The organism is Enterobacter sp. SA187 (genome assembly GCF_001888805.2).
GTDB lineage: Bacteria > Pseudomonadota > Gammaproteobacteria > Enterobacterales > Enterobacteriaceae > Enterobacter_D.
Genome location: NZ_CP019113.1, coordinates 2,010,329 through 2,125,671, shown reverse-complemented (window position 1 = coordinate 2,125,671; position 115,343 = coordinate 2,010,329). Strand labels below are relative to the sequence as shown.

At 54.5% G+C, this 115,343-nt stretch carries 97 protein-coding genes, 4 tRNA genes, 3 rRNA genes and 1 pseudogene (2 of these 105 running past the window's edge); 53 read left to right on the top strand and 52 right to left on the bottom strand.

The genetic code is table 11. From position 1 onward, the window contains the following. On the bottom strand, positions 1–344 hold the 5' portion of the coding sequence (locus BMF08_RS10090; protein ID WP_072567467.1) for a TetR/AcrR family transcriptional regulator. It extends 292 nt beyond the left edge of the window; only the first 344 of its 636 coding nucleotides appear in the window; the start codon lies at positions 342–344; its stop codon lies off the left edge, out of view. A gap of 246 nt (positions 345–590) precedes the next feature. On the opposite strand from BMF08_RS10090, the gene bhsA reads away from it, so the two are divergent. The 3 genes from bhsA to BMF08_RS10075 are packed head-to-tail and all read left to right on the top strand — an operon-like array spanning position 591 to position 1,346. After that, entirely contained in the window at positions 591–848 is a 258-nt protein-coding gene (bhsA, locus tag BMF08_RS10085; protein ID WP_072567466.1) for a multiple stress resistance protein BhsA, read from the top strand. 39 nt (positions 849–887) lie between these two features. Next, a complete protein-coding gene (locus BMF08_RS10080; protein ID WP_072567465.1) occupies positions 888–1,076 on the top strand; it encodes a hypothetical protein in 189 nt (62 codons plus the stop codon). 60 nt (positions 1,077–1,136) lie between these two features. Beyond that, positions 1,137–1,346 (top strand): YdgH/BhsA/McbA-like domain containing protein, encoded by a 210-nt coding sequence (locus tag BMF08_RS10075; protein WP_072567464.1) that lies wholly within the window; start codon positions 1,137–1,139, stop codon positions 1,344–1,346. A gap of 74 nt (positions 1,347–1,420) precedes the next feature. On the opposite strand, the gene BMF08_RS10070 is transcribed toward BMF08_RS10075, so the two are convergent. Beyond that, positions 1,421–2,026 (bottom strand): ATP-dependent Clp protease proteolytic subunit, encoded by a 606-nt coding sequence (locus BMF08_RS10070; protein ID WP_072567463.1) that lies wholly within the window; start codon positions 2,024–2,026, stop codon positions 1,421–1,423. A 141-nt stretch (positions 2,027–2,167) separates the two neighbouring features. Here BMF08_RS10070 and BMF08_RS10065 point away from each other — a divergent pair, with 141 nt between their 5' ends. Together BMF08_RS10065 and BMF08_RS10060 are read left to right on the top strand one after the other, a co-directional pair. Beyond that, positions 2,168–2,968: a GNAT family N-acetyltransferase gene (locus BMF08_RS10065; protein WP_072567462.1), complete on the top strand. Its 801-nt coding sequence runs from the start codon at positions 2,168–2,170 to the stop codon at positions 2,966–2,968. A gap of 58 nt (positions 2,969–3,026) precedes the next feature. After that, the gene (locus BMF08_RS10060) at positions 3,027–3,599 is read left to right on the top strand and encodes a DUF1349 domain-containing protein (protein WP_072567461.1); all 573 of its coding nucleotides are present in this window, start codon (positions 3,027–3,029) and stop codon (positions 3,597–3,599) included. 37 nt (positions 3,600–3,636) lie between these two features. Here the strand turns inward: BMF08_RS10060 and BMF08_RS10055 are convergent, their stop codons facing one another. Further along, a complete protein-coding gene (locus BMF08_RS10055; protein WP_072567460.1) occupies positions 3,637–7,686 on the bottom strand; it encodes an autotransporter outer membrane beta-barrel domain-containing protein in 4,050 nt (1,349 codons plus the stop codon). 376 nt (positions 7,687–8,062) lie between these two features. Here BMF08_RS10055 and BMF08_RS10050 point away from each other — a divergent pair, with 376 nt between their 5' ends. Then, positions 8,063–8,674: a response regulator transcription factor gene (locus BMF08_RS10050; RefSeq protein ID WP_072567459.1), complete on the top strand. Its 612-nt coding sequence runs from the start codon at positions 8,063–8,065 to the stop codon at positions 8,672–8,674. Between the two features lie 52 nt (positions 8,675–8,726). Here BMF08_RS10050 and BMF08_RS10045 read toward each other — a convergent pair whose 3' ends face one another. Together BMF08_RS10045 and BMF08_RS10040 are read right to left on the bottom strand one after the other, a co-directional pair. Then, a complete protein-coding gene (locus tag BMF08_RS10045) occupies positions 8,727–10,280 on the bottom strand; it encodes a peptide MFS transporter (RefSeq protein ID WP_072567458.1) in 1,554 nt (517 codons plus the stop codon). Positions 10,281–10,691: 411 nt separating this feature from the next. Then, on the bottom strand, positions 10,692–11,672 hold the full coding sequence (locus tag BMF08_RS10040) for a YadA C-terminal domain-containing protein (RefSeq protein ID WP_072567457.1): 981 nt from the start codon (positions 11,670–11,672) through the stop codon (positions 10,692–10,694). A gap of 555 nt (positions 11,673–12,227) precedes the next feature. Between BMF08_RS10040 and BMF08_RS10035 the strand changes: the two genes are divergently transcribed. From BMF08_RS10035 to BMF08_RS10020, 4 genes are all read left to right on the top strand, one after another. Continuing rightward, positions 12,228–13,418 carry an amino acid permease gene (locus BMF08_RS10035; protein ID WP_072567456.1) on the top strand — a complete coding sequence of 397 codons (1,191 nt, stop codon included), beginning with the start codon at positions 12,228–12,230 and terminating at the stop codon, positions 13,416–13,418. A gap of 493 nt (positions 13,419–13,911) precedes the next feature. Next, positions 13,912–14,700, top strand: coding sequence for a transporter (locus BMF08_RS10030; RefSeq protein ID WP_199775955.1), 789 nt, complete (start codon positions 13,912–13,914; stop codon positions 14,698–14,700). A 14-nt stretch (positions 14,701–14,714) separates the two neighbouring features. Beyond that, a complete protein-coding gene (locus BMF08_RS10025) occupies positions 14,715–15,506 on the top strand; it encodes a hypothetical protein (RefSeq protein WP_072567454.1) in 792 nt (263 codons plus the stop codon). Between the two features lie 51 nt (positions 15,507–15,557). Beyond that, complete coding sequence (locus BMF08_RS10020) at positions 15,558–17,198, top strand: sulfatase-like hydrolase/transferase (RefSeq protein ID WP_072567453.1); 1,641 nt, start codon at positions 15,558–15,560, stop codon at positions 17,196–17,198. Positions 17,199–17,240: 42 nt separating this feature from the next. Here BMF08_RS10020 and BMF08_RS10015 read toward each other — a convergent pair whose 3' ends face one another. Beyond that, a complete protein-coding gene (locus tag BMF08_RS10015; protein WP_072567452.1) occupies positions 17,241–18,482 on the bottom strand; it encodes an anaerobic sulfatase maturase in 1,242 nt (413 codons plus the stop codon). A 262-nt stretch (positions 18,483–18,744) separates the two neighbouring features. Here BMF08_RS10015 and paoA point away from each other — a divergent pair, with 262 nt between their 5' ends. The 9 genes from paoA to BMF08_RS09970 all read left to right on the top strand — a co-directional run bounded on the left by paoA (position 18,745) and on the right by BMF08_RS09970 (position 27,005). Beyond that, a complete protein-coding gene (paoA, locus tag BMF08_RS10010; RefSeq protein ID WP_072567451.1) occupies positions 18,745–19,434 on the top strand; it encodes an aldehyde dehydrogenase iron-sulfur subunit PaoA in 690 nt (229 codons plus the stop codon). Further along, positions 19,431–20,387 carry an FAD binding domain-containing protein gene (locus BMF08_RS10005; RefSeq protein ID WP_072567450.1) on the top strand — a complete coding sequence of 319 codons (957 nt, stop codon included), beginning with the start codon at positions 19,431–19,433 and terminating at the stop codon, positions 20,385–20,387. The genes paoA and BMF08_RS10005 overlap by 4 nt, the downstream gene beginning before the upstream one ends. Continuing rightward, positions 20,384–22,582 (top strand): aldehyde oxidoreductase molybdenum-binding subunit PaoC, encoded by a 2,199-nt coding sequence (gene paoC / locus BMF08_RS10000; protein ID WP_072567449.1) that lies wholly within the window; start codon positions 20,384–20,386, stop codon positions 22,580–22,582. The genes BMF08_RS10005 and paoC overlap by 4 nt, the downstream gene beginning before the upstream one ends. 9 nt (positions 22,583–22,591) lie before the next feature. Next, entirely contained in the window at positions 22,592–23,548 is a 957-nt protein-coding gene (locus BMF08_RS09995; RefSeq protein ID WP_072567448.1) for an XdhC family protein, read from the top strand. Further along, positions 23,527–24,081 (top strand): nucleotidyltransferase family protein, encoded by a 555-nt coding sequence (locus tag BMF08_RS09990; RefSeq protein WP_072567447.1) that lies wholly within the window; start codon positions 23,527–23,529, stop codon positions 24,079–24,081. Before BMF08_RS09995 ends, BMF08_RS09990 begins: the two co-directional genes overlap by 22 nt. A 38-nt stretch (positions 24,082–24,119) precedes the next feature. Further along, positions 24,120–24,278 carry a hypothetical protein gene (locus BMF08_RS09985; RefSeq protein WP_234007220.1) on the top strand — a complete coding sequence of 53 codons (159 nt, stop codon included), beginning with the start codon at positions 24,120–24,122 and terminating at the stop codon, positions 24,276–24,278. A 387-nt stretch (positions 24,279–24,665) separates the two neighbouring features. Further along, positions 24,666–25,598, top strand: a complete 933-nt coding sequence (locus BMF08_RS09980; RefSeq protein WP_072567446.1) for a hypothetical protein — start codon at positions 24,666–24,668, stop codon at positions 25,596–25,598. Beyond that, a complete protein-coding gene (locus tag BMF08_RS09975; protein ID WP_072567445.1) occupies positions 25,595–26,149 on the top strand; it encodes a hypothetical protein in 555 nt (184 codons plus the stop codon). The genes BMF08_RS09980 and BMF08_RS09975 overlap by 4 nt, the downstream gene beginning before the upstream one ends. Before the next feature lie 46 nt (positions 26,150–26,195). Further along, positions 26,196–27,005 (top strand): DUF2971 domain-containing protein, encoded by an 810-nt coding sequence (locus BMF08_RS09970; protein WP_072567444.1) that lies wholly within the window; start codon positions 26,196–26,198, stop codon positions 27,003–27,005. A gap of 314 nt (positions 27,006–27,319) precedes the next feature. Here BMF08_RS09970 and BMF08_RS21350 read toward each other — a convergent pair. The 4 genes and pseudogenes from BMF08_RS21350 to proB form a co-directional block, all read right to left on the bottom strand. Then, positions 27,320–28,202, bottom strand: a pseudogene (locus BMF08_RS21350) (tyrosine-type recombinase/integrase); the annotation flags it as partial. 167 nt (positions 28,203–28,369) lie between these two features. Then, positions 28,370–28,445, bottom strand: a tRNA-Thr gene (locus BMF08_RS09955). 111 nt (positions 28,446–28,556) lie between these two features. Beyond that, a complete protein-coding gene (proA, locus tag BMF08_RS09950; RefSeq protein ID WP_072567442.1) occupies positions 28,557–29,810 on the bottom strand; it encodes a glutamate-5-semialdehyde dehydrogenase in 1,254 nt (417 codons plus the stop codon). 11 nt (positions 29,811–29,821) lie between these two features. Further along, positions 29,822–30,925 carry a glutamate 5-kinase gene (proB, locus tag BMF08_RS09945; RefSeq protein WP_072567441.1) on the bottom strand — a complete coding sequence of 368 codons (1,104 nt, stop codon included), beginning with the start codon at positions 30,923–30,925 and terminating at the stop codon, positions 29,822–29,824. Between the two features lie 289 nt (positions 30,926–31,214). Between proB and phoE the strand changes: the two genes are divergently transcribed. Next, positions 31,215–32,276 carry a phosphoporin PhoE gene (gene phoE, locus BMF08_RS09935; RefSeq protein WP_072567439.1) on the top strand — a complete coding sequence of 354 codons (1,062 nt, stop codon included), beginning with the start codon at positions 31,215–31,217 and terminating at the stop codon, positions 32,274–32,276. Between the two features lie 66 nt (positions 32,277–32,342). On the opposite strand, the gene crl is transcribed toward phoE, so the two are convergent. The 3 genes from crl to gpt all read right to left on the bottom strand — a co-directional run bounded on the left by crl (position 32,343) and on the right by gpt (position 34,616). Next, on the bottom strand, positions 32,343–32,744 hold the full coding sequence (crl, locus tag BMF08_RS09930; RefSeq protein WP_072567438.1) for a sigma factor-binding protein Crl: 402 nt from the start codon (positions 32,742–32,744) through the stop codon (positions 32,343–32,345). Positions 32,745–32,801: 57 nt separating this feature from the next. Continuing rightward, positions 32,802–34,046, bottom strand: a complete 1,245-nt coding sequence (frsA, locus tag BMF08_RS09925; RefSeq protein ID WP_072567437.1) for an esterase FrsA — start codon at positions 34,044–34,046, stop codon at positions 32,802–32,804. A gap of 111 nt (positions 34,047–34,157) precedes the next feature. Next, positions 34,158–34,616: a xanthine phosphoribosyltransferase gene (gene gpt / locus BMF08_RS09920; protein ID WP_072567436.1), complete on the bottom strand. Its 459-nt coding sequence runs from the start codon at positions 34,614–34,616 to the stop codon at positions 34,158–34,160. Positions 34,617–34,874: 258 nt separating this feature from the next. On the opposite strand from gpt, the gene pepD reads away from it, so the two are divergent. Then, positions 34,875–36,335, top strand: a complete 1,461-nt coding sequence (pepD, locus tag BMF08_RS09915) for a cytosol nonspecific dipeptidase (protein WP_072567435.1) — start codon at positions 34,875–34,877, stop codon at positions 36,333–36,335. A 139-nt stretch (positions 36,336–36,474) separates the two neighbouring features. Here the strand turns inward: pepD and dinB are convergent, their stop codons facing one another. After that, a complete protein-coding gene (gene dinB, locus BMF08_RS09910; RefSeq protein ID WP_072567434.1) occupies positions 36,475–37,530 on the bottom strand; it encodes a DNA polymerase IV in 1,056 nt (351 codons plus the stop codon). A gap of 252 nt (positions 37,531–37,782) precedes the next feature. Between dinB and dpaA the strand changes: the two genes are divergently transcribed. After that, positions 37,783–38,523 carry a peptidoglycan meso-diaminopimelic acid protein amidase gene (gene dpaA / locus BMF08_RS09905; protein WP_072567433.1) on the top strand — a complete coding sequence of 247 codons (741 nt, stop codon included), beginning with the start codon at positions 37,783–37,785 and terminating at the stop codon, positions 38,521–38,523. Here dpaA and BMF08_RS09900 read toward each other — a convergent pair. Continuing rightward, positions 38,494–39,261, bottom strand: a complete 768-nt coding sequence (locus BMF08_RS09900) for a class II glutamine amidotransferase (RefSeq protein ID WP_072567432.1) — start codon at positions 39,259–39,261, stop codon at positions 38,494–38,496. The two genes, dpaA and BMF08_RS09900, sit on opposite strands and share 30 nt — an antisense overlap. Positions 39,262–39,306: 45 nt before the next feature. Next, positions 39,307–39,888 carry a D-sedoheptulose 7-phosphate isomerase gene (gene lpcA / locus BMF08_RS09895; protein ID WP_072567431.1) on the bottom strand — a complete coding sequence of 194 codons (582 nt, stop codon included), beginning with the start codon at positions 39,886–39,888 and terminating at the stop codon, positions 39,307–39,309. A gap of 239 nt (positions 39,889–40,127) precedes the next feature. On the opposite strand from lpcA, the gene fadE reads away from it, so the two are divergent. Together fadE and BMF08_RS09885 are read left to right on the top strand one after the other, a co-directional pair. Then, positions 40,128–42,581, top strand: coding sequence for an acyl-CoA dehydrogenase FadE (gene fadE / locus BMF08_RS09890; protein WP_072567430.1), 2,454 nt, complete (start codon positions 40,128–40,130; stop codon positions 42,579–42,581). A gap of 108 nt (positions 42,582–42,689) precedes the next feature. Continuing rightward, entirely contained in the window at positions 42,690–43,460 is a 771-nt protein-coding gene (locus BMF08_RS09885; RefSeq protein ID WP_072567429.1) for an amidohydrolase, read from the top strand. Positions 43,461–43,560: 100 nt separating this feature from the next. Here BMF08_RS09885 and BMF08_RS09880 read toward each other — a convergent pair. Further along, positions 43,561–43,637, bottom strand: a tRNA-Asp gene (locus tag BMF08_RS09880). A 128-nt stretch (positions 43,638–43,765) separates the two neighbouring features. Continuing rightward, on the bottom strand, positions 43,766–44,497 hold the full coding sequence (gene dnaQ / locus BMF08_RS09875; protein ID WP_099458778.1) for a DNA polymerase III subunit epsilon: 732 nt from the start codon (positions 44,495–44,497) through the stop codon (positions 43,766–43,768). A 65-nt stretch (positions 44,498–44,562) separates the two neighbouring features. On the opposite strand from dnaQ, the gene rnhA reads away from it, so the two are divergent. Continuing rightward, the gene (gene rnhA, locus BMF08_RS09870) at positions 44,563–45,030 is read left to right on the top strand and encodes a ribonuclease HI (protein ID WP_072567427.1); all 468 of its coding nucleotides are present in this window, start codon (positions 44,563–44,565) and stop codon (positions 45,028–45,030) included. Here rnhA and BMF08_RS09865 read toward each other — a convergent pair whose 3' ends face one another. Next, complete coding sequence (locus tag BMF08_RS09865; protein WP_072567426.1) at positions 45,031–45,747, bottom strand: class I SAM-dependent methyltransferase; 717 nt, start codon at positions 45,745–45,747, stop codon at positions 45,031–45,033. Between the two features lie 32 nt (positions 45,748–45,779). Here BMF08_RS09865 and gloB point away from each other — a divergent pair, with 32 nt between their 5' ends. Both gloB and mltD read left to right on the top strand, forming a co-directional pair. After that, the gene (gene gloB / locus BMF08_RS09860) at positions 45,780–46,535 is read left to right on the top strand and encodes a hydroxyacylglutathione hydrolase (protein ID WP_072567425.1); all 756 of its coding nucleotides are present in this window, start codon (positions 45,780–45,782) and stop codon (positions 46,533–46,535) included. A 70-nt stretch (positions 46,536–46,605) separates the two neighbouring features. Next, positions 46,606–47,970 carry a murein transglycosylase D gene (mltD, locus tag BMF08_RS09855; protein WP_072567424.1) on the top strand — a complete coding sequence of 455 codons (1,365 nt, stop codon included), beginning with the start codon at positions 46,606–46,608 and terminating at the stop codon, positions 47,968–47,970. Between the two features lie 50 nt (positions 47,971–48,020). Here the strand turns inward: mltD and BMF08_RS09850 are convergent, their stop codons facing one another. Continuing rightward, positions 48,021–48,791 carry a class I SAM-dependent methyltransferase gene (locus BMF08_RS09850; RefSeq protein WP_072567423.1) on the bottom strand — a complete coding sequence of 257 codons (771 nt, stop codon included), beginning with the start codon at positions 48,789–48,791 and terminating at the stop codon, positions 48,021–48,023. 77 nt (positions 48,792–48,868) lie between these two features. Then, on the bottom strand, positions 48,869–49,669 hold the full coding sequence (locus tag BMF08_RS09845; RefSeq protein WP_072569399.1) for an endonuclease/exonuclease/phosphatase family protein: 801 nt from the start codon (positions 49,667–49,669) through the stop codon (positions 48,869–48,871). A gap of 206 nt (positions 49,670–49,875) precedes the next feature. Between BMF08_RS09845 and yafC the strand changes: the two genes are divergently transcribed. From yafC to BMF08_RS09790, 11 genes are all read left to right on the top strand, one after another. Continuing rightward, positions 49,876–50,760 carry a DNA-binding transcriptional regulator YafC gene (yafC, locus tag BMF08_RS09840; RefSeq protein ID WP_072567422.1) on the top strand — a complete coding sequence of 295 codons (885 nt, stop codon included), beginning with the start codon at positions 49,876–49,878 and terminating at the stop codon, positions 50,758–50,760. A 299-nt stretch (positions 50,761–51,059) separates the two neighbouring features. Next, positions 51,060–53,765, top strand: coding sequence for an AMP-binding protein (locus BMF08_RS09835; RefSeq protein WP_083580890.1), 2,706 nt, complete (start codon positions 51,060–51,062; stop codon positions 53,763–53,765). Positions 53,766–53,791: 26 nt separating this feature from the next. Beyond that, positions 53,792–54,625 carry a metal-dependent hydrolase gene (locus BMF08_RS09830; RefSeq protein WP_072567421.1) on the top strand — a complete coding sequence of 278 codons (834 nt, stop codon included), beginning with the start codon at positions 53,792–53,794 and terminating at the stop codon, positions 54,623–54,625. A 47-nt stretch (positions 54,626–54,672) separates the two neighbouring features. Continuing rightward, positions 54,673–58,878 carry an AMP-binding protein gene (locus BMF08_RS09825; RefSeq protein ID WP_083580887.1) on the top strand — a complete coding sequence of 1,402 codons (4,206 nt, stop codon included), beginning with the start codon at positions 54,673–54,675 and terminating at the stop codon, positions 58,876–58,878. Positions 58,879–58,945: 67 nt separating this feature from the next. After that, entirely contained in the window at positions 58,946–59,860 is a 915-nt protein-coding gene (locus BMF08_RS09820; protein WP_072567419.1) for a thioesterase domain-containing protein, read from the top strand. Then, the gene (locus tag BMF08_RS09815) at positions 59,857–61,017 is read left to right on the top strand and encodes a hypothetical protein (RefSeq protein WP_072567418.1); all 1,161 of its coding nucleotides are present in this window, start codon (positions 59,857–59,859) and stop codon (positions 61,015–61,017) included. Before BMF08_RS09820 ends, BMF08_RS09815 begins: the two co-directional genes overlap by 4 nt. Then, a complete protein-coding gene (locus BMF08_RS09810; RefSeq protein ID WP_072567417.1) occupies positions 61,014–61,694 on the top strand; it encodes an ABC transporter ATP-binding protein in 681 nt (226 codons plus the stop codon). The genes BMF08_RS09815 and BMF08_RS09810 overlap by 4 nt, the downstream gene beginning before the upstream one ends. Next, on the top strand, positions 61,691–63,085 hold the full coding sequence (locus BMF08_RS09805) for an ABC transporter permease (RefSeq protein ID WP_072567416.1): 1,395 nt from the start codon (positions 61,691–61,693) through the stop codon (positions 63,083–63,085). Before BMF08_RS09810 ends, BMF08_RS09805 begins: the two co-directional genes overlap by 4 nt. 21 nt (positions 63,086–63,106) lie before the next feature. Further along, positions 63,107–63,898 carry an outer membrane lipoprotein-sorting protein gene (locus BMF08_RS09800; protein WP_083580885.1) on the top strand — a complete coding sequence of 264 codons (792 nt, stop codon included), beginning with the start codon at positions 63,107–63,109 and terminating at the stop codon, positions 63,896–63,898. After that, positions 63,895–65,145 (top strand): hypothetical protein, encoded by a 1,251-nt coding sequence (locus BMF08_RS09795; RefSeq protein WP_072567414.1) that lies wholly within the window; start codon positions 63,895–63,897, stop codon positions 65,143–65,145. The genes BMF08_RS09800 and BMF08_RS09795 overlap by 4 nt, the downstream gene beginning before the upstream one ends. A 78-nt stretch (positions 65,146–65,223) precedes the next feature. Then, complete coding sequence (locus BMF08_RS09790; RefSeq protein WP_072567413.1) at positions 65,224–66,531, top strand: MFS transporter; 1,308 nt, start codon at positions 65,224–65,226, stop codon at positions 66,529–66,531. 166 nt (positions 66,532–66,697) lie between these two features. Here the strand turns inward: BMF08_RS09790 and BMF08_RS09785 are convergent. From BMF08_RS09785 to gmhB, 6 genes are all read right to left on the bottom strand, one after another. Continuing rightward, positions 66,698–66,774 (bottom strand) — tRNA-Asp (locus BMF08_RS09785). Between the two features lie 54 nt (positions 66,775–66,828). Further along, positions 66,829–66,944: ribosomal RNA gene (gene rrf / locus BMF08_RS09780) — 5S ribosomal RNA — on the bottom strand. A gap of 93 nt (positions 66,945–67,037) precedes the next feature. Beyond that, a 23S ribosomal RNA gene (locus BMF08_RS09775) occupies positions 67,038–69,943 on the bottom strand. 209 nt (positions 69,944–70,152) lie between these two features. Beyond that, positions 70,153–70,227: transfer RNA gene (locus BMF08_RS09770), tRNA-Glu, on the bottom strand. A gap of 85 nt (positions 70,228–70,312) precedes the next feature. Further along, positions 70,313–71,852 (bottom strand): 16S ribosomal RNA (locus tag BMF08_RS09765). The 16S, 23S and 5S rRNA genes sit together here with 2 tRNA genes alongside, the layout of an rRNA operon. 376 nt (positions 71,853–72,228) lie before the next feature. Next, positions 72,229–72,789: a D-glycero-beta-D-manno-heptose 1,7-bisphosphate 7-phosphatase gene (gmhB, locus tag BMF08_RS09760; RefSeq protein WP_072570795.1), complete on the bottom strand. Its 561-nt coding sequence runs from the start codon at positions 72,787–72,789 to the stop codon at positions 72,229–72,231. A 190-nt stretch (positions 72,790–72,979) separates the two neighbouring features. Here gmhB and metN point away from each other — a divergent pair, with 190 nt between their 5' ends. The 6 genes from metN (at position 72,980) to proS (ending at position 78,559) form a co-directional block, all read left to right on the top strand. After that, complete coding sequence (metN, locus tag BMF08_RS09755) at positions 72,980–74,011, top strand: methionine ABC transporter ATP-binding protein MetN (RefSeq protein WP_072570793.1); 1,032 nt, start codon at positions 72,980–72,982, stop codon at positions 74,009–74,011. Then, complete coding sequence (locus BMF08_RS09750) at positions 74,004–74,657, top strand: methionine ABC transporter permease MetI (protein ID WP_072570759.1); 654 nt, start codon at positions 74,004–74,006, stop codon at positions 74,655–74,657. Before metN ends, BMF08_RS09750 begins: the two co-directional genes overlap by 8 nt. 43 nt (positions 74,658–74,700) lie before the next feature. Then, positions 74,701–75,516, top strand: a complete 816-nt coding sequence (locus tag BMF08_RS09745) for a MetQ/NlpA family lipoprotein (RefSeq protein ID WP_072570757.1) — start codon at positions 74,701–74,703, stop codon at positions 75,514–75,516. Positions 75,517–75,623: 107 nt separating this feature from the next. After that, positions 75,624–76,028, top strand: coding sequence for an Rcs stress response system protein RcsF (rcsF, locus tag BMF08_RS09740; RefSeq protein ID WP_072570755.1), 405 nt, complete (start codon positions 75,624–75,626; stop codon positions 76,026–76,028). Next, positions 76,025–76,729, top strand: coding sequence for a tRNA (N6-threonylcarbamoyladenosine(37)-N6)-methyltransferase TrmO (gene tsaA / locus BMF08_RS09735; protein ID WP_072570753.1), 705 nt, complete (start codon positions 76,025–76,027; stop codon positions 76,727–76,729). The genes rcsF and tsaA overlap by 4 nt, the downstream gene beginning before the upstream one ends. 111 nt (positions 76,730–76,840) lie before the next feature. Beyond that, positions 76,841–78,559 carry a proline--tRNA ligase gene (gene proS, locus BMF08_RS09730; RefSeq protein ID WP_072570751.1) on the top strand — a complete coding sequence of 573 codons (1,719 nt, stop codon included), beginning with the start codon at positions 76,841–76,843 and terminating at the stop codon, positions 78,557–78,559. 121 nt (positions 78,560–78,680) lie between these two features. Here the strand turns inward: proS and arfB are convergent, their stop codons facing one another. After that, a complete protein-coding gene (arfB, locus tag BMF08_RS09725; protein WP_072570750.1) occupies positions 78,681–79,094 on the bottom strand; it encodes an alternative ribosome rescue aminoacyl-tRNA hydrolase ArfB in 414 nt (137 codons plus the stop codon). Further along, positions 79,091–79,636 (bottom strand): YaeQ family protein, encoded by a 546-nt coding sequence (locus BMF08_RS09720; RefSeq protein ID WP_072570748.1) that lies wholly within the window; start codon positions 79,634–79,636, stop codon positions 79,091–79,093. Before BMF08_RS09720 ends, arfB begins: the two co-directional genes overlap by 4 nt. A gap of 197 nt (positions 79,637–79,833) precedes the next feature. Between BMF08_RS09720 and BMF08_RS09715 the strand changes: the two genes are divergently transcribed. Next, the gene (locus BMF08_RS09715) at positions 79,834–80,034 is read left to right on the top strand and encodes a YaeP family protein (RefSeq protein WP_072570746.1); all 201 of its coding nucleotides are present in this window, start codon (positions 79,834–79,836) and stop codon (positions 80,032–80,034) included. Beyond that, positions 80,021–80,281: a Rho-binding antiterminator gene (rof, locus tag BMF08_RS09710; RefSeq protein ID WP_072570744.1), complete on the top strand. Its 261-nt coding sequence runs from the start codon at positions 80,021–80,023 to the stop codon at positions 80,279–80,281. The genes BMF08_RS09715 and rof overlap by 14 nt, the downstream gene beginning before the upstream one ends. A 29-nt stretch (positions 80,282–80,310) precedes the next feature. Here rof and tilS read toward each other — a convergent pair whose 3' ends face one another. The 20 genes from tilS to rpsB form a co-directional block, all read right to left on the bottom strand. Next, on the bottom strand, positions 80,311–81,603 hold the full coding sequence (gene tilS, locus BMF08_RS09705; protein WP_072570743.1) for a tRNA lysidine(34) synthetase TilS: 1,293 nt from the start codon (positions 81,601–81,603) through the stop codon (positions 80,311–80,313). Positions 81,604–81,664: 61 nt separating this feature from the next. Further along, on the bottom strand, positions 81,665–82,054 hold the full coding sequence (locus tag BMF08_RS09700) for a VOC family protein (RefSeq protein ID WP_072570741.1): 390 nt from the start codon (positions 82,052–82,054) through the stop codon (positions 81,665–81,667). A 58-nt stretch (positions 82,055–82,112) separates the two neighbouring features. Continuing rightward, on the bottom strand, positions 82,113–84,251 hold the full coding sequence (locus BMF08_RS09695) for a lysine decarboxylase LdcC (RefSeq protein WP_072570739.1): 2,139 nt from the start codon (positions 84,249–84,251) through the stop codon (positions 82,113–82,115). 101 nt (positions 84,252–84,352) lie between these two features. After that, entirely contained in the window at positions 84,353–85,312 is a 960-nt protein-coding gene (accA, locus tag BMF08_RS09690; RefSeq protein ID WP_072570737.1) for an acetyl-CoA carboxylase carboxyl transferase subunit alpha, read from the bottom strand. Between the two features lie 12 nt (positions 85,313–85,324). After that, complete coding sequence (dnaE, locus tag BMF08_RS09685) at positions 85,325–88,807, bottom strand: DNA polymerase III subunit alpha (RefSeq protein ID WP_072570735.1); 3,483 nt, start codon at positions 88,805–88,807, stop codon at positions 85,325–85,327. Between the two features lie 34 nt (positions 88,808–88,841). Continuing rightward, the gene (gene rnhB / locus BMF08_RS09680; protein ID WP_072570734.1) at positions 88,842–89,438 is read right to left on the bottom strand and encodes a ribonuclease HII; all 597 of its coding nucleotides are present in this window, start codon (positions 89,436–89,438) and stop codon (positions 88,842–88,844) included. After that, complete coding sequence (gene lpxB, locus BMF08_RS09675) at positions 89,435–90,580, bottom strand: lipid-A-disaccharide synthase (RefSeq protein WP_072570732.1); 1,146 nt, start codon at positions 90,578–90,580, stop codon at positions 89,435–89,437. Before lpxB ends, rnhB begins: the two co-directional genes overlap by 4 nt. Next, the gene (gene lpxA / locus BMF08_RS09670) at positions 90,580–91,368 is read right to left on the bottom strand and encodes an acyl-ACP--UDP-N-acetylglucosamine O-acyltransferase (RefSeq protein WP_072570730.1); all 789 of its coding nucleotides are present in this window, start codon (positions 91,366–91,368) and stop codon (positions 90,580–90,582) included. Before lpxA ends, lpxB begins: the two co-directional genes overlap by 1 nt. 3 nt (positions 91,369–91,371) lie before the next feature. Beyond that, the gene (gene fabZ, locus BMF08_RS09665; protein WP_006173598.1) at positions 91,372–91,827 is read right to left on the bottom strand and encodes a 3-hydroxyacyl-ACP dehydratase FabZ; all 456 of its coding nucleotides are present in this window, start codon (positions 91,825–91,827) and stop codon (positions 91,372–91,374) included. A 102-nt stretch (positions 91,828–91,929) separates the two neighbouring features. Further along, positions 91,930–92,955 (bottom strand): UDP-3-O-(3-hydroxymyristoyl)glucosamine N-acyltransferase, encoded by a 1,026-nt coding sequence (lpxD, locus tag BMF08_RS09660; RefSeq protein WP_072570729.1) that lies wholly within the window; start codon positions 92,953–92,955, stop codon positions 91,930–91,932. 3 nt (positions 92,956–92,958) lie between these two features. Beyond that, positions 92,959–93,453: a molecular chaperone Skp gene (gene skp, locus BMF08_RS09655; RefSeq protein ID WP_072570727.1), complete on the bottom strand. Its 495-nt coding sequence runs from the start codon at positions 93,451–93,453 to the stop codon at positions 92,959–92,961. Between the two features lie 106 nt (positions 93,454–93,559). Continuing rightward, on the bottom strand, positions 93,560–95,977 hold the full coding sequence (gene bamA / locus BMF08_RS09650; protein WP_072570725.1) for an outer membrane protein assembly factor BamA: 2,418 nt from the start codon (positions 95,975–95,977) through the stop codon (positions 93,560–93,562). Positions 95,978–96,006: 29 nt separating this feature from the next. Continuing rightward, on the bottom strand, positions 96,007–97,359 hold the full coding sequence (rseP, locus tag BMF08_RS09645) for a sigma E protease regulator RseP (RefSeq protein WP_072570723.1): 1,353 nt from the start codon (positions 97,357–97,359) through the stop codon (positions 96,007–96,009). Positions 97,360–97,370: 11 nt separating this feature from the next. Further along, positions 97,371–98,228, bottom strand: coding sequence for a phosphatidate cytidylyltransferase (gene cdsA, locus BMF08_RS09640; protein ID WP_072570722.1), 858 nt, complete (start codon positions 98,226–98,228; stop codon positions 97,371–97,373). A gap of 12 nt (positions 98,229–98,240) precedes the next feature. Continuing rightward, positions 98,241–98,999: a (2E,6E)-farnesyl-diphosphate-specific ditrans,polycis-undecaprenyl-diphosphate synthase gene (gene ispU, locus BMF08_RS09635; RefSeq protein ID WP_072570720.1), complete on the bottom strand. Its 759-nt coding sequence runs from the start codon at positions 98,997–98,999 to the stop codon at positions 98,241–98,243. Between the two features lie 186 nt (positions 99,000–99,185). Beyond that, on the bottom strand, positions 99,186–100,385 hold the full coding sequence (gene ispC / locus BMF08_RS09630) for a 1-deoxy-D-xylulose-5-phosphate reductoisomerase (protein ID WP_072570837.1): 1,200 nt from the start codon (positions 100,383–100,385) through the stop codon (positions 99,186–99,188). Positions 100,386–100,478: 93 nt separating this feature from the next. Beyond that, positions 100,479–101,036, bottom strand: coding sequence for a ribosome recycling factor (gene frr, locus BMF08_RS09625; RefSeq protein ID WP_072570719.1), 558 nt, complete (start codon positions 101,034–101,036; stop codon positions 100,479–100,481). 160 nt (positions 101,037–101,196) lie between these two features. Next, positions 101,197–101,922 carry a UMP kinase gene (pyrH, locus tag BMF08_RS09620; protein ID WP_072570717.1) on the bottom strand — a complete coding sequence of 242 codons (726 nt, stop codon included), beginning with the start codon at positions 101,920–101,922 and terminating at the stop codon, positions 101,197–101,199. 148 nt (positions 101,923–102,070) lie between these two features. Beyond that, positions 102,071–102,922, bottom strand: coding sequence for a translation elongation factor Ts (gene tsf, locus BMF08_RS09615; RefSeq protein WP_072570716.1), 852 nt, complete (start codon positions 102,920–102,922; stop codon positions 102,071–102,073). Between the two features lie 136 nt (positions 102,923–103,058). After that, the gene (gene rpsB, locus BMF08_RS09610; RefSeq protein ID WP_072570714.1) at positions 103,059–103,784 is read right to left on the bottom strand and encodes a 30S ribosomal protein S2; all 726 of its coding nucleotides are present in this window, start codon (positions 103,782–103,784) and stop codon (positions 103,059–103,061) included. A gap of 310 nt (positions 103,785–104,094) precedes the next feature. Here rpsB and map point away from each other — a divergent pair, with 310 nt between their 5' ends. The 4 genes from map to BMF08_RS09590 all read left to right on the top strand — a co-directional run bounded on the left by map (position 104,095) and on the right by BMF08_RS09590 (position 108,994). Further along, positions 104,095–104,889 (top strand): type I methionyl aminopeptidase, encoded by a 795-nt coding sequence (map, locus tag BMF08_RS09605; RefSeq protein ID WP_072570712.1) that lies wholly within the window; start codon positions 104,095–104,097, stop codon positions 104,887–104,889. A gap of 64 nt (positions 104,890–104,953) precedes the next feature. Next, the gene (glnD, locus tag BMF08_RS09600; protein WP_072570710.1) at positions 104,954–107,626 is read left to right on the top strand and encodes a bifunctional uridylyltransferase/uridylyl-removing protein GlnD; all 2,673 of its coding nucleotides are present in this window, start codon (positions 104,954–104,956) and stop codon (positions 107,624–107,626) included. Between the two features lie 32 nt (positions 107,627–107,658). Continuing rightward, positions 107,659–108,483: a 2,3,4,5-tetrahydropyridine-2,6-dicarboxylate N-succinyltransferase gene (gene dapD, locus BMF08_RS09595; protein ID WP_072570709.1), complete on the top strand. Its 825-nt coding sequence runs from the start codon at positions 107,659–107,661 to the stop codon at positions 108,481–108,483. A 121-nt stretch (positions 108,484–108,604) separates the two neighbouring features. Continuing rightward, positions 108,605–108,994 (top strand): DUF3461 family protein, encoded by a 390-nt coding sequence (locus BMF08_RS09590; RefSeq protein WP_072570707.1) that lies wholly within the window; start codon positions 108,605–108,607, stop codon positions 108,992–108,994. Between the two features lie 94 nt (positions 108,995–109,088). On the opposite strand, the gene cdaR is transcribed toward BMF08_RS09590, so the two are convergent. The 3 genes from cdaR to dgt form a co-directional block, all read right to left on the bottom strand. After that, a complete protein-coding gene (gene cdaR, locus BMF08_RS09585; RefSeq protein WP_072570705.1) occupies positions 109,089–110,246 on the bottom strand; it encodes a DNA-binding transcriptional regulator CdaR in 1,158 nt (385 codons plus the stop codon). Positions 110,247–110,402: 156 nt separating this feature from the next. Further along, on the bottom strand, positions 110,403–111,833 hold the full coding sequence (degP, locus tag BMF08_RS09580; protein WP_072570703.1) for a serine endoprotease DegP: 1,431 nt from the start codon (positions 111,831–111,833) through the stop codon (positions 110,403–110,405). A gap of 136 nt (positions 111,834–111,969) precedes the next feature. Further along, positions 111,970–113,484 (bottom strand): dGTPase, encoded by a 1,515-nt coding sequence (gene dgt / locus BMF08_RS09575; RefSeq protein ID WP_072570702.1) that lies wholly within the window; start codon positions 113,482–113,484, stop codon positions 111,970–111,972. A gap of 107 nt (positions 113,485–113,591) precedes the next feature. Between dgt and mtnN the strand changes: the two genes are divergently transcribed. The 3 genes in view from mtnN to BMF08_RS09560 are tightly spaced (at most 1 nt apart) and all read left to right on the top strand, a layout consistent with a single transcriptional unit that may run on beyond the window. Then, on the top strand, positions 113,592–114,290 hold the full coding sequence (gene mtnN / locus BMF08_RS09570; protein WP_072570700.1) for a 5'-methylthioadenosine/S-adenosylhomocysteine nucleosidase: 699 nt from the start codon (positions 113,592–113,594) through the stop codon (positions 114,288–114,290). Then, positions 114,283–115,083 (top strand): vitamin B12 ABC transporter substrate-binding protein BtuF, encoded by an 801-nt coding sequence (gene btuF / locus BMF08_RS09565; RefSeq protein ID WP_072570698.1) that lies wholly within the window; start codon positions 114,283–114,285, stop codon positions 115,081–115,083. The genes mtnN and btuF overlap by 8 nt, the downstream gene beginning before the upstream one ends. Before the next feature lies 1 nt (position 115,084). Further along, positions 115,085–115,343 carry the 5' end (the start) of a TRIC cation channel family protein gene (locus BMF08_RS09560; protein ID WP_072570696.1) on the top strand. Its footprint extends 365 nt past the window's final position, so the window shows 259 of its 624 coding nt (coding positions 1–259); the start codon lies at positions 115,085–115,087; its stop codon lies off the right edge, out of view.

The window sequence follows — 115,343 nt, the reverse complement described above, 5'->3', positions numbered from 1 at the left end:
GCCGGGGTATCTGTGCTGGTAAAGCAACGGGCCAGCGCGGTGAGATAGTCACGCACGGCCTGCTCCACGGGTTTCTCATCGCAGAACAACTGCGCTTTGTGCCTGGCGGCAAAGGTACTGACATAGCGGTCCAGTACCGCCCGGAACAGTCCCTCTTTATTAGTAAATTCTGCATATAACGTCGGCGCCTTCGCGCCTGTCGCCTCTACCAGATCGGCAAGCGAGGTCGCTTCGTAGCCGTGCTGCCAGAATAATTCCATCGCCCGATCCAGCGTGGCCTCACGGTCAAACACTTTGGGTCGTCCCCTGCCTTTCTTCGTACAACTTGTCATCTGCATGGTCATTCGGCCCCCTGCTTTCAGTGATTTATATAGTAATCATTATAAAAACAAGTCGGCAGCGATGACCAGCAGGTTTTATACAAAAAATTTTTCCATGTATCTAAATGATTTATATGGGTTTAATAATTATATTAACGGTCATTAAAAAATAAGGTTGACGTGTGATGCAGATCACATCTATCATTTGTCTATCGATCGTTAAGTAATTACTTACGACACTCATTACACCGAATACTGAAGGTACTGATTATGAAAAACGTTAAAGCTCTGTTCGCCGTCGCCATCCTGAGTTCACTCTCTTTCGCAAGCGTCGCTGCGGTGCAGGTTGATGCGACTCCCGCCGGTCAGCAGAAAGTGGGGCATATCTCAGCTAACGCGGGCACTAACATCGCATCACTGGAAGCAGAACTGGCACAGAAAGCCGATGAAATGGGCGCGAAGTCTTACCGCATCACTTCTATTACCGGCCCGAATACGCTGCACGGTACTGCGGTAATTTATAAATAAGTCGCCGATAACGACCCTTGATGAAAGAAGGTACAAAAAATGAAAAACATCAGCGTAGTTACTGCTTTTATCCTGGCCGCCACCGTCTCCTTTGGCGCAATGGCAGCCAATAACTCTACACCGCGTCCTGAAGCCGGTTCGAATATCGATAACACCGCGCATCGGAACCACCTGGAATACAGTCACGCTTTCGATCCTGAAAACCTGACCGCAGGCGATCTCCAGTAACTGGCGATCCCTGAACAAAAAGTTAACGCTCTTACCGAATATACTGTTTAAGGAATTATCATGAAAAACGTTAAAACCCTGGCCGCTGTAGCCGCTCTGTCCCTGATGTCTTTCGGCGCTTTCGCACAATCCGTTACCGCTTCTGCCTCCACGCTGGACGCCGCTGAAGCGCAGATTGCCGCAAAAGCAGAGAAAGCTGGCGCATCCTATAAAATTACTGAAGCTAACGTCAGTAATAACGTGCACATGACCGCTGAACTGACAAAATAAGTCAGCGAGCCTGTCCTGGCGCCGCCAGACAAAAAAGCTCCCGAGGGAGCTTTTTTTATGCGCGCAATACAGGCTTAGTCGAGGTTTAAATCGTCATAGTGCTGAATTAATTTACCGACGACGCCGTAATCCAGCGCCTGCTCCGGTGACATCCAGTAGTTACGGTCTGAATCTTTTTTCACTTTTTCCAGCGGCTGCCCGGTCGCGTCGGCAATCAGCTTGTTAACCCTTTCCTGCATGCGAATAATTTCACGCGCTTCAATTTCAATATCCGTTGCCTGACCACGCACGCCGCCTAACGGCTGATGGATCATAAAACGGGTATTTGGCAGAGAATAGCGGTGCTCTTTTTTCGCTGCCAGGTAAATGGTGATCCCGGCGCTGGCGACCCAGCCGGTACCAATGACATGCACTTCCGGACGAATGAATTTGATAAAGTCGTGGATGGTATCGCCCGCTTCAACATGACCGCCCTGGCTGTTGATATAAAGCTTAATCGGATCATTGTTGATGCTTTGCAACAGGATCAGCTGCGTCACTACTTTTTCGGCCAGCGTCTGGTTGATCTCACCGGAAATAATGATCGAGCGGGAGGCGAGCATTTTTTGCTGCAACAGGCCGGAACCCTGGGTTTCTTCTTTTGACGTATCTTCAGGATCGTTTTTCATCGTGTGGTGCATTGTCATATCCTCTGGCAAAAGCGCGCAACATGCGCAATGTTATCTGCAAACTGAGTGTAGCTGCCTTTTGCCGTCAACCCAACAGTAACCGTCGGCGTTACCCTGTAGAATAAGTGACTCATTTGTTCATGGAGAGATGCGATGCCTTTTACCGCCGTACCCGCTTACGCGCTCAGCATCACTGAGCTGACGGATATTCTCGGGCGCTGTTTTCAGGATTATTTTGTTCCTTTTACGCTAACGCCAGAGCACTTTGCCGCCCGCTTTATTGCCGAGGGGCTGAGCTTTGCAGATTCCTGCGTCTGGTTTGCGGATAACGAGCCTGTGGCGATCGCGCTTATTACGCGGCGGGGCAACCGCGCGCGGCTGGCGGCCTTTGCGATCCAGCCTGGCTGGCGCGGTAAAGGGCTGACCAAACCGATGCTGAGCGTGTTATTTGCCGGGCTAACAGAGGTCACCTCTCTGTCGCTTGAGGTGATCCGCGAGAACAGGCCTGCCATTGCGCTGTATCAATCGCTGGGATTTTGCGTCGCGCGCGAACTGTGCGGCTATCAGGGCAAGCTTGTCGAACCCAGGACTGAACTGGCAGACGACTCGCTGGATGGCCTGCTGTGCGCGATTTATCGCGGCCCGGCTGAAAATACGCCCTGGCAGCTCGATCCGCTCTGCTTCCCGTCGCTGCCGTGTCGGGTGGTGAAAGATGGCGAGCACGCCTGGGGGGTGATCGCCACGCTGACAGCCACGCCGCAGCTGCGCTATCTTTTCGTGGATCCCGCGCACCGCCGTCAGGGCCTTGCCCGCCAGCTATTGCAAAAAATCAACGCGCAATATCCTGGGATTGGAACGCCCGTCGCCGTTCCGTCCGCTTTTTCTTCATTGTTTGAAGGGGCGGGCTTTAAGGAAATGGTGATTGCCCAGTATGAAATGGTGCGTACGCCATAGGCTGTTTTGTATGAAAGATTCTACACTGAGACTTCATCCTGACGACGCTGGAGGCTGCATGTCAGTAAATTTTAACTGGATCAATGAACCCGCACAGTGGCATTACGAAAACGGTAAATTACAGGTTATTACCGACGAAAAGACAGACTTCTGGCAAAAAACCTGGTATGGCTTTGAGCGCTTTTCCGGGCATATTTTCGCAACAGAGGTCGCCGATGACTTTACCTTCCAGGTAAAGGTATGCGCCGATTTCAACACGCTGTACGACCAGGCGGGGATCATGCTGATGATCGACGAGCACTACTGGTTAAAAGCCGGCATTGAGTATAACGATGGCGCGCCGGCTATCGGCAGCGTGCTGACGCGGGAGAATTCAGACTGGGCGACGGGGATTTTTCCGGGCGATCCGCGCATTTTCTGGCTGCGGCTAACGCGTAAAGGCGACAGTCTGCGGCTACAGTATTCCACCGATGGCCAGCACTGGCCGCTGCTGCGTTTAGGCTGGTTTCCGCGTGGCCCGGCGAAAGTGGGCGTGATGTGCTGTACGCCTGAACGGCGCGGGCTGGCGGTGGAGTTTCCGGAGATAACGCTTACGCCGCCGCTCGATAAAGCCCTGCATGATTTAAGCTAAAAAAATCGCGGGCCTGACGCCCGCGATCCTCATGTTATCAGAAGGAAAGTTTATAGGTTGCGCCTATCGTCTGACCGGTGCTGTGTTCAGACGCCGTGATGTTGTAGCCAACACCGAAGGCCATGTTGCCTTTGTGCAGCTTCACGCCCAGTTGTCCGTTGAACGCGGTGTTGTCGACCACATCGGCGGCAATCACGTCAGAAGCCTGGATCCCAGGTGCGGAGACTCTGCTCTGCGTGCGCGTGTCGCCTGCGACAGCAATCACTCCGACATCAGCCCGGGCGCGCAGATCCCAGCCCGCATCCAGCGCGAAGGCTTTAGTAAACTTCACACCCGCCGGGAACTGCCAGATATCCTGACGCGTTTGATCCGTTATGAACAGGCTGTCGCGACGGCTGCCGTTAGTATCGAACCCGCGGGTGGTCAGTTGGTTGAAGCGAGCGCCCGCGTGCGGGACAATCTCCACCAGCGGCGTGTTAATCCGATATTCACCAGTGATGCCGACGGTGAACAAATGCGAATCCACCGAGCCCTTCACTTTGCCATCCAGATTTGTCCATGCCGGAATACGCTGTTCAAGGTCGTTACGGTTTTCGCTGTAGCCGATGTCCGCAGTGACGTTCGCGCCCTGACTCGCCCAGTTCTGATACAGCGCGACGCCCCAGAAGCTGAAGTCATTACTGGTGGCGTTGAAGTCACCGGTGGAGTCGGTTTCACCGTTACCGGCATGAACCGCGCCGCCGCTGCGCATCGCCCCCAGCGCGCTGTCATAAGCCATATCGCTGCCCACTATCAGGCCGGTGAAGTCGGTGTCATAGCCGTAGGTCATGCGCGAGGCGTGCAAATCGCGGTTGCGCTGGTTGCCATACAGCGCCTGCACCCAGACGCTGGCATCCTTATCCGCTTGCAGCCCGTTACCGGTGACCGACAGCCTGTCCTGAATCGCCCCGGCAGCGGCCATCCCGGTCGCCAGCGTGCTGCTCTGCACCCCGCCCGCAATAGCCAGTTGCGCCACGCTGTTGAGGGTTTTGATCACCTCGCTGTTGTGCACTTTGGGATCTTCAATGGCGGTCGACAGCAGGCGAATACTGGCGTGCGGACTGGCCAGCGAGTTCGACCCGCTGCTGATCATGCTGTTGAGCGCATTACCGATCGCCACGCCCGGCAGGACCACCTGCGACGCTTTGGCGGAGGTGGTGACCGTTACCGCGCCGTTATTTTCCTGTGTGGTGGCGTCAAGCAGCTTGTTCACCACCAGGTTCGCCCCCTGCCAGCCCTGCCCTTCCCGCTGGATGTCACTGAAACCGTTCGCAATGGTATAGGTTTTATTGGCTCTGGCGTCGGCGATATAAAGCGCGGCCGAGTCTGCCACTTTTAACGTGCCGTCAGTGGCGTTCAGCGCCCCGTGCCCTGCGGCGGCGGAAGCGTTCACCATCAGCAGCGAATGTTCGCCAAATTCAGCGTGGTTCACCGTGGCGTCACGGGAAGCCGATGCGCTGGTCAGCGAGCCATCAATACGCAGACCGCCCGTTCCTGCCGCCAGCGTTTGCGGTGCGCCAATCGCCAGTGCCGCGGTAATACTCTCTTTGCCCCAGCGAAGCCCGCTGTCGGCGAAGTGTTGCAGCGCAGCTGCGCTGGACGTGTCCCCCAGCACCAGCAGGGCATTCTGCCCGGTGGTCAGGCGACCATTCACCTCGCGACCGGCCATCACCACCTGCGAGGCGTCTTTCAGGGTTGCGCCGCTCTTCCACGCCGGGTCGATAAACATCCGCGCGCCCTGCAGATCCGCATCGCCGATCACCAGCGATCCCGCGGCGGTGAGATTGCCGACTGTGATCATGGCGTCCTGCCCTGCGATCAGATGCTCCGCATTAAGCGCCCCCTGAACGTTCAGTTGCGCCTCATCCTGCAACGCCAGGTCGGCGTCAAAAATAGCGTTCTGATAGATATTCACCGTACCGCTGCTGACAATGGCCGCTTCGCTGTTGCCGGAGGTCACGCTGTGGTGTCCGGCGACCACGTTCATCTGGCTGTCGCTGCCCACGCTGATATTGCCATGCAGCGTGCCGCTGGTGTTACCGGTGGCCCTGGCGCCGAGGTTCAGCGCGCCGTTGCTGACGTTGATATTCACATTTGCCTCAGGCGCCCCGGCGACGCCAATCAGCGCGCCGCCCATCGCCCCGGTCAGCGTCAGCGACTGGCCGCCGGTGATTTCAACCTCTGCATCCTGCGTGCCTTCCAGCACCAGCTGCGCGGCGCCGAAACTGTTTTCCACGCCGATGGCATCCTCCGGCAGCGGCGCGCCGGACGCGCCTATCACCAGATGGTTTTTATCCGCCGTGACCTGCACCTCTGAAAGTACCGCCCCGGCAACCGCGGCGTCGGCGATAGTGACGGTGCCCACGGCCGTATCGCCGTTGACCAGTTGTCCGGTCATCACCAGCGCGCCATTGGTGTGGCCTTCCAGCAGCTGGTTTATCGACTTCACGTAGCCGAGCTGATAGGTGCTGTCGGTTAACACCAGGGTGCTGTCATTAATGCGGATGCGCGATCCGGTAGCGTTAAATCCGCCAGTGGTATCAGTGCTGGCGTCCTGATTAAAAAGCTGTGCTGACCGGGTTTGCAGCAGGCTCTTGTTAGTCAGCTCAAGCGAGGCGCCATCGCGCAGGGAGAGCGTATCCGCCATAATCTGCGCCGCACTGAACGTCAGTTTTCCCAGGCTCAGATCGACGGGGGCGGTCACTTTGCCGCCGTTCACCTGCAACGCCTGGCCGACGTTACCGTCGGTAAAGCCGCCCTGTATCGCGGTCTGGCCGATAATATTCAGCTTACTGATATTGCTGAATTTACTGCCATCCAGACGGGTCATCGAGCGGGCCAGCGTCAGGGCGCTGTTGACGCTGCCGTAGAGGTGACCGTCGATAACGGCATTGTCGAGCAGCACGTTCGCGCTCTGCACAGTGTCACCCGCGAGGATCACATCGCCGGTGATATGCGCATTATTACTGAGTTTTACATCAATACCGCTGGCGTTGCCGAGCGTCATATTGCCGTTAAGCTGAGCGTTTTGCAGATCAACCTGCACACGATCGCTGCTGGTCAGCGCGATATTGCCATTAATTGTGCTGGACGCCGCCGCCAGACGGGTGGAGGTGCCGCCGTTCACGATAATCGCATCGCCATTGGCATTAGTGGTTTTCGTCACGGTACTGCCGTTCAGCGTCAGGGTATTTAAACCGGTTTTCGGGTTGGTGACCGAAATGCTGCCGTTAAGCTGGCTGTTTTCCAGCGCAATGTCGTTCTGGATTTCCGTGGTGGCGAAGCTGGTAATGTGCAGCGCTTTATCCGTTGGCACCACCGCGCCGGCGGTATCAATACGGCTATTTTTCAACGCGATGGTATTGTTATTGCGGCTACCGGAGATCACCACGCCGCCCTTATTCAACTGGCTCTCTTCGATATTTATTTCATGAATACCGCCACCGCCGGTTAACACTCTGCCGTTCAGCACGCTGCCGTTAACAATATCGATTTTTTGATTACCGTTATCGGTGGTACTGAGGTAGAGCGCCGATCCTCTGGCATAGTTTTTACTGGCAGGGGTTTTGCCGTTCTTATCGTAGTCCACGTCCGCCTGCGCGCCGTTCACGGTGGAGCGATCGACTTTTATCTGTAAATGCGTGGTGCCGCCGCCAGCCTCCAGCCAGTCCACGGACGCGTTATTCGCCAGCGTAATACTGGCGGTGCCTTTTTTACTGGCGTTAATATAAGCGTTATCTAATTTCGCGCCATCAACCAACAGGTTTTGAATGTCATTATCGCCACGTGACGAGGTACCGCTGGCGAAATAGATGCTTTTCGCGGCCGCATCGCCGTTAATGGCGGCATCCTGGGTTGGGCTGGTAAAATACCAGGCTGTCGGTTTTGGATTAAGGCTGGTAGTGACCTGCAACTCCTTAAGCCCGCAGGTTCCGGCGCTAAAAGGGACACAGGTATTTGCAGCGCTGAGGTGAGGAACGATAAGACTGCCACCTAATACCAGCCCTACACTTCTGGCAATGCGGGTGATGCGGAAATTCTTCTCCATACCATACTCCTTAAGTATTCAGCCTTATTTAAGGTAATGCGCCGCGATTTGTTTACGGCGTTCCCGTTACCGACAGCGGGCCTGTACTTTAATTAATGAGTTCACATTTTGTTACGACTCCAAACATATCAGAGGAAAGTTCGCGATCCATTCAGACAGTTGCTGCCCTAATACGATTTATCTTAAAGAAAAATATAGCCATCTGTTTTTTATACAGTTATTAAGCACCATCGTAATAAAAATAATGTCGCCGCACGATATGCTTCTTTTTTGGTAAGAGTTTTCTTATAATCCAAATCCTATTTCTTAATTGCCTTTTATTGCCGTCACAGGTAATTATTGCCACCATGAATATTTTTAATAAAGGTTATGGATAATGATCGCTGTAATAACGTCATGCAGCTTCTTTCGTGAAGGGTTTCATGAGCTTTCCCGTCAACTACTTACCGAGTGCAAATCCTTTTCACGGGTGATGTACAGCGATACCATTAATACATTCACCAAGAAAATACTTAGTCAAACAAAAGCGATAGTGGTGGATTATGGGCAGTCAGACATTCAGCAACTCATCGATCTGCTGGTTGTTAAGAATAAGTATCCAGATAGTTATTTTATATTTATTACGCGTGAAAGCTGCTTCGAAAACACCATTGAAAATATTCTTATCAATACCGTTTCCGATTACTCAATTGATTGCGTCAGTGCCATCCGCAAATTAAAGGCGTGCCTGAAGGATTTTGCCTCCGGCAATCAGCATATTATCGTCACCAAAAACAGGCGGCTGTATCATATTGAAAAAGAGAAGAACCTGACGAAGCGGGAAAGTGATTTATTGCCCTACATTATTTCAGGGCGAAATAATAAGGAAATCTCACGTTATCTGGACGTCAGCGGCAAAACGGTGAGCCACCATCGTCGCAACATTTATCATAAATTTGCAGTCAATAACCTGACGGGTCTTTATCATGTCTTTGGTCGCTATGCCTGATACGGCAAGACGCTAAGGCAGGCTTACACCTGCCATAGCGTTGTTATATCACTCAGGCATCAGCAACCGGTTTTGCTTCAGTTTTCACCTGGGCATTTTCCAGCATACGACGCACCGGAACGATAAGCAGGGTCAGCACCGCCGCGCAAATCAACAGCGCAATAGAGCAGCGCGCGAACAGATCCGGCAGCATATCCAGCTGATCCGCCTTCACATGACCGCCAATCAGACCCGCCGCCAGGTTGCCCAGCGCACTGGCGCAGAACCACAGCCCCATCATCTGACCACGCATTCTTTCCGGCGCCAGCAGCGTCATGGTCGCCAGACCAATCGGGCTTAAGCACAGCTCGCCGAGGGTCAGCATCAGGATGCTGCCCACCAGCCAGAATGGCGATACGCCTGCCCCGCCGTTCGCCAGCACGTTCTGCGCCGCCAGCATCATCAGCCCAAAGCCGCCCGCAGCGCACAAAATGCCGATCACAAATTTGGTCATACTGCTCATGCGCACATTTTTACGCGCCAGCATCGGCCATGCCCAGCTGAACACCGGCGCCAGAATGATAATGAACAGCGCATTAATGGACTGGAACCACACCGCAGGGATCTCAAAATCACCGATCATACGATTGGTATAGTCATTAGCGAACAGGTTAAATGACGTCGGTTTCTGTTCGAAAGCCGACCAGAAGAAGGCGGCGGAAACCAGCAGGATAAAGCACACCAGCAGTCTGGCGCGCTCTTTACGGTTAAGCCCGGCAAAGACAAACAGCCAGATAAAGTAGAGGGCTACCGAGGCGGCAATGACGTATACCAGCACGCTGGCGACAGCGACCGGGTTAATCACAATCACGCCCTGCGCGATAAGCGCCACGACAATCGCCACGCCTGCCGCCAGGCCGAGCAGCCAGCCGCCGACGCCGTTTTTCTTCGCCACCGGGTTGTTCCAGGTGGAATCAAGACCCACTTCGCTGTCGTAGCGTTTCATGGCCGGTACGGCAAACAGGCGGAAGATAACCAGCGCCACCAGCATGCCGATGCCACCAATGCCAAAGCCCCAGTGCCAGCCGTGGGATTTAATCAGCCAACCAGAAATCAGCGGCGCGATAAAGGATCCCATGTTGATGCCCATATAAAACAGCGAGAAGCCGCCATCACGACGCGCATCGCCCTTTTTATACAGCGTACCGACCATCACCGAAATACAGGTTTTGAACAGCCCGGAGCCAAGGACGATAAACATCAGGCCAATAAAAAACATGCTGTTGCCCATCATGGCCGACAGCGCGATGGAGAGGTGGCCCAGAGCAATCAAAATTGAGCCGTACCACACCGCCCTCTGCTGGCCAAGCCAGTTGTCGGCCAGCCAGCCGCCCGGCAGCGCGGCAAGATACATACTACCGGCAAAGATCCCCACAATGGCCGAGGCATTTTCACGTGCCAGCCCCATACCGCCATCGTAAACGGTGGCAGCCATAAACAAAATCAGCAGCGGGCGAATGCCGTAAAAGGAGAATCGTTCCCACATTTCCGTGAAGAACAGCGAGCCAAGTGGATAAGGATGCCCGAAGAAAGTCCGGCTTTCGTTTTTATTAACAGAGGAATGCATAAATTCTCCCAAAGAGGTGTGTCGTAGCGACTGCAAACACCGGATGTACGCCGACCATGGAGGTTTTAGGTCGGTCATTTACACCCGGCAAAATATTATTTAACCATTTGTTAACTGAACACCAGCGTTGTCTGACAGCAGAATCCCGACTTTAAGATGAAAAGTCGACAAATGTCTAGTTTCGCAGATTTTATGTTGGGTGATTGTGGATAGTGATTGACATCAGGCAGCACTGCAAATGAGGTCAGTATCCTCATCTCACTGATGAGGATACTGATGGCCCGCCATGAACATTATGCGGGTGAGTAAATTCCAGGGAGGTTATTTATCAGGGTTATTTCGTACGCCCTCAAACAATCCCCAGCCAACGATAAGCAGATAAAGAAAAAGCTTCATGTAAGGTGACATCTGTTACCAGTCTCCATGTAAACCGACGCTGCCGCCAAAGGCTTCAGCGTCATAACTGCCCTGCACCGTAACGGCACTGTGATTACCCGCTCTGAACTGCAAACCGCCCGCCAGCGCGGTTTCGCCGCGATAATCACCTACTGATACGGCATAGCCATTGCGGTTGGCGTTGTAATGGAGGTTAGCGGTGGCCTGCGCGCTGGCACCGAGGCGTTTAATCGCTTTGTTATTGCGATCAATTTGCTTTTGCAAACCTTTAGCGACGCGATCGGTATAGCGTTTTGCATCCTGCACGCCCTGATCAACATAACGCGCGGAGGATTCCGCCAGCACTCTGGCGTAGGCTTCCGCAGCGGCAAACTGTTCATCGGTATAGGTGTTAGCCTGCGCTCTGGCGTGAGCTGCGGCGCTGTCCGCATGAGCGTCGGCGTGCTTTTCAGCTGCGGCGGCGGCGTCATCGGCGTGCCCTTCTGCGGCGGCTTCGGCGTGATCGGAAACGGCATCCGCGTAACCGATCACCGAAGCCAGTGAGGTATCGCCGTTATCCGCCGGGTCAGTATTAGGGTTGTCGGTATTGTCGGGGTTATTATTGTTATCGGCGTTATTATTATTGTTATCGCCGTTATTATCGCTGCCGTTATTATCGGGATTACTGGTGTCGTGATGCCCCGTAATACTATCATGCAACTGAGCAAGTAAATCATCGGATACGCTGGTGTCGCCCCACGTAATGTAATGATGCTCGTTCCAGTAATTAACCTCTTCGGGGCTGTCAAAATGGACGCCAAGGCGATCCGCTTCGTTGTTAATATCGTTTAACCAGCTGTCTATACCATTTTGTTGCGTCTGGTTTATTTTATCCTCTACCGCCTGCTCTGCGGCGCTGCATTCCGACTGCCAGTTATCCAGCGCAGCACAATTATCATGCGCATACGCGTTTCCCACAGGCAATAAAATAGCCAAAGTTAAAAGCGTCTTTTTCATAAAATTAAATCGTTATTAATAAGGAATGACGGCACATTGGATGCACCCGGCAACAAAAAATAACGCACAGCCGACATTGGATCAAGTATTAATGCTGCTTAACATATTATCAGTTTAACTTTAGTTAACTTCGTTTACATCGCACCCGCGATAATTAACCGCTAAAAAACATTGTTAGTGTAATGCACCAGTGAATGTTGCAGAATTATTTAAAACTGTAACATTCAGCCGATTTTTTAGTACATACGGCGTCCCGCAATTGATGCCAGACAAATTCCCTTTCCATCGCCCTGCGAATATGATAATTAAATAGCAGGTGATTATTTAAATTGAAGCGTTTTTTCAGAATGGATCCTAGCTTCCAAAGGAATAATTTAACAATTGCCTTTGGTTGTTAACTAAAATTTCCATTTACTGCTGGCCACCCATATATACATCAGCCACGCTTAAGCTCATTCTGAATAACCTTTAATGAAAGATGACACTATGACTACGCAAATTGTAGAAAACATTGCCACTTCCCGACCTCGATGGAAATTCAGAGATACCATCTGGATGCTCGGTGTTTACGGTGCCACCGTTGGCGCGGGGACGTTGTTTCTGCCCGTAGAAATAGGTACGCGTGGGCCGCTGGTGTTCTTTATGCTTCTGCTTCTCGCCTTCCCGCTGTCGATAGTACCGCACGTGCTGATTTGCCGCGTGTTTATGCGCGATCACCAGACGGCAGATAAATCCCTGCCGATGTTTGGCACTTTCTTCGGCGCGAAAGGACAAAAGGCGGTACGGGTTTATTTTTGTCTGGCGCATTTTCCTGTCACGCTGGTTTACGCGGTATCGCTGGTAAACGCGCTGGATAATCTCCTGAACGATCATCTTCATATTACGATAATGAGCCGCGCATGGCTGGCATTTATTATCGTCGCGGGTCTGTTTATGGTGTTGAGTAAAGGACGTGAGAAAGTGGTCAGCATTTTAAGCACTCTCGCGCTGCCCTTTGCCCTGACGGTGGTGATTATCGCGGCAATCCAGATCCCTCACTGGCAGCTGGATCATTTCACTGCGGCGCTGAGCGCCACCAATAATGTGGCAACCGGTGAGACGATAAAAAACCTCTGGCTTACGCTGCCGCTGATCACTTTCGCTTTTTGCTCCACGCCGTTGATTTCCCCCCTGGCGGCGCATTATCGCGAAAAGCATAACGGCGGCGAAAATAAAGCGGTGCGGGTTGTGCGCCTTGCCTATACGCTGATCTTCTTCAGCATTATATTCTTTGTATTGAGTTGTATCCTGAGCATTCCCCATAACACCTTTGTCGCCGCGAAAGCGCAGAACCTTAACGTCTTATCGGTAATGGAAGGAGAAGGACGCTCAGGATTACTTTTTTATGCTGCTCCGCTGATCGCCATTATCGGCATGACAAAATCCTTTTTAGGGATTTGCCTGCCGGTTGCCGAAACCTTCGCCGATCTGGTTACTGAAACAACCGGCGTAACCGAGAGCAAAGGCAAAACAATCGCGTTTCTGCTGATGTTCGCCGTGTCGTTTGCCGTGGTCTATGTGAACCCGAATGTGATCAATCTTATTGAAACCGTCTGCGGGCCAATGATTGCTATCTTCCTGTTCCTGATCCCGGTCTTTCTGATTTATACCCGCGATGCACTGCGTCCCCTGCGCGGGGTTACGCCGCTGATTGTGTTAACGGGTGGTGTGCTGACCGTCTCGGCGCTGCTGTACGGAATGTTGTGACCGGCTGGTGAAGCCGCAGGTTCGCCGGTGAGAAGTAACATCATCAGGCGAACCTGTTACACCCCGCAGTCAGACAGTTTTATTAAAAAGCGATTTAATTATTACTTGATGATCCTTGCTTAATCTGCGGAAAATTAATAATGAAATGATTACTTATATTACCAGTTGATAATTTTATTTCCGCTTGTAATTTTTTGTTGGTTTACCTGATACTGAAACAATAAAAATATCCCGCACAAAAAAAAAGCTTGAATTATCCATGCGTTATGAGAAAGTGACGTTCAGCGTTAGGTTATTTCTGTTTTTATAATATCCACCTGTACGATTTTATTGCGTTTATGTTCCTGTGCACATCATGTGTCTACAGGGATTGCTTATGAACATAACGCATTGCATACACCAGGCGAGAAAATGCTGTAACAGGCTTTCTTATGCCTGCATCCTTTTTTTATGCGTATCCGCGGGCGCGTCTGCTGACAATGCCCGTGACTGGATGAACTTACCGAACGATCTCAATATTGTGTTTGGCTATTATGCGCCAATGAACGTTGATGCTCCCGGCATCAATATTGATGCTGACACCTTTCTCTTCCGTTATGGCTATACCTTTGCGATTGACGGGCGCACGTCGGCTATACAGATTGTTCAGCCTTATACCCGGCTGTCGGCCACGCCGGACAACGCCCGCTTCCCCGGAAGTTTTATCAATGAAAACCCCGGCGATACCCAGATTGTATTTGCGCATAACATCTTTGGCGGCCCGTCTTTATCCAAAAGTGAGTTTCGAAAATGGACGCCAGAGCCCTTTTTAACCGGTGCATTCTGGCTTACGGTGCCGGATGGTCAGTATGACAGTAATAACGTCTTAAATGCTGGCGCTAATCGCTGGGTGTTTAAACCGGAGTTAGCGTCCGGTTATCCGATAGGCCCTGTCTGGCTGGAACTGAATACCTGGGCGACGTTTTACACCGACAATGACGATTATTCAGGTAATAACACACTGTCACAACGACCATCCTATGCTGCTGAAGGGCATGTGAGTTATACCCTCTCCCCGGAATTATGGATCTCTCTGGATAGTTCCTGGGCCGGTGGCGGTGAAACGAAAATCAATGGGGTAGTGCAGGACGACCGGAATAACAACGTCATGCTCGGTACATCGATAGGATTTCAGTTATCCCCGCAGTTTGGCGGCATGGTGGCATACAGCAATATTGTTGAGCATCGGGAATATTCTGCTGACGTCGATGGCTGGACGTTCCGCTTACAGTACGCCTGGTAAAAGGACGCGAAAAAATGATCGCTTTTACTCATCACTCCAGGCTTTTCTGGGCAGGGAGTCTGCTGGCATTATCCTGTTATGCATGGGGTGAGAGTGCCAGTGTTGCGAATCAATCTAATAACCCGCTGCATCCGGCTTTCGCCCTGGCTTTTCATAATTATTACACCCCTGAACTCTATGGCAGCGAACAACATACTGATGATTTCTTCCTGCGCGGGACGATCCCCATAGCGCCGGGATTGATCCCTGTGCCCCAAATTTTCAGAATGTCAGTACCGGTTGTCACACGACCGCAAATTTCCGGCGGATATAATACCGGCATCGGCGATATTAATATTTTTGACATTCTTTTGCTTAAGCAAAAAGGCGTTAAACTCGGTGTCGGCCCCTTATTAACATTGGATTCAGCCTCACAGGACGAAACAGGCTCCGGTAAATGGCTGGCAGGCTTTTCCGCTGTTGTCGTACAGGATTCCGGCAGCGGTCTGTTTGGTGGATTATTGCAATGGCAGAAAAGTTTCGCGGGTGATAAAGATCGGACCAACGTTGAGACTCTCACATTACAACCTTTTGTTTTCCATAATCTTCCCCAAGGATGGTATCTGCGCTCGTCAGGGATAATGACTTATAACGTGCAAAACGATGATTACTATCTGCCCGTTGGCTTTGGTATTGGTCGGGCATGGAAATCAGGCAGTAACATAATCAATACCTTTATCGAACCTCAGTGGACCGTGGCACATAATGGGGAATATGAGCCGCAATTTACTCTCTTTACAGGATTGAACATTACCTTCGGCCGTTAATAAAAAAGCCTGTCGAGCTTTTATTTAATCGCCTTTAACATGGAGTACCCTATGAATAAGTTATTTATGATGAAAACAGTCGCGTCGGCTATTACACTTGCTATCCCGTTTATGGTTAATGCCGCGAATGGTCAACCGACTGAGGCCTATAAAGGCTATGACACGCCCGGGCAGTATATGGTCACTAAAACCACTACTCTGGCCGATAATATGATGCCGGTGATCTATAACGCCGGGCAGGAAAAGGAAACGGCACAAAAACTTGCAGAATTAGAAAAGAAAACGGGTAAAAAACCTAATATTCTGGTTTTTATCATGGATGATGTAGGCTGGATGGATGTCGGTTTTAATGGTGGCGGCGTGGCAGTAGGTAACCCGACGCCGGATATAGACAGGGTCGCGGAACAGGGGCTTATTTTAACATCCGCTTATTCGCAGCCCAGCTCATCGCCGACAAGAGCCTCTATCATGACCGGGCAATACTCAGCCCACCATGGCATTCTGGTGCCCCCTATGTACGGTCAGAAAGGAGGATTACAAGGCTTCACCACATTACCCCAGCTGCTACACGATCAAGGCTATGTCACTCAGGCTATTGGTAAATGGCATATAGGAGAAAATAAAGAGTCTCAACCTCAGAACGTTGGCTTCGATGATTTCCGTGGCTTCCTCTCCGTTTCAGATATGTATACAGAATGGCGGGACGCCAATGTTAACCCAGAGATAGCCCTTAGCCCCTCCCGCCAGGAATATATAAAAAATCTGCCGTTTAATAAGAGCGATATTCATGCGACGCGTAGCGGAACATTTAATGAAGTTGCGGAGATCACTCCCAAATATATGGAAGATTTAGATCAACGCTGGTCGCAGTATGGTGCAGATTTTATCCGTACGATGCAGAAGAGCGATAAGCCTTTCTTTCTTTACTACGGCACCCGCGGCTGCCATTTCGATAATTACCCGAATGCGTACTACGCCGGTCGTTCTCCGGCAAAAACGTCATTTAGCGACTGTATGGTTGAAATGAACGATGTCTTTAACCGACTCTACAAGTCACTGGAAGAAACCAACCAACTGGATAATACACTGATTGTCTTTACTTCTGATAATGGCCCGGAAGCCGAAGTCGCCCCCTATGGTCGGACACCCTTCCGCGGATCAAAAGGATCGACATGGGAAGGCGGCGTCCGTGTTCCCACTTTTGTTTACTGGAAAGGCATGATACAGCCCCGCAAATCAGATGGCTTATTTGATCTGACTGATATCTTCCCCACCAGCCTTGCCCTGGCGGGAAAATCGGGCGCTGAACTTGCGAAACTGGTTCCCAAAAGTACCTTTATCGATGGGGTTAATCAGGCATCCTGGTTTGTTGGAAATACAGGGCAATCTAATCGTCGGGCTGAGCATTACTTCTTAAACGGTCAGCTTTCCGCCGTACGGGTTGATGAATTTAAATACCATACGCTGATCCAGCAACCTTATGCTTTCACCAGTAAAGGCTATCAGGGAGGGTTTACAGGATCTATCAGTAAGACAGCGGGATCAATGATCTTTAATCTGTATACCAATCCACAGGAAGATGAGAGTATTGGCATTCGCCATATTCCTGTCGGGATAATCCTGCAGGAAGAAATCAAAAACTATAACAACATCCTCAATAAGTACCCGCCTTCAGTACAGATTCATTTGTAAGCTTTGCGCAAAACGGCCATCTGGTATGGCCGTTTTTTATTTTCATTTCTTTGATGCGCTGTTAATGTGAATGAGATCCGCATGCATTATATCGCTCACTGGCCGACCACTGGCGATAAGATCGGTCATCGCCTTTAACCAGCGCGGCAAATGATTAAAATAAAGCTGAAAGCCCTCGCATAAATAATTGAGTCCGGGTTCGCCTTCTTTGCTGCGCATAAAGCGATGCTTCGGGCACCCCCCCTGACAGGCCTGTAACACCCTGCATTGACGGCACTGGCGTGGCAGCGAGTTATATTTATCAGTACCAAATTTTACCTGGCCCGCTGAATCGATCATCTCCGCCAGGGTTGCCCCCATAATATTGCCTAACCGGTGTTGCGGATAGACATAGTGGTCGCAGGTATAAATATCGCCGTTGTGCTCAACAATAACCGAGCGCCCGCAAGTGGGCTGATGGTGGCACACCGCGCCGGGGGCATTGATAAAGCGGGCAAACGCCCATTCGATATTCATGACAAAAATGCTGCCGACATCCCGCTTACGCCACTCTTCGAATACGTTAACAAGAAAATGACCATAATCGGCAGGCAATACCGTCCAGGGCGTCACGCGGCTTCCATCCCCGCCGGGAGCATGTAATTTTAGCCCGGCTTGCAGGGCGTCATCATCCGCCAGTCGTTCCACGACCGGGATAAACTGAATAAACTCTACCCCGGCGTCACGCAAAAAATGATAAATCTCCAGCGGGTACTGAGCGCTATGGCGATTTACGCATGTCAGTACGTTGTATTTTACCTTGTACTTTTGCAGCAGGGCGAGCGCCCGCATAACCCGATGATGGGTGGGTTTACCGCTTTTAGTAAGACGATACTTATCGTGGATCGCTGCCGGACCATCCAGCGAAAGGCCAATCAAAAAATCGTTATCAGAAAAAAACTGACACCACGCATCGTTTAGTAAAATCCCGTTGGTCTGAAAACTGTTAGATATTTTCCGACCGGCCCCGTATTTATCCTGTAGCGAGACCGCTTTTTGATAAAATTCAAGCCCGGCTAACGCAGGCTCTCCGCCCTGCCAGGTAAAGGCGACTTCATCTTCAGGATACGTCGATTCAATATAACTTCGCACATACGTCTCAAGAACGTTATCGCTCATTATATTATGTTGTTGATAGTAAACTTCCTTTTCAAGATAAAAGCAGTAACTGCAATTAAGATTACAGACAGAACCAGACGGTTTTGCCATAACATGAAACGCACGTGTCTGAGTATTTTTTAACATATCCACATTCCTGTCGGGAAAGGTTCCATACAAAGCGATTTAATGGCTACTTATTATCCCGACACAGACGGCGTAACTTTGTTGTACAAAAATAGCTTTTTTAAGGCTGATGATGCGTTTCTGCTATGCAGGCCACACATAACGGCATTCGCGTTTTAAGAATATTCTTTTTGCTCTCGCCGACTATGCTTAACGTTTAAAAAAACGAACAGCATTCTCGCAACGCACTCTTATTTCCCCTTTTGCATACCGGAGGCCTGGCATGAGCAACCACGGCGAATACCCCGAAGATAATCGGGTTGGCAATCATGAACCGCACGATTTGAGTCTGACCCGTCGCGACCTAATCAAAGTCAGTGCCGCGACGGCGGCAACAGCTGTCGTTTATCCTCATTCAACGCTTGCAGCCAGCGTTCCGGCTGCAACTCCGGCCCCTGAAATAATGCCCCTCATATTAAAAGTGAACGGTAAAAGCGAGCAGCTGGAGGTGGATACCCGGACCACGCTGCTGGACGCGCTGCGGGAAAATCTGCATTTGACCGGCACCAAGAAAGGTTGCGATCACGGACAGTGCGGAGCCTGTACCGTACTGGTCAACGGTCGCAGGCTGAATGCCTGCCTGACGCTTGCAGTCATGCATCAGGGGTCGGAGATCACCACCATTGAAGGTCTGGGTTCGCCAGACCATCTTCATCCCATGCAGGTGGCCTTCATCCGGCATGATGGCTTTCAGTGCGGCTACTGCACCTCCGGGCAAATTTGCTCATCGGTGGCAGTGCTGAAAGAGATTAAGGACGGCATTCCAAGCCACGTCACCCGCGACCTGGTTTCCCCGCCTGAAATGACAGCCGATGAGATCCGTGAACGTATGAGCGGCAACCTCTGTCGCTGTGGCGCGTACGCCAACATCCTTGCTGCCATCGAAGACGCTGCGGGGGAGGTAAAATCATGAAGGCATTTACCTATGAACGAGTGAATACCCCGGCTGAGGCGGCGCTCAGCGCTCAGCGTGTTCCCGGCGCAAAATTTATCGCGGGTGGCACCAATCTGCTGGACCTGATGAAGCTGGAAATTGAAACACCTACCCATCTTATCGATGTAAACGGGCTGGGGCTGGATAAGATTGAGGCAACCGACGCGGGCGGCCTGCGCATCGGCGCATTAGTGCGGAACACCGATTTGGCAGCCCACCAGCACGTGCGGCAGCATTATGCCGTACTCTCCCGCGCCCTTCTCGCTGGCGCTTCCGGCCAGTTACGTAACCAGGCTACCACCGCAGGTAATCTGCTTCAGCGCACGCGCTGCCCCTACTTTTACGATACCAATCAGCCCTGCAATAAACGCCTGCCCGGCAGCGGCTGCTCGGCGCTTGAAGGCTTTAGCCGTCAGCACGCCGTAGTGGGCATAAGCGAAGCCTGCATTGCCACTCATCCGAGCGATATGGCGGTCGCGATGCGGTTGCTGGATGCGGTGGTGGAAACCATCACACCGGATGGAAAGGCGCGCAGTATCGCGCTGGCTGATTTTTATCGGCCGCCGGAGAAAACACCTCATATTGAAACCGCTCTGCTACCCGGCGAGCTTATCGTCGCGGTAACGTTGCCACCGCCTGTCGGCGGGGCACATTTCTACCGCAAGGTGCGCGATCGCGCCTCCTACGCTTTTGCTCTGGTGTCAGTCGCGGCAATCATCCAGCCAGACGGCAGTGGACGCGTCGCGCTGGGCGGAGTGGCGCATAAGCCCTGGCGCGTTGAGGCTGCGGACGCGCAAATGCCCCTCGGGGCGCAGGCCGTGTATGACACGCTGTTTGCCAGCGCACATCCCACCGCTGAAAACACCTTCAAACTCCTGCTGGCGAAGCGAACGCTTGCCTCCGTAATGACAGAAGCGAGGGCTCAGGCATGAAATTTGATAAACCTGCCGGGGAAAACCCGATTGATCAGTTGAAGGTTATCGGTCGTCCTCATGACCGCATCGATGGCGCGCTGAAAACGACCGGTACGGCACGTTACGCCTACGAATGGCACGAAATAGCGCCCAACGCCGCCTATGGCTATATCGTCGGTTCCGCCATTGCTAAAGGCCGGCTTACCGCCCTTGATATAGACGCCGCGCAAAAAGCGCCAGGCGTGCTGGCAGTCATCACCGCCGATAACGCCGGGGCACTCGGCAAAGGGGACAAAAACACCGCCAGACTGCTGGGCGGCCCCACGATTGAGCATTACCATCAGGCCATTGCTCTGGTGGTGGCAGAAACATTCGAACAGGCGCGGGCGGCGGCCTCGCTGGTACAGGGGCACTATCGCCGCGAAAGAGGGGCTTATTCTCTTGCGGATGAGAAACCGACTGTCAGTCAGCCACCGGAAGATACGCCTGACAAGAACGTCGGTGACTTTGACGGCGCGTTCTCCTCCGCAGCGGTGAGAATTGATGCCACCTACACCACCCCGGATCAGAGCCATATGGCGATGGAGCCGCACGCCTCGATGGCCATCTGGGAGGGCAATAAGGTCATAGTATGGACCTCAAACCAGATGATTGACTGGTGCCGCACCGATCTGGCGAAAACGCTGAAAGTGCCCGTGGAGAATGTGCGAATTATCTCCCCGTACATCGGCGGTGGGTTTGGCGGCAAGCTGTTCCTGAGAAGCGATGCGCTGCTGGCGGCCCTCGCCGCCCGTGCGGTAAAACGCCCGGTTAAAGTGATGCTCCCCCGCCCCGTCATTCCCAATAACACCACTCACCGTCCCGCGACCCTTCAGCACCTGCGTATCGGTGCCGACCAAAGCGGAAAAATCACCGCTATCTCCCATGAAAGCTGGTCTGGCAATCTGCCCGGCGGCACGCCGGAAACGGCGGTGCAGCAAAGCGAATTTCTCTACGCGGGGGCGAATCGTCATACCGGCCTGCGGCTCGCCACGCTCGATTTGCCGGAAGGGAACGCCATGCGTGCACCCGGCGAAGCCCCCGGATTAATGGCACTCGAAATCGCGATAGATGAACTGGCGGAAAAAGCAGGCATCGATCCTGTCGAGTTTCGCATTCTGAATGACACTCAGGTTGATCCCGCCAATCCGACACGCCGCTTCTCGCGCCGTCAGCTTATCGAGTGCTTACGCACCGGGGCGGATAAATTTGGCTGGAAGCAGCGCAATGCCACACCCGGGCAGGTGCGCGATGGTGAGTGGCTGATCGGTGTCGGCGTCGCGGCGGGCTTTCGCAATAATCTGCTCGAAAAATCCGGCGCGCGGGTTCACCTCGAGCAAAACGGCACCGTTATCGTGGAAACGGACATGACCGACATTGGCACCGGTAGCTACACCATTCTGGCCCAGACGGCGGCGGAAATGCTTGGTGTACCGCTGGAGCAGGTTACTGTTCACCTCGGTGATTCCAGTTTCCCGGTTTCTGCGGGGTCTGGCGGGCAATGGGGCGCGAATACCTCCACCTCCGGCGTGTACGCCGCCTGCGTGAAGCTTCGTGAGATGATTGCCTCAGCCGTCGGGTTTGATCCTGAGCAGTCGCAGTTTACCGACGGCAAAATTATCAGCGGTACGCGCAGCGCTGCGCTGCGTGAGGCTACGTCTGGCGGCAGGCTGACAGCAGAAGAGAGTATTGAATTCGGGACGCTCAGCGAGAAGTACCAGCAGTCGACCTTTGCCGGACATTTTGTTGAAGTCGGTGTGCACAGCGCAACGGGCGAGATCCGTGTTCATCGCATGCTTGCGGTGTGTGCCGCAGGGCGCATTCTGAATCCTAAAACCGCCCGCAGTCAGGTCATTGGCGCAATGACCATGGGTATGGGCGCGGCACTGATGGAGGAGCTGGCCGTGGATACTCGTCTGGGATACTTCGTTAATCACGATATGGCGGGATATGAGGTGCCGGTCCATGCGGATATTCCGTTACAGGAGGTCATTTTCCTGGATGATACCGACCCCATTTCCTCCCCGATGAAAGCCAAAGGCGTGGGTGAGCTCGGCCTGTGCGGCGTGGGCGCGGCTATCGCCAATGCGGTTTACAACGCCACTGGTGTCCGGGTACGGGATTACCCCATCACCCTGGATAAGCTGCTCGATAAGCTGCCGGATGTGGTTTAAGGAGGAGCAATGTCATACTCGCTTTTTGATATAGACGAGCGCTTGCATAAGCCGGAACTGGCGTTTCTTACCGATGACCCCGTGACCATTCTGCGTTTTGCGGTGGAAGCGCTGATGGCCGGTAAAGCGGCGGTGTTAGTGACGCTGGTTGAGATACGCGGCGGCGCGGCGCGACCACTCGGGGCGCAGATGGTGGTGCGCGAAGATGGCCGCTACTGCGGTTTTGTCTCCGGCGGTTGCGTGGAAGCCGCCACTGCTTTTGAAGCACTGGAGGTGATGGTCTCAGGCCGCGATCGCGACATTCGCTACGGAGAGGGTTCGCCATGGTTCGACATTATTCTGCCCTGCGGTGGCGGGATCACTCTGACGCTCCATAAACTGCGCTCACCACGGCCCCTTCTTGCCGTGCTGAACCGTCTGGAACAAAGAAAACCGGCGGGGCTGCGCTACGATCCGCAAGCACAATCGCTGGTGTGCCTGCCCGCGCAAACCCGAACGGGCTGGAATCTCAATGGCTTTGAGGTAGGGTTCAGGCCTTGCGTAAGGCTGATGATTTACGGAAGTTCTCTTGAAGCACAGGCAACCGCCTGCCTTGCGGCGGCAACTGGCTATGACAGCCATATCTTTGACCGTTTTCCGGCCTCAGCCAGCGCTAAGATAGATACTGACACGGCGGTAGTTTTGCTATGCCATGATCTCAACCGGGAGCTGCCAGTACTGCAGGCCGCGCGCGAGGCAAAACCCTTTTATCTCGGCGCGTTGGGCAGTTTTCGAACGCACACTTTGCGTCTGCAAAAGCTCCACGAGCTGGGGTGGTGTAAGGAGGAGACAGAGCGAATCAGAGCGCCTGTCGGGATATTCCCAAAAGCCCGGGATGCGCATACTCTGGCACTCTCCGTGCTGGCAGAGATCGCCTCTGTACGTCTCCATCAGAAGGAGGATTCATGCCTGCCCCCGTCGTCCTGATCCTCGCAGCCGGGCGTGGGGAGCGCTTTCTTACTTCAGGGGGTAGCACCCATAAACTAGCCGCACAGCTTAACGGCAAGCCGGTTTTAGAACATGTGCTGGAAGCCGTCGAAAACGCGAAGCTGAAATGGCATCTGGTCTGCCCTGAAGGTGGCACGCGCGGCATGGGCGAGTCTATTTCTCTTGGCATTCACGCCACGCCAGAGGCTCCGGGATGGCTAATTCTGCCAGCCGACCTTCCCTTAATTCAGCCTTCATCATTGCAACGCGTCGCCGCGGAGCTCGAAGAAAATTCGATTGTGGTGCCTCACTACCAGCGTAATCCGGGTCATCCGGTCGGATTCTGGCACAAATACCGTGCTGAATTAAGCGCCCTTTCCGGAAATATGGGAGCAAAAGAAATAGTGAGACGCGCACGACAACGGGGAGAGGTTAAAGATATTTTCCTGTCGGATTACGGTATCACCCACGATATCGATACCCTGGCAGACTTACAGGCGGCGCAAAGGTTAATAGACCTGTCGCATGCTTAACGACCGACTCATCCTTTGTAAGATCCGAAGCAGGCTTTATGAATTACATTCATAAAGCCTATCTATTTGTACCAGGTTATGCGCACCTGGCACCGAATCACCTGACGCAACATGCGATGCAATTTGACTCATTTCTGGCGGGGAATGGTACAAATATGGCACAAGGCGCTTTTGCTGAACTGGTCAATACCGCGTGAACCCGCGTGATGATTGGTGCGATAATAGGAACAATACATAAACAATAACCTATTGATACAAAAGATTAATATCAATAAAAAATCATATGATACCCCCAATAGTACCCCCAATTTTAGTTTTCTCACTCTAACTTGATCAAAAAACAACCAGCACGTTAGCTCTTACCAGATGACTATGCGTTCTTAATGACCGCATGCAACTAAACCCTCTTAATCCTATTGTAATCTTCTCAAAACCGTGACCATGAACTTTACGGTCTCCTTTTTTCGTGTATGCTCAACCTTAATCATCACTTCTAAAGTTGGGTGTTCATACTCTGGCGGTAGCCTGCATCAAAGATATTCACCCGAAACTAAATAAAGATATATCATATAAAGGGAAATATTATGCATAATGTGAGTTTTTATTCTTTTAGAATTTTAGTTAAAAAAGGTAGCAGATATAGTAAAGCCTTAGGTAATCTTGGTTTGAGTAACAATAAAACAGCGTTTGAAATAATTGAAGAATTCCTTACAAATTACAAAATCACTCCCATGGAAGATAGTGCAACAAAGACAAAGATTTCTTTAGAACAACATAACAAACTAACCTTCGATTCAAATAAAGGTCTTGTTCATGGTTTCATTAAGGTTGGGAAATATGGTGAAACTCATGAAATAAAGGATACACAATTATCTCAAACGCATTATACCACAAAAGTTGATGATGTTATTTTGCGTGAACGCTACATTCTTATTTATCTTCCAAATGCTCTTGAGGAAGGAATTATTGCATTTCATACTAGTGATAATATTTCAGCTAAATCAGCATTTACTGATTTTCTGGTTGAGCATTTTATCACCAAATATCAACTTGAGGCCAGGGTCAATCCTCTTTGTCACAGAAGCATTCCGCAACATATACTTGACTCTGAAGTTAAACAAATTAAAGCTGTAGGTTATAAACCACCAACTGACATAGCCGATTCGTTCGGTAGCAATAAAACGAATGTGAAAACTGACTTAGTCATCAAATATAATGAAGGAATGATGGGTAGTTTTCGTGACTTGAGAGATAAAAAATTAAGTAATGTCATCGAAATTGTCGAAGATAAATGTGATGAGGTGAAGGTTTCGTTGCTACTAGGTAATAGGACGATCGTCTTTAGTTATGACTCAATCCTTAAAAAAGGCATTTCAGTAGAACTTGATGACAATGATATTAAAATAGACCCTACAACTGGAATACCTGACTTGACAGCCCTTGATGACACTGTCAAAGTCATCACCAATGATTTACTTTTAGAAATTCACAGCGGGAACATGGGAGTAATCATATGAACAAGATAAATATATGGCAAGTTCTGTTGAAACATTATAAAACTATGTCAGATCAAAAAGGAAACACTCTAGCACAAGATATATTTATCCATTTTTTCTTGCCCGCGATAACTTCCTTTTTAGTTTGTTATTTTTATGGTACAATGAAACCATCAATCGCAGCTATATTTGTAAATTTCGGAGCCATTACCACAGCTTTGCTTATGAGTGCAGTGATAATGATATATGATCAAAAACAAAAAACCGCTTTCAAAATTACCGATATTATTGAGAATAATAAATCCAAAACAAATTTACCAACTCTTGAGATAAATAGAACAGTATATGAGCAACTTTGCCACAACGTGGCATATGCAATCCTAACATCTGTTATACTTGTCATATCATCAGTGATAATATCATTCTTCCCGGATGATGCATACTCACTTGGGAAAATACACTTTGCCATTCCTGCTTACTTTTTAAGCTTTATAGCTTACTCTTCTTTCTTCACTACTGTAATAACATTCCTTATGGTAATTAAAAGATTTAGTTCCATATTGGACAATTAATGAAAATTAATTTTAATAAAATCACGCAAATCACAATCCATTGAAAATGAAAATTTACCACTATACAGATTTAAATGGCTTAAAAGGAATACTTGAAAATAATTCCTTATGGGCCACGAACTATGCATTCCTAAACGACTCTCAAGAAATCAAACATGGTATCAACTGTATCATCAATGCCTTAGACAATATTCACGGAAAAATAAAAAATGAGCATATTGAATTAGTTAAAAAGACAGTGCAATTCTTTAAGGAAGTTACATCAAAACATGCTTACAATATATCGTTTTGTTTAAAACCAGATTTATTAAGCATGTGGCGTGGTTATGGACAAGCCCAAAAGGTATGTCTGGAATTCGATTCCAACGAGCTTTTTGAAGCAATAGACACTAGTGACAAAGTAATTTATGACAGAAATGTCATCTATACTGAAGAGAATTCAACAATTGAAGCAATTGATGGCATAGTTGAATTCTTTAATAACGAAAAAGTTATTGAAGACATTACTAAAAGTGATTTGGATGAACTTTACCATGCAATAACCCTTGCCCAACTACTTCCCCCGTTCTTTAAAGTAAAACATTTCGAAGAAGAACTTGAATATCGCTTTGTAATATACACGCAAAATAAGAATCAAGATGTGAAGATTCGCGTTGGAAACAAAGGAATCATACCTTACATTGAACTTAAAATGAATAAACATGGTCCGCACGGTGGAAAACTTCCATTGAAAAAAATCATGATTGGCCCAGGACAAAACATAGAAGAACTAATCAATGGAATTGAAATTATGCTCGATGTATACAAATACAATAAAGTTGATATCACTACTTCCAAAGTTCCTTTTAAAGGATGATATTCCCACGATTAGTTCGAAACAATTTTGAATCAGCTTACTGTTGGAAGAAACTGTAACTTAGAGCGGCTACAGCCAAAAATCCCCACTGGCTGTGCCGGTGGGTGACAAGTTTTGACAACTCAATCTGAACGCTAACTTCCGGGTAAACTGGAACATCGATCTGAAAGAGGCTTGAGGATGGTTGCAAAGAGGGTGTGCTTAACACCTCCCCTTCACGAGTTCGTGTATCTGAAGTTTTCTGAAGCGGTAGTGGTTGACACTTTCCTCCTAGTTTTCCCTAGTAAGGCATAACAAACCATAACAGGCTGACAATTGCTTGTTAGCTCTTGGAGCTGGCCAATAAGCGTAAGAGCTTGCCTGGACAACGGGCACCACATGAGGGCGACGCATTTTCATGCGTGAGGCTGGTATTTCCCAGACTGCCTTACTGATATTGATTTCATCCCAAAATGCCCCACGGAGTTCTCCGGTACGCAAGCCGGTGATAATCAGCAGACGAGCGGCCAAAACTACTAACGCGCTTCCTGTATATCCTGACAACGCCTTGAAGAAATCAGGCAACTCTTTCGGTGTGAGGAAAGGATAATGATTGGACTCATGCCCTTGCATCGCGCTGGTGAGATCCGGGGCGGGGTTATACTCAGCTCGACCGGTGACTATTGCGTAACGGAAAACTTCCCCACAGCGCTGCCTAAATTTTCTTGCCTTTTCGGTAGCGCCGCGCCCCTCAATGCGCCGCAGCACATTCAACAGTTCAAGCGGTTTGATTTCGGCTATTGGTTTTTTGCCAATGTATGGGAACACATCTTTATTGAAGGCTTCGAGGATGTCTGAAGCATAACCAGCAGACCATTTTTTTAGTTTGCTGCTGTGTCATTCAAGGGCAATATCTTTGAAGGTGTTGTTTAACTGAATTTCACGGGCAATCTTCTCCTCCCGTTTCGCTTCCATAGGATCGATACCTCCAGCGATACCCCTTTTCGCTTCTTCACGTTTTGCCCGAGCATCGGCCAATGTGACTTCAGGATAAACACCCAGCGCTAACAGCTTCTCTTTGCTGGCTACACGATATTTGAGCCGCCAGTATTTGCCGCCATTAGGTTTGATCAGGAGATACAGACCACCACCATCAGCCAGCTTGTAAGGCTTATCTTTAGGTTTAGCGGCATCCACCTGCCGGGCGTTTAGTTTCACTTGGGGGTACCACCTCTAGACCGAACAGCAAATACCCCCATAACTCCCCCCCAAACGACCGTAGATTTCAGGGAACTTTAGTAGACGTAGAAACACTAAAAGGGGCTGTAAAGCGCAGATTATAAGGGGTTTTAGTGAACTTTAGTAGACTTGGGGAGACGTTAGAATGGTGCCGATAATAGGAGTCGAACCTACGACCTTCGCATTACGAATGCGCTGCTCTACCAACTGAGCTATATCGGCCCTGAGAGGTATTCACGGGCGTGAATGACGGTGTAGAAGGTTAAAACTAACAGGGCGATGCGTCAATAACCTTTCTAATCAACCGGCTACTTTTGCATCACCCCGTTTCATTTAAGCACGAATGGTATCGTCGCCAAAGCCGATCCATTTGTAGGTGGTCAGGGCTTCAAGACCCATCGGGCCGCGGGCGTGCAGCTTTTGCGTGCTGACGGCAACTTCTGCCCCCAGACCAAACTGTGCGCCATCGGTGAAGCGCGTTGAAGCGTTCACGTAGACCGCTGACGAATCCACCTCATTGATAAAACGGTTTGCGTTACGCAGCGTACGGGTGAGGATCGCGTCTGAATGCTGGGTGCCGTGCTCGCGAATATGCGCAATAGCGTCATCCAGATCCGCGACGATTTTCACGTTCAGATCGAGGGACAAAAACTCATCGTCGTATTGTTCCGCTTTCACCGCTTCCACCTGCGCCGGGCCATCCTGTAACTGTGCCAGCGCGGCGTCGTCCGCATGCAGCGTTACGCCGCTTTCCGCCATTTGCCTGCTGAGCGCGGGCAGAAAAGTATCCGCGATATGCTGGTTCACCAGCAGCGTCTCCACGGTGTTACAGGTGCTGGGGCGCTGGGTTTTGGCGTTAACGATGATCTTCAGCGCCGGGTCAATTTCGGCGGTGTCGTCCACGTAAATATGGCACACGCCGATCCCGCCGGTGATCACCGGGATGGTGGACTGTTCACGGCAGAGTTTATGCAAGCCTGCGCCACCGCGGGGGATCAGCATGTCGATATATTTGTCCATGCGCAGCATCTCGTTCACCAGCGCACGATCCGGGCTTTCGATCGCCTGGACGGCGCCGGCGGGCAGACCGCACTCTTCCAGCGCCTGCTGAATGACCTTCACGGTTGCGGCATTGGTGCGCCAGGTCTCTTTGCCGCCGCGCAGAATGGCGGCGTTACCGGTTTTCAGGCACAGGGAGGCGACATCCACGGTGACGTTAGGACGCGCTTCATAGATCACGCCAATGACGCCAAGCGGCACGCGGCGACGCTCAAGACGCAGACCGCTGTCGAGCAGACCGCCGTCAATCACCTGCCCCACCGGATCGGCCAGCTTGCACACCTGGCGGACATCGGCAGCGATGGCTTTCAGGCGCGCGGGATTAAGCGCCAGGCGGTCAAGCATGGCTTCGCTCAGGCCGTTGCGCCGTGCTTCTGCCACATCTTCGGCGTTCGCCAGCAGGATCGTCTCCGTCTGCGCTTCCAGATAATCGGCCATTTTTTCCAGCACGCGATTTTTTTCGCGGGCGGATAGCTGCGCCAGTTTGTACGACGCTGCTTTCGCAGCGATGCCCATTTGTTCCAGCATACGTCTGCTCCTTAGCGGGTGATCATATCGTCACGATGGACGGCGACCGGGCCATATTCATAACCCAGAATCGCATCAATTTGCTGCGAGTGGTGGCCAGCGATACGACGCAGCGCATCGCTGTTGTAACGGGTTACCCCATGGGCAATGTCGCGCCCTTCCTGGTTACGGATGCGGATCACTTCCCCACGCGAAAAGTTGCCGTTCACCTCTTTGATGCCTTTCGGCAGCAGGGAGCTGCCCCGTTGCAGGATCGCCTCGGTCGCGCCCTCATCCACGGTGATTTCACCGGCGGGCGGCGCGCCAAAGATCCAGCGTTTACGGTTTTCCAGCGGTGAGGTCTGGGCGTGGAACAGCGTCCCCACAGAGATCCCCTCCACCACATCGCCAATCACGCCGGGACGGCTGCCCGCGGCAATAATGGTGTCGATACCGGCGCGGCAGGCCACATCAGCGGCCTGAAGTTTGGTTCCCATCCCGCCGGTGCCGAGGCCGGAAACGCTGTCTCCGGCAATGGCGCGCAGGGCGTCGTCAATACCGTAAACATCTTTGATCAGCTCCGCCTGCGGATTACTGCGTGGATCGGCGGTAAACAGCCCTTGTTGATCCGTCAGCAGCAATAATTTATCCGCACCGCCGAGGATCGCGGCCAGCGCCGAGAGATTATCGTTATCGCCCACTTTAATTTCAGCGGTAGCGACGGCGTCGTTTTCGTTGATCACCGGCACGATGTTGTTGTCCAGCAGCGCGCGCAGGGTGTCGCGGGCGTTAAGGAAACGTTCGCGATCTTCCATATCGGCGCGGGTCAGCAGCATCTGTCCGACATGAATGCCGTAGATGGAAAAAAGTTGTTCCCACAGCTGGATGAGACGGCTTTGCCCCACCGCCGCCAGCAGTTGTTTAGAGGCGATGGTCGCCGGCAGTTCCGGATAGCCTAAATGCTCGCGCCCGGCAGCAATCGCCCCGGACGTCACAATCACAATGCGATGCCCGGCGGCATGCAGCTGTGCGCACTGGCGGACTAATTCCACAATGTGGGCGCGATTCAGGCGGCGCGATCCGCCCGTTAAAACACTGGTGCCCAGTTTTACCACCAGCGTCTGGCTGTCACTCATGATTCTCTGCCGTTAAACAAATAAGAAAAAAGATGGGAAAGGACGTTTTAACAGGAGTCAGCGCGCTTGCCAATAACCTGCGTAAAAAGCCCGTTTTTTATTGCGCGGGATCAGCAAGCCTAACGGCAGAATTTGACACTTTTATGGCAGTAGCAAATAAATCCATTTTTTTCAAATTAATCCGACTTTGTCATAAAACCTTCATTCCAGAGCGTTAAAACCCCTCATGTTTTTTCACGGGGCTATAAGCCCAGCGAATATTAGCGTGTCTTTCAAATCAGGAATCAAAATGAAAAAGAGTACTCTGGCATTAGTGGTGATGAGCATTGTCGCTTCCGCATCGGTACAGGCGGCAGAAGTTTATAACAAGAACGGCAACAAGCTGGACCTCTATGGCAAAGTTAAAGCCATGCATTACTTCAGCGACGATGCTGGCAGTGACGGTGATACCACTTATGTGCGTCTGGGCTTTAAGGGCGAAACGCAGATTAACGATCAGCTGACCGGTTTTGGTCGCTGGGAAGCCGAATTTGCCGGTAACAAAATCGAAGGCGCATCTGACGCGCAGAAAACCCGTCTGGCCTTCGCAGGTCTGAAAATCAAAGATTTTGGCTCTCTGGATTATGGTCGTAACCTCGGCGTGATGTACGACGTGCAGGCGGCGACGGATATGTTCCCTGAATTTGGCGGCGACTCTCTGGGTAAAACCGACAACTTTATGACCAAGCGTACTACTGGCGTGGCGACCTACCGCAACACCGACCTGTTCGGCGCTGTGGAAGGCCTGGACATGACCTTACAGTATCAGGGTAAAAACGAAGGCACCCGCGCGGCGAACAAACAGAACGGCGACGGCTGGGGCACCTCTCTGGCCTATGATTTCGGCGGCAGCCCGGTCACTATCACCGGCGCTTATGCCAGCTCGGACCGTACAGATCTGCAACAGTTGCAGGCACGTGGTCAGGGCGACAAAGCCGACGCCTGGGGCACCAGCATCAAGTATGATGCCAACAACGTTTACCTGGCCGCCATGTACGCGGTGTCTCACAACATGACCCCGATCTCGGGTGGTTTCGCTAACAAAGCGGAAAACTTTGAAGCCGTGGCGCAATACCAGTTCGACTTCGGCCTGCGTCCATCTCTGGGCTACGTGCAGTCCAAAGGTAAAGACATCGAAGGCGGGATCGGCGATGAAGATCTGGTTAAATACATTGATGTGGGCGTGACCTACTACTTCAACAAAAACATGTCGGCGATGGTTGACTACAAAATCAACCAGATCGATGACGACAATCAGCTGGGTCTGAGCAGCGACGACGTGGTAGCGGTCGGCGTGACCTATCAGTTCTGATGACAGAAAAGAAAACGCCCTTCAGCGATGAAGGGCGTTTTTTTATGCGTGAGGTTTAGCGATAAATCAGGCCGAGAGCTTCACCGGCTCTTTTTTGAAGTCATCAGCAGGTTCAAGCTTCAGCTCAAGGGTGGAGAGCATATCGCGGGCACGACCATGAAAATCGCGCAGCGTATGTTCCAGACGCTCCTGCACTTCTTTGTCTTTGATCGCGACGGGCTGCCAGTGCCCTTCTTTATCAAACATGCCGAACTGATAGCTGTAGGTAAAGCGCTTCTCCTGGGCTTCCATTATCATCCACCAGCCCCAGAATTCGCGGCTTTCCGGCGCTGGCTTAACGTTAACGCAAACAGCCAGGCAGTCGAAAAAGAACCGATTATCTTCGCACTGTTCTTCCCGGATATAGGGGCCAAGTGCGGTGAATTTCTTAATAAGTCGGCTTCTCGGGTGTCCACTCGGTAACGTCATTGCAATCTCCTTATGTGTAGCCACTGTTTTACCAAACCGGCATAAATTAGCAATGCATTAACGCAATTTATGATTAATCCAGTCGGTAATTTCCCGCAGCGCACGGTCGAAATTGCGATACAGCGGTTTCTGCGGGATCTCCAGCAGCTTGCCATCGGCAGATGACGAGGTGATTAAACGCGACTCTTCTTCCGGGCTAAAGGGATCGTTCTTCCAGAAGCCGGACAGCATCGGCGTCGGGCAACGGCGTCCGAGCAGCCCCTGCGTTTTCAGCGAATAGCGATTCAGCTCCACGCGCAGCGCTTCGTCCGAGGCATCGTGCATCCCCAGACGGCTCGCCAGCACGTCAAGATACATTTCCGGTATCGTGCTCAGACGGGCGCTGTCGGTCAGGAGCGCATGCACCATCGGCCCCAGGCAGGCCACCGCTTTCAGGCGCGGCGATTCCAGATAGGCCAGCCGCACGGCGACGTTCGCGCCAAAGCGGAAGCCAAAGGCGGCGACGCGCGTATGGTCAATCCATGGAATATCCGGCAGCGCTTTCAGCACGTGCTGGTGGAGGATGCTGGAGTCCTGGGTCAGCTTCCATTTTGATGAGAAGCCAATCGAAGGCATATCCAGCGTCAGCATGGCGATGCCCTGCGGCGCGAAATAGCGCTCATAAAGGGTGTAGTAGTCGCTTTGCAGGCTATCCAGCCCGCCGCACATCAGCACCGTCGGGAAGGGGCCGTCGCCTTTCGGCATGTGCAGAAACGCCGTTAAGGGCGCGCCGCCGGCAATGGGGATCTCCAGCTCGCGCAGAGAGCCCGGCAGCCGTCGCGCCGCTTCTTCATAGGCACGGTTCGCCAGCGCCTGCGCCTGCTCCGCCAGATCGTCCCCCTTCAGATGGGGGTAGGCGGCAATACTGTAGAGGGTAGAGGCATGAAGCCAGTGACGGCCGCTAAGTGCGGCGTCTTCTTCCTGGCTGGCTTTTTGCTGCCAGACCATCGCCTGGGTGGCCCACTCATATATCCAGTTGCCGTTGCGATAGCCCACCACGGTGTCGTAAAGGGCGTTGTCGGTGCGTTCGGCTTCACTCATCACGATGCGCGCCTGCACGTCCAGCAGCTCACGCGGATCGACGCCGCGCCAGATCCACATCAGACGGTTGTTCATGCGATACCAGCACGGAATGTTTCTGCCATCCAGCGCCGACTGCACCGCCGGTTGCGTGCCATGCTGAAAACGGCGGACTAATGTCGACGTCTCAGGGTGTTTGAAGCGGGGTTTAAACAGGGTTTCGCTAAGATTAGCCTGGGTCATTGCGCGCAGCCTCCATGAATACGTCACTAATGACTATTGTAACCTGCCGGGCGCTAAAATGAACAACGCCCGGCATAACCGGGCGCTGAAAAGGCATAATAGATGCGGGGATTAACGGCCAGAGATCGGCGGCACGAAGGCTACGCCCATATCCCAGGGTTGTTCAATCCAGGTATCCTGCGGAATATCAATTACATAATCATCTACCAGCGGACGACCAGCCGGTTTTGCAAAAATAGTAACAAAATGCGCTTTTGGATACATTTCACGAATAGCAACCGCGGTACCGCCGGTATCCACCAGATCGTCGATCACAATGAAACCTTCGCCATCGCCTTCCGCGCGTTTCAGCACGGTCAGCTCACGCTGGTTGTCATGGTCGTAGCTGGAGATGCATACGGTATCTACATGGCGAATACCTAATTCACGTGCCAGCAGTGCGCCCGGCACCAGACCACCACGACTAACGGCAATGATGCCTTTCCACTGCTCTGACGGCATCAGGCGCGCGGCCAGTTTGCGGGCGTGAATTTGCAACATGTCCCAGGTGACGACGTATTTTTCGCTCATGTGAAGTGTCCCAGCCTATTTTAAAACGGCTTAAAAAGTGTTCGAGGGGAAAATGGGTTGCGCGAGATTATAGAGATCCGACGCACTAAAAACCAGTGTTACGGGGCACCTGCGCTGCTTTTTACGTGCGCCACAGTACCAGGCCGCCAATAAAGTGGTATTCTGCCAGCCTATCGCGCAAGCATTGCACATGGTGTTTATTTGCTAACCCTGCAACCTGTACATTTCTTTTACAGGTCTATGTCAAGGAGACTTATCGTGTCTGAACTGTCTCAATTATCTCCACAGCCGCTGTGGGATATTTTTGCCAAAATCTGTTCCATTCCGCATCCGTCTTATCATGAAGAACAACTGGCCGCGCACATTATGGGCTGGGCGCAGGAGAAAGGCCTGTTTGCTGAGCGCGACAGCGTCGGTAACATCCTGATCCGCAAACCGGCTACTGCCGGTATGGAAAACCGTAAGGCGGTCGTCCTTCAGGCGCACCTCGATATGGTGCCGCAGAAAAACAACGACACCGTGCATGACTTCACCAAAGATCCCATCCAGCCTTATATTGATGGCGAATGGGTAAAAGCACGCGGCACCACGCTGGGCGCGGATAACGGTATTGGCATGGCCTCTGCGCTGGCTGTGCTGGCAGACGACAGCGTGGCGCACGGCCCGCTGGAAGTGCTGCTGACCATGACCGAAGAAGCCGGTATGGACGGCGCCTTTGGTTTGCAGGCCAACTGGCTACAGGCAGACATTCTGATCAACACCGACTCTGAAGAAGAGGGTGAGATCTACATGGGCTGCGCGGGCGGGATTGATTTTATCTCCACCCTGCCGCTGTCCCGTGAAGCCATCCCGGCGGGTTTCCAGACCTTTAAGCTGACGCTGAAAGGCCTGAAAGGCGGTCACTCCGGCGGCGATATTCACCTCGGCCTGGGCAACGCCAACAAACTGCTGGCCCGCTTCCTGGCCGGTCACGCGAAAGCGCTGGATCTGCGTCTGGTGGATTTCAACGGCGGTACGCTGCGTAACGCCATTCCGCGTGAAGCTTTCGCCACCGTAGCCGTGTCTGCTGACAAAGCTGATGAGCTGAAAACCCTGGCGAGCACTTACCTCGACATTCTGAAAAACGAGCTGGAAGCGAAAGAGAAGAACCTGAACGTGGTTCTGGAAGCGACCACCACGGATAAAGCGGCGCTGACCAGTCAGTCTCGCGATGCGTTCGTGCAGTTGCTGAATGCCACCCCGAACGGCGTGATCCGCAATTCCGACGTGGCAAAAGGCGTGGTGGAAACCTCGCTGAACGTTGGCGTGGTGACCATGCAGGACGACAGCGCAGAGATCATCTGTCTGATCCGTTCGCTGATCGACAGCGGTAAAGAGTATGTGGTCAGCATGCTGGAATCCCTCGGGACGCTGGCTGGCGCGAAAACCTCCGCCAAAGGCAGCTACCCAGGCTGGCAGCCGGACGCCAGTTCACCGGTGATGGCGCTGGTACGCGAAACCTATCAGCGTCTGTTTGATAAAACGCCGAACATTCAGGTGATCCATGCGGGTCTGGAATGTGGTCTGTTCAAAAAACCATATCCGGATATGGATATGGTTTCTATCGGGCCTACCATAACCGGGCCTCACTCGCCGGATGAGCAGGTGCATATTGAAAGCGTGGGCCAGTACTGGACGCTGCTCACTGAACTGCTGAAGGCGATCCCGGCTAAGTCGTAAGCTTTGTGATAAACGCCCGGCGGCGCTTCGCTTGCCGGGCCTACAACAGCTCGCCCGTGCAATGTTGTACGGGATTGCCGGGCCTGCATGAACACTGTAGGCCGGGTAAGCGCAGCGCCACCCGGCACGTTTCCCCCAATTAAAGCCCCAGCACCAGTTGCCGCTCCAGCTGTGGATCGAGCAGCGTAACGTGCAGCCCCACCAGCCTGACGCCCCGCCCTCCCCGCCGTTCATCCCAGGTTTTTCTGGCGATGGCGAGCAAATCGGCTTTGTTTAAGCGCGGCCAGACGTGCTCCTGGGTGGTGAGCTGAAAATCATTGAATTTTAACTTCACCCCCTGACGGGCAATGCGCAGATCCGGTTTAACCTTTGCCAGCCGCCGTTCTAGCTCGTCATAAAGAAAATCAATTTGCGCTTCGCATTCTGACCACTCATGAATATCGTCTGCCAGCGTGCGCTCCACGCCGACCGATTTGCGTAACCGCTCGCTGGTGATCTCCCGCTCGTCGATCCCCTGGCTGCGCTCCCACAGCACGCGGCCAAATTTGCCAAAGCGCTTGAGCAGCATAGCGAGATCGGCGCGCTGTACGTCTTCGCAGGTGCGCAATCCCAGCTTTTCCAGCTTCGCCGCCGACACTTTGCCGACGCCGGGAATTTTCGATAAGGGTAACGTGCGCAGAAACTGCGACACCTCGTTCGGGGTGATGACGTACTGACCGTTGGGCTTGTTAAGATCGGAGGCAATTTTCGCCAGAAACTTTACCGGCGCAATGCCAGCCGAGGCAGTGAGCTGAAGTTCATCAAAAATGGCCTGGCGGATCTGCCGGGCCATCAGCGTGGCCGAGCCCTGACAGTGCACGCTGTCGGTGACATCCAGATAGGCTTCATCAAGGGAAAGGGGTTCAACGTGCGAAGTGTAACGGGCAAAAATCTCCCGGATATGCGCGGAAGCTTCTTTATAGGCATCAAAACGACCGGGTAACAGAGTGAGATGCGGGCAGAGCTTCAGGGCCATCGCCGTGGGCATGGCGCTGCGCACGCCAAATTTGCGCGCCGGATAGTTGGCTGTGCTGATCACGCCGCGTCTTTCCCGGCTGCCGCCGATGGCGAGGGGAATATCACGCAGCGCGGGGTTGTCGCGCATTTCCACTGCTGCGAAAAAGCAGTCCATATCAACGTGTATTATTTTACGCATCGCAGACCCTCACCCATACTGGATAAGTATACAGCCTTACTGCCGTTTATGAGAAGCAGTTGTAATGATTTTGTGAGCAATGGGATAATCAACGGCAATGGCGCAATTAAACATAGTGTAAACGCGCTTATCCGGACTTGCGAAAAACTACCGGGGTGCTAATGTGAGCGCTCCTGACACAGATTAGTCTGATTTCGGATCCCTTTTGCCGTCCTGGCAATGTGAATTACGTTTTATCAAGGAACCAGCAGTATGCGCAAAATCGCATTATTTCTTGCGATGCTTTTGATCCCGTGCGTCTCGTTTGCCGGGCTGCTTAGCAGCAACAGTTCAACCACGCCGGTCAGCAAAGAGTACAAGCAGCAGTTAATGGGGTCGCCGGTTTACATCCAGATCTTCAAAGAAGAACGCACCCTTGATCTCTACGTCAAAATGGGCGAGCAGTATCAGCTTCTTGATAGTTATAAGATCTGTAACTATTCAGGCGGACTGGGGCCGAAACAGCGTCAGGGCGATTTCAAAAGTCCGGAAGGCTTTTATAACGTTCAGCGCAGCCAGCTGAAGCCGGACAGCCGCTTCTATAAAGCCATCAATATCGGTTTCCCGAACGCCTACGACCGTGCTCACGGTTATGAAGGCAAATACCTGATGATCCATGGCGCCTGTGTCTCTGTCGGCTGCTATGCGATGACCGATTCCGGCATTGATGAGATCTTCCAGTTTGTGACCGGCGCGCTGATTTTTGGTCAGCAAAGCGTGCAGGTGAGCATTTACCCGTTCCGCATGACCGACGCCAATATGGCGCGTCATAAATACTCTTACTATGCCGATTTCTGGAAGCAGCTGAAGCCGGGATATGACTATTTCGCCAGCACCCATCAGCCGCCTGTTGTGTCGGTGGTGGACGGGCGTTATGTGGTGAGCAAGCCGATTGCTAAAGGCGCAGTGCAGCCTCAGCTGGCGTCAAACTACACGCTCCCCGAGGCAAAATAAGACCCACTCACCTGGCATGATTTTGTGCCAGGTTTCATTGCCGGTTAACGGCTGAGTGGCGATAACAGTAACCACATCATTCGGTGTGGTTTCTTTCTGGAAGTCGATCTCCACGTCCTGATCCAGCAGCGTCGCCACGCCAAAGGGCGCGCGCCTTGTGATCCAGAACAGATTAGTCGAGCAGTAGGCCATCACGTAGCGCCCGTCCGACAGCAGCATGTTAAACACGCCCTTCTCACGCAACTCTTCCGCCAGCGTCCCGATGTATTTGAACACCGCCGCCATATTGCCTGGCGTACGCGGATAGCGCGCAGTTAATTTATGCAGCAACCAGCAAAAGGCTTTTTCGCTGTCGGTTTCCCCTACCGGGCGGAAGTTGCCGGTTTCCAGCGATTTATAGCCGGTCAGCTGGCCATTGTGGGCGTAGGTCCAGTTGCGACCCCAGAGTTCACGGGTGAAAGGATGGGTGTTTTCCAGCGCCACTTCGCCACGGTTTGCCTGGCGAATATGGGCGATAACGGAGCAGGATTTGATGGGATAATCCTGTACCAGCTTTGCTATCGGCGAGTTATAGCTGGGCTGTGGATCTTTGAACGTGCGACAGCCTTTGCCTTCGTAAAAGGTAATACCCCAGCCGTCTTTATGCGGCCCGGTGCCGCCTCCGCGCTGTACAAGCCCGGTAAAGCTGAAGCAAATATCGGTAGGCACATTGGCGCTCATCCCGAGCAGTTCGCACATACAACACCTCCACCACGCTTCGGGGGCGTCTGCCCCCGATGAGAGTTATGCTTTAACCATCTCTTTTTCGATTAACTGGATCAGGATATGGATCACTTTGATATGGATTTCCTGAATACGATCAGCATAACCGAAATGCGGCACCCGGATTTCAATATCCGCAGAACCGGCCATTTTGCCGCCGTCTTTACCGGTCAGGGTGATCACCTTCATGCCCTTTTCACGCGCAGCGGCAATAGCTTTGATCACATTGCCGGAATTACCGGAGGTGGAGATCCCCAGCAGCACGTCGCCTTCACGGCCCACGGCTTCCACGTAACGCGAGAAAACATAATCGTAACCGAAATCATTGCTGACGCAGGAAATATGGCTGACATCAGAAATAGCGATTGCCGGATAGCCAGGACGGTTTTCACGATAACGACCGGTCAGCTCCTCGGCAAAATGCATGGCATCGCAATGTGAACCGCCATTACCGCAGGAAAGTACCTTACCGCCCGCTTTGAAACTGTCTGCCAGCAGTACCGCCGCGCGCTGAATGGCGTGGATATTGGCTTCATCTTTCAGAAAATTGGCCAGCGTTTCCGCCGCTTCGTTCAGTTCGTTACGAATCAGATCCTGGTACATGAGGGTATCCTTAAAAATGGATGAGGTTAACTCGTCGCAGTGTACCGGATAGCGTTTCGGGCGAGAAGTATAAGCCTGACATATCACCGGGCCTTTTCGGTTTTCGTGCGCTTCCCTGCCCTAACAATGTGAACCAGGTTGTAATTATCTTGTAAACACATTGCTAAATAAAATGACATCCACTACAACCATAACATCACAAGTGGTCAGACCTCCTACAAGACAGGGAGCAATTTTCTATGATGATTTTGAGTATCCTCGCAACCGTGGCGCTGCTCGGCGTGCTGTTTTATCACCGTGTCAGTCTGGTATTAAGTAGCGTTATTCTGCTGGCGTGGACCGCCTTGCTGGGCCTGACGGGGTTATGGTCCATCTGGGTGCTGTTGCCGCTGGCGATCATACTGGTGCCGTTCAATGTGCCATCCATGCGCAAGTCCATGATGTCGGCACCGGCCTTCCGCAGCTTCCGCAAAGTGATGCCGCCGATGTCGCGCACGGAAAAAGAGGCGATTGATGCAGGTACCACCTGGTGGGAAGGCGATCTGTTCCAGGGTAATCCTGACTGGAAAAAGCTGCATAACTATCCGCAGCCTCGTCTGACCGCTGAAGAGCAGGCGTTTATTGACGGGCCGGTGGAAGAAGCCTGCCGCATGGCGAACGACTTCCAGATCACCCATGAGATGGCGGATTTGCCGCCGGAACTGTGGGCGTTCCTGAAAGAGCACCGTTTCTTTGCGATGATCATCAAAAAAGAGTACGGCGGCCTGGAATTCTCCGCCTATGCGCAGTCCCGCGTGCTGCAAAAACTGTCCGGCGTTTCCGGTATTCTGGCGATCACCGTCGGCGTGCCTAACTCATTAGGTCCGGGGGAGTTGTTGCAGCACTACGGTACCGATGAGCAAAAAAATCACTATTTGCCGCGCCTGGCGCGCGGGCAGGAGATCCCCTGCTTTGCCCTGACCAGCCCGGAAGCGGGTTCAGATGCGGGCGCGATCCCGGATACCGGTATCGTCTGTATGGGTGACTGGCAGGGGGAGCAGGTGCTCGGTATGCGCCTGACCTGGAACAAACGCTACATTACCCTCGCCCCTATCGCCACCGTACTGGGTCTGGCGTTTAAACTCTCGGATCCGGAAAAACTGCTCGGCGGTGAAGTGGATCTGGGCATTACCTGTGCGTTAATCCCCACCAACACGCCGGGCGTGGAAATTGGCCGCCGTCACTTCCCGCTGAACGTGCCGTTCCAGAACGGCCCGACCCGCGGCGACGATATTTTCGTGCCTATTGATTACATTATCGGCGGTCCGAAAATGGCCGGTCAGGGCTGGCGTATGCTGGTGGAATGTCTGTCGGTGGGTCGCGGTATCACGCTGCCGTCCAACTCTACCGGTGGTCTGAAATCGGTGGCGATGGGCATCGGCGCTTATGCCCATATCCGTCGCCAGTTCAAAGTAGCGATCGGCAAAATGGAAGGTATTGAAGAGCCGCTGGCACGTATTGGCGGTAACGCCTATGTGATGGACGCGGCAGCATCGCTCATCACCTACGGCATTATGCTCGGTGAAAAACCGGCCGTGCTGTCAGCCATTGTGAAATACCACTGTACCCATCGCGGTCAGCAGTCAATCATTGACGCCATGGATATCGCAGGCGGTAAAGGCATTATGCTGGGCGAAGGCAACTTCCTGGCGCGCGCCTATCAGGGCTCCCCTATCGCCATTACCGTGGAAGGGGCGAATATCCTGACCCGTACGATGATGATTTTCGGTCAGGGCGCGATCCGCTGCCATCCGTATGTGCTGGATGAGATGAACGCCGCGCAGAAAAATGATTTGAATGCCTTTGATAAACTGCTGTTCAAACATATCGGGCACGTCGGCAGCAACATGGTGCGCAGCTTCTGGCTCGGCCTGACGCGCGGCCTGACCAGCCGTTCGCCGGCCCATGATGCGACAAAACGTTATTATCAGCACCTTAATCGCCTGAGCGCTAACCTCGCCCTGCTGTCCGATATTTCCATGGCGGTGCTGGGTGGCAGTCTGAAACGCCGCGAACGTATCTCCGCGCGTCTGGGCGATGTATTAAGCCAGGTGTTCCTCGCCTCTGCGACCCTGAAACGTTATGACGATGAAGGGCGTCACGAAGCGGATCTGCCGCTGGTGCACTGGGGCGTGCAGGATGCGATTTATAAAGCTGAACAGGCGATTGACGATCTGCTGGCTAACTTCCCGAACCGCGCGGTCGCCGGATTAATGAGAGCCGTGATCTTCCCGACTGGCCGCCACTACCTTGCTCCGTCGGACAAACTGGATCATAAAGTGGCGAAGATCCTGCAAACGCCGAGCGCCACCCGGTCGCGTATTGGTCGCGGTCAGTATCTGACGCCGAGCGAGTACAACCCGATTGGTCTGCTGGAAGAGGCGCTGCTGGACGTGATGGCCGCGGACCCTGTCCACCAGCGCATCTGTAAGGAAGCGGGCCGTAATCTGCCGTTTACCCGTCTGGATGAACTGGCGCGTGATGCGCTGGCGAAAGGCATCATTACCGCTGAAGAAGCCGCGATCCTGACAAAAGCCGAAGAGAGCCGCTTACGCAGCATCAACGTCGATGACTTTGAGCCGGAAGCGCTGGCGACACAGCCGGTAAAGCAGTCATCACCGCCGGAGAATATCCGTAAAATCGAAGCCGCCTGACGTTAAAGCGCACTGTCAAACCCCGCCCCGTGCGGGGTTTTTTATTGCCAACACATTCTCTGAACGCCGTGCTACAGTGTGAAAATACGGATCTTCGGGAGACACAATGTGCCTGGTTTGAAAATTACGTTACTGCAACAACCGCTGGTCTGGATGGATGGTCCGGCCAATCTGCGTCATTTTGACAGACAACTGGAAACCCTCACCGGGCGCGATGTGATCGTCCTGCCGGAGATGTTCACCACCGGCTTTGCGATGGAAGCCGCGCAGCAATCGCTGCCGCAGGATGAGGTGGTCACCTGGATGCATGACAAGGCCCGGCAGACCAATGCGCTGGTGGCGGGGAGCGCGGCGCTGCAAAGCGAGCGTGGGCCGGTAAACCGCTTTTTGCTGGTGGAGCCGGACGGTACGCTGCATCATTATGACAAACGCCACCTGTTCCGTATGGCCGACGAGCATCATCATTATGAAGCCGGAAATGAGCGTGTGGTGTTTGAGTGGCGCGGCTGGCGCATTCTGCCGCTGGTGTGTTACGACCTGCGTTTCCCGGTATGGTCGCGCAATCGCAACGATTATGATCTGGCACTGTATGTCGCCAACTGGCCTGCGCCGCGTTCGCTGCACTGGCAGTCGTTGCTGGTGGCGCGCGCGATTGAGAACCTGGCGTACGTGGTGGGCTGTAACCGCGTCGGCACTGACGGCAACGGGCATCATTATCGGGGCGACAGCCGTATTGTCAGTCCGCAGGGTGAGATCTTAGCGACCGCTGAGCCGCATATGGCGACACGCATCGAGGCGGAACTGTCCCTGACGGCGCTGAAGGAGTACCGCGAGAAGTTCCCCGCCTGGCAGGATGCGGATCCTTTTACGCTGGAGTAAATCCGTGCTGCCCTCTTTCTGTCATGAGAGGGCAAAATACAACGATGGTTTCAGAAACGACAAAGCCCTGAATCATTGCTGATTCAGGGCTTTTGAATAGTGGCGGAACGGACGGGACTCGAACCCGCGACCCCCTGCGTGACAGGCAGGTATTCTAACCGACTGAACTACCGCTCCACTGTTCCCGTGGGAACGAGGCGAATATTACGGTTTACCATGCAGGGCGTCAACGCTTTTTCTTCAGTTTTGAATCAGTTGCTGCAAAAATCGCCCACATGCTGATTTTTAGCGCTTTTCGACGGATATCAGGCGCGCCACAGACAGCTTCCGCCTTTCTTTTGCACCAGATCGAGCCGCTTTTCATGCTCCATCACTTCTTCATCACTGGCAAAAACCACGCGCAGATTGCTCGCCTGGCGGATAACGCGCTGAATCCCGGTTTCATCCTGCTGTTGCTGATTATCCCCTTCCATGGAAAACGCCATGCTGGTTTGCCCGCCGGTCATCAGCAGGAAAACGTCGGCGAGGATTTGGGAGTCGAGTAACGCCCCGTGCAGCGTACGTTTGCTGTTGTCTATTTCATAACGCGAGCAGAGCGCATCCAGGCTGTTTCGCTTACCGGGAAACATTTTACGCGCCAGCGCCAGGCTGTCGGTGATCTTGCAGAAGGTTTCCGTTTTCGGGATCCCGCGATTCAGCTTGCTGAATTCATAATCCATAAAGCCGATATCAAACGAGGCGTTATGGATCACCAGCTCCGCGCCGCGGATATAATCTAAAAACTCATCGGCAATGTCGGCAAACGTCGGTTTATCCAGCAAAAACTCGTCGGCAATACCGTGTACGCCAAAAGCTTCAGGATCCACCAGCCGATCCGGTTTCAGATAAACGTGGAAGTTATTGCCGGTCAGACGGCGGTTGATGACCTCAACCGCGCCGATCTCAATGATTTTATGCCCTTCGTAATGAACGCCAAGCTGGTTCATACCGGTGGTTTCGGTATCGAGGACGATCTGTCGTGTAATTGCAGTGCTCATGTCGGTCATTTATGTCAGACTTATCGTTTTACTTGCCGTTTTTAATTACAGGAAGTCTACCAGAGATGCTTAAACAGGTAGAAATTTTCACCGATGGATCTTGCCTCGGTAACCCGGGTCCGGGTGGTTATGGTGCAATATTACGCTATCGCGGCCATGAAAGAACCTTCAGCGAAGGCTATCGGCTGACCACCAATAACCGGATGGAGCTGATGGCCGCTATTGTCTCCCTCGAAGCGCTGAAAGAGCACTGCGAAGTGGTGCTGAGCACCGACAGCCAGTACGTCCGCCAGGGGATCACGCAGTGGATCCATAACTGGAAAAAACGCGGCTGGAAAACCGCCGAAAAAAAACCGGTAAAAAATGTCGATTTATGGAAGCGCCTGGACACCGCCCTTGGTCAGCATGAGATCCGCTGGGAGTGGGTGAAAGGCCACGCCGGACATCCGGAGAACGAACGCTGCGATGAGCTGGCGCGCGCGGCGGCCATGAATCCCACTCAGGACGACATCGGTTATCAGCCAGACGCCTGATCAGGGTTTACGAAACTGACGCGTCGCACCCACTGCCTGCCGGACGCGTTGCCGGCTCTTACTCTGTTTCATGGGATTGAGCGTCAGCGGGATGGTGCGTTTGCGGGCCACAATCAGCTGCATACAGCCAAGGGCAGGCAAATGGGTGCTCAACATTTTTCCGCCCTGCCTGCGCCAGGGTAAGACGTGAAAGCGGCTGTAGTGCAGCACTTCAAAGTTGAGCAGCGATAGCCAGTCCAGCTGGCGCATCATGGTAAACATGCGGCTGCGGTAGATTGCCGACTGTCGGCGTATCGGCACGAGTTTGCGCAGCCCAAGCAGGCTTACCGGATTAAAGCCGCTGATCACCAGCCAGCCATCATCAATCAGCACACGGTCCGCTTCCCGCAATAAGCCGTGCGGATCGCCACACCAGTTGTGGGTGTGTGCCAGTAAACAGGCGTCGATAGATTTATCGGCAAACGGCAAATGCAGCGGATCCGCCCTCACCTGTAAGGCGTCGCCCTGAGGCGCTACATTGACCTGATGCGAGATAGCGCAAGTTTCGACATTGATTTCTGCGCTGAGATTGCCAATCTTAAGCAGGTGAAATCCATAGATTTTCGCCAGCCATGGCTTGAGTTGCAGTTCCAGCGCGGCACGATAATGTTCGCCTGCGGGAAAGTCACTCCAGTGTTCGGGTGCCACAAATGTTTGAGGTATCCTTGCCGCCTTCATCACAACCTTCCGCTACGCTTTGAGAGGTAATTATGAATCTTAACAGTATTCCCGCCTTCCAGGACAACTACATCTGGGTGCTCAGCAACGACGAAGGACGCTGTCTGATTGTCGATCCGGGCGAAGCCGCGCCGGTGCTGGATGCAATTAAAGAAAACCAGTGGCAGCCCGCCGCTATTTTCCTGACGCATCATCACAATGATCATGTCGGCGGCATGAAGACGTTACTGCAACAGTATCCCGATATTCCGGTCTACGGTCCGGCGGAAACCCAGGGTAAAGGCACGACAGAAATTGTAACCGAGGGCGATAAAATCACCGTTTTGGGTATGGAGTTCGCGGTGTTTTCCACGCCAGGTCACACTTTAGGACATATCTGTTTCTTCAGTTTCCCTTATCTTTTTTCCGGCGACACGATGTTTTCTGGCGGGTGCGGCAGACTGTTCGAAGGCACGCCGGAGCAGATGTACCAGTCCTTTGTCAAAATTGCCGCCCTTCCGGACGAAACGCTCGTTTGTTGCGCACATGAATACACGTTAGCCAATATGAAGTTTGCCCGCAGCATCCTACCGCACGATTCGCTCATAAATGATTACTACAATAAAGTTAAAGACTTACGCGCAAAAAAAGAAAAGACATTACCCGTTTTTCTGAAAAATGAACGCCATATAAATTTATTTTTACGTACGCAAGACCCTGTTTTAATTGATCAAATAAATAAAGAAACAAATTTGCAACAGCCTGAGCAGCGTTTTGCCTGGTTGCGGGCAAAGAAAGATGACTTCTGACGGTTATGCTTGTCTTCTGCAAACATCGCCGTTATGATCGGTCGTCTTTTAAGCAACTATTGACACACACATGAAGGCAAAAGCGATATTACTCGCCTCTGTCCTGCTGGTGGGTTGCCAGGCTAATCAAGATGGCAACGTTCAACAGCACGCACAGAGCCTTTCTGCAGCTGGTCAAGGGGAAGCAGGAAAGTTTACGAGTCAAGCACGCTGGATGGACGATGGGACATCCTTCGCGCAGGATCAAGACTTGTGGGCTCTCATTGGCGACGAGCTAAAGATGGGAATTCCGGAGAATGGCCGGATTCGCGAACAGAAACAGAAGTATTTGAACAATAAGAGCTATCTCCACGATGTAACTTTACGGGCAGAGCCGTATATGTACTGGATAGCAGGGCAAGTTAAGAAACGTAACATGCCCATGGAACTGGTACTACTACCCATAGTGGAGAGCGCTTTTGACCCACACGCGACGTCTGGTGCCAATGCCGCAGGCATTTGGCAAATCATTCCGAGCACGGGGCGCAATTATGGTTTAAAACAGACACGCAATTACGATGCGCGTCGTGATGTAGTGGCGTCCACAACGGCCGCGCTCGACATGATGCAGCGTCTGAACCGTATGTTTGACGGCGACTGGTTATTAACAGTCGCGGCCTATAACAGCGGTGAAGGTCGTGTACTGAAGGCAATGAAAGCGAATAAAGCCCGGGGTAAACCCACGGACTTTTGGTCTCTTTCACTGCCACAGGAAACCAGGATTTACGTGCCAAAAATGCTGGCTTTGAGCGATATTCTCAAGAACAGCAAGCGTTATGGCGTTCGTCTGCCTTCTACAGATGAAAGTCGTGCGCTGGCGCGCGTCAGGTTGAACAGCCCGGTTGAGATTAACCAGCTGGCTGAAATGGCGGGAATACCCGTGAACAAGCTGAAAACCTTTAACGCAGGCGTTAAAGGCTCGACGCTCGGTTCGAGCGGCCCTCAGTATGTGATGGTGCCGCAGAAACATGCAGAACAGCTGCGTGAATCACTGGCTTCCGGCGAAATCGCTGCCGTACAGCCGACGCTGCTCGCGGATAATAAACCGCTGACCAGCCGAAGCTATAAAGTACGTTCAGGGGATACGCTTTCTGGCATTGCGTCACGTCTCGGCGTGACATCCAAAGATCTCCAGCAATGGAATAATCTGCGGGGTGCAAGCCTGAAGGTCGGCCAGAACCTGACCGTCGGTGCGGGCAGCAGCGCGCAGACCCTGGCGAACAACAGCGATAGCATTACCTATCGCGTTCGCAAAGGCGATTCGCTGTCGAGTATTGCTAAACGTCACGGCGTGAACATCAAAGATGTGATGCGCTGGAACGACAGTACCGATAACCTGAAACCTGGCGATCAGCTGACGCTGTTTGTGAAGAACAGCGCGACACCTGACTCCTGATGATGAAAAAAGGCACCGCTTCCCCGGTGCCTTTTTTATTTCTCCCGCTTTTATTGCGCTTTCTGCGCCTCGACCATAATGATGTCGCTGGTAAAGGAGCCGTCGTCCTGCAATTCGAAATAACGTTGCACCTCATGGGATGCGCTTTGCTGGTATAAGCGTATGGCCTCGCACAGCGGCTGCGGTGTACGCATGCGCGCCACCCAGGACGCAAACTCCAGCACCAGACGATCGGTGGTCAGCGTCCGGCAAATCAGTCCGGCCTCAGCGATCATCGTCAGCCATTCACCTGATGAATAATTCTGCACATGCGACGTGTCGCGCAGCGCCTCCACCGTTTGCAGCCAGATGTTCCGTACCGGATGGCCCGGCGACATCACGTCCATAATAATCAGCGTCCCGCCCGGTTTCAGTACGCGTTTCACTTCACGCAGCGCCTGGCCGACATCATGCCAGTGATGCGCGGAATAGCGGCTGATCACCAACTCAAAAGAGGCATCGGCAAAAGGCAACGCTTCTGCATAGCCCTGCTGCGTATCAATATTGTTCAGTCCTTTTTCCCGCGCCGCCTTCGCCACCACCTCCAGCATTTGTGCCGATAAATCATAAGCCGTCACCTGCGCCACAACGCCAGCGGCGGTAAAACTCGCGTGTCCCGCACCGCATCCCAGATCCAGAAGCTGCGAGCCGGCATGTTCGGCCAGCCGCGTCCGCAGCTGCTGTAAATCGCGGCCAGAGGCATGTACAGCGCTGGTTAAATAGGCGCTGGCCTGAGAGCCAAACTGTTTTTCGACGTGATCGTGATGGGATTGCGTGGTCATGGTGTCATCCTTCTGTGAGTTAAATGAAGGGCAGCTCCATGGTTGCAGGCCTGCCCAGGGGCAGACCTGACACGCCTTTATTTATCAGGTTTGCCGGGACTGAATTCGACGAGTAGCGGGTTGTGATCGGAGGCGCGGGTCACCAGCACGGAGGCTTGATCCACGTTCAGACCACGATAGAAGACAAAATCAAGCGGACGACCGAAGGCGCGACGGCGGTTGTCGTCAGTAAAGCGCACCTGGCGCATCGACATCTCTCTGGAGAAACGGTACAGCGCGTTCATACGCTGGCGGCTCCAGGCATTAAAATCTCCGGCCATGATCACCGGGCCGTTATGTTGCGCGATCTGATCGCCAATTGGCAGCAGCTGTTTACTGTAAACATCGACGCCGAGACTGAAATTCACCGCATGGACGTTCACCACCATCAGCAGCCGTGAATCCGGCAAGGGATATACCGTGACCAACGCCGATTTCGCCAGCCGCAGGATGGGTTCGCGCTCGCGCAGCGGGCAGCAATAGACCGGATGCGCGGAGGAGAGCGTCATCACGCCGGAGGGGTGTTGCGGCAGCACAAAAGCGGGAACCTGATCGGCAGCCAGATAGTTGGTGGTGGCGAATCTCACCAGTTCAGGGGTGGTTTGCGCCTCCTGCAGCAAGACCAGGTGGGCGTCTTTACCGAAGTTTTGCAGCACAGAGAGCCATTCCGCCCGCTGCTGTTTAAAGATGTTCCACACCAGCACGCGGATCTTATCGTCACTGCTTAAGGGCGCGCCAGGTGGCAGTGCCTGACCAATGCTCGCGAATGAACCTGGCGGCAAAATTCGCTCAGCAGGTTGACCGGCAATATAGCGCATAGCATAGGTATTCTTTCGCACTTTTGGTTTCAAACCTCTGTCGCTGTGAGCCGCCCCGGAAGCAGAGTAGCCTTTCTGTTATAGGGATTTTAGCGCACACTTTCAACGCTATTCGGGTAAAACATCATTAATGGGACCAGGCCCTCCGCCTGCGCCCCCGTAAAACTATGATGCATAAGTGTCAGTTATCATTAAAATAGCGTAATAATTTTGCGACAGGGGCAATAATGAAGGCGACATCGGAAGAGATGGCAATTTTTGTGGCGGTGGTGGAAAGCGGCAGCTTCAGCCGGGCAGCCGAACAATTAGGCCAGGCTAACTCCGCCGTCAGCCGGGCGGTGAAAAAGCTGGAGATGAAGCTGGGCGTCAGCCTGCTCAACCGCACCACCCGCCAGCTCAGCCTGACCGAAGAAGGCGAGCGCTATTTCCGCAGGGTACAGCTTATTTTGCAGGAGATGGCGGCGGCGGAAAATGAAGTAATGGAAGCCAGATTAATGCCCCGCGGCCTGTTGCGCATCGATGCCGCCACACCGGTGGTGCTGCATTACTTAATGCCGCTCATCAAACCCTTCCGCGAACGCTATCCGGAAATGACGCTGTCGCTGGTCTCGTCCGAAACATTCATCAACCTGATTGAGCGTAAAGTGGATGTGGCGATCCGCGTGGGTAAGCTCACCGACTCCAGCCTGCGCGCCCGCCCGCTGTTCAGCAGCTACCGCCGCATGATCGCCTCGCCGGACTATCTGGCACGCTATGGCACACCTGAAACCGTTGAGGATCTCGAGAAGCATACCTGCCTTGGTTTTACCGAGCCGGTTTCGCTGAATACCTGGCCTGTCGCCTGCCCGGATGGACAGCTTTATGAGATCACCTGCGGCATTTCATCGAACAGCGGGGAAACCCTGAAACAGCTGTGTCTCGGCGGCAACGGCATCGCCTGCCTGTCGGATTATATGATCGATAAGGAAATTGCCAGCGGCGAGCTGGTAGAAGTGTTGCCTGCGAAGCGCCTGCCGGTGGATATGCCTTTCAGCGCCGTCTATTACAGCGATCGGGCGGTAAGTACCCGCATCCGCGCCTTTATTGATTTTCTCAGCGAGCATACCCGTTAAAAAAGAGCGTATCTTATTAGCCGCCTGGCTTAGGCTTTATCCTGGTGGATATAATATTAATCGCTATTTTTTATTATATTTCGGGCATTAGGAAACTCTTTCATTTAATTGATAAAATCGTTTCACAACTCGGTCTTTAATTGCCGCAGACATTTCAATTTTCAGTCCCCCATTGACACTGTTATTCTGTTACCTATACACTTAGTTACAAGTGCAATAGGAAATTACGCACATTCCTGTCCCTCAAGGATTTTTCACAAGAAACATATTCACATCATTTATATATTACAGAGACAACAATGGACGTTGCCAATAGTTCTTCATCTTTTCTTTCGCAGGAAGCAGAAAAACTTAATATATCAGCCTGGTTAATAAATCAGACGCCGCACCCGGATAATCTTTGTTTCAGAACGCTTAACAATAACTGGACGTACCGTGATGTTAAGAAAACGGTAGATCTCATTGCGGCGAATTTGTTGATTAAACATAACTTTAAGCCCGGCAACAGAGTAGCGTTGCTTGCCCCATGCAGTATTGCCCAGACGCTGTGCTGGCTGGCGGTAGTACGGGCGGGCGGCGTCATCACCACCCTGAACCCGGCATCAAGCAAGGTGGAATTCGATAATATTATTGAACTGGCCTCCCCTGCGCTCATTATTATTGATGAAAGCCTGCGGGAAAAATATATCCCCGATGAGCACCATCCGCTATTTTCCAGAATGATTAGCATTGATTCAGAAAAGGAAAATAATGAATTTATCTCCGACTCCCTGCTCGAGGCAGTCCCTGCATCTTTTTGCTGGCCAGAAAGCCATGCCAGCGACATTGCCCTCATTGCTTTTACCTCGGGCAGTACCGGCAAACCTAAAATAACGCTTCACAGTCATGGGGATATTAAAGCCAACTGCGAAAGCTATGTTGTTAATATATTAAAACCTCAGCCTGCCGACATTATTGTCTGCACCGCGCCGCTCTCCTTTAATTATGGTTTAGGCTCGCTTATCTTTGCGCCAATGACGGTGGGCGCCAGTTCGGTATTACTTCGGGAAGTGTCGCCTAAAACGCTGCCAGAGATTATCGCGCGTTTTCAGGCAACGGTGCTGTTTACCGCGCCTACCGCCTATCGCCGTTTACTGAAAGCCGGATGGTCGACATCAACGCTGCGCAAATGCATTTCTGCGGGTGAAACCCTGTCGGAAGATCTTGCCCTCCAGTGGCGTGAAGCCACCGGGCTGGTGTTAACCGATGCGCTGGGATGCACCGAAGCGCTGCATATTTTTATCTCCACCCGCGAAGAAGACGCCCGCCCCGGCTGGACGGGCAAAGCGCTGCCGGGCTATGAAGTGGCGGTGCTGGATGAGTCAGGCCAGCATCTGCCGGCAGGTATGCCGGGGTATCTGGCAGTACGCGGTCTCATCGCGGACAGAGCGCTTGCCAAAAGCGGCCCCTTTGCAGGCTGGCTGATCACGGGCGACCGCGCCGAGCAAAACAGCGACGGGTATTTTCGTCATCTGGGGCGAATCGACAATCTTATCATTACCCGCGGCTTCACTCTCGATCCGACGGAAATCGAAAACGCCATACTGCGATCCGGCGCTGTCAAAGAGTGCATGGTAACGGGCGAGGACGACAAAGAGATCACTCAGCGCATTGTTGCCAGCCTGGTGCCTGAAGACCCCGCCACCTTTGATGTGGGCGTCCTGCGCCAGTGGCTCGCCACACAGCTCAGTTACTACAAGCTGCCGCACTGCTTTCATATCGTCACTGCGCTGCCGCGTAACGGCAACGGCAAGCTGATGCGCAAACGCCAGGCCATTGCCGCCGCCGCGCCCCTGCCGCGCCGCTTCAGCAAGCAACACTTTCTGCCTGCCGATATTCATGAACGTCATCAGTTTCTGGAACAGCACACCGGCGTGTCGCTGGCGCCGCTGTTTGATGAGTCACTCAATGCCGAAACCTTAAAAGGCAATATTGAGAACGCTATCGGCACGGCGTCCGTTCCGGTGGGCATCGCCGGGCCGTTACATGTGCAGGGCCAGTACGCCAGCGGCGGATTTTATGTACCGCTGGCCACCACGGAAGGCTCAATGGTCGCCAGCTATCACCGGGGGATGAAGCTGTTCAACGCCGACAATCCGGTAAAAACGGTGATCAGCGGCGAGAACATGCAGCGCTCGCCGGTCTTTTGCTTCGACAGCATGATCGATGCCACCGCCTTTGCCCACTGGTTGCCGTCGCAACTTCCGGCGCTACAGCAGCAGGTGAGCGAGCATTCGCGCTTTGCAAAACTGCGTTCCCTTGACGTGCAGCCGCTGGATCGCACGGTGTTTGTGCGCTTTAACTACACCACCGGCGACGCTGCCGGGCAAAACATGGTGACTATCGTGACCGAGAAGCTCTGTTTATGGCTCCTCGACCACTGCCCGTGGCCCTACCGCTATTTGCTGTCCGGGAATTTCGACACCGATAAAAAGCACTCCGCCCTCAATATGATCAGCGGCCGTGGACGCCGGGTATCTGCCGAGATCGTTGTGCCCGCGAACGAGCTTTACAAGGTGATGAAAACCACGCCGGAACAGTTTATGGAGCTGTACTGGCTGGCGACCAAAGGCGGCTGGCTGGCGGGTGCCACCAGCAACGGTTGCCACAGCGCCAACGGTATCGCCGCCCTGTTTATCGCCCTCGGACAGGACGCCGCCTGCGTGGCGGAATCCAGCAGCATGATCATGGACTGTCGCCAGACGACGGACGGCGATCTGCGAGTCGCCATCACCATCCCGTCGCTGATCGTCGGCACCGTCGGCGGCGGCGTGAACCAGCCCTATGCTCAGGCGGGTCTTGCCCTGCTGGGCTGTCAGGGCGCAGGAAAAGCCAACAAACTGGCGGAAATTGTCGCCGCCACTGTGCTGGCGGGCGAACTTTCGCTGGCCTGTGCGATGGCCAGCCACACCTGGGCGACGGCGCACCGTAAACATGGCCGCACCTCCTCCACTGCAAAGGCCTGATAACCACTACTGATTAAGGAATGACGATGAAAGGGAATTTAACTTCAGAACTTACGCTACGCCATATGGACTTTTCATTCACGCCGGATGAAGAGCATCCTTACTGGTTAAAACGCGACGCCTCGCTTGCGGCAAATCTCGACGCGCTGTCATTGATGTTTCCGGAAGCTGAACGCCTGTTTATCAACTCGGTAAAACAGACGCTGAAAGCCCATCCCGATATGGAAGAGGCGCAGGAGATTGCCCGCCGTTTTTACTATCAGGAAGCAGAGCACACGCGCTGGCACAATAAATATAATCGTTCGCTGGGCCTGCCGGAGCGCTTCGTGGAAAAAAACGAACGCCTGCTGGGTCGCTGCTTCACCTGGCTGCGCAGCCTTAAGCCGCGTAACCAGCTCGCAGTCACCTGTGCGCTGGAGCACCTGACGTCCATCGGCGGCAAACAGGTGATCGGCAATCCCCGCTGGCTTGAGGGGGCGAGCGATGAAATGAAAGCCCTGTGGTACTGGCACGCCATTGAAGAAGTGGAGCACCGCAGCGTGCCTTTCGATATTTATATGAAAACCGGCGGCAGCTATCCACACCGAATTGTCTGGTCGCTGGCGTCTTTCCTCATCTTCGCCCTGCTGCTGTTAAAACTCAGCACCGGCGCGATGAAAGCCCGCGGTGAACTTACCCTGGCGAGCATTCCCGGCACGCTGTGGAAGCTGTATGGCTGGAAGGGCCTGTACGTCACCATCATCAAAGATTTTCTGCCCTGGTTCCTGCCGGGCTTCCATCCTGAACAGACCAGAATGGACGCCGATAAGCTGGCCGCCGCCCACAAGCACATCGCGAACTGGGAGAAAGGGCAAAAGTGACAGCGCGTATAACCTTCCCTTTATACCGACAGCAAACTGAAATCGTCATGAGCCAGGCGATCCACGGGCACAGCGAACGCTTTCAGATGGTTTCAGCGGTGTCTTTCCCTGCCGGTCACGACTGGCAGCGGGTGACGGATGCGCTGACGCGCCTGTGGCATGATAAAGCGATCCTGCGTGTGCGCTTTACCCGCACCGACGAGGGTATTCGCCAGTATGTGGACGGCCTGATGCCGCAGTGGGACACCGCGCCCACTGTCTGCGACGCCCACACCATCGCCGGGATGCTGGAAGCCTGGCAATATGAACCCGCAGAGCTGTTTGACGCGCCGCTGTACGACGCCCGCCTGTTTTACTGTGGCGATCGATTGGTCGCCACCTTCCGCATTCATCATGCCATTGTCGATGGACTGTCGCTGTGCCGCCTGAAAACCATGGCGCTGGACTACAGCGCCAGCCGCAAACGCGTGGACGATGCCGGTGCGCTTCCGGAGATGCGCTGCGATTATCTGGAGCAGTGCGGGCCGCAAATCACACCGCCTGCGGTCACCCGCTACTGGCAGCAAACCCTGCCTACGTTATTGCCGTTCAGTAAACCGGCGCTGTCGTCCACTCGCATCATCCGCCGCAACTTTTTTATTCCCTGCGATCAGGCGCAGCTGGCGCGACACGCGGGCGTGCCGGAAAATCAGCTCAATACGCTTTATTACAGCGTGATGAGCTGGCTGTGGCATGTGGTCAGCGATGAAACTGACTTCCTCGCCTGGCTGCCAGTGTGTGATAAACCGGGACTGGATCCGGAAGCGCTGGGAAACTTTGTTACCCTGCTGCCGACGTTATTTTCCGTGCCGCAACCCTGCTCGTTACAGGAATGGATCGCCCGGTGCCAGAAGGTGCTGTTCCGCCTGTTCCGCAACCGGCAGATCTCCATGAGCGAGCTTAATCAGATTGCCGGCGCGCCGATCAACAGTGACGTGGTGTTCACCATTCTGCCCGCCACCTCCCGCCAGGATGAGGAAGAACTGACGGGGCTGAATGACTGGGCGGGCGGCGGTCTGCACGGTGCGTCCGTGGTGTTCTCCCTGCGCACCGATGCCCGTCGCGATGGCCTGGTGCTGCATGTGGATATGAACGCGCAATGGGCGGCGCAGCATGATGTCGATGTGCTGGTCAAACGCGCGGCGCAGGCGCTGAGCAGGCTGATCGCCGTTCCGGCACAAGAGCCGCTTCCGGCTATCGAACCGCTGCATCTGCGTCCGGCACCGCTGAAACGACTCAACCCAACCCGCCAGCAGCAGCCCATGCTTAACGCCATGGCGCGCAATCCTGCCGTACTGACCTACAACTGGGGGGAAAGCTACAGCATCAACGCGCCGCTGGATGCCGGACGTATGGCGCAGGCGGTGCGTGACGTCACGCGTCACTTCACCGCACTGCGCACCGTTTATCAGCAGCAGGGCCGTGACATCACGCTGTGGCACGACGAGATGTGCGGGATCCCTCACCAGTTTATCGATTTACGCAACAGCGATGCGGATGTGCAGGCGGAGATCGCCCGTCTGAATAAGCAGCCCTGGTCGCCGCTGGCGCCGCTGGCGGGCTCGTGGCTGTTCCAGCTGGCGGAGCAGCAGTTTGTCTGGTTCTTCCGCTGCCACCATCTGATTTACGATCACCACGCCGCGCGGGTGATGTTTACGGCGGTGTCCCGCCGCTATCACGCGCCCGATGCCGTTCTGCCGGAGTGTCATTATCCGCAGCTGCCCGGGGCGTTCAGCGCGTCTCAGGCACTGATGCCACAGCCGCCTGCGCCGCTGAGCTTCCATGGCATTGCCGCCGCGCACTGCCGTAGCGGGCATAACCTGCTGGTGCAGGAGAAAATCAGCGGTGACGCGCTGCGCCATTTCCGGCAACTGACGCAGGCCCTTTCGCCCGCACGCCCACACCAGGCGCAGGCAAACCTGCTGCTGGCCGCGTTTGCCGCCACCTTTGCCGATGTTTGCCAGCAATCCACGCTGGATATCGGCATTTTTACCCATAACCGCAAAGCGGCACGCTGGCGCGAGACTTTCGGCCTGATGATGGAGCCGCGCACGCTGTCGCTCAACATAGATACCCGCGCGAGCCTGCAACAGCTGGCAGACGATATTGCCCTGGAAATCCGCAGCGCCGACGCGCCGACCGCCCGGGGAGCCAGCCTGCACTTCAACTATGTGCCGGAGGAAACCCTGCAATTTGGCGATCTCCCCGTCAGCGTAGAGTGGATCTACGAAGCGGAAGACGATGACGTGCCGGTGTCGCTGATGGTGAATGCGTCGGATAACGATATTGAACTGAATTTCATCGGCAACGGGACGCTGTTCAGCGCGCCACAGCTGCAACGTATCGCGCAAAGCTGCGTGCATTATCTGCGTCAGGCAGGCGAGCGGCTGGCACTGGAAAAGGTAAGGCGCAGCCTTCCCGCGCTTGCGCTTCAGCCGGAGCAGGATCTGCCCGTGGCCCCTCACGTGCTGAGCCTCATCCGCCAGCATGCCGCTGATGACCCCTGGCGTATCGCGCTGGAAACCCCGACGCTGACGCTCACCTATGGCGAACTGTGGCAGGCGGTCTATCTCTGCGCCCAGGATCTGACCACCTACGGGCTTAAGACCGGAGATCGGGTGGCGCTCTGTCTGTCGACACGCCACCATGCCATCATCGCTATGCTGGCCTGCCTGTCGCTGGGCGTCTGCTACATTCCGCTGGCCTGTGAAGATCTGCGCAGCGGTCGGCTTGACGCCGCTCTGACGCGTTGCGGCTGCCGGATGATCATTGGCGATACCTCCGAACCCGCAGGCAAGCTGCTGTATCGTAAACACCGCCTGCGTCTGGACAGCGCCGGGTTACCGCTCTGGCAGCCCGACCTGACGGCGCTGGACGAGGTGGATGCGTATATTATTTTCACCTCCGGCTCCACCGGCGAACCGAAAGGCGTCTGTGTACAAAGCTCTGCGCTGGCGACCTTTATCGCCAGCGCCATTCCGCTCTATACCCTTGATCGCAACAGCCGCATGCTGCAATTCAACATGCTGACCTTCGACGCCAGCGTGGAAGAAGTGTACGGCACGCTGTGCGCGGGCGGCACGCTGCTGACAAGCGATGACCGGGAAGTACGCCGTGACTTTGCCGTCTTCCTTGATCTGCTGATGGGCTGGCAGCCGACGCACATTTCGCTGCCGACGCCGTTCTGGTCGCTACTGACGCCCTGGATGCAGGAGAGACAGGCGCGCTTCCCGGCCAGCCTGGCGTTTCTCATTACCGGCGGCGATGAGATGCGCTACGAAACGCTGCAACACTGGTTCGCGCTGCCGCGCACGCCTGCGCTATTCAACACCTACGGCCCGACCGAAGCCACCTGTATCGTCAGCGCCGGGCAGGTCGAGGCGCAAAAAATGGAGGCGTACCGCAAAACCGGCGTGCCCATCGGCCAGCCCCTGCCCCATTGCGCCTTTATGGTGGCGGATGAAAATGGCCTGCCTGTACCGGCGGGATGTCTGGGCGAGCTGATTGTCGCAGGGCGTCACGTCGCACGCGGCTACTGCGATCGCCCGTTCATCGCGCCAGGGGAGGGCCTGTTGCCGCCGCAACGCTACGCCACCGGCGATCTGGTGCGCTGGTCGCCGGAAGAGGGGCTGACCTTCTTCGGCCGTAAAGACGGTCAGGTGAAGATTTCCGGCTACCGGGTTAACCCGCTGGAAATTGACGGCGCGCTGATGACGCATCCGCAGGTGGTGTACTGCACCACGCTTGCCAGCGAGGGGGCGCTAAAACAGTTGCACAGCGTGGTGGTCGCCCCCGGCTGCGATGTCGCCACCCTGCGCCAGCACTGTCAGCGCCATCTGCCGGAGTGGCTGGTGCCGCAGCATATCCATCTGGTGGATGAACTGCCACGCAATGCCGCTAACGGGAAATTTGACCGCCGGGCGCTATTGACGCTCATCAGCCAGACCACCAGCGATTCTGAAAAACCTGCCGCGCACCCGCAGGCGTTTTCCGTGTTCCAGAAGTACATCGGCCAGGATCTGCCTTATGAAGCGAACTTCCTCGATTACGGGGCGACGTCGCTGGTGATCGTGCAGATCCTCTATGAACTGCGCAGCGATTATGGTCTGACGTTAGAGCTGGAGGATATGTACCGCCGCCCCAACGCGAAACAGCTCCTGGAAGAACAGAGGCCGCTGAAACCGGCTGTGGCAAGCCCGCTTATCAAAGCGTAAATGCACTACGGCGGCGCAGCGGGGAAGGACGCGCCGCCGCTAAACATAACGACATCAGGGATGAATAATGGGTAAGACCAACGCCACCGTGCGGCCATCGCTGTTTCTGGTTCACGCCGGGGACGGCAATATTTCACACTACACCGGCCTGACGCCGCTGTTGCGGCCTTATGCCGACGTCTATTACCTGCAGGCCTCCGGCATTGCGGAAGGCACCACGCCGCTCGACAGCGTGGAGGAGATGAGCGCTTACTATCTTCAGGCGGTACGCAGCACGCAGCCCAGCGGGCCTTATTTTATCGGCGCTTACTCTTTCGGCGCGCAGACCGCCTTTGAGATGGCGCGACAGCTGGCCTGCGCCGGGGAAAAAGTCAGCCTCTGTTTTATCGACGCCTTCTGTATTTATGACGTTCCGCCGCCGTCGGAAAAACTCTATTTCCAGATGTTCCTGCGCGATTTTCTCGGTCTGGTATCCGCGGAACGCCCGCTGCTGCGCCTGATCCCGCAATGGGGGAAAACCCTGGCGGCGGGCGTGCTCGGCTCGCTGCTCGGCCTGGTGCCTGCCGGTCCACGCTGGAAGGCGCTGGAATTTATCAGCTATCGCGTCGGCGGGCGGAGCTGGCGGCTCAGTCCGCAGCAAATCCAGCGCACGCTGGCTACCTATATCAGCATCAATAACGCCGTCATGCGCTACCGGCCGCAGACCTGCCCGGTCAGGCTGCTGTTGCTGCGCGGCGAGCGCAATCGCATCGACTGGTTTTCTCATCTCTCGCTGCGGCTGCTGGGCGATGAAACGCTGACCCAGGCGATGAACCAGTTCCGGCAAAACCTGCAACAGCGCGACTACGGCTGGGGACAATTTACCGCCGCCGTGGAAGTGCGCCGCGTGAACGCTAACCACTATGAAATGCTTAAACATGACGCTCTGCCGCAGGTTGCGGCGAGCATGATCGACTGGCTCAGGGAAGAAGCATCGTTATGAATACATCCCGGTTTTTAATCAGCGGCTTTCGCTTTCCCTTCGCCGCCTGGTTTGCCCGTTCGTTACAGGAGGCCGGTGCGCAGGTGACGGCTATCGACAGCAACCGCGCCGCGCTTTCAAAACTTATCGCGCCGGACGTGCCTTTCATTCGCCTGCCCTGTTTACGCGCCCATCCGCAGCGTTTTCTTGAGGCGGTAAACCGGCTGGCGCAACAGGCCCCGGCGACACGCCTTATTCCGATGTTTGAAGAGAGCTTCTGGCTGGCGCGGCAGCATGCCCTCGGGCGGCTGGATCCGTCCATCGAACTCTTTGCCCTGTCGGATACGCTGATTACCCGTTTGCACAGCAAATACGAGGTGCTGGCGCTGGCGAAAGATGCGGGGCTGATTACGCCGCGCACTGAGGTGGTGGGCAGCGTGGCAGACTGGCGCCGCTTTTCTGTCGATTATCGCGCCCCGCTGCTTAAACAGGAGTTTTCCAGCTTCGGTCATGGGGTATTCATGGATCCGTCCATCCCCCAAATGGAAGCGCAACTCACCCGCCGCGATGGCGGCCGCTGGCTAATCCAGGAAAAGCTGATCGGTCGTGAACTTTGCACCTACAACCTCGCGCATAAGGGTAAACTGCTGGCCCACGCCTGCTATCTGCCCCGCCACCGCTGGAAACAGAGCGCGGCCTTCGGCTTTGAGGCGCTGCGTCACCCTGATGTCGAAGCCTTCTGCCGCCGCTTTATCGCTCAGCATTCCCTCAGCGGCCAAATCAGCTTCGATCTGATGGAGACGCGGGACGGCCTGGCCATCGTAGAGTGTAATCCGCGCGCCACCAACGGCCTGCTGTTGCTGGATAACGCCGGGGCCAGGCTGCTGAACGCCCGGGATGCCGACGCGCCCGTACTGCTGCCCGATGAGGGGGATATCCGCAGCTTTCATTGCATGCTGCGTTCAAAAGCGCGTTTCGCCAGCGCCGAACAGCGTGCCGACACGGCACGGGAGATCGCCCGCAGTCGCGATATGTTCGCCGGGGTTTCCGCGCCACGGCTGATGGCGGCCATGAGCCTGCACATGCTGGATATCACGCAAAATATGCTGCGCTGGCGGGTGCCCGCGCGTTTTGCCTCGGTGGCGGACATCAGCTGGCAGTACCGGGAGGCACTATGACCGCCGTCACCCTGAGCAAGGTTGCAAAATATTATCAGATGGGCCGGGAGCGGGTAGCGGCGCTGAGCGACGTCAGCCTTGCGATCCCTGCGAACCAGTTTTCCGTGCTGGCGGGGCCTTCCGGCAGCGGTAAAAGCACGCTGCTCAATCTTATTGGCTGTCTCGACAAGCAGGACGACGGCGAGATTTATCTGCACGGCGAGTCGGTGCGCGGCTGGTCCGATCGCCAGATGACCGCGTATCGCGCCACCCACATTGGTTTTGTGTTCCAGAACTTCAACCTGCTGCCGGTACTGACCGCCGGGGAGAACATCGAATACCCGCTGCTGATGTGCGGCATGAAGCCGGCGCAACGCCGCGCGCGCGTGGCCCGCCTGATTGATGAGGTCGGGCTGGCAGGTAAAACCGACGCCATGCCGGGGGAATTATCCGGTGGGCAACGTCAGCGGGTGGCGATCGCCCGCGCGCTGGCGCATACCCCAAAACTGGTGCTGGCAGACGAGCCGACGGCGAATCTGGACAGCGCCACCGGGCTGCAAATTATCCTGCTGATGCGCAGGCTCCAGCACGAGCACCAGACCACCTTTGTTTTTTCCTCGCACGATCCGCAGCTCATCGCCCATGCCGACAGGGTCTTTACCCTGAAAGATGGCCAGTTAGTCCGGGAGGCGTCATGAAATTGCTGCGTCTGGCGTTACGTAATCTGCGGCGTAATGGTCGCCGTACCCTTTCAACGCAGCTGGCGCTGACCATCGGCACCGCCGCGCTGTTGCTGTTCGGCGGTTTTGTCAGCGACATCGCCAGCGGGCTGGAAACCGCCTATGTGCAGCGCGCGGGCCATCTGCAACTTCACCGCGCGGGATATATGGCGCTCGGCAGCGGCAATCCCACCGCCTTCAGCATTGCCGACAGCGATCGGCTGATCGCGACTCTCGAAAACGATCCGCTGTTAAAGCCAATGCTGCGCGTGGTGACGCCGGTGCTGGATACCGGCGGGATCGCCGGTAATTTCCTGCGCCAGACCTCCACCCAGGTGATGATCAGCGGCGTGATCCCTGACGAGCAAAACCAGTTGCAGCAGTGGAATGACTATAACTACCCGATCACCACACCGTCCTACCCGCTGGCGGGCACCGGGGAGAACAGCGCGCTTATCGGTACCGGCGTTGCCCGGATCCTCGGACTGTGCCATACGCTGAAGCTGGAGGACTGTCCGCCGCCGTCGGCTGCCGTGGCAGATAACGAGGCCGCCGCCGTGCTGGATGAGGATATCGCCGCGCTTGCCAGTCAGCAGACGCAAAGCCTGGCGCAACAAACCGACCGCCAGGTAGATGTGCTGACCACGCGTCTGACCGGCGCGCCTGATATTGCGCGGCTAACGGTGATCGATGCCCTAAACCAGGGCTTACAGCCGCTGGATAACGTCTATCTGGCGATGCATCTGTCGACAGCGCAACGGCTGGTCTTCGGCGCAGGAGACCGTCGCGTGACCGGCATTATCATTCAGCTTGCGCACACCGATCAGATTGCCGCCGCGCGGGCGCGGATCGACATGCTGATGGCGACCTCCTTTGCCGATCAGCGCCTGGAGCTGCATGACGTTTTCGAGCTTAACCCGATGCACGGTCAGATTATGCATATGTTCGATACCTTTTTTGGCCTTGCGTCGCTGCTGGTGGGTATTGTCGCCATGTTCATGATCGGCAACACCATGAGTATGGCGGTGATGGAGCGCACCACGGAAATCGGCACGCTGCGCGCCATGGGCGTACAGCGTAGCGGCGTGATCGGCCTGTTTGTCACTGAAAGCCTGCTGATGGTGCTGCTGGGCTGCGGCGCGGGCATTGCGCTGGCGCTGACGGGGGATGCAGCACTGCGCCTGTTCTCCCTGCGCTGGGTGCCGCCGGGCATGACCTATTCAGTGCCATTACTGGCGAACGTGGCGAGCCATCCGGCGCTTATCGCGCAGGTCAGCCTTGGCGCGGCCTGTCTGGCCGTATTCGCCGTCGGCTTTGCCGCAAGACGGGCGGCCGGTCTGAACATTATCGATGCCCTGCGGCATGTCTGAATCAAACGAAAGGAAAAGTGTATGTTTTTTACAAGGAAGCGCGCTCGCCTGATGGTCTGCGGCCTGTTGTGTTATCTGCCAGCGGCCTTTGCCGCCCAGGATCCACAGGCGATCCTCTCTGCCAGCGATGCGATCCGTAACCCGACGCAAAGTTTTTCACTGACCACTCAGTTGCTGGATTATCAGAACGGCAAACAGAAAGACGCCACCACGGTGATCGTTTATTCCCGTCCGGATCCGCGCAGCGGTCAGTACCGCAGTCTGCTGCGCTTTACCGCGCCGGAGCGCGATGCCGGTAAGCTGATGCTTAAACAGGATCAGGACATCTGGTTCTATGAGCCCGCCAGCAAAGCGAGCGTGCGTATTTCGCCGCAGCAGCGCCTGCTGGGACAGGCAGCCAATGGCGATGTGGTATCCACCAATTTTGCCGCCGACTATAAAGCCACGGCCCAGGCGGAAGAAGTCATTGAAGACGGCCACCGTAAGCAGCAGGTCAGCATCCGCCTGACGTTAAAGGCCAGCACGCCACAGGCGGTCTATCACCACATTGAGCTGTGGGTGAAAAAAGAGGGCTGGGATCCGATCAAAGCGCAGTTTTACAGCGAGAGCGAGCGCCTGCTGAAAACCGCCTGGTATCGCCGTTATCAGCAACAGCTGGGGGCATCGCGTCCGACTGAAATCGTGATCATTGACGGACTGGATCCGCAGCTCGTCACTATTATGCGCAATCAGGATTATCACTTTCGTGACATCCCGGAACGCTGGTTCCAGCGCGACTATCTGGTCAACTTCCGGGCAGATGCGACGCCATGAAACCGTTCATCATTGCTTCAGCCTGCGGGCTGTTAATGGCAGCGGGGGCGCAGGCTGATGACAGTTCGCTGGCGGCGCTGGCGCTGGCGGACGAAGCGGCTGTTGAATCAGCCGCGCCAAAAGCCTGGCGTTTGCAAATCGACGGCGCGGCGGGCTATCAGAACCGTGACGACGGACAGAGCCGCTACTGGCGCGGCTCGGAGCAGTTCAGCCTCGACAGCGGCCTGACCGACACCCTGCGACTGGTGTTTCGCGACCGGCTGGATCACCTTGATACCGCTGGCCTGACGGGCCACCACACCATAAATACCTGGCAGGAGGGTTACCTGAACTGGCAGCCCGTGGAAGGGCTGGCGTTGGATGCCGGACGGATCAACATCCGCAACGGCGTTGCGACTGGCTATTCGCCGACCGACTGGTTTCGCGATGGCGCAACCCGCGTCGTTACCGATATCGATCCGACCAGCCTGCGGCAGAATCGTCAGGGCAGCGTGATGCTGAACAGTCAGTGGCTGTGGGACAGCGGCGCGGTGTCCCTGCTCTGGTCGCCGCGCCTGTCGCAGGAAAGCAGCACCGCCTCCTTCAGCGCGGATTTGGGCAGCACCAATAACCAGCACCGTGGACAGCTGAGTTACAGTCCACAGATAAACGACCGGCTCAAGCCACAGTTTCTGGCGCTCTTCTCCGAAGACGAAGCTTTGCAGACGGGCGTCAATTTAAGTCTGTTGCTGAATGACAACACGACGCTCTATGCAGAGTGGGCGGGAGGCAAACAGCAGGATCAGTGGGACAAAGCCTGGCAACGGGATACCGCCGGGCATTTTCGCTCACAGCTGGCCGTCGGAGGAACCTTTACCTCCGCCAGTAAAATCTCGCTGACCGCTGAGTATCAGTATAACGAAGCCGCCCCCAACCGTGACGAATGGGAAAAACTCAGGACGTCGCCTCCGGCTATGCAGGCCGCTTATAGCGCTTATCTCGTCCGTTCACAGGAAATCGCCACCCGCGAGGGGATCTTCTTCTTTTTTAACTGGCAGGACAGTCTGATGGATAAGCTGGATGTGAACGCCATGGTTCGTCTTGATCAGGTTAACGACAGCAATCTGTACTGGGGCGAATTTCGTTACCACTTTACGCGCTGGGATACGGCTGTGCAGTGGCAGCATTATTCACCTGGCAAAGATACGCTCTATGGCGCAGCGCCATTCGACACGCAGCTCAATTTACTGTTCACGCTTTATCTGTAATCACCCAAACCGCCCTGCCTTATTTATTCCCGGACAGGACGGTGCTCTTTAACATAATCATCTTCAAGGAAAATTAACATGGACGACAATCGTCTGGCTATTTCTGACGTAATCAATGCGGCGCCGCTTTCCGCGCTCCAGATAAGAGTGCTGCTGTTATGCTGCATTATGGTAGTGCTGGATGGTTTTGACGCCGCTGTTATTGGCTATATTGCGCCGACGCTCACCAAAGCCTGGCACATTTCGCCGCAGCAACTGGCTCCGGTGTTTGCCGCCGGATTATTTGGCATGTTCGCCGGGGCGACCGGGTTCGGAATTCTTGCGGACCGGTACGGCAGAAAGATCATTCTGATCTTAAGCCTTATGATCGTGGCGACCGGCACGCTGGCGACCATCCTGACCGATTCGGTGATGGAAATGACGGTGTTACGCTTTATCACAGGGATCGGCATGGGCGCTATTCTGCCCAACAGTATTACGCTTGCCTCAGAGTATTCTCCGTCACGCAGCAAAATATTGTTAGTGACCCTGAGCTATTCCGGTTTTACGCTGGGACTCGCAGCGGGAGGCTGGATCGCCGGGATCATTTTACCGATCTTTCAGTGGCATGGTCTGCTACTGGTGGGAGGCCTCGCTCCGCTTATTCTGATCCCGATAGCGATAGTCTGGTTGCCGGAATCCCTCTGCTTTATGGCGGGCCGCGATCGATACCGTAAAAAGCTCAACCATATCGTCAGCAAAATAACGGGCATAAAAAACGAGACGGTCTGTTATATCAATAACGAAACCGTGCAGGTGTCCTCGCCGGTTGCGGCGCTTTTCCATAGAGACACTATCCGCGTTACCCTGGTGCTGTGGTGCGCCTTTTTTGCCTTTATGTTTGTGTTTTATCTGCTGACCAGCTGGCTGCCGCTGATCCTGTCGAAAAGCGGTTATCCAGTGGCAGAAATGACCCATATCGCAGCTATGTTGCCCCTGGGCGGAGTGCTGGGCGGGATCGTAATGGCGACATTGCTGGATCGTTTATCGAGCCTGCATGTACTGACAGTCGCCAGCGTTATCGCCGCGATCACGTTAACCTTAACCGGCGCGCAGCTTGCGCATCCGCAGGCATTACTGGCGGTGATATTTGTGCTGGGCTTTACCCTGACCGGAACGATGAACAATCTGAGCGTGCTTGCTTCAACTTTCTACCCGACCCATGCCAGGGCAACGGGCGTCAGTTGGGCATTAAGCGCAGGCCGGGCAGGTTCTATTTGCGGATCGTTGTCAGGGGGATTGCTGTTCAGCCAGGCACAAAGTCTGTCAGATGTGTTTATCTGGCTGGCATGTCCTGTTGCGGTGGCGTGTTTGGCGCTGGCGCTGGCGGGAAACAGGAAGGGTTAATCAGACGGTAATGAGATGACCAACGGTGAGGTAATACCGTTGGTCATTTGCCTCAACGCCGTAATACGCAGGGTTGCAGTGGGTTTTCTACAGACGAAAAAAAACCGCATCACCTGAGTGATACGGTTTCTTTCGCAAAGACGTTAAAAGACGTCTTATAAATAAGTGGCGGAACGGACGGGACTCGAACCCGCGACCCCCTGCGTGACAGGCAGGTATTCTAACCGACTGAACTACCGCTCCACCGAATTTCTTTACAACTACCGGCTGTCACCCCGGTTTACTGCTTAATTTGATGCCTGGCAGTTCCCTACTCTCGCATGGGGAGACCCCACACTACCATCGGCGCTACGGCGTTTCACTTCTGAGTTCGGCATGGGGTCAGGTGGGACCGCCGCGCTAGTGCCGCCAGGCAAATTCTGTTCGTCTAACGCCTTAAGGCATTAAACAGTAATCTGTATCAGCTGAAAATCTCTCAAATCACGCCAAAACATCTTCGGCGTTGTAAGGTTAAGCCTCACGGTTCATTAGTACCGGTTAGCTCAACGCATCGCTGCGCTTACACACCCGGCCTATCAACGTCGTCGTCTTCAACGTTCCTTCAGGACTCTCAAGGAGTCAGGGAGAACTCATCTCGGGGCAAGTTTCGTGCTTAGATGCTTTCAGCACTTATCTCTTCCGCATTTAGCTACCGGGCAATGCCATTGGCATGACAACCCGAACACCAGTGATGCGTCCACTCCGGTCCTCTCGTACTAGGAGCAGCCCCCCTCAATTCTCCAGCGCCCACGGCAGATAGGGACCGAACTGTCTCACGACGTTCTAAACCCAGCTCGCGTACCACTTTAAATGGCGAACAGCCATACCCTTGGGACCTACTTCAGCCCCAGGATGTGATGAGCCGACATCGAGGTGCCAAACACCGCCGTCGATATGAACTCTTGGGCGGTATCAGCCTGTTATCCCCGGAGTACCTTTTATCCGTTGAGCGATGGCCCTTCCATTCAGAACCACCGGATCACTATGACCTGCTTTCGCACCTGCTCGCGCCGTCACGCTCGCAGTCAAGCTAGCTTATGCCATTGCACTAACCTCCTGATGTCCGACCAGGATTAGCTAACCTTCGTGCTCCTCCGTTACGCTTTAGGAGGAGACCGCCCCAGTCAAACTACCCACCAGACACTGTCCGCAACCCGGATTACGGGTCCACGTTAGAACACCAGCCATTAAAGGGTGGTATTTCAAGGATGGCTCCACGCAGACTGGCGTCCACGCTTCAAAGCCTCCCACCTATCCTACACATCAAGGACCAGTGTTCAGTGTCAAGCTATAGTAAAGGTTCACGGGGTCTTTCCGTCTTGCCGCGGGTACACTGCATCTTCACAGCGATTTCAATTTCACTGAGTCTCGGGTGGAGACAGCCTGGCCATCATTACGCCATTCGTGCAGGTCGGAACTTACCCGACAAGGAATTTCGCTACCTTAGGACCGTTATAGTTACGGCCGCCGTTTACCGGGGCTTCGATCAAGAGCTTCGCGTTGCCGCTAACCCCATCAATTAACCTTCCGGCACCGGGCAGGCGTCACACCGTATACGTCCACTTTCGTGTTTGCACAGTGCTGTGTTTTTAATAAACAGTTGCAGCCAGCTGGTATCTTCGACTGGTTTCAGCTCCGTGAGCAAGTCACTTCACCTACGCACCAGCGTGCCTTCTCCCGAAGTTACGGCACCATTTTGCCTAGTTCCTTCACCCGAGTTCTCTCAAGCGCCTTGGTATTCTCTACCTGACCACCTGTGTCGGTTTGGGGTACGATTCTGTGTTACCTGATGCTTAGAGGCTTTTCCTGGAAGCAGGGCATTTGTCACTTCAGCACCGTAGTGCCTCGTCATCACGCCTCAGTGTTAAAGTGAACCGGATTTACCTGGAACACACACCTACACGCTTAAACCGGGACAACCGTCGCCCGGCCAACATAGCCTTCTCCGTCCCCCCTTCGCAGTAACACCGAGTACAGGAATATTAACCTGTTTCCCATCGACTACGCCTTTCGGCCTCGCCTTAGGGGTCGACTCACCCTGCCCCGATTAACGTTGGACAGGAACCCTTGGTCTTCCGGCGAGCGGGTTTTTCACCCGCTTTATCGTTACTTATGTCAGCATTCGCACTTCTGATACCTCCAGCAGACCTCACAGTCCACCTTCAACGGCTTACAGAACGCTCCCCTACCCAACAACACATAGTGTCGCTGCCGCAGCTTCGGTGCATGGTTTAGCCCCGTTACATCTTCCGCGCAGGCCGACTCGACCAGTGAGCTATTACGCTTTCTTTAAATGATGGCTGCTTCTAAGCCAACATCCTGGCTGTCTGTGCCTTCCCACATCGTTTCCCACTTAACCATGACTTTGGGACCTTAGCTGGCGGTCTGGGTTGTTTCCCTCTTCACGACGGACGTTAGCACCCGCCGTGTGTCTCCCGTGATAACATTCTTCGGTATTCGCAGTTTGCATCGGGTTGGTAAGTCGGGATGACCCCCTAGCCGAAACAGTGCTCTACCCCCGAAGATGAGTTCACGAGGCGCTACCTAAATAGCTTTCGGGGAGAACCAGCTATCTCCCGGTTTGATTGGCCTTTCACCCCCAGCCACAAGTCATCCGCTAATTTTTCAACATTAGTCGGTTCGGTCCTCCAGTTAGTGTTACCCAACCTTCAACCTGCCCATGGCTAGATCACCGGGTTTCGGGTCTATACCCTGCAACTTAACGCCCAGTTAAGACTCGGTTTCCCTTCGGCTCCCCTATACGGTTAACCTTGCTACAGAATATAAGTCGCTGACCCATTATACAAAAGGTACGCAGTCACCCCATAAAGAGGCTCCCACTGCTTGTACGTACACGGTTTCAGGTTCTGTTTCACTCCCCTCGCCGGGGTTCTTTTCGCCTTTCCCTCACGGTACTGGTTCACTATCGGTCAGTCAGGAGTATTTAGCCTTGGAGGATGGTCCCCCCATATTCAGACAGGATACCACGTGTCCCGCCCTACTCTTCGAACTCACAACATATGCATTTTTGTGTACGGGAGTATCACCCTGTACCCTGCGACTTTCCAGACGCTTCCACTAACACACATGCTGATTCAGGTTCTGGGCTCCTCCCCGTTCGCTCGCCGCTACTGGGGGAATCTCGGTTGATTTCTTTTCCTCGGGGTACTTAGATGTTTCAGTTCCCCCGGTTCGCCTCATGCCACTATGTATTCATGACATGATAGTGCAACGGATTGCACTGGGTTTCCCCATTCGGGTATCGCCGGTTATAACGGTTCATATCACCTTACCGGCGCTTATCGCAGATTAGCACGCCCTTCATCGCCTCTGACTGCCAGGGCATCCACCGTGTACGCTTAGTCGCTTAACCTCACAACCCGAAGATGTTTCACTTCTGATTGCGAAAATTTGAGAGACTCGAACACACCGTTTTTCTTTTCTTATTACGGAGAAAAGAAACAGCGTGTCGTTTCAATTTTCAGCTTGATCCAGATTTTTAAAGAGCAAATATCTCAAACGAGACCCGGAGGTCTGTTTTGAGATACTGATTGGTTGTGCCTTTCACTCACACCCAGCAAGTGGCGTCCCCTAGGGGATTCGAACCCCTGTTGCCGCCGTGAAAGGGCGGAGTCCTAACCGCTAGACGAAGGGGACACGAGGTGTCACGACTTCGCAGCCGTCTTGCTCATTACGTTCATCAGACAATCTGTGTGGACACTGCAAGGCAGGTTCTTTCAGGTAAGGAGGTGATCCAACCGCAGGTTCCCCTACGGTTACCTTGTTACGACTTCACCCCAGTCATGAATCACAAAGTGGTAAGCGCCCTCCCGAAGGTTAAGCTACCTACTTCTTTTGCAACCCACTCCCATGGTGTGACGGGCGGTGTGTACAAGGCCCGGGAACGTATTCACCGTGGCATTCTGATCCACGATTACTAGCGATTCCGACTTCACGGAGTCGAGTTGCAGACTCCGATCCGGACTACGACATACTTTATGAGGTCCGCTTGCTCTCGCGAGGTCGCTTCTCTTTGTATATGCCATTGTAGCACGTGTGTAGCCCTACTCGTAAGGGCCATGATGACTTGACGTCATCCCCACCTTCCTCCAGTTTATCACTGGCAGTCTCCTTTGAGTTCCCGACCGAATCGCTGGCAACAAAGGATAAGGGTTGCGCTCGTTGCGGGACTTAACCCAACATTTCACAACACGAGCTGACGACAGCCATGCAGCACCTGTCTCAGAGTTCCCGAAGGCACCAAAGCATCTCTGCTAAGTTCTCTGGATGTCAAGAGTAGGTAAGGTTCTTCGCGTTGCATCGAATTAAACCACATGCTCCACCGCTTGTGCGGGCCCCCGTCAATTCATTTGAGTTTTAACCTTGCGGCCGTACTCCCCAGGCGGTCGACTTAACGCGTTAGCTCCGGAAGCCACGCCTCAAGGGCACAACCTCCAAGTCGACATCGTTTACAGCGTGGACTACCAGGGTATCTAATCCTGTTTGCTCCCCACGCTTTCGCACCTGAGCGTCAGTCTTTGTCCAGGGGGCCGCCTTCGCCACCGGTATTCCTCCAGATCTCTACGCATTTCACCGCTACACCTGGAATTCTACCCCCCTCTACAAGACTCAAGCCTGCCAGTTTCGGATGCAGTTCCCAGGTTGAGCCCGGGGATTTCACATCCGACTTGACAGACCGCCTGCGTGCGCTTTACGCCCAGTAATTCCGATTAACGCTTGCACCCTCCGTATTACCGCGGCTGCTGGCACGGAGTTAGCCGGTGCTTCTTCTGCGGGTAACGTCAATTGCTGAGGTTATTAACCACAACACCTTCCTCCCCGCTGAAAGTACTTTACAACCCGAAGGCCTTCTTCATACACGCGGCATGGCTGCATCAGGCTTGCGCCCATTGTGCAATATTCCCCACTGCTGCCTCCCGTAGGAGTCTGGACCGTGTCTCAGTTCCAGTGTGGCTGGTCATCCTCTCAGACCAGCTAGGGATCGTCGCCTAGGTGAGCCGTTACCCCACCTACTAGCTAATCCCATCTGGGCACATCTGATGGCAAGAGGCCCGAAGGTCCCCCTCTTTGGTCTTGCGACGTTATGCGGTATTAGCTACCGTTTCCAGTAGTTATCCCCCTCCATCAGGCAGTTTCCCAGACATTACTCACCCGTCCGCCGCTCGTCACCCGAGAGCAAGCTCTCTGTGCTACCGCTCGACTTGCATGTGTTAGGCCTGCCGCCAGCGTTCAATCTGAGCCATGATCAAACTCTTCAATTTAAGTTTGATGCTCGTGAATTAAACTTCGTAATGAATTACGTATGTTCACTCCAGAGACTTGGTATTCATTTAGCGTCCGAAGACGTTTAAGAATCCATGTCCTTGAGTGCCCACACAGATTGTCTGATAAATTGTTAAAGAGCAGTTGCGACGCGCTTTAGCGCTCTGTCGCGAGGTGGCGTATATTACGCTTTCCTCTTTCAGAGTCAACCCTCAATTTCAGGATTTTTTCTCTTCAACCGAACCGGCTGTTTGTGTGAAGTGATTCACATCCGCCGTGTCGATGGAGGCGCATTATAGGGAGTCCGGACGGGATGACAAGCATAAAACTGCATTTTTGTTTCAACCGCTCACCTTTTCATCATAACGCTTATTTTTACTGCTTTTTGATTGCCGCAGGCAGGTCAGCAAGGCTATTTATCACCCAATCTGCTGCGTTTTCTGCTTCAGGCGTGACGGGTTTACCCGTGCGCACTAATACTTTATGACCCACACCTGCGGCAGCGGCAGCCTGCATATCTTCCAGTTTGTCGCCAACCATATAAGAAGCCGCCATATCAATGTGCAAAAAGTCGCGCGCTGAGATAAGCATTCCCGGCTGCGGTTTACGGCAATCACAAACCTGGCGGAACTCTTCCACGCTTCCTTCCGGATGATGCGGGCAGTAATAGATGCCATCCAGGTCGACGCCGCGATCCGCCAGCGACCAGTCCATCCATTCGGTCAGCGTTTCGAACTGCGCTTCGCTGAACTTACCGCGAGCGATGCCGGACTGATTGGTGACGACAACCAGCGCATAGCCCATTGCTTTCAATTCACGCATGGCATCTATTACGCCATCGATAAATTCGAAGTTATCACTCTCATGGACATAACCATGATCGACATTAATCGTGCCATCACGATCGAGAAAAATTGCGGGTACTGACTGTGCCACCGGTTTGCTCCTTTATATAAGACCTATGGCGCTAGTATCTCATGTTTCTGAACGCAAGAAAGTGCTCATCATACAGAGTTACATTGAAATAGACGTCTGGATGCCTTAACATCCGTTTTGTTTACGGTCATCGCCCGTATCCGGCAGAACAAAATGCCACGGCTAACTTTTAAACGATAAAAATAATCTAATGATTAAACTTTCGAATATCACCAAAGTCTTCCAGCAGGGGAACCGCACCATACAGGCGCTGAACAATGTCAGCCTGCATGTCCCTGCCGGTCAAATTTATGGCGTCATTGGCGCTTCAGGTGCGGGGAAAAGTACCTTAATCCGCTGCGTAAACCTGCTGGAGCGTCCGACGCAGGGCAGCGTGCTGGTTGACGGTCAGGATTTAACTGCCCTGACCGAATCCCAGTTAACCAAAGCCCGTCGTCAGATCGGCATGATCTTCCAGCATTTTAACCTGCTTGCTTCGCGCACCGTGGCGGGCAACGTCGCATTACCGCTGGAGCTGGACAACACCCCCGCCGCTGAAATCAAACGCCGCGTCACCGAGCTGCTGGAGTTAGTGGGCCTGAGCGATAAGCATGACAGCTATCCGGCGAATCTTTCCGGCGGTCAAAAACAACGCGTGGCCATTGCCCGTGCGCTGGCCAGCAATCCCAAAGTATTGTTGTGTGATGAGGCCACCAGCGCGCTGGATCCAGCAACGACCCGCTCCATCCTCGAACTGCTCAAAGATATTAACCGCCGTCTTGGTTTAACCATCCTCCTTATTACGCATGAAATGGACGTGGTGAAACGTATCTGCGACTGCGTGGCCGTGATCAGCAACGGCGAGCTTATCGAGCAGGACACCGTCAGCGAAGTGTTCTCGCATCCGAAAACGCCGCTGGCGCAACAGTTTATTCAGTCCACGCTGCATCTGGACATTCCGGAAGATTATCAGCAGCGCATGACGGCAGAGCCGGGCGCCACCAGCGTGCCGATGCTGCGTATGGAATTTACCGGTCAGTCGGTGGATGCTCCCCTGCTTTCTGAAACCGCACGCCGTTTTAATGTGAACAACAACATTATCAGCGCGCAGATGGATTACGCCGGTGGCGTGAAGTTCGGCATCATGCTGACGGAAATGCACGGCACACAACAGGATACGCAAGCCGCCATTGCGTGGCTGCAGGAACACCATGTAAAAGTAGAGGTGCTGGGTTATGTCTGAGCCAATGATGTGGTTACTGGCGCGGGGCGTCTGGGAGACGCTGGCGATGACCTTTGTCTCCGGCTTCTTTGGTTTTGTGATCGGGCTGCCGGTAGGCGTACTGCTGTACGTCACCCGTCCCGGTCAGATCAGCGAGAACGCAAAGCTGTATCGCAGCATTTCCGCGCTGGTGAATATTTTCCGCTCCATTCCGTTCATTATTTTGCTGGTCTGGATGATCCCCTTCACGCGCGTGATTGTGGGCACCTCCATCGGCTTGCAGGCGGCTATCGTACCGCTGACCGTGGGCGCAGCGCCCTTTATTGCCCGTATGGTTGAGAACGCCTTACTGGAGATCCCGACCGGACTTATCGAAGCCTCACGCGCGATGGGTGCCACGCCGATGCAGATCATTCGTAAGGTCCTGCTGCCGGAAGCCCTTGCTGGTCTGGTGAACGCGGCTACCATTACCCTGATCACCCTTGTGGGTTATTCCGCCATGGGCGGTGCTGTGGGTGCCGGTGGCCTGGGACAAATTGGCTATCAGTACGGTTACATCGGCTATAACGCCACCGTGATGAATACGGTGCTGGTACTGCTGGTGGTGCTGGTTTATCTGATCCAGTTCTCGGGCGATCGTATCGTCCGGGCTGTCACTCACAAATAACGTTATAAACAACACAATCGACTCTGAGAGTTAAGGAAATAGCATGGCGTTTAAATTCAAGACCTTTGCGGCAGTGGGTGCCCTGATTGGTTCTCTGGCCCTCGTGGGTTGCGGTCAGGACGAAAAAGATCCCAACCACATTAAAGTGGGCGTGATCGTCGGCGCTGAGCAGCAGGTAGCGGAAACCGCCGCGAAAGTGGCGAAAGAGAAATACGGTCTGGACGTGGAACTGGTGACCTTTAACGATTACGTGCTGCCGAACGAAGCGCTGAGCAAAGGCGATATCGACCTGAACGCCTTCCAGCACAAACCTTATCTGGATCAGCAGATCAAAGATCGCGGCTATAAGCTGACCTCCGTGGCGAACACCTTCGTTTACCCGATCGCCGGCTACTCCAAAAAAATCAAATCCATTGATGAGTTGCAGGAAGGCGCGCAGGTTGCCGTTCCGAACGATCCGACTAACCTGGGCCGTTCCCTGCTGCTGCTGCAAAAACAGGGTCTGATCAAACTGAAAGATGGCGTCGGTCTGCTGCCGACCGTGCTGGACGTGGTGGAAAACCCGAAAAACCTGAAGATTGTTGAACTGGAAGCGCCGCAGTTACCGCGCTCGTTAGACGACGCGCAGATTGCGCTGGCCGTCATCAACACCACTTACGCCAGCCAGATCAACCTGACGCCGGCGAAAGACGGTATCTTCGTTGAAGATAAAGACTCCCCGTACGTCAACCTGCTCGTATCCCGCGAAGACAACAAAGATGCGGAAAACGTGAAGAAATTCATCCAGGCTTACCAGTCTGATGAAGTTTACCAGGAAGCCAACAAAGTCTTTAACGGCGGCGCGGTTAAAGGCTGGTAATCGCTTTTTTCTGTAATATCCTTCAAGGCGGGCGTAAGCCCGCCTTGTCATTTCTGTACTCTCCTGTTTCAATACCTGGTAATGCCATTATTTACTGAGGATATATTATGCGCGCTTTACCGATCTGTTTACTGGCACTCATGCTGAGCGGCTGTTCCATGCTAAGCAGATCTCCCGTCGAACCGGCCAGGGGCACCGCTACAACCACAAAAACCGAGCCGGAAAAACCAAAAGCGCCGCGCGCGGCCCCGGTAAGAATTATCACCAATGCCGAAGAGCTGGTTGGTAAACCGTTCCGCGATCTGGGTGAAGTGTCCGGCGACTCCTGCCAGGCGTCTAATCAGGACTCCCCGCCGAATATCCCTACCGCACGTAAACGCATGCAGATTAACGCTTCTAAATTGCGCGCCAACGCCGTGTTACAGCACAGCTGTGAAGTTACCAGCGGCACGCCGGGCTGCTATCGTCAGGCAGTATGCATCGGTACTGCGCTTAACATTACGGCAAAATGAGTGCCTTTTCGTTTGAGCAAATAGGCGTTATCCGTTCGCCCTATAAAGAGAAGTTTGCCGTACCGCGCCAGCCAGGGCTGGTAAACAGTCGCGGCGAACTTCATCTTACTGCCCCATACAATCAGGCCGATGCTGTACGCGGCCTTGAGGCGTTCAGCCATCTGTGGGTGCTGTTTGTTTTCCATCAGACGATGGAAGGGGGCTGGCGGCCAACGGTGCGCCCTCCCCGTCTCGGCGGCAATGCCCGAATGGGCGTGTTTGCCACGCGCTCAACATTCCGCCCGAATCCGGTCGGCATGTCGCTGGTTGAATTAAAAGGCATTCGCTGCCAGAAAGATCAGGTCATTCTTGAGCTCGGCAGTCTGGATCTGGTCGACGGCACGCCAGTGATCGACATCAAGCCCTATCTGCCGTTCGCCGAAGCCTTACCCGACGCGAAAGCCAGCTATGCCCAGCTTGCGCCGCAGGCGAATATGCCGGTGTTTTTTACCGAAGACATTGCCCGGCAGTTAACGGCGCTGGAGCAGCGCTACCCTGCCCTGCGACAGTTCATCATCGATGTACTGGCCCAGGATCCGCGCCCGGCCTACCGCAAAGAAGAAGAGATGGGCAAAACCTATGCCGTATGGTTGCTGGACTTTAACGTACGCTGGCGCGTAACGCCGTCGGGATTTGAGGTCTTTGCGCTGGAATCGCGCTAATTTTAGTGCGCTCTCTTTTGGCATCATTGCCAGGCTGATAAACTAAACCACTTTTTTTGTGTCAGGCTCGTTTTGAGCCTGTGCTCATCGTCCAAATGGAACCGTAACTACATGCGTACTAGCCAATATCTGCTCTCCACTCTGAAGGAGACACCTGCCGATGCCGAAGTCATCAGCCACCAGTTGATGCTGCGCGCCGGGATGATCCGCAAGCTGGCCTCCGGGTTATACACCTGGCTGCCGACCGGCCTGCGCGTGCTGAAAAAAGTCGAAAACATCGTGCGTGAAGAGATGAACAACGCCGGTGCGATCGAGGTGTCCATGCCGGTTGTTCAGCCCGCCGATCTGTGGGTGGAAAGCGGCCGCTGGGAGCAGTATGGCCCGGAACTGCTGCGTTTTGTCGATCGTGGCGAACGTCCGTTCGTGCTCGGCCCGACGCATGAAGAAGTGATCACCGACCTGATCCGTAACGAGCTCAGCTCCTATAAACAGCTGCCGCTGAACTTCTTCCAGATCCAGACTAAATTCCGTGACGAAGTGCGCCCGCGTTTCGGCGTGATGCGCTCCCGTGAATTCCTGATGAAAGATGCTTACTCTTTCCATACCTCTCAGGAATCCCTGCAGGAAACCTACGACGCCATGTATGCGGCCTACAGCAAAATCTTCAGCCGTATGGGTCTGGACTTCCGCGCGGTACAGGCTGACACCGGCTCAATCGGCGGTAGCGCTTCGCACGAATTCCAGGTGCTGGCGCAGAGCGGCGAAGACGATGTGATATTCTCCGACAGCTCCGATTTCGCGGCCAACATTGAATTTGCCGAAGCGCTGGCCCCGAAAGAGCCGCGTGCCGCCGCGACGCAGGAAATGACGCTGGTTGATACGCCGAACGCGAAAACCATCGCCGAGCTGGTTGAGCAGTTCAATCTGCCCATCGAGAAAACCGTGAAAACCCTGCTGGTAAAAGCGGTCGAAGACAGCGCATATCCGCTGGTTGCCCTGCTGGTGCGTGGCGATCACGAACTGAACGAAATCAAAGCCGAAAAACTGCCGCAGGTGGCCAGCCCGCTGACCTTCGCCAGCGAAGAAGAGATCCGCGCGCTGGTTAAAGCAGGCCCTGGCTCGCTGGGTCCGGTTAACCTGCCGATCCCGGTAGTTATCGACCGTACCGTTGCCGCGATGAGTGATTTCTCCGCAGGCGCGAACATCGACGGTAAACACTACTTTGGCATCAACTGGGATCGCGATGTGGCGACGCCAGAAGTCGCGGATCTGCGTAACGTGGTGGCCGGCGATCCGAGCCCGGACGGTCAGGGTACGCTGTTGATCAAACGCGGTATCGAAGTGGGTCATATTTTCCAGCTGGGTACCAAGTACTCCGAAGCGCTGAAAGCCTCCGTACAGGGTGAAGATGGTCGTAACGTTACGCTGACCATGGGTTGCTACGGTATCGGTGTGACCCGTGTGGTGGCTGCGGCCATCGAGCAGAACCACGACGAACGCGGTATCGTCTGGCCTGATGCCATTGCGCCTTTCCAGGTCGCCATTCTGCCGATGAATATGCACAAATCTTTCCGCGTGCAGGAACTGGCAGAGAAGCTCTACAGCGAGCTGCGTGCGCAGGGCATTGAAGTGCTGATGGATGATCGTAAAGAGCGTCCGGGCGTGATGTTTGCAGACATGGAGCTGATCGGCATTCCGCACACTATCGTTATCGGCGACCGTAACCTCGACAGCGACGAAATTGAGTACAAATATCGTCGTAGCGGCGAGAAGCAGATGATCAAAACCGGGGACATCCTGCCGTATCTGGTCAAGGCGATTAAAGGCTGAGGATTATTATTGCCCGGCGGCGCAGGCTTGCCGGGCCTACATAAGCTCATGCAGGCCGGGTAAGACGCAGTCGCCACCCGGCAAACGACAGCCCGGTCACGTTAACCTGACCGGGCTTTTTTTATGGGCGAACTTTGCCGCGCAGGGATTTAACAGTCGATTTCTGCGCTTTGCCCGCCAGACGCCGCTCTTTGGACGCGCGCGTGGGCCGCGTCGGACGTCGGCTTTTCTGTACCACGGTTAATTCTCTTATCAACGCTTCCAGCCGCGCCAGCGCCGCTTCACGGTTCATCTCCTGACTGCGGTACTCCTGCGCCTTAATAATCACCACGCCTTCCGCGGTGATCAAATGGTGCGTCGCCGCCAGCAGGCGCTCTTTGTAGAACTCCGGCAGGCTGGAGGCGCGAATGTCGAAACGCAGGTGAATGGCCGTGGAGGTTTTATTGACGTTTTGCCCGCCCGCGCCCTGAGAACGGATCGCGGTGATCTCCAGTTCGTTGTCCGGGATAGTGACATTCGATGACAGCGTGATCATGCCGGTTGTTGCCAGGTGGTCAGATGGATCTCCAGGTTATTCTGCGCATCAGACAGCCAGATCGCCCCCTCCTGAATGGTGGCCTGCAGGGTCATGGTACGCCCGGCAAAATCGCTGAGCTTCGCCAGCTGTTCATCATCCAGATACCAGATGCTCAGGTTGCTGTAGGTCGCAAGCCTGGTCTGATTTTGCTGCCACCAGATTTGCGCAGAACGGCTGTTATAGGTAAACAACGCCACTTCTTTGGCCTGGGTGCAGGCTTTTTTGATCCGTTTCTCATCCGGCAGGCCCAGCTCGATCCACAGGTCGATGCCCATGTGATCGTTATGCCGCCAGGCTTCCGGCTCATCTTCGGCGCTCAGGCCACGGGAGAACTGTAACCGCTCGTCAGCATATTTGATCCACGCCAGCAGGCGCAGCATCATGCGCTCCTGGGTTTCAGAAGGATGGCGGGCCAGCGTGAGCGTAGCATCCATAAACTGATTACGATCCAGATCGGCCACATTGACCGTCGCTTTATAAATTGTCGCTTTTAACGCCATGACACCACTCCTGCACAAAATTATCCCCATTGTAGCGAATTAAGGGATAAAGCGCTGTTTACTCTTAAAGTAGTGACCGCTTACTACGCTGATAATGCGCCAATGAGTGTGGTATAGTCACCTTGCTAAACAGAGTTTATCTTCGTAGGCTTAAACTTACATCCCATGGTGAAGTCAGCACACTGACAGGAGGACATGTGGAAAATTACTGTGAGTTAATACGCAAGCGGTATGCGGAGATCGCCAGCGGAGACTTAGGGTATATCCCCGATGCGCTGGGCTGCGTGTTAAACGTACTCAATGAAGTGGCATCAGATGGTGCGACTTCGGAGTCTGTCAGGGAAAAGGCGGCTTATGCTGCCGCGAACTTACTGGTGAGCGATTATGTCAATGAATGATACTTATCAACCCATCAATTGTGATGACTATGACAACCTCGAGCTCGCCTGCCAGCATCATCTTTTACTGACGCTGGAACTCAAAGACGGCGAAGTCTTGCAGGCAAAAGCCAGCGATTTGGTCATGCGTAAGAATGTTGAATACCTGGTCGCTGATGCCGCTGGCACGACGCGGGAACTCCGCCTCGACAGGATAGCCAGCTTCAGCCATCCGCAAATCGGCACCGTTGTGGTGAGCGAGTCCTGAGTCAATCAAGCGGGCAGCCTGGCTGCCCGTTATCTTTTCCACCGCAACGTAAAACCGGCTTCCCCCTCCGCCAGTCCGTCCCGCGTTATAAACTGCCCCGCCGCGGCAATCGGCGTTTCATCATAGAACAGAATTGGCGTGCTATCCCGCTGCCAGGGCGGCACTCCCAGCTCCTGCCAGATTTTTTTCAGCTTACGCCCCCCGGCACGACCAAGGATATGCAGCATTCCGGGCGCGTAAAAACGCACTGTCGCCCGTTCACCGGCGCGCGGGGCACGTATCTCGCCGCCTGTTATAAGCTGCAACTCTCCCAGGCCCGCGGGTAAGGCCAGCGGCTGAAAGGGATCATCCCAGCCGATTTGTGTGTCGCGCTGACTTTGCGGCACCTTTACCCACCAGAGCAGTCCCTGATAGCGACGGATCTCTCCATCGCCCAGCGTCAGGCCGGGGGTGGCATCGTCGCGCGCCAGCGCCACTTCCTGCCAGATGCGCGCCAGCCGGTCACGTGATGGCATAGCCGCGCCCTGCTGCGCCAGCCAGCGGCGCAGGATAGCTGCGCGTCGGACGGCGCTTTTCGTCATCAGCGGGGTGATATGCAGCGCACCCGCTTCGTTGGTCAGCGCGGCCAGCTCTTCCGCCAGTAGCTCGTCAAGCAGCTGCTCCTGCTCGCCGCATAGTGCTGCGCTGCGCGCCACCGCGTCGGCAAAATGCGGCCAGCGGGCGTTAAGACGCGGCAAAATATGCAGACGTAAAAAGTTGCGGTCGTATTTATCATCCTGATTGCTGTCATCTTCGATCCAGCGCAGCGCGTGCTGCTGCGCCCAGGCTTCCAGCGCCGTCCGGCGGGTACAGAGCAGCGGGCGCAGCAACAGCGTATCGCCGAAAGGCAGAGAGGCGGGCATCGACGCCAGTCCTGCCGGGCCGCTGCCGCGCTTTAACGCCAGCAGAAAAGTTTCGCTCTGATCGTCCAGATGCTGGGCGGTAAGCAGCACTTCGCCGGGCAACAGCGCCTCGCGAAAAGCCTGATAGCGCGCCTGCCGCGCCTGCGCTTCAATACTTTCCCCGGCCTGGTTTAAAGTCACGCGCACGACGGTAAGCGGTACCTGCCACTGTCCGCAAAGCGCCTGGCACTGTTCCACCCACTCATCCGCGCGGGCGTTCAGACCGTGATGGACGTGGATCGCGCGCAGTGATACCTCCGGCTGCTGTTCGCGCCAGCACACCAGCTGGTGCAGCAGTACGGTTGAATCGAGGCCGCCGCTGAACCCCACCAGCAACTGGCGATGCGGTTCAAGGGACTGTGCAAGAGCGGAAATGGTCATGATGATCGTTTAAAAAGGAAGATGGCGGCACGTTACCGGGCATCTTCCACAGTGGCAAGCGTTACTGCTGGTAAAGTTCCAGCGGCAGACCGTCGGGATCGTTAAAGAAGGTAAAACGTTTGCCGGTAAAGGGATCGACACGTACCGGCTCGCAGGTCACGTTATGGGCTTCCAGATGCGCGATCGCTGCTTCAACGTCATCCACGCTGAACGCCAGGTGGCGTAAACCGCAGGCTTCCGGATGGCTCGGACGCGCCGGCGGAAACGGAAATGAAAACAGCTCGATCACATACTGACCGTTCAGCGCCAGATCGCCTTTCCAGGAGTCCCGCTCCGCACGGTACGCTTCACTTTGTAAGCTAAAGCCCAGAATGTCGCAGTAAAATGTCTTACTGCGGGTATAGTCGCTCGCGATGATCGCGATATGGTGAACCTGTTTTAAGCCGAGCATGCTGTCTCCTTTTTCCGATCCCTGCACGTTACGATCGCCCGCGACGCTCTGCAAGGGGTCAGCCCTGTTTTAGGACTCGTACCCGGTAGATGCCCTCTTCATCGCGCTTCGCCCCGTGAATGTCGGTTTCAAAGCCGGGATAATGACGGCCAATGGCGCAGAGCATAAGCAGGAAATCGAGCACGGCGCGGCTTCTGGCTGTGATCATCTCCCCCGGCATCAGCAGCGGCACGCCCGGCGGATAAGGCAGGATCATATTGGCCGACACGCGATCGACAATCTTCTCCAGCGCCACCGTCTCCACCTCGCCTTTCACCTGCTGCTGCCAGGCCTGGTGCGGGGTCATACGCATGGTGGGCAGCACGTCAAAGGCCTGTAACATCAGGCGCGGCAGATCGTGCTGGCGGATCAGTTGATGAATGCCCTGCGCCAGATCCTGAATACGCATATTGCGATAAAAATCGGGATCTTCCGCGTAGAGATCCGGCAGCATATTTTTCACCCGGAGATTCAGATCGTAGGCGCGTTTGAACTCCATCAGCCCGCGCAGCAGTCCCATCGCCCGCGTTTTGTCGATGCCGATACTGAACAGGAACAGCAGATTGTAAGGCCCGGTTTTTTCCACCACCACGCCACGCTCATCAAGGAATTTCGCCACCAGCGCCGCCGGGATCCCTTCATCGCTCATGTTGCCCTGCTCATCCATGCCCGGCGTGAGAATGGTCACTTTGACCGGATCGAGGAACATATGATCGGCGTCCGCGTCGCGGAATCCGTGCCAGCTCTCCCCCGGCGCCACCGGCCAGCAGTCAGCCTCGTCGATTTCCTCCGGCTGCCAGATGTCAAAGAACCAGCCGTCGGCCTCATCCTTCAGCCGCTGCACCTCTTTACGGAAATGCAGCGCCCGCTCAACGGAACGGTTGATCAGCCGTTTGCCGGGATTGCCGCGCAGCATTGCCGCCGCCGTTTCAATAGAGGCCACCAGCGGATAGCTCGGCGAGGTGGTGGTATGCATCATATAGGCTTCGTTAAACGTCTCCTCGTCGTACTCGCCTTTAATGTGGATCAGCGAGGCCTGCGAAAACGCTGCCAGCATTTTATGCGTCGACTGGGTTTCGAAGAAGACTTTCCCCGGCACGCGTTCACCGCTCATGCCGCTCTTTCCGGCATAGATGGGATGGAAATTAGTGTAAGGCACCCAGGCGGAATCAAAATGGATCGAGGGTACATCGAGGGTCTGCTTGATCCAGTTGGTGTTGTACAGCAGCCCGTCATAGGTGGAGTTGGTGATCACCGCATGCACCGGCCAGGCCGCCCCGCTGGTGGCCGCCACTTTTTGCTCAATGCTTGCATGGCTGAATTCACGACGGGGAATGCCGCCCAGAATACCCAGCGCGTTACGCCCCGGCTTCAGCCACAGCGGCACGACATCGCTCATCATCAGCAGATGGGCGAGAGATTTATGGCAGTTGCGGTCAATCAGCAGCGTGCTGCCGGTGGGCGCGGCGTACATGCCGACGATTTTGTTGGACGTCGAGGTGCCGTTGGTCACCATATAACTCTGCTCGGCGCCAAAGGTGCGGGCGATGTACTCCTCCGCTTCCAGATGCGGACCGGTATGATCGAGCAGCGAGCCCAGCTCAGTGACGGAAATCGAGACATCCGCTTTCAGCGTATTACCGCCAAAGAAGTCATAAAACAGGCAGCCCACCGGACTTTTTTGATACGCCGTTCCCGCCATATGCCCTGGCGTGCAAAAGGTGTATTTCCCCTCTTTCACATAGGTGTAGAGCGCGCGGGTAAAAGGCGGCGTGATGTTATCAAGATATTCGCGGGTGTACTGCTCAATGCGGGTGGCGATGCCGTCAGCGACATCCAGCGCATATTCAAAGAACCACAGCGCCATGCGCATATCGTGGGCGCTGACGTCGAGCGTTGAGTGGGTATTGATAAAAGCATACAGCGGCAGATATTCGTTGAGCTGATTAATATCGCTGCACAGCTCAATGCCGTACTCGTCCCAGTCAAAAATCACGCCGCAGATGCGCGGGTTATGCTCAATAAACTTCAGCAGATCGGCGCTGTTCTGCGGGAAGATGATTTTAAACCCTTGTTTCTCCAGTGCGATGACCAGTTCGTTTATAGGTTCATCTTTATAAAAAACGCCATGCGTTCCCATAATGGCAATAATATTCACGCGTCACTCCTGCAAAAAACCTCCGCTAATGATAGTTGAGGTAAACGGCAGGTATAAAAAAAGCCACACTATAGTGTGGCTTTTCAGAATCATGACGCGTATCAGGCGTAGCCGTAGCTCATCAGACGCTGGTAACGACGGTTACGCAGATCTTCTTTGCTCAGCACATCGAGATCCGCCAGATCGTCCAGCAGTTGCGCTTTCAGGGAGGCAGCCATCGCTTCCGGGTTACGGTGCGCGCCGCCCAGCGGTTCCGGGATCACGCTGTCGATCAGCTTCAGCTCTTTCAGGCGCGGCGCGATAATGCCCATGGCATCCGCGGCCAGCGGCGCTTTGTCGGCGCTTTTCCACAGAATGGACGCACAACCTTCCGGAGAGATAACGGAATAGGTGCTGTACTGCAGCATATTAACTTTATCGCCAACGCCGATCGCCAGCGCGCCGCCGGAACCACCCTCACCAATGACGGTGCAGATGACAGGTACGTTCAGACGCGACATTTCACGCAGGTTGCGGGCGATGGCTTCAGACTGACCGCGCTCTTCCGCGCCGACGCCTGGATAAGCGCCGGGGGTGTCGATAAAGGTAATGATCGGCATGTTAAAACGCTCTGCCATTTCCATCAGACGCAGCGCTTTGCGATAGCCTTCCGGAGCGGGCATGCCGAAGTTACGACGGATTTTCTCTTTGGTTTCGCGCCCCTTCTGATGACCAATGATCATCACCGGACGGCCATCCAGACGCGCGATCCCGCCAACAATGGCTTTATCGTCAGCGTAAGCACGGTCACCTGCCAGCTCGTCGAATTCATCAAATGCCAGGCGGACATAATCCAGGGTGTACGGACGCTGCGGGTGACGCGCCAGTTGCGCGACCTGCCATGCGCCGAGATCGGCAAAGATTTTGCGCGTCAGTTCTACGCTCTTTTCACGCAGACGATGCACTTCTTCGTCGATGTTAATATCCAGTTTCTCATCCTGGCGGCTTACGGCCGTCAGGGAATCGATTTTCGCTTCCAGCTCAGCAATCGGCTGTTCGAAATCAAGGAAATTCAGACTCATAGTATTCCTGTATTAGTCAAACTCTAGTTCCACCTGCTCCGAACCAATAAGGCCACGCAGATCGTTGAGTAAACGATCGCTCGGAGAGACACGCCACGTTGCACCGAAGCGCAACCGCGCACGTGCATCCGCCCTCTGATAGTAGAGATGTACTGGAATGGTCCCCGAACGATGGGGTTCCAGAGACTGACGGAGTCGGTTTAAAAGCTGGTCATCAATTTGCCTGTCCGTCAGCGAGATAGCAAGCCCGCGAGCATATTTTTCCCGGGCTTCGTCAATGTCCATGACTTCGCGGGCAGTCATTTTAAGCCCGCCGCTGAAGTCATCAAAGCTGACCTGTCCGCTGACGATAAGTATGCGGTCTTTTTCCAGCAAATGCTGATATTTATCCAGCGCGTCGGTGAATAACATCACCTCCAGGCGTCCGGAACGGTCATCCAGCGTACAGATGCCGATACGATTGCCGCGCTTGGTGACCATTACCCGCGCAGCAATGACGAGCCCCGCCGCCGTGGTGACTTTCCCACGTTCCGTCGGGTGCATGTCTTTCAGGCGATTGCCGCCGACATACCGCTCAATTTCTTTCAGGTACTGAGTGATCGGGTGCCCTGTCAGATACAGACCCAGGGTTTCACGCTCGCCATCCAGCACCACCTGTTCCGGCCACGGCTGGCAGCTGGCATAGGACTGCTCCACCTGCTCCGGCTCTTCTGCCAGCACGCCAAACATGTCAGCCTGGCCGATAGCCTCGGCTTTCGCATGCTGGTCGGCGGCTTTCAGCGCATCGCCCAGCGCATTCATCAGCGCCGCACGGTGCGGTCCGAGGCGGTCGAAAGCCCCGGACATAATCAGTTTTTCCAGCACCCGGCGGTTAAGCTTTTTGGTGTCGGTACGGGCGCATAAATCAAACAGCTCGCGGAAATAGCCGTCTTTATTACGCGCTTCGAGAATGGCTTCAATCGGGCCTTCACCCACGCCTTTGATCGCGCCGATGCCATAGACAATTTCACCGTCATCGTTAACGTGGAAATGATACAGCCCGGAGTTAATGTCCGGCGGCAGGATCTTAAGCCCCATGCGCCAGCACTCATCCACCAGCCCCACCACCTTCTCAGTGTTGTCCATATCGGCGGTCATCACCGCCGCCATAAACTCAGCCGGATAGTGCGCTTTCAGCCACAGCGTCTGGTAAGACACCAGCGCGTAGGCGGCGGAGTGCGATTTGTTAAAGCCATAGCCAGCGAATTTTTCCACCAGATCGAAAATTTTAATCGCCAGTTCGCCGTCGATGCCGTTCTTTCTCGCGCCCTCTTCAAAGACAGAACGCTGCTTGGCCATCTCTTCGGGCTTTTTCTTACCCATCGCACGACGCAGCATGTCCGCGCCCCCCAGGGTATAGCCGGAAAGCTCCTGCGCGATCTGCATCACCTGTTCCTGGTACAGGATAATGCCGTAGGTTGGCTCCAGTACCGGTTTCAGGCATTCGTGCTGCCACTGCACATCCGGATAGGAGATCTCTTCGCGCCCGTGCTTACGGTCGATAAAGTTATCCACCATGCCGGACTGAAGGGGGCCAGGACGGAACAGGGCCACCAGCGCGATCATATCTTCGAAGCAGTCTGGCTGCAGACGCTTGATCAGATCCTTCATGCCGCGCGATTCAAGCTGGAACACGGCGGTCGTTTCCGAGCGCTGCAGCATATCAAAGCTTTTCTTGTCATCAAGCGGGATCGCCGCAATATCAATCGGCTCCAGGCCCTGTTTGGCCCGGCGCGGGTTGATCATCTTCAGCGCCCAGTCGATGATAGTAAGCGTTCGCAAACCAAGGAAGTCGAACTTCACCAGACCGGCATATTCCACGTCGTTCTTGTCGAACTGGGTGACCGGATGCTGGCCTGATTCATCGCAATACAGCGGCGCAAAGTCGGTAATTTTCGTCGGCGCGATCACCACGCCGCCCGCATGTTTACCGGCGTTACGCGTTACGCCTTCCAGCTTACGCGCCATATCAATCAGCGCTTTGACTTCTTCGTCAGCCTCGTAGATTTCCGGCAGCTGCGGCTCGGCTTCAAAGGCTTTCGCCAGCGTCATCCCCGGATCGGGCGGGATGAGTTTTGAGATACGATCGACAAAGCCGTACGGATGCCCCAGTACGCGGCCCACGTCGCGGATCACCGCTTTCGCCGCCATCGTACCAAAGGTAATAATCTGCGATACCGCGTCGCGGCCATACATATCGGCCACGTGTTCAATTACCTGATCGCGTTTCTCCATGCAGAAGTCAACGTCGAAGTCAGGCATGGACACACGCTCCGGGTTAAGGAAGCGTTCGAACAGCAGGTCGAATTCCAGCGGATCGAGGTCGGTGATTTTCAGCGCATAGGCCACCAGCGAACCCGCGCCCGAGCCGCGACCCGGCCCTACCGGTACGCCGTTATCCTTCGACCACTGGATAAATTCCATCACGATGAGGAAGTAGCCAGGGAACCCCATCTGGTTGATCACCTGGAGTTCAATGTCCAGGCGCTCGTCATATTCCGGGCGTTTCTCTGCGCGCACCGCCGGGTCCGGGAAGAGGAATTCCAGACGCTCTTCCAGCCCCTCTTTTGATTTCAGGATCAGGAAATCTTCGGTGCTCATGTCACCGGTCGGGAACTGCGGCAGGAAGTATTCGCCGAGGCGCACGGTGACGTTACAGCGTTTGGCAATTTCGACGCTGTTTTGCAGAGCTTCCGGCAGATCCGCAAACAGCTCCACCATTTCGTCTTCGGTACGCAGGTACTGCTGCGGCGAATAGTTACGCGGGCGTTTGGGATCGTCGAGGGTAAAGCCGTCGTGGATGGCCACACGGATTTCGTGCGCGTCGAAGTCACCGGTATCGATAAAGCGTACGTCGTTAGTGGCAACGACCGGCAGGCCGCGGGCCTGCGCCAGTTCGACGGCCGCATGTAAATAGTTCTCTTCGTCCGGGCGGCCGGTGCGAATCAGTTCGAGGAAGAAACGGTCCGGGAAGTGCGTTTCGTAGAACGAGACGCACTGATCGACCAGCGCGCTGTTGCCGCGCAGCAGGCTACGACCGACGTCGCCCATGCGCCCGCCGGACAGCAGGATCAGGCCATCGCCCAGCTCCGCCAGCCAGTCGCGATCGATCCACGGCCCCTGCGCGCCATAGCCACGCTGGTAAGCGCGGGAGATCAGCAGCGTCAGGTTCTGATAGCCGTTGTTATTGGCGGCCAGCACGGTGATCTGCGTCAGCTCGTCGCCCATGATGTCGCTCTGCACATGAAAATCTGCGCCGACAATGGGCTTCAGCCCCGCGCCATGGCCCGTCCCGTAGAACTTAACCAGACCGCAGAGGTTGGTAAAATCGGTGATCGCCAGCGCAGGCATGCCCAGCGAGGCCGCCTTTTTCACCAGCGGCCCGGTCTTTGCCAGCCCATCGATCATGGAATAGTCGCTGTGCACCCGCAGGTGTACGAAACGTGGTTCAGCCATTTTAGCTTCCGGTTTACTTATTGTGCTGCAAGGATCAGGACACCAGTCCCAGTGCGCGTTTTACGGGCGCAAAGCTACGCCGGTGATGCTCTGTCGCACCGTGCATCGCCAGCCGCTCCAGATGGAAGGCTGTCGGATACCCTTTGTGCCGGGCAAAGCCATATTGAGGAAAAGTCAGATCCAGCGCCGCCATTTCCGCATCGCGCGTCACTTTGGCAATAATAGACGCCGCGCTGATTTCTGCGACCCGGCTGTCGCCTTTGACGACCGCCATGGAGGGCATCGGCAGCGCCGGACAGCGGTTGCCATCAATCAGGACATATTCCGGGGCGATATGCAGCCCGGCCACGGCACGCTGCATCGCCAGCATGGTGGCGTGCAGAATATTCAGCTCGTCAATTTCATGCGGTTCGGCACGGCCCAGACTCCAGCTCAGCGCCTTGTCTTTGATTTCATCAAACAGCGCCAGACGGCGCTTTTCCGATAATTTTTTCGAGTCATTCAGACCCACAATCGGGCGCGCCGGATCGAGGATCACCGCCGCGGTAACCACGGCTCCGACCAGCGGGCCACGGCCAACTTCATCCACACCGGCCACTAATCGGGTGTGCGGATAGATAAATTCCATCATTGCGCTAACTCCAGCACCGCATCGGCTGCTTGTTCATCGGCATTGCAACGGATCTGCTGATGCAGTTCGCGGAATGTCTCATGCATGGCATGGCTGGTTTTGCCATTGGCAAGCAGGGGCAACAGCGCGTCGGCTAACGCCTGCGGCTGGCACTCTTCCTGTAATAATTCTTTCACCAGCTCACGCCCGGCCAGCAGATTCGGCAGCGACACGTAGTCGGTTTTTACCAGGCGTTTGGCGATCCAGAAGGTGAACGGCTTCATACGATAGCCCACCACCATCGGGCATTTCGCCAGCATGCACTCCAGCGCGGCGGTGCCGGACGCCAGAAGCGCGGCATCGCTGGCGACCATCGCCTCACGACCCATGCCATCCAGCAGATGCACGCGCAAATCCGGCGCGACATCCGCTTTGATACGCTCAAACTGCTCGCGGCGTTTCGCGTTAACCAGCGGCACCACCACTTCCAGATCCGGATAGTGGCTACGCAGAATCTGTGCGGTTTTCAGGAAATCTGCGCTGAGCATTTCCACTTCCGCGCCGCGGCTGCCAGGCAAAAGCGCCAGACAATGCACATCGTGAGCAATGCCCAGCGTATCGCGTGCCGCGTTTTTATCGGGATCCAGCGGCATCGCGTCCGCCATGGTATGGCCGATAAAGCGACACGGCACGTTAAACCGGTCATAAAACGCTTTTTCGAAAGGCAGAAAAGCCAGCACCAGATTGGTGGATCTGCCGATTTTGAAAACGCGTTTTTGGCGCCAGGCCCAGACGGACGGGCTGACGTAATGGATCGTTTTGATCCCATGCTTTTTAAGATTGCCTTCCAGCGTGATGTTGAAGTCCGGCGCATCAATGCCGACAAACACATCAGGCTTGAGATCGGTAAAACGGCGGGTGAGATCGGCGCGAATATGCAGCAGACGACGCAAACGGCCCAGCACCTCCACGATGCCCATCACCGCCAGCTCTTCCATCTCGTACCAGGCTTCACAACCTTCGGCCTGCATACGCGGCCCCGCGACACCAACAAAACGCGCGTCAGGGTGGCGTGCTTTCAGCGCTTTAATAAGACCTGCGCCAAGAATATCGCCGGAGGTTTCTCCGGCGACCAGGGCTATCGTAAGAGGACGACCAGACATTAACGGATCAGACCACGGGTTGAGCGTTCGAAGAACTCGGTGAACGCCTTCACTTCCGGATGCTGTTCCGCCAGTGCGGCGATTTCCGGCTTCGCTTCTTCCAGCGTCTTACCACTACGGTACAGCAGTTTGTAAGCGTTACGGATAGCAAACAGCGCCTCTTTGCTGTAACCACGGCGCTTCAGCCCTTCGATGTTGACACCGAACGGCGTGGCGTGGTTACCCTGGGCAATTACATACGGCGGGACGTCCTGCGCCACACCGGAGCAACCGCCGACCATAACGTGAGCGCCAATAATGCAGAACTGATGCACAGCCGTCATGCCGCCGATGATTGCAAAATCATCAACCGAAACGTGGCCCGCAAGCGTTGCATTGTTAGCAAGAATACAGCGATTCCCGACGGTACAGTCATGCGCAACGTGCGCGTTAACCATCAGTAAGTTGTCGCTGCCCACCTTCGTCAATCCACCACCCTGAACGGTTCCACGGTGAATGGTGACGCTTTCGCGAATGCGGTTACGATCGCCCACTTCTACACGGGTCGGCTCACCAGCGTATTTCAAATCCTGGTTTGCTTCACCGATAGTGGCGAACTGATATATCTCGTTGTCACGGCCAATAACAGTGTGGCCATTAATCACGACATGAGACTTCAGTACGGTACCCTCACCAATTTCAACATGGGGTCCAACAAGACAAAACGGTCCAATATGAACGTTAGCGCCGATGACGGCACCGTCTTCCACAATGGCGGTAGGATGAATAAAGGCGGATTTATCAATCACGTATCAGGCCTCCCGGCTACGTGCACACATCATAGTAGCTTCACAAACAACTTTGCCGTCAACCGTAGCCACGCCTTTAAAGCGTGTCAGGCCGCGACGCGTTTTTTCGAACGTCACTTCCATGATCATCTGATCACCAGGGACAACCGGGCGCTTAAAGCGCGCTTCATCGATGCCCGCAAAGTAATACAGCTCGCCTGGCTCCAGTTTACCAACGCTTTTAAACGCCAGAATACCGGTGGCCTGCGCCATGGCTTCCAGGATCAGGACGCCCGGGAAAATAGGTTTGCCAGGGAAATGCCCCTGGAAAAATGGCTCGTTAACCGAAACATTTTTTACTGCGCGCAGAAAACGACCTTCTTCAAAATCCAGCACACGATCGACCAGCAAGAACGGGTAACGGTGCGGCAGAAGCTCTAAAATCTCTTCAATGTGCAGAGTATGAGTGTCAGTAGTCAAAATACTCTTCCTGTCTAAATATACTTAATGGCAATAATAACACGGCCCGCGGCAAGCTAATGCCGTCAGGCCGGGAAGTTTGGGCGTAAAACGGATGAATTATTAGTCTTGTTGATTGACCTTGCGCTCAACGGCTTTAAGACGCTTGCTCATATCATCAATGTTCATCACCAGTGCTGCTGTTTTGCGCCACACTTTGTTGGGTTGCAGCGGGATACCGGAGGAGTATACGCCCGGTTCAGTAATCGGACGCATCACCATGCCCATACCCGTTACGGTGACTTTGTCGCAGATTTCCATATGACCGTTAATCACGCTGGCACCGCCAATCATACAGTAACGGCCAATTTTCAGGCTGCCCGCCATGATGACGCCACCCGCAACTGCGGTATTGTCGCCAATCACAACGTTATGTGCAATCTGGCACTGATTATCAATAATGACGCCATTACCGATAATGGTGTCATCCAGCGCCCCACGATCGATAGTGGTACAGGCGCCGATCTCTACGCGAGAGCCAATGATCACCCGGCCGAGCTGCGGGATCTTAACCCAGTTGCCGCGATCGTTAGCATAGCCAAAACCGTCCGCGCCGATCACCGTCCCGGACTGGATCAGGCAATTCTCACCGATCTCAATCTCATGGTAAACGGTAACGTTGGCCCATAAACGCGAGCCTGCGCCAATTTTAGTCTTTTTCCCGACGAAGCAACCCGCGCCAATCACTACGTTATCGCCTAATACCACATCAGATTCGATAACGGCGTTCGCGCCAATAGAGAGGTTTTGACCCAGTGTTGCCGAGGCATCAATCACCGCGCTTTGCGCAATGTTCTGTGCCGGCTGCGGCGTGGAATCAAGAATTTGAGCCATACGCGCGTAAGTCAGGTAGGGATTCTTCACTACCAGCGCTGCGCTTTTGGCGTAAGGGAGATCGTCCTGCGTCATGACAACGGCAGACGCCTGGCAGGCGGCCAGGTGTTCACGGTATTTTGGATTTACCATGAAAGTAATTTGACCTGCTTTAGCAGACTGCATGGACGCAACGCCGGTGATGACGATATCGCCATCACCGTGTAATTCTGCATCCAACTGCCCTGCTAATTCAGACAGTCGAATTGAAGGCATTACTTATTTAACCTGTTTCAGCACATCAGCGGTAATGTCTTTCACATCACTGCTGTTGTAAGCAACGGTATTTGCGTCAACCACCAGATCGATGCTCTGGTCGTCAGCCACTTTCTTCACAGCCGCCTGGATACGGTTAACCAGTTTGCCGCGCTCTTCGTTGGAACGACGCTGACGATCCTGCTCAAAAGCTTGTGCTTTCTGAGAGAAGGTCTGGCGCTGTGCCATTACGTCTTTTTCCAGCTTGCTGCGATCGGATGATTTCATGGTAGAACCATCACGCTGCAAACGCTGCATTTTAGACTGCAGATCGGTTTCCATTTTCTGAAGTTCACCGGCACGGCCTTTGAACTCATTTTCCAGCGTTTTGGAAACGCCAGTTGTCTGTGCCACCTGCTGGAACAGGTTGCCCATGTTCACGATTGCAATTTTGTCTGCTGCCTGCGCGGACGTTGCCATCGCTAAACCGAGACCTGCCGCTAATAACCACTTTTTCACTGTAAACTCCTTACCATCCCAAATGTACCCGCAGGTACCATTCTTTGCGTGACAGGGCGAAACCGTGTCACGCTACACTGCTATTGCAGTCCTTTGCAAAGACCAGTTACCAGGTTTTACCGATGTTAAACTGGAACTGCTCTGCTTTGTCGCCATCGTACTTCTTAAACGGCTGGGCGTAAGAGAAGACCAACGGCCCCAATGGAGACATCCATTGTAGTGCGATACCGGCAGACATACGAATATTGCTCGGGTCACTGTAATCAGGCACACCAATCGCTTTCATCTGCGCGGTGTCTTCCCAGTTCGTATCCCAGACAGTACCTGCATCCCAGAAGAAGGACGTACGAACCGAGTTAGCATACTTGTCGCTGATGAACGGCGTCGGCGTGATGAATTCCAGGCTGGCGACGCCCATGGCGTTACCGCCCACAGCATCATCAGAGTTACAGACAGAGCCTGCTACGTTGTTATCACAGTTATCCTGGCCGTTACCGCCGTAGTACACCGCTTTCGGACCAATGTTATTGGACTGGAAGCCACGTACGCTGCTGGAGCCACCGGCATAGAAGTTCTCATAGAACGGCATCTCTTTGCCGCCCAGGCCATCGCCGTAACCCCACTTGGTACGACCCAGAACGACCCACTTGTGGTCATCATCAATCGGGAAGTATGAAGCAGTATCCAGCGTGACTTTGTAGAACTCGTTATCGGAGCCTGGCACCGTGACTTTACCGTTCAGGTTGACGCGCGAACCTTCCGTCGGGAAGTAGCCGCGGTCGAGTCTGTTATAGGTCCAGCCATAGTTAAAGGTGAAGTCATCGGCCGCGAAGCCGTTGTCATCATCCTGCGTACTGGCGCTCTGGCCGATGGAGTCAAGATAACGCCACATGGCGACCTGAGGTTCCATATTGGACAAATCGTTATGCACATAACCTAAGCCCAGACGCAACGTGTTGTACTCGTTGATCGGGAAGCCCAGTGTACCGTCAACGCCATAGCTCTTGTTGGTATACGAGGAGAGGTCAGCGTCATCCGCTTCAAAGTCGTTATAGAAGATACGACCGCCCAGACTCACACCATCAACGGTGAAGTACGGGTTGGTGATCGAGAACTCAGAGTAGGTCTGGTAATCGTTTTTCGTGCCGTTGATGCCAACGGAATAGCCGGTGCCTAACCAGTTATCCTGCTGCACGCCGACCTGGAAGCTAACGCCGCTTTCCGTACCGTAGCCGACACCGAAGTTGAAGCTACCGGTGTTACGCTCTTTAACTTTATAAACGACGTCCACCTGATCCGGGCTGCCCGGAATACGCTGGGTATCGGTATCCACCGTTTCGAAGTAACCGAGACGGTTCAGACGCTCTTTACCCTGGTCAACCAGATCGCTGCCCAGCCATGCCCCTTCCATCTGACGCATTTCGCGACGCAGAACGGCATCCTTCGAGGTGTCGTTACCTTCAAAGCGAATTTTACGAACGTAGTAGCGGTTACCGGCATCAACGTTGACATGCAGCTTAACGGTTTTATCCGTGTCGTTGATTTCAGGCTGCGACTGTACGCGCGGGTAAGCATAACCATAGCGACCAAGAAGCTTTTTAATATCGTCTTCCATTTTGGTCACTTTGGTGCCGTTATACAGCTCGCCCGGCTCAATTTTGGTCAGGCTTTCAATCTCGGCAGAGTGACCTGCCAGATTACCGCTGACCTCCACGCCGGAAAGCTTGTACTGATCGCCTTCGGTGACGTTTACGGTAATGTAGATGCCTTTTTTATCCGGCGTCAGGCTGACCTGCGTCGAATCAATGTTGAAACGGGCATAGCCACGATCCAGATAGTAGCTGCGCAGGGTTTCCAGATCGCCCGCCAGTTTCTGTTTCTGGTATTTACGATCGCCTACCACGTTCCACCATGGCACTTCATCACGCAGCTGGAAGGTTGAGATCAACTCTTCGGTGCTGAAGGCGTGGTTACCAACAATGTTGATCTGCTGGATCTTCGCCGAGACGCCTTCCTGGAAGACCAGTTTCAGGTCAACACGGTTACGCGGCAGCGGCGTGACGACCGCTTTTACGCTGGCGCTGTACTTACCGACGCTGTAGTAGAAATCCTCCAGCCCTTTTTCGATATCGGAAAGGGTGGTGCGATCCAGGGATTCGCCAACACGCACGCCAGAAGCCTCAAGGTTCTGTTTCAGCATGTCATCTTTCACTGATTTGTTCCCAGAGAAAGTGATGCTGGCGATAGTCGGACGTTCTTTCACCTGTACAAGAAGGGTATCGCCATCACGCAGGACGCGGACGTCCTCGAAGTTGCCAGTGGCAAACAACGCACGAATGGTATTACTGATATCTTCATCATTAACCGTATCGCCCTGACGGACTGGCATACTGAGGAGGGCCGCACCAACGGCGACACGCTGAAGGCCTTCGAAATGAATGTCCTTCACTACGAATCCATCAGCACCGTATACGGTGGCGCTGCTAAACAGCAGCGACGCTATGAGCAACTTTTTCATCGCCATCGTTATTATGCGTTCTTCCTAACTAGCTCTCATAACCGAGAGAAATCATTGAAAAGTGCAAGCCCCATTAACAACACCAGCAAAATCGAGCCAATGCGGTAACTAAAGTCTTGAACTCGCTCGGATACCGGTCCGCCCTTTAGCTTTTCAATCGCTAAAAACAGCAGGTGCCCCCCGTCCAGAACAGGAAGCGGGAACAGGTTGATGATCCCAAGGTTCACGCTGATAAGAGCGAGGAACATCAGATAGTAAATCAACCCAAATTCTGCTGACATCCCAGCCCCCTGGGCGATAGAAATCGGCCCACTGAGGTTGTTCAGTTTGACATCACCGGTTATCAATTTCCCCAGCATACTGACCGTCAGCTTCATCAATTGCCAGGTTTTATCCGTGGCTTCAACGATGGCGCTGAATGGTCCGTACTGGCGTACTGTCTTGTACTCGTCAGGCAGCGGGATAATTTTAGGCACCACGCCTGCAAACCCTTCGTCCTTGCCGCTACCCGGTTTTGTATCTGGTATCAGTGTCAAAGACAAGGGGCTGCCCTGTCTTTCGATATCCAGTGCTAACGGCGTGCCGGGATTATCCCGGACAAGGGTGACAAAGGTCATCCACTGCGTTAACTGCTGACCATCGACTTTAACGATCCTGTCGCCTGCTTGCAAACCTGCTTTACTTGCAGCGGAGTCAGCCTGCACTTGCGCCAGTACCGGTTCAATCTGCGGACCGCGTGGCTGAATGCCGAGCGAGGCGACCGGATCTTCGCGGTCAGGCTCAAACGCCCAGTCGCGTAAATCCAGCGTCTTGTTCTGACGGCTGTCAGTACCAAAGGGGGCCACGCTGATTGTAGTCTGCGCATCGCCGATTTTGGACACCAGCTGCAAACGCACAGCATCCCAGTCAGGCGTTTCGATACCATCAATCGCTTTAAGTTCCGTGCCGGGCGTAATTTGCGCGCTGGCGGCGATTGAGTTGGGTGTTATTTCACCGATTACCGGGCGCACGCCAGGCACGCCGATGATAAACACCAGCCAGTAAGCGACGATAGCAAAGAGGAAATTGGCTACGGGACCCGCAGCAATGACGGCAGCACGCTGCCCGACGGTTTTGTTGTTAAATGCGGTATGGCGCAGTTCCGGGATCACCGGCTCTACGCGCTCATCCAGCATTTTAACGTAACCGCCAAGAGGGATAAGCGCGATAACGAATTCCGTACCCTGCTTATCGGTGCGACGCCAGAGCGCTTTACCAAAACCGATGGAAAAACGCTCTACCCGCACACCACAACGACGAGCAACCCAGAAATGGCCAAATTCATGCACCGTGATCAGCACGCCCAGCGCAACAATGAACGCCGCCAGATTCCAGAGAATACTCAGCATATAATCTTCCGTTAAATCGTCCTGAATACCAGCAATAACAGACAGGCAAACACCGGCACCGCCGCTGTCAGGCTATCTATGCGATCAAGTATACCGCCGTGTCCTGGAATAAGGTTACCGCTATCTTTGATACCGGCTTCACGCTTAAACATACTTTCCGTTAAATCACCGAGTACAGAGGCAAGCGCTGCGACAATTGAGCACACCAGCAGCGTGGAAGGCGCAACGTCCAGATTTGCCCACACGCCATAGCCCCAGGATATTACCGCGGCCGTAAATAAACCGCCAATAAACCCCTGCCAGGTTTTGCCCGGCGATACTTTCGGCGCCAGTTTATGCTTGCCGAACAGTTTACCAAACATGTATGCCCCGGAGTCTGCGCCCCATACGAGGATCATGACATACAGCAGCCACAGCGCGCCGCTGTAGTGGTTATCGTCATAGTGCCAGGCGCGCAGCGTCAGCATTCCCCAGAAGAACGGCACAATGGTGAGGATACCGAACACGAGACGTAGCGCTTTTGAATGTCGCCACAGGCTGGCCGACGCCGGATAAAACAGCACCAGCAGCAGCGCGGCAATCCACCAGCCTAAGGATGCCCACAGCGCGCCTTCAACCAGCGGTTGGCGGACGTTGTAATGGTATTCCGGCATCAGTAACAGCCAGCCCGCAAGCAGCAGCCCGCACAATACCGCCAGCCATACCCGCGCGTTCCGGGACGTGAAACCGCTAAACTGCCCCCACTCCCATGCGGCAAGCATGCACACGGCGATAGTGACAATAGCAAATCCCACCGGCGGCAGTAAGAACAGCGCCGCGATAACGACGGGGATTAATACAAAAGCAGAAATCAGGCGATACTTCAGCAAAAGCTACCCCCATCAGGCTTCGTCGCCACCAGGCTCGGTGCCGCCGAAACGACGCTCTCGATTGGCAAAGGCATGCAGCGCACCTTCAAAGTCTTGTTCATCGAAATCAGGCCAAAGAACATCAGTAAAGTAAAGTTCGGCATAGGCAATTTGCCACAACAAAAAGTTACTTATGCGATGTTCTCCCCCTGTCCTAATTACTAAATCTACGGGAGCCAGTTCATGCATGCAGATTTGCTTACTCAGCGCGTCTTCATCAATCTGGTCGGGGCGCAACAGCCCTTCCTGGACCTGAGCAGCTAAATGCTGTACTCCCTGAATAATATCCCAACGCCCGCCATAGTTCGCTGCAATATTCAGCGTCAGCCCCGTATTCTGTGCCGTCAGGGCCTCAGCTTTACGGATCCGTTCCTGCAAACGGGCGTTAAAACGACTGGTGTCGCCGATGACGTGCAGACGCACATTATGGCGGTGCAGGCTTTTTACTTCGCTATCCAGCGCCCACACGAACAGTTCCATCAGCGCGCTGACTTCCTGCGCTGGCCGGTTCCAGTTTTCACTACTAAAAGCGTACAGCGTCAATGCATCGATGCCGTTATTCGCAGCAAACGAAACCGCACGACGAACAGACTTGGCTCCGGCTTTATGACCAAAAGCCCGTAATTTCCCTTGTCTTTTCGCCCAGCGACCATTGCCATCCATAATTATCGCAACATGACGGCAGCCATGCGCTGGCAAATTCTCGCTTAATGGTTGATTAGCAGACAACATAACGCGTTATTAGTCCCTGAAAAGGATTTAGCGGTAGCCAGGAATACTGAAGCCTTTACATAAAAAAGCCGTGTAAAACCACGGCTTACCTGACCTGAAAGGACAAAAGCCCCACGATCAGGTGGCGCAGACTATATCACTGAAGTAATACGCTAACAAATAGCACAACCACGAGTGGCTGTAATATCACCAGCTTGCGAGTTGCGTCACTTGTTTTTGTGCAACATCACGCGCAAGTTTATCAACAGCCAGTACATCATCGATACTTTGCGGTTCGCGCAAATCCATCTTCTCAAGCACAGACAGATTCAGGGCAGCAATGTCGGTAAAGCGAATAGCCGAGTCCAGGAAGGCCGCGACCGTCACTTCGTTTGCCGCATTCAGCGCTGTGGTTGCCGCCTGCCCCTGCTCAAACGCGTCCATTGCCAGCTTCAGGCAAGGATAACGATCGTAATCAGGCGCGCAGAACGTCAGTGCACTCAGCGTACTGAAATCCAGCGGCTTCGCGCCTGAGACCACACGATTAGGCCAGGCCATCGTATGGGCTATCGGCGTGCGCATATCCGGCTCGCCCAGCTGCGCTAACACGCTGCCATCCAGATAACGTACCATGGAGTGGATCACCGACTGCGGGTGGATCAGCACTTCCATCTGATCGGCGGAGGCATTAAATAACCAGCGTGCTTCAATGTATTCCAGACCCTTGTTCATCATGGTGGCTGAATCAACGGAGATCTTACGTCCCATTGACCAGTTCGGATGGCGGCAGGCCTGATCGGGCGTCATTGCAGCCAGTTCAGACAGCGGCGTTTCGCGAAATGGGCCACCAGACCCGGTAAGCAGAATCGACATCACGCCGTTCTGCTCCAGATCAGCGTACCCCAGGTTGTGCTGGAAAGGTTGCGGTAAACTCTGAAAAATAGCGTTATGTTCGCTGTCCACCGGCAAAAGCTGCGCGCCGCTGTGCTTCACGGCTTCCATAAACAGTCGTCCGCAGGTCACCAGCGACTCTTTATTGGCAAGCAGCACGGTTTTACCGGCACGAATAGCCGCCAGCGTCGGCAGAAGCCCTGCCGCCCCGACAATGGCCGCCATCACCTGATCAACCTCATCCAGCGCGGCCATGTCACAGGCCGCCTGCTGACCGCTAAGCACCTCGGTACGGCTGCCGTGCTGCGCCAGCGCGTCTTTCAACTGACGGGCGCAGGCGTCATCATCCATCACCGCATAGCGCGGTGAGAATTCGAGGCACTGTTCGACCATCCGCGCCACGTTTTTACCGGCCACGAGCGCCGTCACCGCGAAGGTTTCAGGATTGTGGCGAACCACATCAAGAGTGCTGCAACCAATAGATCCGGTTGAGCCAAGGAGGGTTAATTGCTTCATCAGACGCCCGGCGTAATTTTGGAGGATAGAAAGCAAAACGCCGCCAGCAAACCCTGTGGATTTCTGTACGGCGTTGTCATCATGTGCGCAGGATCAGAACTGCATCAGTTCCGCTTCTTTATCCGCCAGCGCCGCATCGATTTTTTTAATCGCCGCGTCGGTCTGTTTCTGCACTTCTTCCTGTGAACGACGATCGTCATCTTCGCTGATGGCTTTGTCTTTCAGCAGCGCTTTCACTTTATCGTTCGCGTCACGACGGACGTTACGTACGGCAACGCGCGCGCCTTCCGCTTCGCCACGCACCACTTTGATCAGATCTTTACGACGTTCTTCCGTCAGCGCAGGCAGCGGAACACGAATGTCGCTACCGGCAGAGTTCGGGTTCAGACCCAGATCGGATGCCATGATCGCTTTCTCAACGGCCGGGCCCATGGAACGATCGAACACGTTGATTTTCAGCGTACGGGAATCTTCAACCGTGACGCTGGCCAGCTGACGCAGCGGGGTCGGGGTACCGTAGTACTCCACAACGATCCCGTCCAGCAGGCTCGGGGACGCGCGGCCAGTGCGCACTTTGCTGATTTGGGTTTTGAATGCTTCCACGCATTTTTCCATGCGTACTTCAGCATCTTTTCTGATGTCGTTTATCACGTTACGGATCCTTGAAAACTTGTCTCAGGCAGGCCACACATAGCCACACCCAAAGGTGCGCTAAGTATAGCCTCGTTTCATTCATCACACTGTCACAGTGTCTGATAAAAATCGCTTTTAAATAAAGCGGGATCTTACCTTTATTTAGCGCTCACGGAAATTAGTCCGTGATTAAAGTGCCTTCTTTTTCACCCATGACCACGCGGCGCAGCGCGCCCGGCTTGTTCATGTTGAACACGCGGATCGGCAGTTTATGGTCGCGAGCCAGAGTAAAGGCCGCCAGATCCATGACTTTGAGTTCACGATCCAGCACATCAGCATAGCTCAGCTGATCGTACAGGGTAGCGGTCGGATCCTGCATCGGATCGGCAGAGAACACGCCGTCAACCTTGGTGGCTTTCAGCACCACATCGGCTTCGATTTCGATACCACGCAGGCAGGCTGCGGAGTCAGTGGTAAAGAACGGGTTGCCGGTACCGGCTGAGAGGATCACCACGCGGTTATTACGCAGCAGGCTGATCGCCTCTGCCCAGCTGTAGTTGTCACACACGCCATTCAACGGAATAGCAGACATCAGGCGGGCGTTCACATAGGCGCGGTGGAGCGCGTCACGCATCGCCAGGCCATTCATCACGGTAGCCAGCATGCCCATGTGGTCGCCCACTACGCGATTCATACCCGCTTTCGCCAGACCTGCGCCACGGAAAAGATTACCACCACCAATCACCACACCGACCTGGATGCCTAATTCAACCAGCTCTTTAATTTCCTGTGCCATGCGGTCAAGGATGCTTGCGTCAATACCGAAGCCTTCGGAGCCCTGTAACGCTTCGCCACTAAGCTTGAGAAGAATGCGTTTATAGACGGGTTTTGCATTGGTAGCCATGATTCTTTCCTGAGACTGTCAACGATTGAGAGGGGTTATTTCAGGCGACATATTACGTCGCAAACCAGCACAAACAACATAGGTATTTTGCTGATTTTTTAAAGCGGGGTACAAAAAGAAGCCGCCCTCAGGCGGCTCCTTTTAGTGATTAAGACTGCTTGGACATGGCAGCAACTTCTGCTGCAAAGTCAGTCTCAACTTTCTCGATGCCTTCGCCCACTTCGAAGCGGATGAAGTTAGTCACGTCAGCGTTGTGCTCTTTCAGCAGCTGAGCAACAGTTTTGCTCGGATCGATAACGAACGGCTGACCGGTCAGAGAAACTTCGCCGGTGAATTTCTTCATGCGGCCTTCAACCATTTTCTCTGCGATTTCTTTCGGCTTGCCAGACTGCATGGCGATGTCCAGCTGTACCTGGTATTCTTTCTCTACCACTTCAGCAGACACGTCTTCCGGCTTAACGAATTCCGGCTTGCTTGCAGCAACATGCATTGCCAGCTGCTTAACCAGCTCTTCGTCAGCACCGGTAGCGGCAATCAGAACGCCGATACGCGCGCCGTGCAGGTAGCTGCCCAGCACATCGCCTTCGAGGGCGGCAACGCGGCGAATGTTGATGTTCTCACCGATTTTTGCCACCAGCGCAACGCGCTCTTCTTCGAACTGCGCTTTCAGCACGTCAACGTCAGTGATTTTGCCAGCAACTGCAGCATCCAGCACTTTGTCAGCGAACGCCTGGAAACCACCGTCTTTAGCAACGAAGTCAGTCTGGCAGTTAACTTCCAGAATCACACCGTAGTTGCCGTCGATTTTGGTTTTGATCACGCCGTCAGCAGCTACGTTGCCTGCTTTTTTCGCCGCTTTGATCGCGCCAGATTTACGCATGTTTTCGATGGCCAGCTCGATGTCGCCATTGGCTTCAGTCAGCGCTTTTTTACAGTCCATCATGCCTGCGCCAGTACGTTCGCGCAGTTCTTTTACCAGGGATGCGGTAATTTCAGCCATTCTAAAATCCTCGGGAGATTTGATCTGCCTGGTCGTGATGACCAAACAGCTTAAAAGTGAAAAAGGGGCCATAAAAAGGCCCCTTAACCAAACTCGATACTACCTGGTTAATAAGGGCTCCGGGGAGCGTGCCTTATTATTCAGCTTCTACGAAGCTTTCTTCCGCCTGCGCAGCCAGATCCTGAGAACGGCCTTCACGTACGGTTGCAGCAACAGCGCTCAGGTACAGGGTTACAGCACGGATTGCATCGTCGTTACCCGGGATAACGAAGTCAACGCCGTCCGGATCGGAGTTGGTATCAACGATAGAAAACACCGGGATGCCCAGGTTGTTTGCTTCTTTGATTGCAATGTGTTCGTGGTCAGCATCGATTACAAACAGTGCGTCCGGCAGGCCGCCCATGTCTTTGATACCGCCCAGGCTGTTTTCCAGTTTCTCAAGCTCACGAGTACGCATCAGCGCTTCTTTCTTGGTCAGCTTTTCGAAAGTACCGTCCTGAGACTGAGTTTCCAGGTCTTTCAGACGTTTGATGGACTGACGAACGGTTTTCCAGTTAGTCAGCATACCGCCCAGCCAGCGATGGTTCACGAAGAACTGGTCGCAGCTGTTAGCAGCTTCTTTCACCGCTTCGCTTGCAGCGCGTTTAGTACCAACGAAAAGGATTTTACCTTTACGAGAAGAGATCTTGCTCAGTTCAGCCAGGGCTTCATTGAACATCGGTACAGTTTTCTCAAGGTTGATGATGTGAACTTTGTTACGTGCGCCGAAGATGAAAGGCTTCATTTTCGGGTTCCAGTAACGGGTCTGGTGACCAAAGTGAACACCAGCCTTGAGCATGTCGCGCATGGAAACAGTTGCCATGATTAAAACCTCTATATAAAAGTTGGGGTTATGCCTCCACGTATCCCATATTACCGACCCCGAAGGGCACCCCGGAATATGTGCCGATACGTGTGTGTTATTTACACAAAGTGAGATTTGTGGCTTCACGTGCCAAAATGGAACGGAAGTCCGGCGCGCTTTATACCATAAATACGCCCGTGACACCAACAGTTGTTGGCGACGGATGCGCTTAATCATTCCCAATCTGGCAGGCGGCGCGCCAGGCTGATACCATTGACGCCACTTACACAATTATGGTCGACCCGATCGACCCCGATGGACAGAATCAATGGCTATCTCTATTAAGACTGCGGAAGAAATCGAAAAAATGCGCGTGGCGGGCCGTCTGGCTGCCGACGTGCTGGAAATGATCGAGCCTTTCGTTAAACCTGGCGTCAGCACCGGCGAGCTGGATCGTATTTGTAACGATTATATCGTCAATGAGCAAAAGGCGGTTTCTGCCTGCCTCGGCTATCACGGTTTCCCGAAGTCTGTCTGCATCTCTATTAATGAAGTGGTGTGCCATGGCATTCCGGATGACGAAAAACTGCTGAAAGATGGCGATATCGTGAATATCGACGTCACGGTGATCAAAGATGATTACCACGGCGACACCTCCAGGATGTTTATCGTCGGCAAACCGACCATTCTGGGCGAGCGCTTATGCCGCATCACCCAGGAGAGCCTCTATCTGGCCCTGCGCCTGGTGAAGCCGGGCATTCGTCTGCGCAGCCTGGGCGCCGCCATTCAGAAATTTGTCGAAGCGGAAGGCTTCTCTGTGGTGCGCGAATATTGCGGACACGGCATCGGTCGTGGCTTCCACGAAGAGCCGCAGGTGCTGCACTATGATGCGGATGACGGCGGCGTGGTGTTGCAGGCCGGTATGACCTTTACCGTTGAGCCTATGGTCAACGCGGGCGATTACCGCATTCGCACCATGAAAGACGGCTGGACGGTGAAAACCAAAGATCGCAGCTTGTCTGCTCAATACGAGCATACTATTGTGGTGACGGATAACGGCTGCGAAATTCTGACGTTACGAAAGGATGACACCATCCCGGCGATACTCTCGCACAACGAATGATGAAGAAGCCGGCGATTGCCGGCTTTTTTTATGGCGATAGTTTTTTCTTATAAATGGGCGCGATATGAGTCATAACCTCTGCGAGCAGTTCAGTCACACGGCCCCTTCCCTGCCCGGTCAGCCGGAAAACCCTAACGCCTGGCCTGCGGGAGAGCTGACGTGCGCCGGGATCAAAGCGCGGCTGGACGCCTTCCAGCACTGGCTGGGCGAGGTCTTTGATGCCGGGCTTTCTGCCGAACAACTGATTGAGGCCCGTACCGAGTTTATCGATCAGCTGTTACAGCGCCTGTGGATGGAGTACGGGTTTGGCGAGGTCGCCGACACCGCGCTGGTGGCGGTGGGCGGTTACGGACGCGGCGAACTGCATCCGCTGTCAGATATCGATCTGCTGATCCTCAGCCGTAAAAAGCTCTCAGAGGAGCAGTCGCAAAAGATTGGCGAGCTGCTCACCCTGCTGTGGGACATTAAGCTGGAAGTCGGGCACAGCGTGCGCACGCTGGAAGAGTGCCTGCTGGAGGGCTTATCGGATCTGACGGTCGCCACCAATCTGATTGAATCCCGGCTGTTGATTGGCGACGTCGCGCTGTTCCTGGAGCTGCAAAAGCACATTTTCAGCGACGGTTTCTGGCCGTCGGAAAAATTCTTCGCCGCCAAAGTTGAAGAGCAAAACGAGCGCCATCAACGCTACCACGGCACCAGTTACAACCTTGAGCCGGACATCAAAAACAGCCCCGGCGGCCTGCGCGACATCCACACCTTACAATGGATCGCCCGCCGTCATTTTGGCGCCACCTCCTTAAACGAGATGGTTGGCTTCGGCTTTCTGACTCAGGCCGAACGTAACGAACTGAACGAATGTCAGCATCTGCTGTGGCGCATCCGTTTTGCGCTGCATCTGGAGCTTAACCGCTACGATAACCGTCTGCTGTTTGACCGCCAGTTGAGCGTCGCCCAGCGCCTGAACTATTCCGGCGACGGCAACCAGCCGGTCGAGCATATGATGAAAGACTTCTATCGCGTGACCCGTCGCGTCACCGAGCTGAATCAGATGCTGCTGCAACTGTTTGACGAAGCTATTCTTGCGCTGACGGCCGATGAAAAACCGCGCGCCATTGACGATGAGTTTCAACTGCGCGGCACCCTAATCGATCTGCGGGACGAGACGCTGTTTATCCGCGAGCCGCAGGCCATTCTGCGCATGTTCTATATGATGGTGCGCAACAGCAGCATCACCGGCATTTACTCCACCACCCTGCGCCATTTGCGCCATGCCCGTCGTCATCTGACGCAGCCGCTCTGTTTTATCCCGGAAGCGCGTACGCTGTTTCTCAGCATGCTGCGTCACCCCGGCGCGGTCAGCCGTGGCCTGCTGCCGATGCACCGCCACAGCGTGCTGTGGGCCTATATGCCCCAGTGGTCGCACATTGTCGGCCAGATGCAGTTCGATCTGTTTCATGCCTATACGGTGGATGAGCACACCATCCGCGTCCTGCTGAAGCTGGAAAGCTTTGCTGATGAGGCTACGCGCCAGAAGCATCCGCTGTGCGTGGAGCTGTGGCCGCGCCTGTCGCATCCGGAGCTGATCCTCATTGCCGCTCTGTTCCACGATATCGCCAAAGGTCGCGGCGGCGATCACTCAGTGCTGGGCGCGCAGGACGTGCTGAAATTCGCCGAACTGCATGGCCTGAACTCACGGGAAACGCAGCTGGTCGCCTGGCTGGTGCGCCAGCATTTATTGATGTCCGTGACTGCCCAGCGCCGTGATATTCAGGATCCCGAAGTCATTAAGCAGTTCGCCGAAGAAGTACAGACCGAAAACCGCCTGCGCTTCCTGGTCTGCCTGACGGTGGCGGACATTTGCGCCACCAATGAAACCCTGTGGAACAGCTGGAAGCAGAGCCTGTTGCGCGAGCTGTACTTCGCCACGGAAAAACAGCTGCGTCGCGGAATGCAAAACACCCCGGATATGCGCGAGCGTGTGCGTCATCATCAGATCCAGGCGCTGGCGCTGTTGCGCATGGACAACATTAATGAAGAAGCGCTGCATCATATCTGGGCGCGCTGCCGGGCGAACTATTTCGTGCGCCACAGCCCAAATCAGCTGGCATGGCACGCGCGTAATCTGTTGCAGCACGATCTGAGCGAGCCGATGATCCTGCTCAGCCCGCAGGCCACACGCGGCGGCACGGAAATCTTTATCTGGAGCCCCGATCGCCCCTACCTGTTTGCCGCGGTCTGCGCCGAGCTGGATCGCCGCAACCTGAGCGTGCATGACGCGCAAATCTTCACCACCCGCGACGGCATGGCGATGGACACCTTCATCGTGCTGGAGCCGGACGGCAAACCGCTGGCAGCTGATCGCCATGAGGTCATTCGCTTTGGTCTGCTGCAGGCGATCACCCAGAACAGCTGGCAGCCGCCGCAGCCTCGCCGACAGCCCGCAAAACTGCGCCATTTTACCGTCGACACCGAGGTCAATTTCCTGCCGACCCACACGGACAGAAAATCCTTCCTCGAACTGATCGCCCTCGATCAGCCTGGGCTGCTGGCCCGCGTCGGCCAGGTGTTTGCAGACCTCGGAATTTCCTTACATGGGGCGAGAATTTCGACAATTGGCGAGCGAGTAGAAGATTTATTTATAATCGCCACAGCGGACCGGCGTGGCCTTAATAATGTGCTCCAGCAGGAAGTGCAACAACGGTTGACAGCGGCCCTCAATCCAAACGATAAAGGGTAACGATTTTTTTTATACAGATGGAAAGAGTAAACATGCAGCAATTACAGAACGTTATTGAGACCGCTTTCGAGCGCCGTGCCGACATCACCCCGGCAAATGTGGATACCGTTACCCGTGAAGCGGTTAATCAGGTTATTGCCCTGCTGGATTCCGGCGCGCTGCGTGTCGCAGAAAAAATTGACGGTCAGTGGGTGACGCACCAGTGGCTGAAGAAAGCGGTGCTGCTCTCTTTCCGCATTAACGATAACAAAGTGATCGAGGGCGCTGAAAGCCGCTACTTCGACAAAGTGCCGATGAAATTCGCCGACTACGACGAAGCGCGCTTCCAGAAAGAAGGCTTCCGCGTGGTGCCGCCAGCGGCCGTGCGTCAGGGTGCCTATATCGCCCGTAACACCGTGCTGATGCCGTCCTATGTCAACATCGGCGCGTACGTCGATGAAGGCACCATGGTGGATACCTGGGCCACGGTGGGTTCCTGCGCGCAGATTGGCAAGAACGTTCACCTCTCCGGCGGTGTGGGTATTGGTGGTGTTCTTGAGCCACTGCAGGCGAACCCGACTATCATTGAAGATAACTGCTTCATTGGCGCACGTTCTGAAGTGGTGGAAGGCGTTATCGTGGAAGAAGGTTCCGTGATCTCGATGGGCGTGTACATCGGTCAGAGCACCCGTATTTACGATCGCGAAACCGGCGAAGTGCATTATGGCCGCGTGCCGGCAGGCTCGGTTGTTGTCTCCGGCAACCTGCCGTCTAAAGACGGCTCTTACAGCCTGTACTGCGCGGTGATTGTGAAAAAAGTAGATGCGAAAACACGCGGAAAAGTAGGCATTAACGAATTGCTGCGCACGATCGACTAAGGTATCTCCTCTCCCCCTCAGGGAGAGGGTGACTCACCCCGCCTTTTTTGCACGACGCAGTGGCGAAGATAGATTTTTTCGTTAATTATTCATAGGTTATGTTGAGCTTAAGGGTACCGCTATGTACGATAATCTGAAAAGTTTAGGCATTACCAATCCGGATGAAATCGATCGCTACAGCCTCCGTCAGGAAGCCAATAACGATATTCTGAAAATCTATTTTCATAAGGACAAAGGCGAGTTTTTCGCGAAAAGCGTGAAGTTTAAATACCCGCGCCAGCGTAAAACCATTGTCGCGGATGGCGTGGGTCAGGGCTACAAAGAAGTGCAGGAAATCAGCCCTAACCTGCGTTACGTGATCGATGAGCTGGATCAGATCTGCCAGCGCGATCGTACGGAAGTCGACCTGAAGCGTAAGATCTTAGACGATCTTCGTCATCTGGAATCGGTCGTGACCAATAAGATCAGTGAAATTGAAGCCGATCTGGAAAAGCTGACCCGCAATAAATAACCGTCGCGTGCCCGGTGGCGCACGCTTACCGGGCCTGCAACGATGCGAATTTACAGGCCGGGTAAGGCGCAAGCCGCCACCCGGCATATTTTATCTAACGCTGTTCATCCAGCTGCAACGCCACATACAGCAGCAGCCGGTCGTCAAAATTCCCCAAATCTAAACCTGTTAATTCCGAGATGCGGTTGAGCCGGTATTCCAGCGTATTACGGTGGATAAACAGCGCTTTGGACGTCGCCAGCGGCTGCACGTTATGGCGGAACCAGGCCGTCAGCGTACGCCTGAGCAGCCCGTTGTTATCCATCGCTTTCAGACGCGCCAGCGGACGGGAGAGTTCATTTGCCTGCCAGCCGCCGCGCAGACTGTCGAGCAGCACCGGCAGCATTAAATCCTGATAAAAATAGCTGCGGTTTTCCGGCATCCGCTGTTTACCCACCATCATGGTGGTACGCGCGGTACGATATGACCGGGCGATGCTGCCCGGCCCGGTAAAATAGTTGCCGAGCGCCACGCGAAAGCGCAACTGCCCGTTCTCTTTCATGCGCGAAATCAGCAGTTCCACCCGCTTGCGGTGATCTTCCGCATCCCAGCGGCCAAACTGATTGAGTGCCGGTTTCAGCACCACCATCTCCGTCAGCGACACAATGGCGATCAGGTTATTCCGCTCCGGCGTGGTCAGGGCATTTTGCAACTGCTGAAGTTCCGCCATCGCGCTGTCAACGCCGAGCTGGCCGCTGTCCACTTCCACCACCGCGACCACGCGCGGCTGATTTAAATCGATGCCCAGACGCTGCGCCCATTCGGTCAGCGCCGGGGTGTGCTCTTCTGCCTGGATCAGGTTCATGACCAGCTCTTCGCGCAGGCGGCTGTCCTGGGCTAACAGATGCATCAACCGGGACTGCTCAAGCATCATTTCGGCGGTCATGCACACCAGTTCGCCGTATTTGCGCAGCGTCTCCGGTTCACCGGTAAGGCCGATAACGCCGACGATCTCCCCTTCCAGACGCAGCGGAAGGTTAATGCCCTGACGCACACCGTGCAGATGACGCGCCACGGCGTCATCAATATCCACCACCCGACCCTGAGACAGCACCAGCAACGCGCCTTCGTGCAATTCCCCAATACGCTCCCGATCGCCACTGCCGATGATCCGGCCACGCGCATCCATCACGTTGATATTGGTATCGATAATGCACATCGTGCGTGACACGATGTCCTGCGCCATTTTGGTATCAAGATGCCAGCCAGCCATGTATCCCTCCCGTAAGCAGTGCTCCAGAATAGAAAAGATAATAGCGGCGCGCATTGTGCAAATGCACAGAGCAGGGATCAGAAATGTAGAGTTGTGGAAAGCTTCACAGAACGGAGGGATAACTCCCTTCTCCGTGGCGGAGAAGGGAGTGGCGGATTACTGCATCAGCAGATACAGCGAGGTGTCGCCACGCTGAATATTCAGCGCCAGTACCGACGGTTTGCTGTCGAGGATCTTACGCAGCTCAGCGATATTTTTCACACGCTGCTGGTTCGCGCCAATGATCACATCGCCTTTTTTCAGGCCAATGCGGGCCGCCGGAGAATTGGCTTTCACATTGCTGATGGTGACGCCCTGATCCTGGCCTTTGTTGCTCATTTCCGCGCCTTCAATACCGCTGAAGACGGTGCTGGATTCCACCTGGTTCTGGCTGCTCTGTTGCAGTTCCAGATTGACGGTCACCGGCTTACCGTCACGCAGCAGGCCAAGGGAGACTTTGCTGCCGATTGGCATTGAGCCGACTTCCGCGCGCAGCGCCGCAAAGCTGCTGATCGCCTTGCCGTTCAGGGTGGTGATCACATCGCCCGCTTTAATGCCCGCTTTCGCGGCGGAAGAGTTCGGCATCACCTGGCTGACGAAGGCCCCGCGCTGAGCGTCGACTTTCATCGCTTTCGCCAGCTCAGAGTTGAGTTCTGTTCCCAGAATACCCAGTTCACCACGACGCACCTGGCCGTACTGCACCATCTGCGCGGTCAGGTTTTTTACCATATTGCTCGGGATAGCGAAGCCGATACCGATGTTACCGCCGTCCGGCGCGAGGATCGCGGTGTTGATACCGATCAGCTCGCCGTTCAGGTTCACCAGCGCGCCACCGGAGTTACCGCGGTTAATGGCCGCATCCGTCTGGATAAAGTTTTCATAGTTTTCCGCGTTCAGGCCGCTACGTCCCAGCGCAGAAACGATCCCCGAGGTCACGGTTTCGCCCAGGCCAAAGGGGTTACCGATCGCCACGGTATAGTCACCCACGCGTAGCGCGTCGGAGTCAGCAAGTTTGATAGCCGTCAGGTTTTTCGGGCTCTGGATCTGGATCAGCGCCAGATCAGAGCGCGGATCTTTACCCACAACTTTCGCGTCGAATTTACGCCCGTCGCCCAGCTGCACTTTAATGGTGGTGGCGTTATCCACCACGTGGTTATTGGTGACGACATAGCCTTTTGCGGCATCAATGATTACGCCGGAACCCAGCGCCATGAATTTTTGTTGCTGACCGCCGTCAGATCCGCCCGGCGCGCCGCCCTGGCAGAACGGCGAACTCTGGAACGGCGACCCTTCCTGGCAGAACGGCGAATCGTCACCAAAGAACTGCTGGAAGTTACGGCCCATACGCGGCGTGTTCACCGTCGTGCTGCCTTCCACATTGATGCTCACCACCGATGGCATGACTTTTTCCAGCATCGGCGCCAGACTCGGCATCGGCTGAGCGGCCTGCGCGGAGGACGCGGTTTCAGCCGCCATAGCTGACATCGGAGAAAGCGCTAAACCTAAACTTAATGCCAGTGCACTCATGGCTAACGTCGTTTTTTTCATGTTGTTTAATCTCTGATTACTGATTACGCAAAAGGGCTGTGTTGTTTCAGTGAGAGTCATTTTATAGCGCGAAGTTCCAAAACGGACTTTCTGCAAAAGTAAAAATTTATTGTCAGTCTTTACAATTGCTGCGCTATTATTCAACGGCCATTAAACGGCGGTATTCATCCCAGGCGTACAGATCTGTCATGCCGCTGATATAGTCCTGGATCAGGCGACAACGGTAATAAAACTCCAGTACAGGGAAATCTGTCGCCGCGCGATCTAATTTACTGACCGCCTCTACATACGCCAGCCGGTGACGGGTTGAGAGCTTATGAAAAAGGCGGGTTTCAATCGGGAAACGCCGCAGCCGTTCTTTTTCCGCCAGCTCGCTAAAATCGCTGAGCGTTAATTGCAACAGCGGCCGATAGATATCGAGCAAACCGCTGATCACCCGGTACCCCTGCAATTCCAGCTGTTCTACATCGGGGTGGCTGAAGACATTTTCAACCGCGACGCTCTTATATAATTCAAGCAATTGGCTGTAGCCGCTTTCGTCTTCCAGCAGCGCATGATTAAATTCTCCGGAGAAAATCTGCGGCAGATTATCAATAAAGCGCTGCGCCGCGTAAGGCACCAGCTTATTAAGCGTGTTGACCCGCAAATACATAAAGAACTGATCTTCGGCGCTGCGGCTTAATCGGTTGGCGCGGGATTTATCCCAGGCATTTTCGACGACCTGTGCAAACAGCGATCCTTTTTCATGGCTGCCCCAGGCATCATAAAGATGCTGATAAAGCTGCTCGACGGTAAATATTCTTTTCTCGACGGCGTCTTCCAGATCGGCGACGCAATAAGAAATATCATCCGCGGCTTCCATTACCCAGGTGAGCGGGAAACGGCTGAACGTATCCAGTTCCAGCTCTTTACGTAAGCGGTCGACGTAAGCTTCCTCGGAAAAATAATAGCCGGGCTTCTTCATTAAATAATTATGACTGGCGGGCGGCTCGCCCACCCACCACGCCGGACGGGTATATTTTAAAATACAGCCCACCTGCGCCCAGGTGAGGTTCATACGCATCAGCGAATGTACCAGCCGGATCCCCTGCGCATTACCTTCAAAATGACACAAATCCTGGCGCACCTTTCGCCGCAGGCCGTTCAGTTCATCCTCCCCTTCCCGCAGGCGCAGCGCGGTCACCTGACAGCGATCGCTGCTCAGCGGCTGGCTGGCGGCATCTTCCGGGAACAGGCGCTGGCGAAACCAGTCGTTGATCGCCGCTTCGCCAAAATGGCCGAACGGCGGGTTGCCGATGTCATGCATCAGACAGGCCATTTCAACGATACTTTCAAACGGCCCGGTCAGTTCGGCCAGACCGTAGGTTTCCAGTAGCCGCTGCTCTTTGAGGCGGCTTAAGATCTCTTTGGCGATGTAACGCCCCACCTGCTGTACTTCCAGCGAGTGCGTAAGCCGGGTGCGTACGGCGGCATTGCGCTCCAGCGGGAAGACCTGAGTTTTCTGTTGCAGACGGCGGATCGCCGGGGAATTTACAATGCGCCCGCGATCGCTTTCAAAGATGCGCAGGATCTCATGTTCCGTTTTGACGCCCTGCGGTGAGCGGTAGCGGCGATGCCAGTTTATTTTTCTGCGAAAATCGATCTCAGCCATTTCTTCTCCCGCGATCGTGCGTCATGTGAAGTAATGCATTCCTGCCTGCCATGATAGACTATGCCCTGAAAACGTAACTCAGTCTTATCACATTAGCGAGTATCTCTATGAAAGTTGGCATTATTGGTGCAATGGAAGAAGAAGTGACGCTGCTGCGTGACAAAATCGAAAATCGTCAGACGCAGAATATCGCGGGCTGCGAAATTTACACCGGTACGCTCAATGGCACTGAAGTCGCCCTGCTGAAATCGGGTATTGGCAAAGTCGCGGCGGCGATGGGCGCTACGCTGCTGCTGGAGCACTGCAAACCTGATGTGATCATCAATACCGGCTCGGCAGGCGGTCTCGCGCCAACGCTGAAAGTGGGCGATATCGTGGTTTCCGACGAAGCGCGTTACCACGATGCCGATGTCACTGCCTTTGGTTACGAACTCGGTCAGCTGCCGGGCTGCCCGGCGGGCTTTAAAGCCGACGAAAAACTGGTTGCCGCAGCCGAAGCCTGCATTGCGCAATTAAACCTGAACGCCGTGCGCGGGCTGATTGTCAGCGGCGATGCCTTTATCAATGGTTCCGAAAACCTCGCGAAAATTCGCCATAACTTCCCACAGGCGATTGCCGTTGAGATGGAAGCCACGGCGATTGCCCACGTCTGCCATAACATGGGCGTGCCTTTTGTGGTGGTACGCGCCATTTCTGACGTGGCGGATCAGGAGTCGCACCTGAGCTTCGAGGAATTCCTCGTCGTGGCGGCGAAGCAGTCCAGCCTGATGGTTGAGACGCTGGTGCAGAACCTGGCGCGTGGCTAAGGGTTCCTTCAGGGCGCTTGCCGCCCTGCTTCTGCTGACGCCAGCGTGGCTTTATGCCGCGCCGCGCGTGATTTCCCTCTCACCGGCCAATACTGAACTGGCGTTTGCCGCCGGGATCACGCCGGCGGGCGTCAGCAGCCATTCCGATTACCCGCCCGCGGCCAGTAAAATTGAGCAGGTCGCCAGCTGGCAGGGCATTAACCTTGAGCGCATCGTGGCGCTTAAGCCCGACGTGGTGCTGGCCTGGCGCGGCGGCAACGCGGAACGTCAGGTTAACCAGCTCACCCGCTTTGGTATTCGCGTGCTGTGGGTTGACGCCGAAAGCATCGAGCAGGTGGCGCAATCGCTGGAGCGCCTCGCCGAATACAGCCCGCAACCCGAACAGGCGCACGCCAGTGCTCAGGCGATGCTCACCGATTATGCCGCCTTAAAAGCGCAGTACGCCGGTACGCCGAAGAAACGCGTCTTTATGCAGTTCAGCACTCACCCGCTGTTTACCAGCGGCAGCGGAACCATCCAGCACCAGGTGGTGACGCTGTGCGGCGGTGAAAATATCTTTGCTTCCGCCCGTGTTCCCTGGCCGCAGGTGAGCCGTGAACAGGTGCTGGCCCGCGATCCGCAGGCCATTGTGGTCACCGGCGGAGTGGACGCCATTCCGAAAGTGCAGGCATTCTGGAATAATCATCTCAAAAGTGAGGTGATAGCCCTCAATAGTGACTGGTTTGAACGTGCATCCCCGCGTATTATCCTCGCCGCAAAACAACTCTGTACCGCTCTCGCACAGGTAAAATAAAATGCTTGTCTACTGGCTGGATATTATCGGCACCGCCGTTTTCGCCATCTCCGGCGTACTGCTTGCCGGCAAACTGCGTATGGATCCCTTTGGCGTGCTGGTGCTGGGGGTGGTGACCGCCGTCGGCGGCGGCACCATCCGCGATATGGCGCTGGATCACGGCCCGGTGTTCTGGGTAAAAGATCCCACCGATCTGGTGATCGCTATGGTCACCTGCCTGTTAACCATTCTGCTGGTGCGCCAGCCGCGCCGCCTGCCGA

Coding starts and splice junctions, on each gene's coding strand:
- bhsA (WP_072567466.1), top strand. CDS start 591: ATGAAAAACGTTAAAGCTCTGTTCGCCGTCGCCATCCTGAGTTCACTC.
- BMF08_RS10080 (WP_072567465.1), top strand. CDS start 888: ATGAAAAACATCAGCGTAGTTACTGCTTTTATCCTGGCCGCCACCGTC.
- BMF08_RS10075 (WP_072567464.1), top strand. CDS start 1,137: ATGAAAAACGTTAAAACCCTGGCCGCTGTAGCCGCTCTGTCCCTGATG.
- BMF08_RS10070 (WP_072567463.1), bottom strand. CDS start 2,026: ATGCACCACACGATGAAAAACGATCCTGAAGATACGTCAAAAGAAGAA.
- BMF08_RS10065 (WP_072567462.1), top strand. CDS start 2,168: ATGCCTTTTACCGCCGTACCCGCTTACGCGCTCAGCATCACTGAGCTG.
- BMF08_RS10060 (WP_072567461.1), top strand. CDS start 3,027: ATGTCAGTAAATTTTAACTGGATCAATGAACCCGCACAGTGGCATTAC.
- BMF08_RS10055 (WP_072567460.1), bottom strand. CDS start 7,686: ATGGAGAAGAATTTCCGCATCACCCGCATTGCCAGAAGTGTAGGGCTG.
- BMF08_RS10050 (WP_072567459.1), top strand. CDS start 8,063: ATGATCGCTGTAATAACGTCATGCAGCTTCTTTCGTGAAGGGTTTCAT.
- BMF08_RS10045 (WP_072567458.1), bottom strand. CDS start 10,280: ATGCATTCCTCTGTTAATAAAAACGAAAGCCGGACTTTCTTCGGGCAT.
- BMF08_RS10040 (WP_072567457.1), bottom strand. CDS start 11,672: ATGAAAAAGACGCTTTTAACTTTGGCTATTTTATTGCCTGTGGGAAAC.
- BMF08_RS10035 (WP_072567456.1), top strand. CDS start 12,228: ATGCTCGGTGTTTACGGTGCCACCGTTGGCGCGGGGACGTTGTTTCTG.
- BMF08_RS10030 (WP_199775955.1), top strand. CDS start 13,912: ATGAACTTACCGAACGATCTCAATATTGTGTTTGGCTATTATGCGCCA.
- BMF08_RS10025 (WP_072567454.1), top strand. CDS start 14,715: ATGATCGCTTTTACTCATCACTCCAGGCTTTTCTGGGCAGGGAGTCTG.
- BMF08_RS10020 (WP_072567453.1), top strand. CDS start 15,558: ATGAATAAGTTATTTATGATGAAAACAGTCGCGTCGGCTATTACACTT.
- BMF08_RS10015 (WP_072567452.1), bottom strand. CDS start 18,482: ATGTTAAAAAATACTCAGACACGTGCGTTTCATGTTATGGCAAAACCG.
- paoA (WP_072567451.1), top strand. CDS start 18,745: ATGAGCAACCACGGCGAATACCCCGAAGATAATCGGGTTGGCAATCAT.
- BMF08_RS10005 (WP_072567450.1), top strand. CDS start 19,431: ATGAAGGCATTTACCTATGAACGAGTGAATACCCCGGCTGAGGCGGCG.
- paoC (WP_072567449.1), top strand. CDS start 20,384: ATGAAATTTGATAAACCTGCCGGGGAAAACCCGATTGATCAGTTGAAG.
- BMF08_RS09995 (WP_072567448.1), top strand. CDS start 22,592: ATGTCATACTCGCTTTTTGATATAGACGAGCGCTTGCATAAGCCGGAA.
- BMF08_RS09990 (WP_072567447.1), top strand. CDS start 23,527: ATGCCTGCCCCCGTCGTCCTGATCCTCGCAGCCGGGCGTGGGGAGCGC.
- BMF08_RS09985 (WP_234007220.1), top strand. CDS start 24,120: ATGAATTACATTCATAAAGCCTATCTATTTGTACCAGGTTATGCGCAC.
- BMF08_RS09980 (WP_072567446.1), top strand. CDS start 24,666: ATGCATAATGTGAGTTTTTATTCTTTTAGAATTTTAGTTAAAAAAGGT.
- BMF08_RS09975 (WP_072567445.1), top strand. CDS start 25,595: ATGAACAAGATAAATATATGGCAAGTTCTGTTGAAACATTATAAAACT.
- BMF08_RS09970 (WP_072567444.1), top strand. CDS start 26,196: ATGAAAATTTACCACTATACAGATTTAAATGGCTTAAAAGGAATACTT.
- proA (WP_072567442.1), bottom strand. CDS start 29,810: ATGCTGGAACAAATGGGCATCGCTGCGAAAGCAGCGTCGTACAAACTG.
- proB (WP_072567441.1), bottom strand. CDS start 30,925: ATGAGTGACAGCCAGACGCTGGTGGTAAAACTGGGCACCAGTGTTTTA.
- phoE (WP_072567439.1), top strand. CDS start 31,215: ATGAAAAAGAGTACTCTGGCATTAGTGGTGATGAGCATTGTCGCTTCC.
- crl (WP_072567438.1), bottom strand. CDS start 32,744: ATGACGTTACCGAGTGGACACCCGAGAAGCCGACTTATTAAGAAATTC.
- frsA (WP_072567437.1), bottom strand. CDS start 34,046: ATGACCCAGGCTAATCTTAGCGAAACCCTGTTTAAACCCCGCTTCAAA.
- gpt (WP_072567436.1), bottom strand. CDS start 34,616: ATGAGCGAAAAATACGTCGTCACCTGGGACATGTTGCAAATTCACGCC.
- dinB (WP_072567434.1), bottom strand. CDS start 37,530: ATGCGTAAAATAATACACGTTGATATGGACTGCTTTTTCGCAGCAGTG.
- dpaA (WP_072567433.1), top strand. CDS start 37,783: ATGCGCAAAATCGCATTATTTCTTGCGATGCTTTTGATCCCGTGCGTC.
- BMF08_RS09900 (WP_072567432.1), bottom strand. CDS start 39,261: ATGTGCGAACTGCTCGGGATGAGCGCCAATGTGCCTACCGATATTTGC.
- lpcA (WP_072567431.1), bottom strand. CDS start 39,888: ATGTACCAGGATCTGATTCGTAACGAACTGAACGAAGCGGCGGAAACG.
- fadE (WP_072567430.1), top strand. CDS start 40,128: ATGATGATTTTGAGTATCCTCGCAACCGTGGCGCTGCTCGGCGTGCTG.
- dnaQ (WP_099458778.1), bottom strand. CDS start 44,497: ATGAGCACTGCAATTACACGACAGATCGTCCTCGATACCGAAACCACC.
- rnhA (WP_072567427.1), top strand. CDS start 44,563: ATGCTTAAACAGGTAGAAATTTTCACCGATGGATCTTGCCTCGGTAAC.
- BMF08_RS09865 (WP_072567426.1), bottom strand. CDS start 45,747: ATGAAGGCGGCAAGGATACCTCAAACATTTGTGGCACCCGAACACTGG.
- gloB (WP_072567425.1), top strand. CDS start 45,780: ATGAATCTTAACAGTATTCCCGCCTTCCAGGACAACTACATCTGGGTG.
- mltD (WP_072567424.1), top strand. CDS start 46,606: ATGAAGGCAAAAGCGATATTACTCGCCTCTGTCCTGCTGGTGGGTTGC.
- BMF08_RS09850 (WP_072567423.1), bottom strand. CDS start 48,791: ATGACCACGCAATCCCATCACGATCACGTCGAAAAACAGTTTGGCTCT.
- yafC (WP_072567422.1), top strand. CDS start 49,876: ATGAAGGCGACATCGGAAGAGATGGCAATTTTTGTGGCGGTGGTGGAA.
- BMF08_RS09835 (WP_083580890.1), top strand. CDS start 51,060: ATGGACGTTGCCAATAGTTCTTCATCTTTTCTTTCGCAGGAAGCAGAA.
- BMF08_RS09830 (WP_072567421.1), top strand. CDS start 53,792: ATGAAAGGGAATTTAACTTCAGAACTTACGCTACGCCATATGGACTTT.
- BMF08_RS09825 (WP_083580887.1), top strand. CDS start 54,673: ATGAGCCAGGCGATCCACGGGCACAGCGAACGCTTTCAGATGGTTTCA.
- BMF08_RS09820 (WP_072567419.1), top strand. CDS start 58,946: ATGGGTAAGACCAACGCCACCGTGCGGCCATCGCTGTTTCTGGTTCAC.
- BMF08_RS09815 (WP_072567418.1), top strand. CDS start 59,857: ATGAATACATCCCGGTTTTTAATCAGCGGCTTTCGCTTTCCCTTCGCC.
- BMF08_RS09810 (WP_072567417.1), top strand. CDS start 61,014: ATGACCGCCGTCACCCTGAGCAAGGTTGCAAAATATTATCAGATGGGC.
- BMF08_RS09805 (WP_072567416.1), top strand. CDS start 61,691: ATGAAATTGCTGCGTCTGGCGTTACGTAATCTGCGGCGTAATGGTCGC.
- BMF08_RS09800 (WP_083580885.1), top strand. CDS start 63,107: ATGTTTTTTACAAGGAAGCGCGCTCGCCTGATGGTCTGCGGCCTGTTG.
- BMF08_RS09795 (WP_072567414.1), top strand. CDS start 63,895: ATGAAACCGTTCATCATTGCTTCAGCCTGCGGGCTGTTAATGGCAGCG.
- BMF08_RS09790 (WP_072567413.1), top strand. CDS start 65,224: ATGGACGACAATCGTCTGGCTATTTCTGACGTAATCAATGCGGCGCCG.
- metN (WP_072570793.1), top strand. CDS start 72,980: ATGATTAAACTTTCGAATATCACCAAAGTCTTCCAGCAGGGGAACCGC.
- BMF08_RS09750 (WP_072570759.1), top strand. CDS start 74,004: ATGTCTGAGCCAATGATGTGGTTACTGGCGCGGGGCGTCTGGGAGACG.
- BMF08_RS09745 (WP_072570757.1), top strand. CDS start 74,701: ATGGCGTTTAAATTCAAGACCTTTGCGGCAGTGGGTGCCCTGATTGGT.
- rcsF (WP_072570755.1), top strand. CDS start 75,624: ATGCGCGCTTTACCGATCTGTTTACTGGCACTCATGCTGAGCGGCTGT.
- tsaA (WP_072570753.1), top strand. CDS start 76,025: ATGAGTGCCTTTTCGTTTGAGCAAATAGGCGTTATCCGTTCGCCCTAT.
- proS (WP_072570751.1), top strand. CDS start 76,841: ATGCGTACTAGCCAATATCTGCTCTCCACTCTGAAGGAGACACCTGCC.
- arfB (WP_072570750.1), bottom strand. CDS start 79,094: ATGATCACGCTGTCATCGAATGTCACTATCCCGGACAACGAACTGGAG.
- BMF08_RS09720 (WP_072570748.1), bottom strand. CDS start 79,636: ATGGCGTTAAAAGCGACAATTTATAAAGCGACGGTCAATGTGGCCGAT.
- rof (WP_072570744.1), top strand. CDS start 80,021: ATGTCAATGAATGATACTTATCAACCCATCAATTGTGATGACTATGAC.
- tilS (WP_072570743.1), bottom strand. CDS start 81,603: ATGACCATTTCCGCTCTTGCACAGTCCCTTGAACCGCATCGCCAGTTG.
- BMF08_RS09700 (WP_072570741.1), bottom strand. CDS start 82,054: ATGCTCGGCTTAAAACAGGTTCACCATATCGCGATCATCGCGAGCGAC.
- accA (WP_072570737.1), bottom strand. CDS start 85,312: ATGAGTCTGAATTTCCTTGATTTCGAACAGCCGATTGCTGAGCTGGAA.
- dnaE (WP_072570735.1), bottom strand. CDS start 88,807: ATGGCTGAACCACGTTTCGTACACCTGCGGGTGCACAGCGACTATTCC.
- rnhB (WP_072570734.1), bottom strand. CDS start 89,438: ATGATGGAATTTATCTATCCGCACACCCGATTAGTGGCCGGTGTGGAT.
- lpxB (WP_072570732.1), bottom strand. CDS start 90,580: ATGTCTGGTCGTCCTCTTACGATAGCCCTGGTCGCCGGAGAAACCTCC.
- lpxD (WP_072570729.1), bottom strand. CDS start 92,955: ATGCCTTCAATTCGACTGTCTGAATTAGCAGGGCAGTTGGATGCAGAA.
- bamA (WP_072570725.1), bottom strand. CDS start 95,977: ATGGCGATGAAAAAGTTGCTCATAGCGTCGCTGCTGTTTAGCAGCGCC.
- rseP (WP_072570723.1), bottom strand. CDS start 97,359: ATGCTGAGTATTCTCTGGAATCTGGCGGCGTTCATTGTTGCGCTGGGC.
- ispU (WP_072570720.1), bottom strand. CDS start 98,999: ATGTTGTCTGCTAATCAACCATTAAGCGAGAATTTGCCAGCGCATGGC.
- ispC (WP_072570837.1), bottom strand. CDS start 100,385: ATGAAGCAATTAACCCTCCTTGGCTCAACCGGATCTATTGGTTGCAGC.
- pyrH (WP_072570717.1), bottom strand. CDS start 101,922: ATGGCTACCAATGCAAAACCCGTCTATAAACGCATTCTTCTCAAGCTT.
- tsf (WP_072570716.1), bottom strand. CDS start 102,922: ATGGCTGAAATTACCGCATCCCTGGTAAAAGAACTGCGCGAACGTACT.
- rpsB (WP_072570714.1), bottom strand. CDS start 103,784: ATGGCAACTGTTTCCATGCGCGACATGCTCAAGGCTGGTGTTCACTTT.
- map (WP_072570712.1), top strand. CDS start 104,095: ATGGCTATCTCTATTAAGACTGCGGAAGAAATCGAAAAAATGCGCGTG.
- glnD (WP_072570710.1), top strand. CDS start 104,954: ATGAGTCATAACCTCTGCGAGCAGTTCAGTCACACGGCCCCTTCCCTG.
- dapD (WP_072570709.1), top strand. CDS start 107,659: ATGCAGCAATTACAGAACGTTATTGAGACCGCTTTCGAGCGCCGTGCC.
- BMF08_RS09590 (WP_072570707.1), top strand. CDS start 108,605: ATGTACGATAATCTGAAAAGTTTAGGCATTACCAATCCGGATGAAATC.
- cdaR (WP_072570705.1), bottom strand. CDS start 110,246: ATGGCTGGCTGGCATCTTGATACCAAAATGGCGCAGGACATCGTGTCA.
- degP (WP_072570703.1), bottom strand. CDS start 111,833: ATGAAAAAAACGACGTTAGCCATGAGTGCACTGGCATTAAGTTTAGGT.
- dgt (WP_072570702.1), bottom strand. CDS start 113,484: ATGGCTGAGATCGATTTTCGCAGAAAAATAAACTGGCATCGCCGCTAC.
- mtnN (WP_072570700.1), top strand. CDS start 113,592: ATGAAAGTTGGCATTATTGGTGCAATGGAAGAAGAAGTGACGCTGCTG.